The 89,665-nt window shown below is 42.1% G+C and carries 66 protein-coding genes, 2 tRNA genes, 1 other RNA gene and 1 pseudogene; 37 read left to right on the top strand and 33 right to left on the bottom strand.

The features are described 5' to 3' along the window. The coding region (locus BTW00_RS08620; RefSeq protein ID WP_178379279.1) for a transposase at positions 1-527 on the bottom strand (527 nt) is incomplete at its 3' end. A gap of 443 nt (positions 528-970) precedes the next feature. Between BTW00_RS08620 and BTW00_RS08615 the strand changes: the two genes are divergently transcribed. The 11 genes from BTW00_RS08615 to BTW00_RS08570 all read left to right on the top strand — a co-directional run bounded on the left by BTW00_RS08615 (position 971) and on the right by BTW00_RS08570 (position 13,775). After that, the gene (locus tag BTW00_RS08615; RefSeq protein ID WP_075107059.1) at positions 971-2,035 is read left to right on the top strand and encodes an ABC transporter substrate-binding protein; all 1,065 of its coding nucleotides are present in this window, start codon (positions 971-973) and stop codon (positions 2,033-2,035) included. A gap of 132 nt (positions 2,036-2,167) precedes the next feature. Further along, entirely contained in the window at positions 2,168-3,199 is a 1,032-nt protein-coding gene (locus BTW00_RS08610; RefSeq protein ID WP_075107058.1) for an ABC transporter substrate-binding protein, read from the top strand. Positions 3,200-3,641: 442 nt separating this feature from the next. Continuing rightward, positions 3,642-4,541 (top strand): ABC transporter permease, encoded by a 900-nt coding sequence (locus BTW00_RS08605; RefSeq protein WP_075107057.1) that lies wholly within the window; start codon positions 3,642-3,644, stop codon positions 4,539-4,541. Between the two features lie 64 nt (positions 4,542-4,605). After that, complete coding sequence (locus BTW00_RS08600; protein ID WP_075107056.1) at positions 4,606-5,400, top strand: ABC transporter ATP-binding protein; 795 nt, start codon at positions 4,606-4,608, stop codon at positions 5,398-5,400. A 191-nt stretch (positions 5,401-5,591) separates the two neighbouring features. After that, the gene (locus BTW00_RS08595) at positions 5,592-7,922 is read left to right on the top strand and encodes an FdhF/YdeP family oxidoreductase (RefSeq protein ID WP_075107055.1); all 2,331 of its coding nucleotides are present in this window, start codon (positions 5,592-5,594) and stop codon (positions 7,920-7,922) included. Positions 7,923-8,012: 90 nt separating this feature from the next. Further along, positions 8,013-8,975, top strand: coding sequence for a formate dehydrogenase accessory sulfurtransferase FdhD (locus BTW00_RS08590; protein WP_058024218.1), 963 nt, complete (start codon positions 8,013-8,015; stop codon positions 8,973-8,975). A gap of 909 nt (positions 8,976-9,884) precedes the next feature. Next, positions 9,885-11,552, top strand: coding sequence for a sodium:solute symporter family protein (locus BTW00_RS08585; RefSeq protein WP_075101635.1), 1,668 nt, complete (start codon positions 9,885-9,887; stop codon positions 11,550-11,552). A 94-nt stretch (positions 11,553-11,646) separates the two neighbouring features. After that, positions 11,647-11,781 (top strand): putative transporter small subunit, encoded by a 135-nt coding sequence (locus BTW00_RS14105; protein ID WP_208855952.1) that lies wholly within the window; start codon positions 11,647-11,649, stop codon positions 11,779-11,781. A gap of 177 nt (positions 11,782-11,958) precedes the next feature. After that, positions 11,959-12,032, top strand: a tRNA-Cys gene (locus tag BTW00_RS08580). Between the two features lie 124 nt (positions 12,033-12,156). After that, a tRNA-Leu gene (locus tag BTW00_RS08575) sits at positions 12,157-12,243 on the top strand. A gap of 164 nt (positions 12,244-12,407) precedes the next feature. Continuing rightward, a complete protein-coding gene (locus tag BTW00_RS08570) occupies positions 12,408-13,775 on the top strand; it encodes a tyrosine-type recombinase/integrase (RefSeq protein ID WP_075107054.1) in 1,368 nt (455 codons plus the stop codon). A 228-nt stretch (positions 13,776-14,003) separates the two neighbouring features. On the opposite strand, the gene BTW00_RS08565 is transcribed toward BTW00_RS08570, so the two are convergent. Further along, entirely contained in the window at positions 14,004-14,711 is a 708-nt protein-coding gene (locus tag BTW00_RS08565; protein ID WP_075107053.1) for a hypothetical protein, read from the bottom strand. Further along, positions 14,695-16,662 carry a BREX-3 system phosphatase PglZ gene (pglZ, locus tag BTW00_RS08560; RefSeq protein ID WP_075107052.1) on the bottom strand — a complete coding sequence of 656 codons (1,968 nt, stop codon included), beginning with the start codon at positions 16,660-16,662 and terminating at the stop codon, positions 14,695-14,697. The genes BTW00_RS08565 and pglZ overlap by 17 nt, the downstream gene beginning before the upstream one ends. 219 nt (positions 16,663-16,881) lie before the next feature. Between pglZ and BTW00_RS08555 the strand changes: the two genes are divergently transcribed. Next, positions 16,882-17,268, top strand: a complete 387-nt coding sequence (locus BTW00_RS08555; RefSeq protein ID WP_075107051.1) for a hypothetical protein — start codon at positions 16,882-16,884, stop codon at positions 17,266-17,268. 36 nt (positions 17,269-17,304) lie between these two features. After that, a protein-coding gene (locus BTW00_RS08545; RefSeq protein ID WP_178379278.1) for an IS3 family transposase occupies positions 17,305-18,392 on the top strand; the annotation gives its coding sequence in 2 pieces (ribosomal slippage) (positions 17,305-17,557 and positions 17,557-18,392; 1,089 coding nt in all). Between the two features lie 483 nt (positions 18,393-18,875). Here the strand turns inward: BTW00_RS08545 and BTW00_RS08540 are convergent. The 7 genes from BTW00_RS08540 to BTW00_RS08510 all read right to left on the bottom strand — a co-directional run bounded on the left by BTW00_RS08540 (position 18,876) and on the right by BTW00_RS08510 (position 33,797). Next, positions 18,876-21,650, bottom strand: coding sequence for a DNA methyltransferase (locus BTW00_RS08540; protein WP_075107049.1), 2,775 nt, complete (start codon positions 21,648-21,650; stop codon positions 18,876-18,878). A 72-nt stretch (positions 21,651-21,722) separates the two neighbouring features. Continuing rightward, on the bottom strand, positions 21,723-24,521 hold the full coding sequence (locus tag BTW00_RS08535) for a DNA methyltransferase (protein ID WP_075107048.1): 2,799 nt from the start codon (positions 24,519-24,521) through the stop codon (positions 21,723-21,725). Positions 24,522-24,671: 150 nt separating this feature from the next. Next, on the bottom strand, positions 24,672-28,397 hold the full coding sequence (locus BTW00_RS08530; RefSeq protein WP_075107047.1) for a DUF6079 family protein: 3,726 nt from the start codon (positions 28,395-28,397) through the stop codon (positions 24,672-24,674). Further along, positions 28,394-28,897, bottom strand: coding sequence for a BREX-3 system P-loop-containing protein BrxF (brxF, locus tag BTW00_RS08525; protein WP_075107046.1), 504 nt, complete (start codon positions 28,895-28,897; stop codon positions 28,394-28,396). The genes BTW00_RS08530 and brxF overlap by 4 nt, the downstream gene beginning before the upstream one ends. A gap of 476 nt (positions 28,898-29,373) precedes the next feature. Then, positions 29,374-30,663: a hypothetical protein gene (locus tag BTW00_RS08520; protein WP_075107045.1), complete on the bottom strand. Its 1,290-nt coding sequence runs from the start codon at positions 30,661-30,663 to the stop codon at positions 29,374-29,376. Beyond that, entirely contained in the window at positions 30,656-32,533 is a 1,878-nt protein-coding gene (locus tag BTW00_RS08515; protein WP_075107044.1) for an AAA family ATPase, read from the bottom strand. The genes BTW00_RS08520 and BTW00_RS08515 overlap by 8 nt, the downstream gene beginning before the upstream one ends. Positions 32,534-32,723: 190 nt before the next feature. Next, on the bottom strand, positions 32,724-33,797 hold the full coding sequence (locus tag BTW00_RS08510; RefSeq protein WP_075107043.1) for a hypothetical protein: 1,074 nt from the start codon (positions 33,795-33,797) through the stop codon (positions 32,724-32,726). Between the two features lie 111 nt (positions 33,798-33,908). Between BTW00_RS08510 and BTW00_RS08505 the strand changes: the two genes are divergently transcribed. The 3 genes from BTW00_RS08505 to BTW00_RS08495 all read left to right on the top strand — a co-directional run bounded on the left by BTW00_RS08505 (position 33,909) and on the right by BTW00_RS08495 (position 36,266). Beyond that, the gene (locus BTW00_RS08505) at positions 33,909-34,805 is read left to right on the top strand and encodes a competence protein CoiA family protein (RefSeq protein ID WP_075107042.1); all 897 of its coding nucleotides are present in this window, start codon (positions 33,909-33,911) and stop codon (positions 34,803-34,805) included. After that, positions 34,730-35,377, top strand: a complete 648-nt coding sequence (locus BTW00_RS08500) for a Holliday junction resolvase-like protein (protein WP_305956143.1) — start codon at positions 34,730-34,732, stop codon at positions 35,375-35,377. Before BTW00_RS08505 ends, BTW00_RS08500 begins: the two co-directional genes overlap by 76 nt. 535 nt (positions 35,378-35,912) lie before the next feature. Further along, positions 35,913-36,266: a hypothetical protein gene (locus tag BTW00_RS08495; RefSeq protein ID WP_178379277.1), complete on the top strand. Its 354-nt coding sequence runs from the start codon at positions 35,913-35,915 to the stop codon at positions 36,264-36,266. A gap of 127 nt (positions 36,267-36,393) precedes the next feature. Here the strand turns inward: BTW00_RS08495 and BTW00_RS08490 are convergent, their stop codons facing one another. Then, the gene (locus BTW00_RS08490; protein ID WP_075107040.1) at positions 36,394-37,236 is read right to left on the bottom strand and encodes an IS630 family transposase; all 843 of its coding nucleotides are present in this window, start codon (positions 37,234-37,236) and stop codon (positions 36,394-36,396) included. A gap of 110 nt (positions 37,237-37,346) precedes the next feature. Between BTW00_RS08490 and BTW00_RS08485 the strand changes: the two genes are divergently transcribed. Beyond that, positions 37,347-37,766, top strand: coding sequence for a hypothetical protein (locus BTW00_RS08485; RefSeq protein WP_075107039.1), 420 nt, complete (start codon positions 37,347-37,349; stop codon positions 37,764-37,766). A gap of 184 nt (positions 37,767-37,950) precedes the next feature. Further along, positions 37,951-38,550 (top strand): hypothetical protein, encoded by a 600-nt coding sequence (locus BTW00_RS08480; protein WP_075107038.1) that lies wholly within the window; start codon positions 37,951-37,953, stop codon positions 38,548-38,550. 75 nt (positions 38,551-38,625) lie between these two features. Here the strand turns inward: BTW00_RS08480 and BTW00_RS08475 are convergent, their stop codons facing one another. From BTW00_RS08475 to BTW00_RS08445, 7 genes are all read right to left on the bottom strand, one after another. Further along, positions 38,626-38,877 (bottom strand): AlpA family transcriptional regulator, encoded by a 252-nt coding sequence (locus BTW00_RS08475; protein WP_075107037.1) that lies wholly within the window; start codon positions 38,875-38,877, stop codon positions 38,626-38,628. A 183-nt stretch (positions 38,878-39,060) separates the two neighbouring features. Next, positions 39,061-39,519 (bottom strand): hypothetical protein, encoded by a 459-nt coding sequence (locus BTW00_RS08470; protein ID WP_025653246.1) that lies wholly within the window; start codon positions 39,517-39,519, stop codon positions 39,061-39,063. 186 nt (positions 39,520-39,705) lie between these two features. Then, positions 39,706-40,617: a hydrolase or metal-binding protein gene (locus BTW00_RS08465; RefSeq protein WP_075107036.1), complete on the bottom strand. Its 912-nt coding sequence runs from the start codon at positions 40,615-40,617 to the stop codon at positions 39,706-39,708. Between the two features lie 118 nt (positions 40,618-40,735). Beyond that, complete coding sequence (locus BTW00_RS08460) at positions 40,736-41,839, bottom strand: YqaJ viral recombinase family protein (protein ID WP_075107035.1); 1,104 nt, start codon at positions 41,837-41,839, stop codon at positions 40,736-40,738. 109 nt (positions 41,840-41,948) lie between these two features. Beyond that, a complete protein-coding gene (locus BTW00_RS08455) occupies positions 41,949-42,941 on the bottom strand; it encodes a DUF932 domain-containing protein (protein ID WP_075107034.1) in 993 nt (330 codons plus the stop codon). Between the two features lie 50 nt (positions 42,942-42,991). Next, entirely contained in the window at positions 42,992-43,282 is a 291-nt protein-coding gene (locus BTW00_RS08450; protein ID WP_025651461.1) for a hypothetical protein, read from the bottom strand. 131 nt (positions 43,283-43,413) lie between these two features. After that, a complete protein-coding gene (locus tag BTW00_RS08445) occupies positions 43,414-44,343 on the bottom strand; it encodes an inovirus-type Gp2 protein (RefSeq protein ID WP_075107033.1) in 930 nt (309 codons plus the stop codon). A 694-nt stretch (positions 44,344-45,037) separates the two neighbouring features. Here BTW00_RS08445 and BTW00_RS08440 point away from each other — a divergent pair. Beyond that, positions 45,038-46,123, top strand: coding sequence for a hypothetical protein (locus tag BTW00_RS08440; RefSeq protein ID WP_075107032.1), 1,086 nt, complete (start codon positions 45,038-45,040; stop codon positions 46,121-46,123). A gap of 312 nt (positions 46,124-46,435) precedes the next feature. On the opposite strand, the gene BTW00_RS08435 is transcribed toward BTW00_RS08440, so the two are convergent. The 7 genes from BTW00_RS08435 to BTW00_RS08400 form a co-directional block, all read right to left on the bottom strand. Then, complete coding sequence (locus BTW00_RS08435) at positions 46,436-46,735, bottom strand: hypothetical protein (protein ID WP_075107031.1); 300 nt, start codon at positions 46,733-46,735, stop codon at positions 46,436-46,438. Then, the gene (locus BTW00_RS08430) at positions 46,732-48,078 is read right to left on the bottom strand and encodes an acyclic terpene utilization AtuA family protein (protein ID WP_075107030.1); all 1,347 of its coding nucleotides are present in this window, start codon (positions 48,076-48,078) and stop codon (positions 46,732-46,734) included. Before BTW00_RS08430 ends, BTW00_RS08435 begins: the two co-directional genes overlap by 4 nt. Before the next feature lie 22 nt (positions 48,079-48,100). Then, the gene (locus BTW00_RS08425) at positions 48,101-49,390 is read right to left on the bottom strand and encodes a CitMHS family transporter (protein WP_075107029.1); all 1,290 of its coding nucleotides are present in this window, start codon (positions 49,388-49,390) and stop codon (positions 48,101-48,103) included. A gap of 365 nt (positions 49,391-49,755) precedes the next feature. Continuing rightward, positions 49,756-51,126, bottom strand: a complete 1,371-nt coding sequence (locus BTW00_RS08415) for a PLP-dependent aminotransferase family protein (RefSeq protein ID WP_075107027.1) — start codon at positions 51,124-51,126, stop codon at positions 49,756-49,758. A gap of 376 nt (positions 51,127-51,502) precedes the next feature. Then, on the bottom strand, positions 51,503-53,131 hold the full coding sequence (locus tag BTW00_RS08410) for a long-chain fatty acid--CoA ligase (protein WP_075107026.1): 1,629 nt from the start codon (positions 53,129-53,131) through the stop codon (positions 51,503-51,505). Between the two features lie 292 nt (positions 53,132-53,423). Beyond that, positions 53,424-53,782: a transfer-messenger RNA gene (gene ssrA, locus BTW00_RS08405) on the bottom strand. 85 nt (positions 53,783-53,867) lie between these two features. Next, positions 53,868-54,539, bottom strand: a complete 672-nt coding sequence (locus BTW00_RS08400; RefSeq protein WP_075107025.1) for an alpha/beta hydrolase — start codon at positions 54,537-54,539, stop codon at positions 53,868-53,870. A gap of 293 nt (positions 54,540-54,832) precedes the next feature. Here BTW00_RS08400 and BTW00_RS08395 point away from each other — a divergent pair, with 293 nt between their 5' ends. The 4 genes from BTW00_RS08395 to BTW00_RS08380 all read left to right on the top strand — a co-directional run bounded on the left by BTW00_RS08395 (position 54,833) and on the right by BTW00_RS08380 (position 59,342). After that, positions 54,833-56,203 carry a glycerophosphodiester phosphodiesterase family protein gene (locus tag BTW00_RS08395; protein WP_075107024.1) on the top strand — a complete coding sequence of 457 codons (1,371 nt, stop codon included), beginning with the start codon at positions 54,833-54,835 and terminating at the stop codon, positions 56,201-56,203. 224 nt (positions 56,204-56,427) lie between these two features. Beyond that, positions 56,428-57,207 (top strand): response regulator, encoded by a 780-nt coding sequence (locus BTW00_RS08390; protein WP_058024159.1) that lies wholly within the window; start codon positions 56,428-56,430, stop codon positions 57,205-57,207. Positions 57,208-57,223: 16 nt separating this feature from the next. Beyond that, the gene (gene creC, locus BTW00_RS08385) at positions 57,224-59,011 is read left to right on the top strand and encodes a two-component system sensor histidine kinase CreC (protein WP_075107023.1); all 1,788 of its coding nucleotides are present in this window, start codon (positions 57,224-57,226) and stop codon (positions 59,009-59,011) included. Positions 59,012-59,141: 130 nt separating this feature from the next. Beyond that, positions 59,142-59,342, top strand: a complete 201-nt coding sequence (locus BTW00_RS08380; RefSeq protein ID WP_058024161.1) for a hypothetical protein — start codon at positions 59,142-59,144, stop codon at positions 59,340-59,342. Between the two features lie 134 nt (positions 59,343-59,476). Here the strand turns inward: BTW00_RS08380 and aroC are convergent, their stop codons facing one another. Continuing rightward, on the bottom strand, positions 59,477-60,580 hold the full coding sequence (gene aroC / locus BTW00_RS08375; protein WP_075107022.1) for a chorismate synthase: 1,104 nt from the start codon (positions 60,578-60,580) through the stop codon (positions 59,477-59,479). 103 nt (positions 60,581-60,683) lie between these two features. Then, positions 60,684-61,859, bottom strand: coding sequence for a 50S ribosomal protein L3 N(5)-glutamine methyltransferase (gene prmB / locus BTW00_RS08370; RefSeq protein ID WP_075107021.1), 1,176 nt, complete (start codon positions 61,857-61,859; stop codon positions 60,684-60,686). 341 nt (positions 61,860-62,200) lie between these two features. Between prmB and BTW00_RS08365 the strand changes: the two genes are divergently transcribed. Beyond that, entirely contained in the window at positions 62,201-63,604 is a 1,404-nt protein-coding gene (locus tag BTW00_RS08365; protein ID WP_178379276.1) for a L,D-transpeptidase family protein, read from the top strand. Between the two features lie 159 nt (positions 63,605-63,763). On the opposite strand, the gene BTW00_RS08360 is transcribed toward BTW00_RS08365, so the two are convergent. Further along, positions 63,764-63,976 carry a hypothetical protein gene (locus BTW00_RS08360; protein ID WP_058024164.1) on the bottom strand — a complete coding sequence of 71 codons (213 nt, stop codon included), beginning with the start codon at positions 63,974-63,976 and terminating at the stop codon, positions 63,764-63,766. A 364-nt stretch (positions 63,977-64,340) separates the two neighbouring features. Between BTW00_RS08360 and BTW00_RS08355 the strand changes: the two genes are divergently transcribed. The 5 genes and pseudogenes from BTW00_RS08355 to BTW00_RS08335 all read left to right on the top strand — a co-directional run bounded on the left by BTW00_RS08355 (position 64,341) and on the right by BTW00_RS08335 (position 71,513). Further along, positions 64,341-65,972 (top strand): DUF389 domain-containing protein, encoded by a 1,632-nt coding sequence (locus tag BTW00_RS08355; RefSeq protein ID WP_083603607.1) that lies wholly within the window; start codon positions 64,341-64,343, stop codon positions 65,970-65,972. A 146-nt stretch (positions 65,973-66,118) separates the two neighbouring features. Then, positions 66,119-68,791, top strand: coding sequence for an alanine--tRNA ligase (gene alaS, locus BTW00_RS08350; RefSeq protein ID WP_075107020.1), 2,673 nt, complete (start codon positions 66,119-66,121; stop codon positions 68,789-68,791). A 316-nt stretch (positions 68,792-69,107) separates the two neighbouring features. Further along, a complete protein-coding gene (locus BTW00_RS08345) occupies positions 69,108-70,394 on the top strand; it encodes an aspartate kinase (RefSeq protein ID WP_058024167.1) in 1,287 nt (428 codons plus the stop codon). A 412-nt stretch (positions 70,395-70,806) separates the two neighbouring features. Next, positions 70,807-70,974: pseudogene (csrA, locus tag BTW00_RS08340) on the top strand (carbon storage regulator CsrA); the annotation flags it as partial. Between the two features lie 164 nt (positions 70,975-71,138). After that, positions 71,139-71,513 carry a HopJ type III effector protein gene (locus tag BTW00_RS08335; RefSeq protein WP_075107019.1) on the top strand — a complete coding sequence of 125 codons (375 nt, stop codon included), beginning with the start codon at positions 71,139-71,141 and terminating at the stop codon, positions 71,511-71,513. An 81-nt stretch (positions 71,514-71,594) separates the two neighbouring features. Here BTW00_RS08335 and BTW00_RS08330 read toward each other — a convergent pair whose 3' ends face one another. Then, a complete protein-coding gene (locus tag BTW00_RS08330) occupies positions 71,595-71,906 on the bottom strand; it encodes a YeaC family protein (protein ID WP_058024169.1) in 312 nt (103 codons plus the stop codon). A gap of 83 nt (positions 71,907-71,989) precedes the next feature. Continuing rightward, the gene (locus BTW00_RS08325) at positions 71,990-72,994 is read right to left on the bottom strand and encodes an NAD(+) kinase (protein WP_075107018.1); all 1,005 of its coding nucleotides are present in this window, start codon (positions 72,992-72,994) and stop codon (positions 71,990-71,992) included. Between the two features lie 330 nt (positions 72,995-73,324). On the opposite strand from BTW00_RS08325, the gene BTW00_RS08320 reads away from it, so the two are divergent. Beyond that, positions 73,325-74,047 (top strand): Bax inhibitor-1/YccA family protein, encoded by a 723-nt coding sequence (locus BTW00_RS08320; RefSeq protein WP_075107017.1) that lies wholly within the window; start codon positions 73,325-73,327, stop codon positions 74,045-74,047. A gap of 98 nt (positions 74,048-74,145) precedes the next feature. On the opposite strand, the gene BTW00_RS08315 is transcribed toward BTW00_RS08320, so the two are convergent. Then, positions 74,146-76,944 (bottom strand): heavy metal translocating P-type ATPase, encoded by a 2,799-nt coding sequence (locus BTW00_RS08315; protein WP_075107016.1) that lies wholly within the window; start codon positions 76,942-76,944, stop codon positions 74,146-74,148. Positions 76,945-77,381: 437 nt separating this feature from the next. On the opposite strand from BTW00_RS08315, the gene mrcB reads away from it, so the two are divergent. From mrcB to purH, 6 genes are all read left to right on the top strand, one after another. Then, positions 77,382-79,886, top strand: a complete 2,505-nt coding sequence (gene mrcB / locus BTW00_RS08305; protein WP_075107014.1) for a penicillin-binding protein 1B — start codon at positions 77,382-77,384, stop codon at positions 79,884-79,886. A 46-nt stretch (positions 79,887-79,932) separates the two neighbouring features. After that, positions 79,933-80,745, top strand: a complete 813-nt coding sequence (locus BTW00_RS08300) for a M48 family metallopeptidase (RefSeq protein WP_075107013.1) — start codon at positions 79,933-79,935, stop codon at positions 80,743-80,745. Positions 80,746-80,812: 67 nt separating this feature from the next. Next, positions 80,813-81,739 carry a 50S ribosomal protein L11 methyltransferase gene (gene prmA / locus BTW00_RS08295; protein WP_075107012.1) on the top strand — a complete coding sequence of 309 codons (927 nt, stop codon included), beginning with the start codon at positions 80,813-80,815 and terminating at the stop codon, positions 81,737-81,739. A gap of 159 nt (positions 81,740-81,898) precedes the next feature. Beyond that, on the top strand, positions 81,899-83,155 hold the full coding sequence (locus tag BTW00_RS08290; protein WP_075107011.1) for a DUF3426 domain-containing protein: 1,257 nt from the start codon (positions 81,899-81,901) through the stop codon (positions 83,153-83,155). A 148-nt stretch (positions 83,156-83,303) separates the two neighbouring features. Beyond that, positions 83,304-83,666, top strand: a complete 363-nt coding sequence (gene fis, locus BTW00_RS08285; RefSeq protein ID WP_075107010.1) for a DNA-binding transcriptional regulator Fis — start codon at positions 83,304-83,306, stop codon at positions 83,664-83,666. A gap of 149 nt (positions 83,667-83,815) precedes the next feature. After that, entirely contained in the window at positions 83,816-85,396 is a 1,581-nt protein-coding gene (gene purH, locus BTW00_RS08280) for a bifunctional phosphoribosylaminoimidazolecarboxamide formyltransferase/IMP cyclohydrolase (RefSeq protein WP_075107009.1), read from the top strand. A 187-nt stretch (positions 85,397-85,583) separates the two neighbouring features. On the opposite strand, the gene BTW00_RS08275 is transcribed toward purH, so the two are convergent. Then, entirely contained in the window at positions 85,584-87,458 is a 1,875-nt protein-coding gene (locus BTW00_RS08275) for a SurA N-terminal domain-containing protein (protein ID WP_075107008.1), read from the bottom strand. Positions 87,459-87,810: 352 nt separating this feature from the next. Further along, on the bottom strand, positions 87,811-88,131 hold the full coding sequence (locus BTW00_RS08270) for an HU family DNA-binding protein (protein ID WP_256714039.1): 321 nt from the start codon (positions 88,129-88,131) through the stop codon (positions 87,811-87,813). A gap of 457 nt (positions 88,132-88,588) precedes the next feature. Between BTW00_RS08270 and BTW00_RS08265 the strand changes: the two genes are divergently transcribed. After that, positions 88,589-89,233: a hypothetical protein gene (locus tag BTW00_RS08265; RefSeq protein ID WP_075107007.1), complete on the top strand. Its 645-nt coding sequence runs from the start codon at positions 88,589-88,591 to the stop codon at positions 89,231-89,233. Positions 89,234-89,665: the final 432 nt, after the last annotated feature.

Below are 89,665 nucleotides of genomic sequence, written 5' to 3'. Positions count from 1 at the left end.
TCTTGACGTACTTTGACGACAATACAGTCTAAATAGACAATAGGATAAACACTGCTTAACGGCCGGTTCTGCCATGCAGTGATGTCCTCTAAGATGTTGTCAGTGACTCTTGAAACCAAGCTACTTGAGATATCGACATCGTAGAGCTCTTTAATGCTCTCTACAATCTCGGTGGTGGTTTGGCCCTTGGCGTAAAGAAATATGATTTTATCATCAAGCCCTGAGATACGGGTTTGATGCTTGCACACAAGTGTAGGTTCAAAGTCACCATCACGGTCTCTTGGGGTAGATATCTCAAGATCGCCTGTGTCACTGCGGACGGTCTTTTTAGTGTGGCCATTGCGCTTGTTAGGTTTATCGGCTTTTTCATGCTTAGGATAGCCGAGATGATCTTCCATCTCGGCTTCAAGGGCAGTGTCGATAAAAGATTGCATGAGCTGCTTTTGAAAGTCTTTGATGTCATCAAAGCTGTTCATGCTGCCAGCCATTTGCTCGGCCAGTTTCTTGATATCAGATTGGTTAGTCATTGCTTATTCTCCTGTTAGTGGATTATAAGCAGTTACACAAAGTTTGGGAAAGGCTCTAAAAAAAGGCGTTAAGGGGTGTGTTTTTGTGGTCAAACGCTCACGTCCACGCTTATGGCAATGCTCAAAACAATATTTAAGATAATGCCCGTTATTCTTACTAAATACACCTATGACGAAAGCGCCTTAATTTTTTATTGCGATAACTTACATTGCTGTCATAATATGAACATAATAATCGACGGAACGATTACTTTATTTAATGGTTAGCCTGCTATTTTGGCATCAACATAGTATTGACTTGGCTAATCTGCATTCTCCAATATCTTTTTTAAAACCAAAGAGAACCAAACAGATCATTTGAGCATTGCTACTAGCAGGCTTAACCAATCTGGCAGTACTCACTTGGTTTTTATGATTGATATAACCTATGAGTTATCCTAATAATGACTATTGCTTCTACTCTACGCTTAAGCCTATATGGCGTTGCTCTTAGTGCCATTAGCACACTTGGCCTGATAGGCTGCTCGAACTCCTCTACTGACACAGCCGCCACTACTGAAAATAGCTCTGCTGCAGATGTAGAAAAACCTGCCAAATCTATTGCGATTACCCAAATCGTTGAGCATCCATCATTGGATGATATGCGCCGCGGTATTATTGATGAGCTGGCAGACAATGGTTATGTCGAAGGCCAAAACCTAACGGTCAACTTCCAAAGTGCACAGGGCAATACAGCGACAGCAGGACAGATTGCTAAGCAGTTTGCAGGAGACAATCCGGACGCCATCGTCGCTATCTCGACGCCATCGGCCCAGTCGATTGTCGCTGCGACCACTACTATTCCTATCATTTATACGGCCGTATCAGATCCACTAGGCGCTAAGCTCATCAATGAAGATGGCAAGCCTTTTCAAAGCAATTTGACGGGATTATCAAGTCAATTACCACTAGAGCCGCAGTTAGATTTACTACAACAAATAAAGCCTGAGATGAAAACAATCGGTTATGTCTACAGCCCAGGCGAAGCAAACTCAGTGTCATTGCGTGATAGTCTAAAACAAGCCCTGCCAGCACGAGGTCTGACATTGTTAGATATACCTGCCAATCGTCCAACCGATATCGGTATGGCAACCCGTAGCCTACAAGGACGCGCAGATATCATTTATACCTCGTTTGACAACAACGTCGCCTCTGCTTTTGAGGCTATGACTCAAGCAGCAAACGAGTTGAAACTCCCTATTGTTGCATCGGATGAGTTTAGCGTGAAGCGCGGCGCGGCAGCTGCTCTTGGCGTTAATGATTATGACTTTGGCCGTACTACAGGCAAGATGGTGTACCGCGTATTAAATGGCGAGGCGATCAATACCATTGAACCTGCCGTCATGAACGATCTAACCTTATATATCAGCCCTAAGCATGCCAAAACCCAAGGCGTTAGTTTGCCAGCAGAGTTGCTAAAAAATGGCATCAATGTTGATGAACAAGCGCAAAGCACTGATAACAAATAGCACGAATAAAATAAATAGTGCTGAATAGTAATACTGAAAAATACCCTGTAGCCATCATAAGTGGCTCGCTTTACCCTTTTACCCATCTATTAATAATGTACGGAAACATTATTACTTTTAGGAGTGAGACCCATGTTGTATCAAAATCGTTTTAATTTTGGCAAAGCGTTACTACTAGGCGGTGTATGCACTGCTATCTTAACGGGTTGTAATCAATCATCCCAAGATACTAGCACGACTGATACTGCGTCTACTGGCGATACTGCTACCGAAATGAAAACTGTTGCTATCACTGCTATCGTTGAACATCCAGCACTTGATGATGTTCGCAAAGGCGTGATCGATGAGTTAAACGAAGCAGGATTCAAAGATGGTGAAAACCTAACGGTCAACTTCCAAAGCGCACAAGGTAACACTGCGACAGCCGGTCAGATTGCCAAACAGTTCGTCGCTGATGATCCAGATGTGATCGTGGCGATTGCTACCCCATCTGCACAGTCTGTGGCCGCCTCAACGAGCAGCATTCCACTGGTATTCTCTGCGGTGACTGATCCAGTCGCTGCCAAGCTAGTGCCAAGTTTGGACGGCTCTGGCACCAATGTTACAGGCGCATCAGATGCCCTACCGTACGAGCCACAAATCGACTTGATGCGTCAAATCATTCCATCATTAAAAAATGTCGGTTATGTCTATAGTCCAGGTGAAGTCAACTCAACGATTATCTTACAAAATCTAAAAGAGAAATTGACACCGCTTGGCATCAACGTGCTTGAAGCACCAGCACAGCGTAGTAATGACATCGCAATGGCAGCACGCAGCCTAGAAGGTAAGGTCGATATGATCTACACCTCAACAGACAATAACGTGGTATCCGCTTACGAGTCACTCTATCAAATCGCCAAAGAAAGCAAGATTCCACTGATCGCCTCAGATACCAGCTCAGTTGAGCGCGGTGCGGTTGCAGCATTAGGCGTAGATTATTATGAGCTTGGCCGTGAAACGGGTAAAATCGTTGTTCGTATCTTGAATGGTGAAAAAGCAGGCGCTATCCCTGTTTACACCCCACAAGCGCTTAACCTGTATGTCAGCCCAAAACATGCTGAAGAAGAAGGCATTACTTTGTCACAAGCAGTTATCGATAAAGCAAAAGAAGTGGTAGAATAACGCACCTTTTTATTTGGTTTACCATAGCAGCCATGAGCAAAATCATAGTATGAATCAGTGATTGCGCTTTTGTGCTGTCATGCTAAATGTTTGACAAGAAACCCAGCTATGAGTCAGTAGGCTGGGCTTCTTGTTTCAGCAGAACCTGTTTAAATAGCTTGTTTCATATATTGCTGTAGTTAGCTTATGGCTTATCTGATACTTGTTAAGTAAAATACATTTTTGCTGTATTGGATATTGCCGTTGCTTGAATCAGCGCTTTAAACCAAGGTAACTTATGATCGTTGTTAATCGTGACCTGTTTTGGTTTACCCTAACCGCAGATTGCTTAATCTGTTAAATTCACCGCTTAGCTGTTTAGCATGTAGAAGGTTTTGGCGCTTGCCACTCACCTATCTTGGTTCCATACGCTAGACACTGAGTTATGACTTACTGATCTCTTATGTCTTTAATTGCTTTTTTTGGTGCGCTTGAAAGTGGTCTGATCTATGGCCTCGTCGCACTCGGTGTGCTGATCTCATTTCGTACACTCGACTTCCCTGACTTGACAGCGGACGGTAGCTTTCCGTTAGGTGGCGCGGTCGCTGGTATCTCTATCGTTGCTGGGATTAATCCTTGGCTCGCTTGTGCTTTTGGTATGCTAGCAGGCTCAATCGCCGGTATCGTTACTGCATGGCTGCACGTCAAACTTGGCATCCTACAATTGCTTGCCAGTATCTTGGTGATGGTTGCCCTATATTCTGTCAACCTACGCATCATGGGCGCCCCAAACCTACCGCTACTTGGTGAAACGACGGTATTTAGTACCTTAGTGACTAATGGCAATGGCTATTGGATGCGCTGTCTGATTATCGGTGTGGTCGTGGCGATTGCTATGTTATTTTTGAATTGGTTCTATAGCACCGAGACTGGTCTGTCGATGCGTGCGACAGGCTCAAATCTCAGAATGGCACAGGCGCAAGGTATCAATACCTCATGGATGACCATCATCGGTATGGCGATCTCTAACGGCTTGATTGCCTTAGCGGGTGCGCTATTTGTACAAACCCAAGGCGGCGCTGACATCTCTATCGGTATTGGTACCATCGTTATTGGTCTGGCAGCCGTTATTATTGGTGAGACCATCATTCCTGCCAAACGTATTTGGTTAATTACCTTTGCGGTTGTGGTCGGTGCAGTATTGTACAAGCTGTTTATTCAGGTCGCACTATCGAGCGATACGCTACGTAGTATCGGCTTTGGCCCGCAAGATTTGAACTTAATTACCGCGTTACTCGTGGTACTGGCTTTGGTCTTACCAAAAGCCAAAACGAAGTTTTTATCACGCAAAGTTCGCGCCTAATGACAGTTTAAGCAAGTACCAACAGCACTTGCTTTGCCCGAAGAGATAATAAGGAATAACGATTATGATGCAAGCCACCGATTTACAGTTGACCTTTAATCCAGGCACACCTATCGAAAACCCTGCCCTACGTGGTATTAGTTTGAATATCGCTGATGGTGAGTTCGTCACTGTTATTGGTACAAATGGTGCAGGTAAATCGACTTTTTTGAACGCAGTAAGCGGTACCACGCGCGTCGATAGTGGTTCAATCTTGCTAAATGGCATTGATGTCACCAAAAAATCCGCCCATCAACGTGCACACTGGGTCGCTCGTGTTTTTCAGGATCCGATGGCAGGTACTTGTGAAGCGCTGACGATCGAAGAAAACATGGCCTTGGCCTATAAACGTGGCGGCAAGCGCGGCTTGAAGTTTGCACTAAATCAAAGCAACCGTGACTTGTTTCGAGAAAAACTGTCTGTGTTAAAACTGGGTCTAGAGAATCGTCTGACAGACCGTATGGGGTTGCTCTCTGGTGGTCAACGTCAAGCGGTGAGTCTGCTGATGGCATCGCTACAGCCCTCTAAGATTTTATTGCTCGATGAGCATACTGCGGCTCTTGATCCAAAGACTGCCGCCTTTGTTTTAGAATTGACAGATAAAATTGTCACAGACAACAAGCTCACCACCATGATGGTGACGCACTCTATGCAACAAGCATTGGCACATGGTACGCGCACCGTGATGCTACACCAAGGGCAAGTGGTCTTGGACGTGTCTGGAGACATTCGTAAAGGCATGACCGTACACGATTTGTTAGATATGTTCGAGCAAACACGCGGTGAAAAGGTTGAAGACGATAGCTTGATTTTAAGCTAATATTTTCCAACTTATGAATTTTATGTAGCAGATATAACTGTTTTAGCTGCTCCTAAAACCTTTAAGAAAATTGATGTTTCTTGAAGGTTTTTTGTTATCTATAGTTAATGATCATATGAAGTTTCTGTTGACCATTATATAGTTGTTTTCTATCAGTGCTTCGCTATTGTCATCTATCTAAGAGGTCTGTCATGCGCAAAATTCCTATCTACTCCCACCCTGCTGCTGGTTGGCCTGCGCTGATCTCCTCGACTCAAAAATTGATGGACTATCAAACGTTTTTACGGGGTGGTCTTAGCGTGCTTAAAAGCAATCAACCTCAAGGCGGATTTGACTGCCCTGGCTGTGCATGGCCTGACCATAAATCACACAAGACCATTAATGTCTGTGAGAACGGAATCAAGGTCATTGCCAGTGAGACCATGACACAAAAAGCAGACGCTGATTTTTTTGCAAGGCATACCGTGACCGAGTTACAAGGATGGTCTGGCTACGAACTTGAGCATAGTGGTCGTTTGTCAGAACCGATGTACTATAATGCCGCACAAGATCGCTATGTACCGATTTCTTGGGAGGCCGCTTATCAGTGTATCGCTGAGCAATTAGGTCAACTTGACTCACCAGATGAGGCGTTATTTTATACCTCAGGGCGCGTGACCAACGAGCCGGCCTTTATGTATCAGCTGTTTGTTCGCAGCTTTGGCACCAACAATCTGCCTGACTGCTCGAACATGTGCCATGAGCCGACCTCAGTGATGCTCGGTAAACAGCTAGGCGTCGGCAAAGCGACAGTCATGCTAGAAGATTTTGAGCAAGCCAAGCTCATATTGATGTTTGGTCAAAACCCTGCCACCAACCATCCGCGCATGCTCGAGATGCTCGCTCATGCCCATGAGCAAGGCTGCCAAATCCTCTCGATAAACCCCATGCGCGAGCAAGGCTTGAGTAAGTTTCGAAACCCACAAAAACCCACGCATATGGCAGCAGGCCAAAGCGATACCATGATCGATGAAGTCGTGCAAATCCAAATAGGCGGCGATGCAGCGCTGCTAACGGGTATTGCCAAATGGCTGATTGAAAATGATAGAATCAACCATGATTTTATTACCACTCATACCTCAGGGTTCGAACCATTAAAACAATGGCTGACCGAGCAATCATGGACGGATATCGAGCAAGGCTGCGGTATCGCTCAGACAGAGATTATCAGGCTTGCTAAGTTGGTCGCCGATAGTCCAGCGACCATTTGCACATGGGGCATGGGCATCACTCAGCATGTACAAGGCGATGACAATGTAGCGATGATTACCAACCTATTATTATTGATGGGTATGATTGGCATTGAGGGCGCAGGCGCATCTCCTGTGCGTGGACACTCTAACGTACAAGGCGATCGCACCATGGGTATCCATGAACGCCCAGCGCAAAAGCTACTCGATAGTCTAGCGCGCGTCTTTAAGCGCCCAATGCCGCAAGCAGCAGGCTTTGATGTGGTGACAGGTGCCAAAGCATTGATCGCAGGTAAGCTAAAAGTCTTTATGAGTATGGGCGGTAACTATGCCGTGGCCGCCCCCGATACCAGCGCTATCGAGCAAGCACTCACCACCACACAGCTCAATATATTTGTGGGCACCAAGCTCAATGAAACTATGCTCTACCCCGGGGTGCACAATCTAATACTGCCTTGTCTAGGGCGTACTGAGCGTATCGTGACGGCCAAAGGTAAGCAGTTTGCCACCATCGAAGACTCTATGTGTCAGATTGTCCCAACGCAAGGCACCCTAACACCAGTCAGCGACGCGCTCAAATCCGAGGCGCAGATCGTCGCCGATATCGCCACGCATGTGCTCAAGACTGATACCGACATTCCTTGGCAGGCGATGAGTGCCGACTTCGATCTCATTCGCGACTATATCGCCCAAGCGATTGACGGCTTTGAGAACTTCAACACGCGCATTCGGGCAGCCGAGCGCGGGTTTCATTTGTATCATGCGGCTCGCCATCGTGTATGGAACACCGCAAGCGGTAAAGCTCAGTTTGAAGTACCACAATACCCTATCACTTATGTCGCTGCCCAAATGGCGGATACACATGACATTGATCATGAGGACACAACGCAAAAGGTTTGGCAATTGACCAGTGTCCGTAGTCACGATCAATTTAATACCATGATATTCGGGTTTAAAGACCGCTATCGCCAGACCAATCGCCGCGACGTGCTATTTATGCATCCAGATGAGATGAGCCGCCTAGGCTGGCAAAAAGGAGATCAGGTGATGGTATCGCGGCACGCCAGCAGCTCAAGCCACACAGCGTATAAAAACAAGCCGCGCGTACTAGGGCCGCTCATATTGACTGAGATGGATATCGCCGCCAATGCCGTCGCCGCCTATTATCCTGAATGTAACGACCTGTTTGATTTGGATACCCATGCGCCAGACTCTCATATCCCAGCATACAAATCGACGACCGTGATCTTAGAGCGTGTGAATACAAGTGTTCAGACAGTCGAACCTGTATAAGTGGTGATGATCACTGAAAGTAATTTTGAGCAAAGTGAGTCCTCTAGCAAAATGGCTATGATGGCAGAGACAACTGAAACTAGAGTGATTATGACTGAGATATCTGAGGATAATGATAATGGCGCAGCCGAGACAATGCTCGCTCGCAAACATTTAGCACAGAAGCATTATTATCCATCGGACAAGGCTCATGGAGCCGATATACCTCAAAGCTGTGTTGAGTCTCAAACCACCAGTTTGGCAGTAGAGGCAGCGGTATCAATCGTTATTAATGGGATTCATTATGCGGTACTGATGGCCAGCCCTTACCAACTAGAGTATTTGGCTGTTGGGTTCTTATTTAGCGAGGGCTTGATTCAGCACAGTCATGAGTTGCTTGATTGGGAAGTGACACATCTTACAGATATTGCCAGCTACCAAAATTTTGCTCAATCCTTAAACGATGGCGATCTTGAATCCGCCTCCATTGAGCAACGCTTAGAGCAATTTCAAGATTATGATATCTATGTCGTAGAGCTGGTGATAAACCAACGCTGCCATCAGCGCATCCAAGCCCAAAAGCGCCAACTGGCGGGGCGTACAGGCTGCGGTATGTGCGGTATCACGGGGCTGACACAGGCATTGCCCGACTTGAGCCACTACTCACAAGCAAACATGCATAGCTATAAGGCACCCGTGCCAAGCCTTGAGTATCTATTAGCACTACGTCAGCAAGTAGATGCCACACAGCATACACACCAACTGACAGGAGCTGTGCATGCAGCAGCGACCCTGCATGACGAGCAGCTGTATTTGTTTGAAGATGTTGGCCGTCACAATGCACTCGACAAATTAATCGGTTGGCAGCTGCGCAACAAGCGAGAGGCAGACTGTGTGCTGATGACCTCACGCTTGTCTATCGAGCTGGTACAAAAATCGATTCGTGGGCGTATCCCTTGGCTCGTTGGCATGTCTGCTCCCACCAGTACGGCCGTACGGGTCGCCCAGCGCTATGGTTTGGGGCTGGCTGGTTTTTTGCGTGACAATAGAGTCACCTACTACACTGGTATTTGATGAGTATTGCCTAACCACATTTTCTAAATCCTGTCGTTATCACCGATCCGTTTACTTTGATACCCTCACATTGATCATTTAATACTGCCACCATTCAATACGTTAGCCTTATTGATACCCTCACAAACACCTTTTCATAAACCCCATTTGTCAATGCCATTTTTCTTGAGGTCTGCCTCTGCCTTTTGGTCATTTATGACAGATAACTGACCGATAGATTTGAGCTTCACGGCAGAATAGGGTACCCTTAGTGCACGAGTATGTTACACATAGTTAACATAGCTGTAGTTTTATTTATAAATACCGAGCCTATGGTGCGACGCATCAGGGCTGTAGCGTGTTTGATACTTAACTACAGGTAATGCGTCAATTACCTAATCATGGGCAAAAATTCGCTCATGCTTGGGTGTATTTCAGCCGGCTATACATATTAGCCGATAAAGCTGTCTACACTTAGCACCGTCATCAGCAGATGGCTGAGTGCTTATCCATAATTTTGCTGTAGATACCTGCCTTGTCAGCACTCTATAGCAGCCAGCTACTATCAAGTATGACCACTTGACAGCGTGATGGATAGTCCATCAACAGACGCATGCTGATGACTGCCCTGCGATTTTTGTGAGATGTGGCTCACTGTTGCATGTGATTTTTTCAAATGACGTACAACAGTGAGTGACCGACATGATGTCAATGGGCAGTTGTCATTTACAGCTTGCAGGATCTACTCTTAAAACACCAAGTGCGCCAGCGTGCTGCATTTGGGTCGGCGCTGACCGCTTTTTATGAAGGCCAACTGTTAGCACTGTGTGATGCCTCTACATAAGAATTTTATGGGCTTTATTGTATTCTTAACAGTTTTGGATAAAGTTATACTATTAAACTTTTATTTATGTAAAATAATCGCGAGGTATGAATTTGAAAACTGAGTCACTGTTCCAATTTTCATCGTTAACCATTATTTTATTGTTGTTAGCGTTTTATGGCGGCACGTATTTGTTGTCATTGCTGATCAAAAAAGACAAAGAAACCACTTCAGGATTTATGGTGGCAGGCCACGGCGTCGGCTTTGGCATGGGTGCTGCTAGTATGACCGCTACTTGGATTTGGGCGGCATCGTTTTATGCGGCGGCGACCTCTGGCTACAAGTATGGCGTATCAGGGCCGATACATTACGGCTTTTGGGGCGCGCTGATGATCTTATTCATCTATCCTTTTGGTATGCGCTTTCGTGAGCTTGCACCCGATGGTCATACCTTAGGTGAGCTTATCCACGCCCGCCATGGCTCATCAAGCCAATTAATTTTAGCCATATCCAACCTTATGGGCAGCTTAATTAGCTTGATGGTCAACTTTACTGCAGCTGGGGCGTTGGTGTCGGTATTATCGCCATTATCGTTTCAGACGGGTGTCATGATTGCAGGTATCGGGGTGCTAAGCTACACCCTAACCTCAGGGTTTCGTGCTTCCGTCTTTACAGACTTTGCGCAATTGGTCGCTTTGATGGCCATCGGTATTGTCATTATTCCAGCGGTACTGTTTGCGATGGGTGGGCCACAAGTCATGGTCGATGGCCTCTCTAACCTCACGCTTGAACAGCAGGATTTCTTTTCATCCGAAGCGTTTTTTCAGCAAGGAGCGCCCTATTTTGTCGCTGTACTTGCTTATGCGATTGGTAACCAAACCATCACGCAGCGCTTGTTTGCGATCGATAAGACTAAGATTAAACAGACCTTTATTACCGCCACGGTCGGCTATGCTGGCATCGTCATCGGTCTTGGTATGATCGGATTGATGGCTTTGACCATCGGTATCGAGCCACTAGATGGCAATATGAACAACCTCATCCCGCAGATGGTCAGCACTTACTTGCACCCTGTATTTATCGCCCTATTCTTTATCTTAGTCATTGGCTCACTATCATCGACAGCTGATTCGGATTTGTCGGCCTTATCGACCATTATGATGGCGGATGTGTATGGCAAGAACATTGCCAAAGGCCGCGTCAAGCCTAAAACGATGATGCTCGTTGGTCGTAGCACGATGATTATCGCCACCGCTGCCGGACTGATCTTTGCCAGCTTTAAGCTAGATATCTTGGTGATGTTGGTCTTTGTAGGGGCGCTGTGGGGCGCGATTGTTTTTCCGGTCATCGCCAGTGTGTTTTGGAACCGCGTGACCAATGCCGCCTTTACCTCGGCAGTCATCATCGGCCTGCTGCTATTCTGTGTGGTACGCTTTGAGCTGCTACCAATGACAGGCTTTACTGCCCTTTTCTTTGAAATACTGGCCAGTGTGGGCGCCGCAGTCGTGATTGGACTGATGGTCTTTGGCTTTTTGGGTCGTAAAATCGGCATGGTAGCGGCAGCGATAACGCTGGTACTGATGCTCATTTTTGCCACAGGCTTCTTACGTCAGTACATGGTACTACTGGCCTCACTAACAGCCTATGGTGCCAGCACCATTGTTTGTATCATCGTTAGCCTCATGGGTGATGAACACTTTGATTTTGCTTTAATCAATCAACGTGTCGGCGATTATGATAAAAAAGCCAAGGCATCGACCTCTGAGCTTTCATAAACACAGGTAGCGAGCACCGCTTGCGGGTTTAGCAGTTGGTCAATATGTGACCCGCTGCACAGGCAACCCTTCATAAATACTATAAGGAGATATCATGGACAACGTCTTTATCTACGGCTTATATATTTTAATTTGGCCAGCCATTACGCTCGGCGTGCTGGTATTGATTTGTACCGCGACTTATCGCGATATCAAACGAGCCAAACGTAATAACGAAGAGATATTATAAAAGTACACACTCAATGATCATTACTCTCATCAGTGAGTCCGGCTCGCTGATGAGCCTGAATACGCAAAAAACTCATAAAAAAGCACTAAAATCAGCACAAGTGAGAAAATAAGCTATTTTTAGCCAAAAAATGACTTGTAATTTGGCATATTTTTGCTAATATAGTCCACCTTGATTGGCTGGATGGCAGAGTGGTCATGCAGCGGACTGCAACTCCGTTAACGCCGGTTCGATTCCGACTCCAGCCTCCAATTATTTATTAACTTTACGTTAATTTTGGCTTGCATTATTATCTCAACTGATTATAATAGCGACCACTTATCTAGTAACTAGACAGTCTATCAGCTAGTTTACATGTTAGATAACACAAGTTTTGCCCGGGTGGTGAAATTGGTAGACACAAGGGATTTAAAATCCCTCGCTAGCAATAGCGTGCCGGTTCAAGTCCGGCTCCGGGTACCATTACATAGTCCTATACTACCTTATAGAACAGCTAAAGCCCCTGATATCAGGGGCTTTGTTGTATCTGGCGTTCCATACTGTCCTATGAATCTATCCTAATCCATGCACTTTGAGTATACTGTCAAGTATACCGAGTTTTGAGTCTACTCATGGAGATCTAGGATATGGAAAGAAAAGCGATCAGTTCAGACCGAAGCATCAGCAGCCATAAGCCTGAAGATAAGAAGTACTTCGTTCCTATCAAAAACCATCCCAAACTATTCTTAATGGTGCGTCCTACTGAAACTAAGTCATGGATGTATCGATACTACCCACCTTCCAATCCTAAACAAAGCATTATCTCCATCGGTATATATCCAAATATCTCGTATGCTCGTGCCTGTGAAGTTTGGCGTGAGTATGAAGATCTGCTGAGCAAAGGTATTGACCCAAAACTCCATCGTGAAGAAATTAAGAAAAGTATTATTAGTAAAACTAAAAACTCTTTTAATCATTTTGCTTGGGAGTACTTTGACAGTTTAGATCAGACTCAGAAGAGCAATACTCTCATTCGTAAGAAAGGTCGTCTTGATCTTATATGCAAATATATTGGTGACGAGCCAATCAGCGATATCACTTCTCCTAAAATGCTTGAAGTGCTGTTAGACATTCAAGCAAACTCATTAAACAAGGATGGTAAGCCCACAGACAAGGCTGAACGCTGTGCTGGCATTGCCAGTGATGTGTTTGTCTATGCTGGGGCACGAGGCTTCTGTACGAGTGATCCTGCGGCGCTCATTAAGAGCCAGTTGGCTAAGTCAAGTTACGGTCATCGTCCTGCGGTTACTCAACCGAAGGACTTGGCTAAATTACTTAAAGCTATCGAGACAATAGAAGGTGACCCAAACACCATAAATTCCCTTAGGCTATTAGCGCTTCTATTTGTTCGCAATGGTGATTTAAGACGTATGCGCTGGGCTAATCTAGACCTAGAGGCTGGCAGGTGGCGGTTGAAGCCATTGAAAGGACAAGGCAAGGTAAATATGGTCAAGGACATGGTTGTTCCCCTACCTCGTCAAGCTGTGGACATATTACGCAAGCAACATAAAATTAATGGCCATACTGAATACGTATTTTTTAGCCAGACGGCAAAAAAGCATCAGATCATATCTGATGCGACGGCGAATAAGCGTTTGAAGGATTTAGGCTATAAAGATATACATTGTGCTCATGGCTTTAGAGCGACAGCGAAGACCATCCTACAAGAGCATTTAAAGTATCCGCTTGTGCTTGTAGAGATGGCATTAGGTCATACGACGAAAGATCCTAATGGAACCGCCTATGGTCGATTTGAATACATCGATGATCGTAGTGATATGATGCAGAAGTGGGCGGACTATTTAGATGCTTTGCGTGAAGGTAGAGATACGGCAGAATTTAGAGCAGATGCGCAAACCAAAGCTGACTCTACTACCAATCTGCAAGCATTGATTGACCAGCTTGGTGAGGATAAAGTGCTTGAAATGCTTAAAAATGGGACATCATTGAAATAAGTGAGCTGAGTTATATTATTAACTTTAGTCAAATATACATTATTAATAGAAAACTAATTATCCTCTTTAATAATATCAGAATTAGATCGACTAGTATCTAGCGATTAATTATGCTTAGCATAGCAATCGAGGCATACTTTATAACTTTCTAGCAAATTATAAAGGGTGTGGGGTTTACTAGCCGGTCTAACTCTGGGTTACAATTAAATTTAATAGCTAACTTAATTCCTATTTCTTAAACAGAATCAACTCATTACCTTGCTGATGAAGATCAAACCAAGTCGTTTCGAGCTCATTTACCGATACTGAAAAGACAAATGGGAACCAAACGAGATCATCAAGTAAATCAGTAAGTGATCGGCTTTGAAAATCTTGGTTATACATTAGAGATTGAAGAAGCCAACTTTTATGATTACTAGGTATATCATGACCGACTCTTGGAGCTTTATAAGTCCCGTTGCTCTTGCGCTCAAGAACATTAAAGTCAATCAGTGTTTTCAAAACAGAGCGAAGCGAACGCTTTACTGTTTCTGTATCTCCATATAGCTCAACGATTTTCTTTTGGGCTTGGGCATAAGTAAATGGATCAGAGTGTTTTTCACGTCGACCAATAAATCTCACTACATCAGCAAAAAAGTTATTTTTTGCTACCAACATTCCCCAATGCAACAAAAAATCTGGATGTTTGCTATCTTTGACAGTATTAATAGCGAACTGCTCAAAAGTTGAATCAATATTATCAGAACTGGAAAACCATAATTTGGTTAACTGGTTTCGTGTTTTTCCTCGATTTACCTTACAGTTAATAGAAGGTAGGAGCATTAAATCAATTTGCTCTTCGAGTTCTTTTTTTTCTTTACCTTCAGCAACCCACTTTGCTACTGAGTCCAGCCATTGAAGCTCAATATGACGACTAAAGCTAACTTTCTTTGACATGCTGATCTCTCGTAACAATAGCTAGTGGAACAATGACCTCATGCAAACTGATTCCACCGTGTCCAACAATTAGTTTATTTTTTTGAATGAACGCGTGGCGACCTTTGCTTACAAGCGGATATATATCAGGTGGTAAACCATATTTCTTAGCTGGCCATTCTAACACGTCTGTCTTATCATTCGAATATTCAACTTTATCTTTATACATTCTTACTCGTTCACCTTTGGTTTCAGCCTTTACACCTTCATTAGGCCATCCACAACCTACGGCTTCTTGATTTCCATGATCTGAAGTAATAATGACTTCGAAACCGCTATCTAATAGTGCTTGTATTTTGGAAGCGAACTGCCATTTATCAAGCCAATCAATTAATGCGGCATTCAATCCTGACATTCCAGATTTTATACCATGCATTTGCTCATCAATATAATTGATAACAAAACCAGCGACCTTAAGCTTTGGAGAGTGGAAACGCTCCTTAAAAGAATCAATATCCCTGCTATTTTCAACTTTAACCGCGTACGTTACTTCATTCTTACTTAATTCTTTATCTTCCCAATACGCTTGCCATAATGCCTTTTCTTTAGAGGTAGTAAGCAATGAGTCTGGAAATGACCGAGGTTGCTTTCCAGAGAAAAGAGCCTGCCTAGAAATAGATGTTATCGTAGGAACCCAAACAAATATTCCTTTTTCCTCAATTCGAATGTCAGGTATATCAACAATACTTTGCTTTACTTGGGTCCATTGCTGGAAACCCATCCCATCCATTACTAACAAACACACTTTTTGGCCATTGTTCACTTTTAGATATAACCAATCGGGAACTTTATGTAGCATAATAGGAAAGCCTGCAGTAGGCGTGTTAATTAAACTGCCAAAATTCTCTTGTAACCATAGTTCAAAATGTTCATCTATTTTCGCATTAAGGTTTGTTATGTCAGTGCTTAGAATAGTAGTATTGCTACCTTTGAGAGAGTAAGACAAAGCATTTAGCACTCCTAAATCACGCGCCACACCTTCCCAAAATTCAGTTATAAAAGGTTTATCCATATTATCGAATTGCTTCGTTAACTTTGAAAACAAAAAACTTAATCGCAGATAATCTCTTGAATTATCTTCTGTAATAACACCAACCCACTCCCAATCACCTTCTTTCAACCCTTCAAACTCAATAGCTTTAAGCATGCCATCTGAGAATAAATTATCTATAAACAATTTTATATCTTGATCACCAAAGGGAACGACTAACCTATCCTTTGGTAAAGCATTATCTTCAACGTTGTCAGCACTTACCTTTTGCTGTAAGTATAAAAGCCATTGGCTTTGAAGAAACTCAAAAAATTCAGTCCTATTAGGCAGAATTTTATTAAACTCCCAGAGACTGAAGTTCTCACGAGCTCCTAGTGTTTCGATCAATCTATTTTCGAACATCTCTGGCATTTCAATACCTAGATAATGCTTACGAATAAGCAGTCGCACTAGATCTATTTCAGATTGGATAATTTCAGGGGCAATTTTATATATATGCCTTAGCACAAAATCCAAACTATCGAAATGATTGAGCTTACCAACTCGATAAATTTTAACCACATCTAACAATTGGTCATAGTTTTGGGGTGTTAATGCCCTCAAAACTAATTTGTCTAGTTGAGGAATTACTTCAGTTATATCGAAATCTAACCTAGTAGCTGAAGAATCTATATCATAAGGAACAGCAGGGTATCCATCTACAACTCTAATAATTAACGCATTACGATCACCATGTTCAAGCCATTCCTCATAACACAGTCTCAAAGCCATCGGGTCAGTTTCTGAGAAAAACACAGCTCCTGCCTGTTCGAATAGGTCTAATATTGTAGGTTCAAAGCATAAATTGTCTGGATCATGAATAATATAATGGATTGGTTCTATTAACGCTAATTGCTCAAGAAGGCGTTTTTGCCAGTTCATATCTATCCCTTGATTTTAAATACTAAATAAAAACTTAGCTCAAATGTTACTTTGCGCTTTACTTGAGCATACTAGTGTCATTATAGAAATAAATTATATAAAGAAAGATTTATAATACAATTTTGATGTTGATTCCGTTAGACACATTGTCGACGGTATTGACTCGATGGTCCAGCCACATCATTATACTCAGTCATTCAATTAAAGTGAGAGGCGCAAGTGAGTTATAAAGAGTATAGATATTCTTTAGCTATTGGTGATTTCGTTGATGACATTTATGTTGAAGTCCGAAACTGGAAGAATATTGTTGCATTCATTGATGCACATGACAAGAATTATCCAAAACCTTCGTTAGAATTGAGAATGCCATTATTGAAGCGTTTTTCTGTCATTGCATCTAGCTATTATATAGAGTACAAATCTATAGTCAGCAATGAATTGATTCCTAATCACCCAGAACCTCTAACTGAAATAGTCGCATATAACACTAAAGGTGAGAAGAGGTTTTTTAATTGCAATAAATTAAAAGAATTTATAGAAGGTTTAGGAGATTCTAAACTATCTCTCAAGGTAATCCCCCCAATAAATAAGAACACTTACAAATAGAGATTAACTGCTAAAATACACCAGCAGGAGAATCCTATGAAAAAGACACGCTTTAGCGACAACCAAATCGTCAACATCCTAAAACAAGCCGAGCAAGGCGTTCCTATCACTGAGCTGTGCCGCGAGCATAACATCAGTCAAAGCACCTTCTACAACTGGCGATCTAAATATGGTGGTATGGACGCCACACTTATCAGCCGTCTTAAAGAGCTTGAAGTTGAAAATGCCCGCTTAAAGAAGATGTACGCTGATGAATGTCTTAAATCCGACATCCTACAGGATGCTATGTCAAAAAAGTGGTAGCGCCCCAAAGGCGCAAAGCGTTGGTTTGTCACTACATTGAAGATCGTGGTATTGGTATCCGCAGGGCTTGTAGCATCTTTAACATCAGCGTCACCTGTTATTATCACAAGTCGGTGGTAACAGATGAGAACCAGCAAATAGCGGACTTACTTATCAAACTGACTGATGAGAACAAGAACTGGGGCTTTGGCTTGTGCTTTTTAACCTTGCGTAATGTGCTAGGACTGCCGTACAACCATAAGCGGGTATATCGCATCTACTGTGAGCTTGAACTCAACCTTAGAATCAAGCCTAAGCGTCGCATTAAACGTGCTAAACCAATACCATTAGCAGTACCTGATAGGATTAACCAAAGCTGGAGCATGGACTTTATGCACGACAGCTTAACTGATGGCCGCGGCTTTAGACTGTTCAATGTCATTGATGATTACAACCGTGAGGCACTCACCGTTGAAGTCGACTTCTCGCTACCGGCGCAAAGGGTCATACGCAGTCTTAATCAGCTTATTGAGTACCGAGGCAAACCTGTGCAGATAAGATGCGATAACGGCCCTGAATACATCAGCAATGCGCTCAAAGACTGGGCTGAGCAGCAAGGCATCATCTTAAGCTATATTGAACCTGGCAATCCACAGCAAAATGCGTATGTAGAGCGCTTTAACAGAACCATGAGATATGATTGGTTAAATCAGGAGCTGTTTGATAATCTAGAGCAGGTACGCGCACAAGCAGAAAACTGGTTATACCATTATAATCATAAGCGCCCAAACATGGGCAATGGCGGTTTTACACCGATACAGAAACTCAATCAGGCAGCTTAATTCTATTTATTAGGTGTCTTAAGTTTGGGAGGGTTACCTCAATCTGCCAGATCCTCCTAAATATCCACAACAAATGTCCAGCTATAGTGTTTGGCACTATAAACTAGATTATAACTGCTTTTGTAGAGATGTTGACTATACGGAGTTCAGAAATGGAAGAATCTCAGCATTCATAGAGACAACTGGAAAACTTGATTCAAAACAACATCTAGTAAAAAGTATTCCGCCCATAAAAAAAAGATTAAAATTACAAATTCGAATTATGGAAATATTAAGTTTAGAATTCAACGTACCTAGTTTTATTGTAATTCACCTTACAGACCTTAGTTATTTCCAAGTGTATGATTTAGACTGGAATATAATATTACAAGCTAATCAAGATGAATATACGAATTGGCTTTCAAATCTTTAAAATATCCAATTCACCAAAAATCTTTATTCTTAAAAATACTAAGAGGAGTTAAAGCCTCTTAGTATAGTTAGTTACCATTCGTCATATTCCGTTGAAGTTAAAGTTAATGCATTATCGTAAAACATTAACAGCTTTTCATCTTCTTGGAGAACAATTGTTGGAATTTTAGCTGCTACATCCAAAATTGATTGGAAATCTTTTATTTCCCAAGCTTTATGAAAACCAGCACGTAAAGCCTCTGCTCGAGGCTGCTTGATTTTTTTCTTCTCTTGTTTGTATATTTCAAACTCTTTTAAAAGTGAGCGCAAACGAACTTTATCTAAATCAGCCGATTTATTCGGGTCTGGAACATACCAACGATCTTTAGCTTTAGCTACAAGTTTAGGATCATTTTTATCCAAACCTCGCATATCCTTGAAGTTAGTAGATAAGTAGGTATGAATTTGAGATGGAACATCATCAGAGCCTTCGTATTTAAGAAAGTTTTGCTCCAAAAGTGTCAATAGCTCTAATTCTAACTCATTTTTTTTCCAACCAGAAAGCTGACTCAAGAACAATGGATGAATCTGTGAATAACTTTTCGGCTTATCACTAAGTTCATACCTTAACCATTCAATAGCTGACTCTTCATCATCAACAAATATTGATATTTGCTGAACAGCTGAGGCTTTTATCCTCGCTCTTTCATATTCGACCAATTGCTTATCGGTGAAGTACATTCCGTCTCTTTCTTTGAATCTCTTATCAAGCTCTAAATGAAACTCTTTACTTGAAAGAGGCAGATTAGCTCCTCTAGAAATATAGTAAGAAATAGTTTGGTCATACAGTATTCTTGGGTCACGTTCTGGTAGCTTAACGAGTTCACTTCCGTGAAACTTTGAGACTGGCAAGTAATTTAAATGTGAGTTGATAAATGCCCATATATCTTTAATGTATGTATCGCTATCTATATCAATTCCATTCAAACGATTTTCTACTGGTTTATAAGCTGTAATCACCAAGTCCTGTTTAACTGCAGTAGCAGTTGTAACTGCCTTAAAACTCATATGTTTCTTATCAAGCGCTGATACATTAGCAATAACAAAACCTACTTCTTTAATGGCTGTCTGAATCGAATTCCATATTAAAGCTTTTGTATTAGAAAACTCGATGGTAATCCATCTTCCTGGCTTGAGTATTCTGTAGGCTTCTTTAAAGCACTTTGTCATTAAGTGTCTATATTCATCGGGGCCCTTGCCTTGTGTAGAGTTTTCAATAGCTTCTGTTTTATTGTTGGTCCACAGTTGTAACCATGACTCCCATAAATAGCTGAGCTCAGAGTACATTAAGTTTGCACCGAAAGGAGGGTCTAAAAAAATATAGTCTATTGAATTCTCTTTAATTCTAAGGCACGAACTATCACCACATGAGACCACATTGCGAGGGTTGTCTTTCATACCTTTCAAAAGGCTTTTCAATTTAGTTTCTAATTGATTAAACGCGTTATTCTCTTGTGGAGTGGCGCAAATGTAATATGTACCAGATGTCGTACCTCCCTTCCCGTTTGCTCTCCAACGATACATCCAACTTAAATTTAAAATTGCAGATGTTATCAATAGTTTTAGTTTAGGTTTATTTTCACACTCTGCTAGAAACGCACCAAGAACTAAATTGGCTCTTGGGCACATTAGTTGATCTATCGTATCCATTGAAATTAATTTAAGTCGACCAATTTCTTTACCACCAATTATTCTATTTGTTGGAATGTATCCATTATTTTTTATCTCATTAACTTTATCCAACGTTTCTATGTCCAGCTCATCTGGAATCTTTTCAAACCTCCGATTAAGACCATTTACTGAATAGTTAATCAGCACAGGTTTAAGTTTTTGACGAGATTGAAACTCTTGGTTTAAGCCATTAAAAGACTTCTCAAAAATCTTTTCTACGTTTCGTTTAGAAAGTTCTGCTCCACAATGCTTACAGTTAAATTCCGAGAGTACTACCATTGCTTCTCTTTGTACTGCTTGCTCCCAAAATACGACCTCTCCTGAGCATTGAGGGCATGAGTAAACCTCTGACCAAACGGTGTAATTAATCTTCCCTATTTGACCGTCTATATGTTTCGTATGATAAATCCAATCTAGTTTAGATTTAATACTTTCCAAAATTAATGTTGCATCTTCTCGATACTTTTCAATACTCAAGGGTGAGTTATAGCCACTAGAAATTAAAGTTGCAATTGGAGACAAGTCATTAAGAATTGTTTTACGCTCTCCAACACGAGAGAACTTAGCTTGCTCAACCCCTTTATCACTAGTTGAAATAACATTACCTTGAGAATCAACTATATAGCCAAGCTGGCGAATAGCCTCTTCAGATGAACATAAATGAGCAGCTAAGCCTGTCATTCCTGACCCTGAGAAGCCATCAAAAACTATATCACCAGGGTTTGTATAGTGCAGGATATAGCGCATTATAGCTTTGTGAGGCACCTTAGTATGGTACATATGAGCGCTATAAATTGGATCGTTCTTTCCTTCACTTACATCAGCAGCAAAAGGCTCTCGATGGTATTCATCATCTTGTTTTTCTTTCTGAGACTCCCAAAGATCAACAAACTCGTTGAGCCAAGGGTTTGGACAAGCTGTATAGTAAGGAGGATCTGAAAGCTCTAGAATAGCTTCATCAGTTCCAATCGGAAAACCTTCTATAGCTCTAAACTCTGGATCTTTTAGTTTCTCACGTAATAGTTCTATAAAATGAGACCTTCGGTTATCATCATTTTCAAACTTTATACCTAGACATTCAACTGGTCCAGATTCCTTTATATTGCTTTCGATACCAAGTAGGCTTTCTTGTTCCATAGCTCTCTTCTAAAAAATTAAGGAAGAGTGATTACTCTTCCTTGTGGTCATATTTTTTTAACCGATCCTATGCTACCATTCATCGTCGTCTGTTATGGTTAGCGTCAATGCATTATCGTAAAACATTAACAACTTTTCATCTTCTTGAAGAACATCAGGTGGAATCTTTGCTGCAATATCCAAAATCGTCTGAAAATCTTGAACTTTCCATGCTTCATTGAAGCCAGCACGTAAAGCCTCTGCTCGAGGCTGCTTGATTTTTTTCTTCTCTTGTTTGTATGTTTCAAACTCTTTTAAAAGTGAGCGTAAACGAACTTTCTCCAAGTCAGCAGATTTATTTGGGTCTGGTACATACCAACGGTCTTTAGCTTTAGCTATAAGATCAGCGTTATTTTTATCCAAACCACGCATGTTTCTGAAATTGGTAGAAAGATACGTATGTATTTGCGCAGGAACTTCATCTTTACCATCATACTTAATAAAATTTTGTTCCAACAATGTAGAGAGCTCTAACTCTAACTCATTCTTCTTCCAACCAGATAATTCATTTAAAAATAATGGATGGATTTCAGAGTAGGTTTTAGGCTTACTTTTTAGCTCTTGACGCATCCACTCTATTGCAGAAGCCTCATCGTCAACAAAGATATTCAGTTGCCTTATCTGAGTAAAATTAGCTCTCACTTTATCATACTCTATAGCTTGCTCATGGAGAAAATACATTCCATCACGTTCAACATAACGTATTCCTAGCTCTCTTTGAAACTCATTACTTGAAATTGGGACGCTATAACTATTCTTAATATAATAAGTAACAACCTGGTCAAATAGTATCCTAGAGTCTCTCTCAATTACTTTAACCAACTCGTTATTTTGTACTTTAGTTACTGGCAAATAAAGCAAATGATTAGAGATAAAGTCCCACACATTATCAGCACTCTTTTTCTCTCTATTAAAAACAGTTAAATTGGAGTGTTTATAAGCAGTTATAACTAAGTCTTGTTTAACTGCGGTGGGGCTAGTATAAGCTTTGAAACTACCCTGTTTCTTATCTAAAGCTGAAACGTTAGCTACGACGAAACCTGCATCTGTTAAAGCTGATTGAATAGTGTTCCACACTGAAGCTTTTGTATTTGAGAATTCCACTGTTACCCAATGTCCTGGTTTTAATACTCTATAACATTCAGAAAAAGCGGATTTCATTAATTTTCGATAGTCATCTAGTTTTTTTTCCTGAACTGAATTTTCGATTGCCTCTTCTTTTATATTTGTAATAACTCCCAACCAAGGTTCCCATAGAGTATTCAATTCTGAGTAATTTATATTGGCACCAAATGGAGGATCTATAAACAAGTAGTCAACTGAATTATCTTTTAAAAGGCCTTTTTCTGTAGTACTTTTTGTTTCCGTAATTACATTTCCGTTTACTGTATCTAAACTGAATCTTAATCCGCGTATTCTGGATTTAAGTCCATGAAAAACAGAAACTTCAGGGTTGGTGCTTGAAACATACAGAGTTCCTTTCGTTCCAGCATTAATGTAACCACCACCTCCATGGAAGTAATAAGAGAAAGCTATGCTTGCCAACTTTGATAACCCCCTTTGACTAGCGGTAAACAAAAACGGAAGCCTTGAGTCACAATGCTTTAATTTTTCCCAGGCAGCAGAAAGTACAATCAGGTTTCTCTTGGTATAAAAATGATGGGCGTGTGTAAAACCATGGGAACGTATAGGCTGTTTTGTATTAAATCCATCTTGAAGTTCATAAATTGGCACATGATAGGGAATTATAAAATCATCAATTTCTTTAATTAAAGATAAGTCCGATTGGTCCGGTTTTTTAGAAAACTTTCCCTTAAGCCCATCTACTGTATAGTTGATTACTACAGGAACCTGTTTTCCGACTGTGATAGTCTTATCTAATATAGAATCATACTTTACTACTGTTGCTCTTTGCATCCTCTTCTTACTAGCCTCAAAGCCACAAGATGGACAAGGAAATACCTCTAAAGCTTTTTTTTGTTCATTAGAAACAGCCGAATCCCAATAAACAATTTCTTCAGTACATTCCGAACATATAAACACATCCGACCAAACAGTATTTATTATTTGACCTTCTTTTCCATCTATATGGTGTGTCTTATATAACCATTTATATTTTAATTCGAGTTGTTCAATAATTCTGTTCGCTTCTCTTTCGAATTTCTCTGGGTCAAATTTTGCATTGTAATGACTAGTAATGTAAGTTGCTACTGGAGAAAGATCTGATAAAAGTGCTTTTCTAGCTCCCAGTTTAGAAAAGGCTATCCATTCTAAACTTTCGTTTTTTTCGAAAACCTCACCTTTATCATTAACTTTGTAACCTAAGCTTTCCACAATTGTTTTGTCAGCACACATCTGAGCAGCTATACCCGTCATTCCTGTACCGCAAAAACCGTCATACACTATATCCCCAGGTAAAGTGTAATGCAGAATGTAACGCATAATTGCCTTATGAGGTACTTTAGTATGATAGGAATGCGCATTATAAATTGGATCGTTCTTTCCTTCACTCACATCAGCAGCAAAAGGCTCTCGATGATATTCATCATCTTTTTTTTCTTTCTGAGACTCCCAAAGATCAACAAACTCGTTTAGCCAAGGGTTTGGGCAAGCTGTATAGTAAGGAGGATTGGAAAGCTCTAGAATAGCCTTATCGGTTCCAATAGGAAAACCTTCTATAGCTCTAAATTCTGGATCTTTTAGTTTTTCACGCAATAATTCTGTAAAATGAGCTCTTCGGTCTTCATTATTCTCAAAAGTAATTCCTAAGCATTCAACTGGCCCATCTACTTTCTCGTCACTACCACTATCAAAAAGGTTTTCTTGTTTCATATTTTATTTCCTGTTGAGATCAGCTGATTAAGCTGAGCTCTAAATAAATAGACCTATTGCATAAGTCATCGCTAGCCATCTTGACTCCGTCAGTGGAAGTCAATGAACTGGTACTTTTGCAAGAGATCTAATGTGTAACATTAGATAGCATTAGTCAATAATGATACGCACTTTGCTGCTATCTTTGCCTTTACAGTGTTGAGCAAGCAACTCATTAAAGCGGGCTTTGACGTCATCTAGAGTTTGAGGTGTCCCTTTACCTAAACTTGCCACTAAGTCTACTGTGGAAATCCTGACTTCTTCTAAGCCTGAGAGAGCCTCATTTACCGCTGCGACGAACTCTTTACTCACTGGTAGTTGCAACTTACCTGAGGAAGTAAATGCCTTAACCTCACTGCGTTGAGCTTCTGACAACAAGTCAAGTTGTAAAGATACATCGGTTAATGTCGCTTTTAGACTTTGCGTCCAGTCAAATAGCATATCTGTTAACTGTTTATCTAATTGAACAAGGCGATCACTTGCTGTTGCAAGTCTACCTTCGTTACGTGGAGAGAATTGCATCGGATTTGGCGTCAATTCAATTGTTTTTGTATCTATTGATTCAGCTACTTGTAGTGAGGCGCAATTATTTTTCCATTGCCTAACCTTATCATCTGGTAATAAAGAGATAGCAGATAAAGCTTCTAAAGCTTGTAATCTCTTATCACTTGTTAGCGCTGACTTTTGTTTATTTTCTACCGCTGTCAATCGAGCCATCTGATATAGAGATACATAGCGTTGAATATAGGCTTTTTTTAGTTCTTGTAGTTTAGATAGCTGTGCCGTTTTAAACTTCGTTTCCAAGCGCAGATCTTTATCTTCAATACCGCTCCTTAGTTCTAAAGCTGCATCTTTAACTTGTGATTGCCAAGGATCGTTCTCATCAAGTATAAGTTGCGCTTCTTTCAAATATTGTGCGTATTCAGAAAAGTTATCGACAACTTCAGAAAGCTGTTGAAAGCTTTGCCACTCTTTAAGTGTTTCTGAATGCTCAAGAACGGCATCCTTGGATTCTTTAAAGTTCTTCAACTTACCAGGAGAGTTAAAACGCTGCAGAGACTCTAAGAAAGATTTGGTTATGCTTAAACGATCTGCTAGTAGCGTCGCTTCATTTTCTGAAAGAACATGATAGCCCCACAGCATCAGTCGCTGTTTTACTGACTGTTGATCTTTTACTAAAGCCTTAACTAACTTCTCAATTTCTTGCCCCATATTGCGGACAACACTTTCATCGCCTTGCTGAATGGATATTGCTAATCCTTCGTTCATTCCTAATAAATCAAGCACTGCTTTGATAGCTGTTACGTTAAAGTCTTTAGGTGCTTGAATATGCTTAAAATCAAGCAGCGTATTGAAATCAATACTTTTTAGCAAATCAATGTTACTTGCAGTAATTACCTTGCCAACAACAGCCAACTCTAACTCACCTACATATACCAATGTCGCTAGGATTACTAATAACCACTCTGGCTCCAGTCGATAACTATCTGGTTTAAAGTATGAACGCGCATGTATAGTTTCTAGCAATTCATTTTGATTAACAACTTGTCCATGGCCTTTTGCGGCTAATACGTCAAGCACGGCTTGTGCATAGCGAGAATTACTGGGTTTTACTTTATCTCCGTCTAATAATTCAAGAGCATCAAGCACTGCATTAGCACGGTTGGTTCTCGCGCCACCCGCAAGAAAATTCAATACATCTTTAGTAGCGACATTGATGGTGTCTTCGGTGATTCTCTGGGAAAATTTAGGATACTCAGGTGCTAAAGACTGGAAATAATCTTCAAAAATAAAACTTGCGACAGACTCAAAAACATCTTTTACACTGCCATGTTCATTATCTGAAATACCAATTATCTCTCGTACGGAAACACCTTTTAGCCAATCCATTATTGGTTTAGATTTTCCGTTATATTCAACTTCAAAAGCATCTTTGATATTGGCTCGAATCCACTTAATTATCTCACTAAGATAGCCATCAGCTTTGATTTTGTAAGTTTGCTGAGCACTACCTGTGGCTAATGCACGTAAAGCAAAAGATGCTGCATAGTTCTTCAAAGACTGATTGAATTCTTCAGAGCGATTTTTAAGGATGAATTGTACCTCATCCTCACGAATGTAAGCTTTCTTCTGCTTTGGCGGGTTCTCAGGTTGAATGAAATACATGTAATAATCTAGCTGAGGCTTTGCTGTTTCACGCTCATTTGGAGAACCTAGGAATAACCAACCAGGACGACTTACGTTTCTATCCCACCACTTCAACTCATGTTTCCACATTGCCATTTTTGACTGCTGTGAGTCTGTTTGTTCTAAAATCTCTAGCATTGCAGCATGATAGGCGGAGTTAATGTCATCTGGTGCAAGTGTTGATGCCTTTGCTTCGATAATTGCGTCAAAATCTTCAGTCTTTTTCAGATCTAAGTAGAACTGGTCATTCGTTTTGTTCTTTGAAAAAAACTGACCATTTACTGTACGGCGAATTTTTGTAAGAACAGTCACGATATGATTTTCCAAGTTTTTACTCTTATCACCGGGCATTACTTCTATATTTTTCAAATATAAACATAGGGAATCACGCAGCTCTGCTGCAGTTGCACCCATTTCAGAATAAATATCACCAACTGCCATTCGATGAATAGCAAGACCAGCAACCAATCGCTTAGCAAACTCTTTTTCACCTGGTGTAGGATAAGCTTGATCAATCCGATCAATGAGAAGTTCGCCAATCTCAATAACTTGACCAACTTCAGGATTGGTCTTCATGCTCGGTTCACTACTTAGCTCTTTCCAATACGTATCATAAGAGAAAATACCTGGAATATCTAAGGGCACCTCTTCTTTCATCAATTCGTTCATTTGGCGCGAAAGACTTTTTAACACCTGTCTATTCTCAAGTCCTGCCATTCTTACTCTTTCGAATGTATTAATGTAATCTGGATGAACTGGGAACATACGGACGAACTCTTCCAAACGCTCATTCATTTTATCGTAGTAAGGGGTGAATTTTTGAAGATACTCGCGAATCCATGCTTGTTGCTGTGCATCCTTCTTCAATAGACGCTCTGCAACAACATACTTTATGTCTTCACGAGCAATTAATACTTGCTCAGCCCTGTCACGTATTCGTTTTACTTCTTTAGATAAAAACTCTAATTGAGTACTATCAAAAATAGCTTCTTGTACACCAGCCATAAAACGAAAACGGGTACCGTCTATCACCTCTCCAATAACTCTAAGAATAGCAATATCTAGAGGTAACTCTTGTGCATTACGAGAACGGAAATAATCAAGCATTTCATCACAAACTAACAGTAAGCCATGATCAGGATATTTCTCATGGAATGCCGCCATCATCTCTTCGAAGTACGGTTTATGATTCGATGAGATCTCTGTCATTGGAGGGAATTCGTAATCTATACCAATTTCAGAAAGTCCATCAGTTAAATTTTTAGTTATGATATCTGTCAATGGCATCTGTGTTGAACCAATTTCAAAACGAATAACTTTAAATTTACCAGCAATTTTATCAGCAGCATTACGAACTGTTTCATTTGAAATATAACTAGCTAAATCTGGAAACTCAGCAACAGCGGAGATCACTGACATTAAGTGTGACTTACCTGAGCCATAGTTACCAACAATCCAAAGCGCTTTATTATCAACCGACTCTTCGTACTGAAGTTGTTCAATAATCACATTACTTAACTTCTGAGACATTTTCTCTGATATTACATAAGACGATACTAATCCTATCGCCTTATCATAGTCACTTGAGTTCTTCAGCTGAATGTTAGCTGTTACTGATTCAAATTGAATCAAATCTCCGTACTTTTTCATCTCAACACTCCATTGCAGGTATCGATTACCTGTAAGTCTTTTAAATTTTTTAACGGATAGGATTTGTAATCTTGTTTACCAGGCTTTGAATAAACCATGGAATTTTCTACTATTTCACCGGGCCATATAACCACTAAGACCTGAGATTTAGCTATATTTTTTAGTAACATAATTGGATCGCATTGCAGAGATGTCTCGAACAATATATCAATCTTTGATAGCCATACTGAATTATTGCAAGATTTAGTTATTTCACTAACCTCTTCTTGAAGTCTATGGGCTCTTTGGTTAACTGATTGGCTTACTAGCTTTCTAGAAAGCTGCTTCGATAAATTAATCATGCTAATAGGACTGCTTAAAAGCTCCATTTCCAGTGCGCAATGTAAGTGCTGTGGGGCAGCAACTAAGATTAATTTATAGGATTGATATTCAGACTTTATGGCTGCGTTATTTACTTTTTCTATCACAAGATCTTTTAGGTTTTTAATCGTTAAGGACACTTTATTTACTACCTATTTTTAAGATTATAATAGCTATTAAGCAGACTTAATTTGGTTATGCAATACAATAATCAGTATTAACTTTGAGGACTTCTATCATTTGGATTAAGTAAACAGTGGTAAGCTTAACAAACATAGTCATAGCGCGAATTAACGCAGACGTCCAGTTACGAATCGACATATGCCTTGTTAGTAGCTAAAAACACCACATTATACATTGCTGATTAGAGGAGTACACAATGTTCCTGACCATATACTAGCTAATATCATTGCCTTGTTTTGTCAGCTTTGCATGCAGACGATCAACACCGTAGCTATCACAAACTTCACTTTGGGCAGCTTTAACAAGGAAATTACAGCGGTTACAATGCATTTTCTGTTTGTTCGCTATAAATCCTGGCTTATAATTTATTTAAACTATTGAAGTCACAATGAATATTGATTAAAGACTATAAAACTGATTAACAACTTATTTTTTAATATTTTATCAAAGGCATAGCAATTGGCACTTTATAGAACCTTGTAAAGCCTTCTACCTTATTCAAGGTCAAATCATCTGGCAGCATCATCTCAGCCTTTTGATCTGTATATAGCAGCACACAGCCAACCACAGCTGAATCCTGTTCAGCTTCTGATATATATCCTAACTTAGATAGTAATCTGGTGTCCCTAGCGTAGCCACTCAATTGCCTAATATCCTCGTTATGATATCCCTTACCTTGATATATTGGCCTATACTTGGCATCAAGAATGAGCTTGTTGGTTTCATCCAATAGCAGAAAATCAGGCTGACCATATGTACCTTGCGCCTGAAATATAAGCTTTTGACCGTACCTGTCTTTTAACAATCCTAAAGTATAGAACTCAAACAGCTTGGACATATCTATCCAGAACGGTGGAACGCTAGTCTTACCAGTGGGCTGTGCTTTGGCATTCCTAGTATTGTAACCAAAGCGTTTGATTATGAGCTTAGCAATCCTAATAGCTTCCTTGTACTCTTTATAAAACGCATTGTGCTTAATACTTTTAAGATGATTTAGGTCTACATCATCACTGACACTAACAAATGCTGGCTGACAGTAATTAACTAATGGCTGTATATACTGTGATAACGTTGATGTTTGAGCCAAGTAACGCTGTATAAACTTTAGCGTATGCTTTAGTATTCTGTTTTCGATGGTGTCATAGCCAAAGACATCATACTGGCAGATCGTACTGGTCTTTTTATTATTTATGAGATTCCTTTTAATATTCTGAGCAACTTTCACCTTGCCTTTGATTCTACCGTTTAGATTACGTTCGACTGAATAGTAAGATTTTTTCAAACCTTTTTTGACGATCTCTTTAAGCAGTTGTAAGAACTGCACAATCAGCAACGGTGTCAGTAGATCTTGCTCTTGCTGAATCTCGATATAATCTTGATCTATTTTTATCTCGTATAGCTGATCAGTATATTTAGCAATATCTGGACGTGATAAACAAGAATACAATATCTGTAGATAATCGATCTGCTGATTATTGACGTCCACTTTAGGAGCGACGTATATCGCTAGCTCATTCTTAATTAACCAGTCAGCACCAATGAAAAAAGACGGCTGCAGCAACCTTTTTTCACCATTTTTTATATTTTCTATACACTTGCGCTTTTCATCTTCTTTAAAAACAACATCAGCTTCAATGACATATGAAAACGCTGTAATATCGATTGCCCCATGCTCTCTGATAGTCTCAGAGACCATGTGGTTAAGTAACTTAGAATTAATCATACAGACTATCTACAACCTCTTGTGCCTCACTCAGCAATATCCCATCTTTAATGTATTCATTTAATATTGGTTTTATTTCATACTGCCATTTGGTCTGAATCTCACTATCATTTTTCACGATAAAATAACTATGCCCAATTTGAACGTCATTTCTATGAAAGTCTGACGATAAGTATTCAGAGGTAAACAAGTTAGCTACTTTTTCAAATAGATTCTTAGCCTTGTCATTTGTGATAACAGTCTCATCAGGCAGGATGTCAACAAAGGCAAATCGTCTGCGAATTGCATAGTCTATATGCCCTACTGAGCGATCAGCCGTATTCATGGTACCAATGATATATAAGTTTTTTGGAAGGTTGATATTCCTCTTACCTTCGAACTCATACATGGATTCCATTGAGTCATCATCCCTGTACTCGAGTGCATAGATAAGCTCACCCAATACGGCTGGTAAGTTCGCTCTGTTGATCTCATCTATGATTAATACGTAATTACCATTAGGGTTCCCTTCAGCTTTTTCTGCAAACTCAGCAAGAGTCTTATTCTCGACTTCATAGCTGATATTACCAGCAGCATCAGTCTTAGCAACAATACCTCTGACAAAATCCTCGTAAGTATATGCAGGATGAAATTGAATTATTCTATGCTCGCCGTGGGTTATAACTTCTTTATTCTGTGTTAGCGCTTCGCCTGATTTTAAATTAAAGTTACTCCAAATAATCTTGGCAAATTCATTTTTTGTCATTTCACTATCAGATTGTTTCTTTTTATCTATATAAATCTGCGTCAATTTTTTGTTTTGATCAAGCAGGCTTAGACTATCATCGTAACCATCGAATAGCTTTAAAGCATTTCTAATAGCATCCTTACTATTAATTGGGAAGTAATCATCAGGGTAATAGCTATGCAATACCTTAAGGACAAAGCTATCCCCGAAACGCTCAAGGGCTTGTTCTACACTATTATCGTTCACTAATTCATATAGAGTCTCAGCAATCATTTTCATTGCTAACTCATCGTTATCTATATCTTTAACAAACCCATGTTTACTGTATTCATCCTTAGCTTTGCTCCGATATATTTTGTAAGAACGAGATGTGCCTGGAAAATAGTAGCCCAAGCTTTGTAGTCCTCTTTCGATCCACCAACAAAAGGAGTCGTTCTTTCCTGTTCCTATTGAATAGCTCTCTAGCGTAAGCTCTTTTAGTTTTTCTTTTGGGAAAGCTTCATGAAACTCTGATAGCAATTTCTGTTGCTTCTCTCGCTCCAACCTAGCTTCTTTATTGTTAACTTCAAAGGCTTGAATTAGATTATTGACAATTTGTTCAGGGGTACCTTTATTTTCTGGCTCAGTTAAACTATCTGCGATCAACTTAGCCAATCGAGTCTTACCAGTACCAGGAGGCCCTTGTAGGATGATCTGGTGCTTATACTTGAGAAGTTCAGATGCCTCTTTAATTTTTTGTTCACTCATAATTTTTTTATACCAACCTTTAATTGTTTTATTAGTGACTGCATCACTATTATTCATATCACATCTAGTCAAAGTGCCCCTTGGGAAAACGTAATAGCCATACTCGTCTTGATACCAATCTAATATCTCAACCTTTCTTCTACGTACAAACCAATCTAAATCAGATACTTGATCGGTATATTCATAATCACTTATGACCTTCGTTAGAGCTATTAAAGTGCCTCCTCTCTTGATAGCAACAATGTCACCTATTAGCATTCTTTTTTCGAAGCTTTCTTGCTGTGAAATTTGTTCTTCCCAGTCACCAAGACCAATGTAACCTGTTTCTTTTAAAAGCTTCTCCTCTTTCTTCCAGTTGATATCATCAGGATGAAGCTGCATGTGCCAAAAGTTCATATATTTCTCAGTCTTGTTTCGAGTAGATTTAAGGCGCTATAACTAGCAATATTTTTTCGGATTAACTGAGTTAATGTTTTAAATTTCAACTTTTTATTCTCCCCATTTCTGGATCATTTATATAAAAACAAAATCCGTAGAGCCTGCCTAATCCATAACATTCTAAATTAGCAGCTTTATGTTCAGTAATTTAGTTTTTGATTATCAAATAGTCTGACACACCTAAGAAGTACCCCTTCATGCTCATTCTATCAAAGCTATAGACATGTGCATGAGGTGCTTCCTTACACCGCCCTACTAGCGGCTGCTTTTGATCAGGCTTGCCATCAGCAAGCTCTATCAATCCTGAGCAAATTGGACAAGTTGCAGTGAACTCTGTGACTCTCGCTACATTCAGCCTATCTTTATCCCAATACATCTCGATATCCGCATTAACAACATTAATATTCGCAAAGAACATAGGCGCTTTAATAACACGATAATAAGGCAGTCTATATAACGGCATAAAGAAATATCGCCAATTAAGGTAAGCCAAAGGAATGAATGCCACAAAAAGTATGGCTTGCCAAAGCTTAAAATTTGGCAATTCGCTTATTAATAAAATGACGAGTAACGAAAATATAGCAATAAAGATATCTACCAAAAAACTTAGCATCAGCAAGACCATTAGCAAAACGCCTCGAAAGCTTAAGATCTTTAGCTCACCCTTTTTGAAGAAAAGCCGAGTGAATAAAGATGGCTTAATCTCAGAAGCCGCTTTGCGCTCATAAGTAATATTACTTAAATCTTCGTCGTTCTCAATATTTTCATCAGAATCAAAAACAGCAGATTTAGCTATCTGCTCTTTCTCACACACTTCCTCATTTTCAATAGCTTTGATGCTCATCCATACGAGGGTTCTGTTTTTGGCACCACCCTCTGATACAGATGAAATAACTTCTGGTAAATAACCTATAGCATTAAACGCCTGTTCACAGTCTGGTTGTGACTCAATAAACCTTATTAACTCTACATTTAATCTATCCGTTTTTATCTTATTTTTAGCGATTTCACTGCTTACAGTATTTTCATTTACGCCTCTAGCTTTGGCGTAAATAACTTGCCTCGATAGCTTCTCAGGCTCAAACCCTTCATCTGAATATTTTAGTTTGTTGAGCTGTGCGTCAACTATTATTCTTAGACAATGATCATAAAAAGTATTTCTTGGAAAATTAAGCAATTGTTTTTTGAGCTCTTCAAAAACAACTAAGTGTATGTTTTTCATATATAAATACCGATTAAACCCCTATTACATCCCCTATAGCAGTCTGTTTCAGAGGCAGAATTTTTCTCATAATTACCTCACTCCTAACCAACTAACAAGAGGATGGTAACTATGTCAATGTCAATCGCTGTTAATGAGCAAAAACAAATCGTCAATGTTAAGCAAGTAGAGCGAGGGCTGGCTTGTATGTGTTTTTGCTTTGAATGTGATGAGCCTGTTGTGGCTCGTAAAGGTGAAAAGAATGAGCATCATTTTGCGCATCTCAACAATAAGGAAAGCTGCACTATCCACCCTGAAAGTATCCTACACAAGTTTGCCAAGCAAGTCATTATGCAAGAGAGGTATTTAACACTGCCATCTCTACCCGATGACGAAAATAGCGGGGATAAAACTTGGCAGTTTGATCAACTAATCGAAGAGCAAGCTGTTGGCTGTATTCGACCTGATATAGTCGCAACGATTAATGGGGAAATGATGTTTATCGAAGTTGCTGTGACTTCTTTCATAGATACCGATAAATCGGATTTTATTAAGCAGCTGGGTATTAAGACCGTTGAGATCGATTTGAGAGAAATCCTTATACAAGGTATTGAGTTGCCAAGTGAGGAAGCAAAGGATCATATTTTAGACTGTGTCAGTAATAAGCAGTGGATATTCCCAGCACCGAAATCCTTAACAATACCAGTAGCCCCTACACCATTACCTGAGCCTCTTTATAATTGCCAGAGCAGTACTGATGAGAATAGCAACGGAAGCTTTGATAAAGGCTATACGATCTATCGCTTTACCATTAACCATGCTTGGGTAGATGTCAGAGTCTTTAATTCAGGCATGGTGTCTATTAAGTGTGTGACCTACAACCATGATGTTATTGAGATATTAAAGCAATGGCGTAACGAAGGCGGTGGTCAGTACAATCAAAAGTATAAGTCATGGAATTACTTCAAACCATTTTCAGACACTGTCTTTCAGCGACTGCAAGAAATGGACATGACCCCTACTGCTTAAATATGATTCTATTTGAAAATACGGAGAATAAAGCTATGACACTCACTACTATGCTACTAATTATAATACTGCTGATGTTAGCCATGCTTGTATGGGCTATACAACGGATACAATTACAAAATAAGACTCTGCTACAGAGTGAACGAGATGTTGCGCAAATTAGGAACGATATGCTCGAAAGAGAAGCAGGCTTTCAACAGCAATTAGCGAAAGACATTAAGGAGGCTCAAAAGCGTTCCAACAATATGCAGCGCAATGTACTAAAAGGTCAAATTGGTGAGCAGTTCACACCCTTTATCACTGATTTTCCTTACAACCCTTCGGACTGCCGATTTATGGGTGAACCGATTGACTACGTCATTTTCCAAAACTTGCACGAATGCGCTGATGGCAACGTGCCTATCGAGGACGTGCATCTCATTATTGCAGAAGTTAAAACAGGAAATGCGAGGCTAAACCAACGACAGAAAATCATCAAGCAAGCTATCCAAAATGGTCAGGTGAGCTTTAAAGAGCTTAGGATAAAATACTGTGAAGATACGGAAGATATGCGTGTTCAGGTAAGCGTATAAATCAGTAAAACTATAGGTTTTGACTCTTATATAATTTGCTAGAATTTTTAATGCAGTTGGTAATAGATAAGACTAATTACTAGAAAAGTCTTTTTACTCAATCTCTAGAGACAGGATTAAATTATTGATTTATATGGTTTTTTATTTGAAAATAGTCTGTAAATAGTCTTTTTATTGAAAAGACTATTTTTATGGTTCTATTAGACCTAAATATTATACTGCTGAAAATCAATCTGATGACTTGCATATTTCTAGGTTCAAAGTATAGCTTTATTTGTTTGCTATTACACTGTTTTGTAGCCCAACGTTATCCCATAATCTTAGATATTTAAGATATCTTTTATCGTTGTATATTTATTTCCCTCTGACGATTTCTTATAGAGTAAAATTTTGTTCTTTAATATATAATGCTCTTTTGATAAAAATCAGTTTATAGGACAAACAATGAAGTTACTCTCGTATGTTGTATGTTGTATGTTTAGCTGTATGTTCAATAGTAACTCAAGCGCAAGCTGGACCAACTATTAAAGATTTTATGAAATTAGATAAAGGTGAAGCTTATTTTAATTGCGCTTACAAAGGTAAGACAGCCAGTAAAAAGTGTTTAGTTAAACACTCCTACGTTAAATCTAATACTCACCCTGTACTTAAACAAATCTATGGATCTAATGAAAATTTACCGCTTATGACCATTAAGTGGCCAGATAATGATACGAGCCGTTATGTCAGTATGGATAGCTTCGAGCTGGGAAACTTAGAAACTAAAGAACTTGGAGGATTTAGTCTCAGAACAACAGAGCAATGCCTAGAAGGCTGGTGTCTTGATCTATCTCGTGGGCTGATTATTGACAACGCATCTACTGGTAAAGAACATGTCCGTTTATGGTGAGACTGAATTTATGTCTCTAAGAGTGTAGATTTATTAGCAGTAGTTTTTAATACTCAATAATTGAAAACTTAAATACAACTATAACTAATAAAGGCTAAAAAACTTATAGCCTACTTGTTAGCTATAGTCACTGCACTACAAAAGAGTTATGTTTTGGATGAATATCATAAAACAATTTAGATAAGTCATTTTCCATCCAACCTTGGCGTAAAAACTTCACTTGAGCCCACTTTTTCTCGATGGGATTTAAGTCAGGACTATAAGGAGGTAAGAATAATAGCCTGTGACCATGCCTGTTAAGCAGCTTTTGAACGCGCTTATGAAAGGCTGCATTATCCATAACGATTACACATTTTCTCTTAAGCTTTGGTATCAGCGTGAACTTGCACCAGTGATAGAAAATCTTTTTATTAATGTTGGTCTTTAAGCAATTGAGTGCAAACAGCGTTTTGCCATATAGTGCACCAATGACGTTGGTTCGATCTTTGGCTTGCCAATTGTAACTGCCAATGCAGGGGCTACCAATGGGTGCATAACCACAAGGACGCATCGTTTCACTCTCAAACCCACTTTCGTCCATATAGACAATAGCAAAGCCTTGAGCAATGTAGTGGTTAAGCTTGGCTAGATAAGTCGCTCTTTTCACAGGACAGGCTTTGGGATGCTCAAGTGTCTTTTTTTTGCTAACACCAATACGCTTTAAGGCTTTACTGATGCCTGTTGGGCTACAATCAAAACGCTGTGCTCGCTCATAGTGATAATCGTCAGGGTGGTCTTTGACATCTTGAGCTAAGGCTTCATCCTCTATTTTGTAGGGCTTAATATATCGAGTGGTTTTACTATGAAGACGCTTTTTCCACTTCTGGATAGTCGTTGGACTGATATCATAGAAAACAGCAGCTTCAGCAAAGGTCATGCCCTCATCTAAGCTTTTTAAGACTTGTTTGCGATAATCTAGGGAGTAAGTCATGGTTATTTATTGTGGTAATCGTTTAGTTGATTTATTTTATAACATTTTTGTGGTCAGGTGACTATATACGGATAAATAGATTATTTTTTAAAAACAAAAAGGAAACTATTATGAGAAACAAACTTTTAAAAATCGCTATGGGTATTAGCTGTGCTGCTATTTTTTCAGTAAGCCATGCCGATGTCGCTACGATGAATAAGTATTATAACAATCCAAAACTTGCTCCTAAGATTAAGCGCTGTAACGGTAACCAAGATTGTAATGCTTTTTATGCTTTATCTAAGCAATGGAAGTCTATTCCAAATGGTTTTCATACACCAGGTTGCCCAGACTGTAAGATTAAAGAACAAGCTAGAGATGGTGATGGTTATGGTTTAAATAAAGGCTATAGTCTAAAACGTGATTATTCGATTAATTTAAGTGAAGCAGGATGGAATGAATTTTATAAAGGTGGCTCAGCTAGCAAAGCTGACGAAAGAATTTTTGGCGAAGGTTTAGCTGTACTCATTTATTTGGATTATAAAAAATAGGTTTAAATAACGCATTAAGTAATATTACCTATTTGCTTGATATATAAAGGCATCTATGAATGCGAGAGAATCAATCCTACCATTATAAATAGCTTCCGACTTTATCAGAGGCTAGTTATATATAAATATCAAAAATGAACTTGATTCTGATATCTGAAAGACATATCGGAAAAGGATTATAATAATGAAAAGTGTTTTTTTAGGCTGTACTGTTGCTCTTGCGTTTTTAGTTGGCTGTGAGTCTAACGCAGGTAATAATTCAAGTGACAAAATACTATCCGAGGAAGCAGTAGACTCGGTATCCTCTCAGGAAGTAACAGAAACAGTAAGCAAACTTCAGTATAATTCAGATGGCATCATTATTTGCGAAGAAAACACTGACGGAGTTTGCACTGATGATGTACTCCAAGATCTACGTGCTACACAATTACGTGAACAACATGATGCTGGTACTGAATCCTTATCAGAAGTAAGTGAGATTACTACTGATAGTTCGGGTGATGAGGCTTCCCGTAATAATGCTACAAGAGTTGACTACAAAGAAATAACGGGGCCACTAACACCTGCTCAAGCGGCACACATCGATTATCTAGTTGACAATGATCTTGAAACCTCGCAAGAAATGATAGACTTACTCAATGATTTTACACTCGATGGTAGTGAAGAGGATTCTTTACGTAAATTCATTAAAGAACGTTCACGTTTTAAAGATGGTTATGATGCATCGGAAGACTGTCGTAACCCAGACTTAACAGAAACGGAATATGCCAACGCTTGTACTTAATGACTGGCAGATGGACAACAACCCTAAACAAAAAAAATAAACCACTAACAGTGGTTTATTTTATACTACTGCCTATCAGCAAAACCTATCAGCTATCTTTGTATTAATCCATTCTGCAATCTCGCTTGCTACCCAAACTACTCTTACCTGTGTAAGCTGTACCTTCTTAGGGAATGTTGGGTCATAACGATCAGAATTTTCATTAACCATCTCATAAATCGTAGAACGACTAAGACCAGTATAACTACCAACATCTTTAATACTCAGTAGTTGTGGTATGTGATTACATTGCTCGATTATTGGCTGTGCTGCGTTTGAATTTTCCATGATTATCTCCTAATTATTGTATGGGAACATCTGTTCTCATACAGTCAGGGAGTCCTGTATTTTTTTATGAGACTTATATCGTCCGATAGACCTTGTGCATAGATTAATAAAAAGGGGCTGAATCATCAGCTCCTTTTTCTGTGTTAAAAATACTTTTAATAATAACTTTCATACATGACTATCTTAACTATTTATAGCTTTTCTAAGCCTTTTGTTTGTGTAACCTTTAGCCCGTTTATAAACATACTCTTCAATGAGATATAAAATAACTCGATCTTTGAAGAGACGTATGCTAATAGGACTTTGTTTATCTATACCTGATGGCGTACTCTTAGCTGAATCAGCTAGAATCGTACGCAGGCTTTCAATTTGAAGGTAGAGGGCATTAAATTCATAGTCTTCTAAAGCATCGACCCGTGAACCAACATATTCTACAACCATAAGCTCGTAAGCCTTGCCGCAAAATTCTTCTGTTTGGAACTTATAGCAAATATCGTCCCATACGTTTTTAAGAGGTTTTGTTGTTACCGTATCTTCACCAAAGCTCTGTAAATAACGTTCAGTCTGATTGGCAATTCTTTTAGATATTTTCTTAGACAGTTGTACTGCAATACTTAATGCCATTATCTTTTCTAAATCCATTTTAGCTACCCTTACTTTAAACAATAATAATCTGTTTTTAATATGCCGTTATGAAGAACTAGCACATTGTAAGACTTAATCTAGGTATTAAGCTACTAAAAACAAACCGATAAGAAGTAAAATAAGCGACTCTAGGTCGCTTGTTTTAGCCTAACTAATTTACGCCGCATATCTTCCTCAATTTCTTTAGCTTACAGCTGTCACGCTTTGTCGCAGCCCTTGCTCAATGCTAGTCACGTTATGAGTGGCTAACCCGTTCTGATAACTCCCCTGTTGGCTATTGCTTACGTCATCTGTCTCCATGGGATAAAATTCTTCAGCCACATCAAGTAAGCCATCGTTATCAACTTCAAAGGATGAATTGACGTAACCCTGTTTTGCAGCCTGTTCTAGCGCTGCTTGATCAAATCCGTGTTCGCTAAGCTCCGCATCAATTGTCTGCGCATCTTGCACTGCTTGCTTTAGTGTCACCCCATCACGTAGCGTTAAATCAACAAAGTAAATCGGCGTTCGGTAGCTTTGCGTCGTGCTTTTACCTCTTAGCGTTAATTGCAGGGGCAAACACGACAGCTTATTCCCTGACACCGCAGCAAAGTAGCTCAGCCGTGCGGCAAGCGTGCGAATACTATTAAAGCCTGTGGTGCGAAAGATAAACGTGCCTAATTCGTCATCTTCACTGAGATTAACGTATAAGCGACCGTATGGCTTACAGGCTCCACCTTGCGCCAATGGACAGCGATCAGGTGATGGACATGGCAGTTGCTCAACGCCATTACTGGTTCGACGCTGACATTGCTCACCGTCACCCACGCATAGCGGGCGTCCAGTTTGACGATCAAATAAGGTATATTCGGCTCGCAAATTAAGCTCAGGGTCGTTAAATAGCATACGCACGGGTATTTGTCTCAGCTTGCCGTCATTATTTGCGCGTAGCTTTTCATCTAGTGGATGATTGATCCAGCCATCCTTATTTTGAACTTGGCTGGTAATGGTAAATTGATCGTCTTTAGCAGGTAGACGTTTGCCGTCCTTTTGAACGACACGTCCAATGCTGATACGACCTAATACTGGTGGGGTTATGGTTAGACCTTTAATCATGGTGATAGTCCTTATGTATTTAATAAAATGTGTTTAGCCATAAAAAAGCCCACCGATTAGGGTGGGCATTTATGCGCTTGTTTTGGTTTGTCTATGTGTTGATTGAATAAATAGCGGCTTAGTCGTTTAAGATGACGAAGCGGCGACTACCTTGCTTGGTTTTACTAAATTTAGCCAACAGCTCAGGATGCGCTTTGATAACGGCCTTACTGTCCAAACTGATACTATCTTTGGAGCGTTTCCAAGAAATAGCGCCTTTTTCAAACACAGCGACCTCATTATCTGCAATCAGTGTTTGCAGCTGGTGCTTTACCTGATCATGACGCTGCTCTAGCTCTTGCATGTAATCACGATAACTCAGCAGTTGCTCAAATAACTTATTGGCACCATCATCATCTCGCAAATCAACCTTGCTTGAGGGCTTAGGCGTTGGATAAAGCAGCTTTAAGGCTTTGGCAGCTGACTCGCTATGATCAGGGGTTGGTGGGGTGTCCGTTTCTACGTAGTGCCAGAACAGACGCTCATGCTTCATGATGGACTCAATCAAGCGCTCATCACGCTCAACCTTATAAATCTTAGCCTCATGTCCACAAAGTAGCACACAGATGTGCGCAGCAGTTTTACCAGTGACCGCCAGCTGATGCTGAACTTGGCACGTCACATACAAGGGCACACCATGCTTCCAGAGCTTGGCACCATGTTCCCCAGCAGTTTTACACTCAAGTACCTGCACCTCGTCACTACCAGTAATGGCATAGTCTAAATTAGCCAGCATAAAGTAATTGTCAGGATCAGGATGCTGCAAGATGGCATTGACGCGGCGTACCTTATTGCCGGTATGTTCTTGGTAATATTTAGCGACCATCGCCTCAAGCGTATTGCCCCAGTATAAAGGTGAATAGCCCTCTACGCTTTCATCAATGCTTGATTCCATGCGTCCGGTCTTAATCATCCATAGCTCAAGCATGGATAGATACGGATGGATACCACAAGCAGCCGCAGCATCACTACTGCCAATACCTTGTCTGCGAAATTGTAGCCAGTCCTCACGGCTTAAGTCTTTAGTATTAACCAAACGCCTAGCAGTCGTTGAAGTATTAGATTGGGCAGGTTTATCAGCAGTATCATTTTGCTTGGTTTTCACTAACGCTGGTTTAAGCCTAATGGTTGCACGTTTGGCTGGTCTTGGCTGAGTCGTGCTGTTTAGTGCGATCATGTTCATAACGAACTCCTTCGATAAATTGATTATTGGTATTAAATGAAATAAGCGGCATAAAAAACCACGCTCGAAGGCGTGGTTGATTATATTGTTAGATTTTAAATGTGGCGGGTTAAGCCAGCATCAGTAGCGATTCCTCTAAACCCTTTTGTTTAAGCTTAGCGCCAGAGCCAAACCAAGCACCGTCTAATCGATGGTCTCTCGACATTGCTCTGCGTTCGTGATCGACGTATTCAGTAATACTACATAGCAGACCGTAAGCAGTGTCCTTGGCAGCATCAAGATCGGCTCCGCGACCTTGACCGTTGAACATGTTCATGACCTGATTCATCGCCTTGGCATTGGGCACGGCGTCTTTCTCTTTCTTAGCACTGTTAAACAGAATGATGTCATTGTCCTGATCGTTAAATACACGGCTTAAATAATTGGCGGCTTCTGCCTGAGTCACACGGCGCTCTGATAATTGCTTCATCTCATAGCTGTGCTCATCCCATTGTTTGACTGACACGCCTAATTGCTGCTTGACCTTGTCCGCATCAAACGAGGTGCTATGTGGTACTTTTACTACGCCACCACTTCCGTTAGCTAAGCTAATAGCAAGCGTGTTATTACACACCACACGGATCGATGTGAACTGGGCTGTGGTCGCTAGCGTGCCATCACAAGCGGTTGCAAGAAGCAAGTAGCCATTACTGACATCTTTGCCGCGAAGGGTGGCTGACTGGCCTGTACGAGCCAATGCCCATAGCTTACGCCCGCCCTTTAAGACGCCTGCGGTCTCTAATTCAAAATCAGATTGCTCAGTGAGATCACGATAGAACTCTAGAATCTCACGCGGCTGTACTTCCTGATATCGTTGACTGACCACTGATAGCGGCTCGAAGTTATCGCTACGGTATAATACCTTCTGCTCTGCAAAGGGCAGAATCAGGTTATGCCCTTTGTCATTGTTTGCCATGTAGCTGACGTCTGAGGATTCAATACGCCAATCCATACCCGCTTGCTTTGCCCAGACCTCTAACGGCTGCTTGGGAGCCAGCTCATTACCTAAGCCATGCCAAGGGGTTTCGCCAACGTATGCCATTGATTCGATTAAATGTGCCATTATGATTTTTCCTTTTAGATTTGATTAGAATTATGGGTTATATAGACAGGTTAAATGCTGAAAGTTCTTGAGCAGGTATTGCAGGTATAACTGGGCTTTGCTGCCAAAACGAGTAATGGTGGCTGTTGTAGTTTGTCTTTAGCCAAGCTAATCGCTGAGGCAAGCGCCGTGCCTACGACCACACCGATTGCTGAATTGATTTTGTAGTACCTACAGATGCTTACACCAAGACCTGATAGGGCAGATTGTGAACACAGTTGCTCAAAGATATTAAAGGGACTGTCAGTATCCGTATTGCTTTTTACGTTCGCTGAATGACAGTGTGGGCAGATCGGTCTCATAAAGGACTCCTTTTCGATTGCGCATAAAAAAGGCCTGCGATTAAGCAGGCCTTTAATTAGTGTGGATTGGGGTTAGTAAACAGGTAGCTAGGCTTCCTGTTTTATCTCATGATGATACTGTATATCTGAAATTATTTTGATATAGGCGGTAGGCCTCTACGGTTTTCTGTACGAAACTTACCATGACCAAAAGTACGTTTACCAGATATCCATAATTTGAGGTGCTGCTCATGTTTATTGGGATCGGTTAAGTACAAGGCTGAGCGCACAGCGTTTTCCACTTCTTGTGGATTATTTCGATGAATCATACCGATGCCCAATTTGCCGTATTGACTATACTGCTGCTTGCGTTCTTTATCGTGGTAGCTATAGTACTCGCCTAAGCCTCCAGTAATCATTTTCCATTTCTCACCCACCTCTTTAGCAATATACCAATCATTCTGTCGCCTCGCTCCATCATACATAAGCAGTAAATGGCAGTGTAATCCACCGTTGACCCCTCCTTGCTCAATAGCCCAAGCATTACCTTGCAAATCATCAAAGCAATTCTTTATTTTAGGATCATTCGCTTTACCAATCAAACCTCGAAGCTTGCTCATATGATTATAAAAATCTTCAATACTAACAAGGTGACTCATTTCTTGAGCGTATTTTAAGTCCACACGAATAAAGAGCAGTCTTGAATAATGCCCGATTAGATTATTAATATAGCACCCTAGTTCATTTTTATTTTGAGATTCTTGGTAAATGAATGCATTACGTTCATTTTCAATATCATTTTTATAGCATGGCAGTATGTCGATAAAACGCTGAGTTTTATCATGATCCCAAATCACATTTTCTGGATAGATGTCACCAACGATTGCTTGAGTGCTATTAAAAAATGCTGAAGCTGGCTCTGAATAAGATAACTCTGTATTAAGATGATTCATGAACGGATAATAAAATCCGTTCAGTTTATTTAAGACCTCATTAAAACAGATAGTGTTCGCTAGTATATCTGTAACCAGACTATGGACGTTTGCAGCAGCTAGCGGTTGGTTTAAGTGTGAGTAAGACATTATGGTATTCCTATGAAGTTAGTTTCATAGGGTGGGATCAGTCCGTATTTTTATAATAATGGTCGCTGAGGGTTATGCCCTCAGCAGCAGAACATGTAGCTGCTGTGTTTAAATAATAATATAAATAACCCACTAAGGATGAGCTGCCGTAGTGCAGCTTTGTGTAGGCGAGCTCTAGAAATTATGGTGATAGGTAGCAGTGGATTATAAGACTTTAAAGACAAATGGTTAAAGTGGAGTTAGCTGAACGGCACTACCAATTAGTCTGAACAATTTTTCGCTGTAATATCTTAAAATAGGTTGAAATCACAAATTTTTTAAAGCTATCTACTCTGACTTATAATTAGGTTTGATAAGCATATTTTCGCCATTAAACTAGCACTTTCGATTAAAGCTGCTCATTATTATTTCTAGAAAATCCTAACTCAATAGTTGCTTGGCTTCGTCTACGCCAATTTAGTGTAGACTCGCAACATCCATCGCTGTATCTAACCAGCCCGTCGTTTAATACGTAATAAAGATATAGACTCTCGTTGTAAGCTAGTATATATTAGCTATAGGTAAATTATAGCGCCTAATAACATGGCCTGTGCGGATTTTTTGCTAGAAATAAACTATAAAAAACACAGTATAAAACCTAATAGTAACTAGGTTTTATACTGTGTTTTTCTATAATATTTTATGAGGAAATGACATGGTGGATGGACAATTAACTAGGCTTCCTGACAACCAGATCTATCCATTTGATCAAGCATCAATGGAGTATCATAATTCTCAATACTTGAGAACTATGTCAGACTTGTACATAAAAAGTATAAGGTCTGGGACTAAGCGTATTGAAGATTACTTCAAAGAATTAGATAAAATGAGTGTTACAGATGCAAAATCCCTACTATATACGTATAATATTTTACTTAATAGAAGTTGGGAAAATATAAATTATGACAATGATGATTATAAAAACTTATTGATCAAAGAGCTTAAAACCTGGAATTCACCCATCGATAAATTTAATGAGTTATTGGATGTTAGAGCAACGAAAGTTTTACCAAAAAGTTATCTTGACTGGTTTAAAAATGATCTACGATGCTCACTTTTTATCACCAATCTTATCTATAATATTTTTAAAAACTCAGCTTTTAAAGGTAAGGATGAGCTAATAACAGCAATTACAAGTTTTTTGCCATATAACATTATTTATTTTAATAGCCATGTAAATAACGAATTTGGTTATTGCAATAGAGTACAGATAATAGATGATTGGAAAGTTTCGAATCTACTCTCGATAAAATCCACGTATCTGAAAGGCCGTACACCTGATAAAGAATTAAAATGGCTTGATGTTGCTAACCATAATCAAATTGAATGGGTATATAGCTATATAGATAATGACAAGGATCAGCCTATAATCCTCAAGGATGTATTTTTCCCAGAGACTTTTGAAGAGAAATATGAGCTGGTACTAGCCCATTTAGACACACTATCAAACATTGAAAGCCCTAACATAGGAACTGAAAAGAATAAAGGTTACTCTGAGCGTAGCTATATGTTATACAAAATGAGAAAAGCTTGGGATGGTCGAAAAAATTATAGCTCTAAAAACGAAGAAAGCGATGGCATTATAAAAATATATAAGAAAAATCAGACTAAGTTAGAAAAACTTATAGCCTTTAGTGGCTTTACCGCTCAGAAAATGATAAACAATTCTATCGAACAGATGTATGATCAGCTTATTAAAGATGATACTGAAGCAATAGATAAGGACGATGCTTCAGGTTAACCTCACACTTGTTGTAAGTCTAGCAACGGCTTCTGCCTTTCCAGATTGCGTTTATAGCTTCTATTATACTAAAACCTAGTCAAGCGATAATATTTAGTTACTATTAAATTATAAAACTGAAAAACAAATATTAAGTATACTCACAAGTGTACTAAAATATACCTTTAAATATTTATCTATGTATATCAAACACTTAACCAATTATTACCGTTCCGGCTCCGGGTACCATTACATAGTTCTATACTATCTTATAGAGTAGCCAAAGCCCCTGATATCAGGGGCTTTGTTGTATCTATGATTCGCAACTCTTATCTATATGTCCAAGTCCAGCAGCTTTGAACTTAAGCTCTTCCCATGCATATCTTGCGCCAGTGACTTGGTCACCCCGCCGCCTAATGCCCCATACAAAACAAAGTTAAAAGCTTTTAAGTTTGGCAATTCATAACGAATCACCTCTCCTGCTACAATATCTTGGAACCAGTCTTTGACCACGGCTGCGGTTACCTTATCTTTGATCCATTCATAATCACTCTCCTCAAACGCGATCAGAGAAATATTAGAGATATTGCCTTTGTCACCAGTGCGAGAATGGGCAATTTCACGTAGTTTCATTTATTTGACTCCCAATATGAGACAGTAATGTCCGTATCGGTTTCTGGAATCAAGATAGAACCGATGGACACGATGGCTTGGATGTGTGAACGAATACCGCCGCCACCTGCGGGGCCATTGGTATACAGCGACTCGACCTCTCGGGTGATGGCTTGTGCCATGATTTTATCCGCGGTACGCGCCGCCACCCGTAGTCGCACCTCGGCCGCCTCCGCTGTGCTGGCAAACTCATTGCTATATAACGAATTGAGACCGATAAAGTCATAGCGTATCTCGATCGGTTTAATATGCTCAGCGGCTAGCCTGTTTTCAATGACCTGCTTGGCAAGCGCGGCCCTTTTTACTGCCCCTGAACCGCCGTAGCTGATCTCCGCTTCTGCGATATAGCCATCTTTATAGCCGATACTGGTTTTCAATAGACCTGTTTTGGGCCTGCCTGATCCGCCAGACACTTGAACCACATCGTTATCAATGGCTTTCACAGACACGTTAGAAAAATCAGCAATCACATCTGGGGTAAGATAGCGGGCAGGATCATGAATTTCGTACAGCAACTGCTCCTTTACCGTCGCCTCAGAGACCAACCCGCCAGCATTGGGCAGCTTGGTCACGGTATACTCTCCGTCCTCTGTCACCGCCAAGATAGGAAAGCCAACATTCCAAAGCTCAGGTACCTCCTTATAATCAGGATCTGCAAAATAACCACCTGTGATCTGAGCGCCGCACTCCATCAAATGACCGCCAATCGTGCCTTTGCCCATCAAATCGGCATCGTCAAAAGACCAGCCAAACTCATACACCATCGGCGCCAAAAAGAGCGACGGATCGGCGGCGCGGCCCGTGATGACGATATCTGCGCCAGCGCTCAATGCTTGCACGATACCTTTGGCACCAATATAGGCATTGGCCGAGACGATAGAATCGCCAAGATCTGCGATGGTGCGATCGTTTTCCAGCAGTGTCTCATTCTGATAACGCACAATGTCTGTAAACACATCATCGCCTGTGACAGCAGCGATTTTTAAACCATGAAACCCTTGCTGCTCGGCGATCTGTTTGATTGTTTCGGCAGCGGCTTTGGGGTTGGCAGCCCCCATATTACTGATGACTTTGACCTTTTTTTCGACACACAGCGGCATTACTTTCGCCATACGATACTTAAGTAAACGGTCATAACCCTCGTTCGGCTGCTGCATTTTGCGCTGCTGGGCAATGGCAATCGTACGCTCAGCCAAGCATTCAAACACGATATAGTCCACGTCGCCGTAGGTCATGACATCAAGCGCAGGCGTCAATCTGTCATCGGCATAACCTGCGCCAGACCCAATTTTGATGGTTTTCATTCCTTACTCCTGATTATTTTATTTAAATGATCACGCCTGTGACTACCGCCACAATGGTCATGACCAGCGTGGTACCAAACGCCCATTTAAAGACAAACTTTTGATGATCGCCCAGCTCCACACCCGCAAGGCCAATCAACAAGAACGTCGATGCGGTCAGCGGACTGAGCGGGAATCCTGTGGTCATTTGTCCCAGCATAGACGCTTGACCAATTTGGACAGGATCTAGCCCGTATGCACTCGCGGTCTGTGCCAAAATCGGCATCACCCCAAAATAATAGGCATCAGGCGTAAAGACGAGGCTTAAAGGCATACTCAAGACGGCAACGATGACGCCCATTGAACCGCCCACCGCGTCTGGAATGATCTGCACCAGCGCCGTCGCCATGGCAGAAATCATCTCTGTCCCTGATAAAATACCCGTAAAGATACCCGCCGCAAAAATGATGGACACCACGGTAATCATGCCAACCGATTGCGACTTGATCTGATCCATTTGGTCATTAGGCTTGGGATAATTGATAAGCACAGCAATGGCGAATGCCAGCATAAAGACGATCGGCAGCGGTAGCCAAACTTGCACCAACGCCACAATAGTAACTATGGTTAATATCAAATTGAACCAAAATAGCTTGGGACGACGCATATCGCGCTCTTCTTCCGTCAGCTCATCATGCAGGCTGTGCTCCATGTCTTGAACGCCCAAGCGTTTGCGCTCTTTTTTGCCCACAAGATAGGCCACAAATACAATCCAAACTACACCTGCCACAAACGCAGGAATAAGCGGATTAAATAACTGCGCGGTACTCACCTCTAAAGCCGCCGCCGCACGTGCAGTTGGGCCGCCCCAAGGCGTCATGTTCATCGTACCTGCACCAAGCGCCACCAAACCCGCCAGTATGATTCGCTTCATACCCAGTTTGTCATATAGCGGTAGTAAGGCTGGAATGGTGATTAAAAACGTCGAGGCGCCCGAGCCATCCAAATGCGCCACCATGGCGATCACCACGGTGCCGATACAGATTTTGACAGGATCGCCTTTGACCAGTGTTAGTACCCGCGAGATAAGCGGATCAAACAAACCTGCATTGTTCATCACGCCAAAAAACAAAATGGCAAACCCCAGCATGATACCCGTTGGTGCCACACCCACGATGCCGTCTAGCATAAAGCCGCCAAGCTCCGCGCCAAAGCCGCCGATTAAAGCAAAAACGACAGGCACAAGAATCAATGCCACAATGACAGACACCCTTTTGGTCAGTATCAGCGCCAAAAATACGAAAATCGTCAAAAACCCAAGTAATGCCAACACATTCCTTCTCCTTGTGAACGTTAATCTCTTCCATGTGATATCGCGACCAGCTCACCTTTCCATCGGTGACTCACTGGCATCAGCTTTATTAGAAATATCACGGGTGCAGGAGGCTTCCAAGGGTACAGATGAACGTTTTGACAGAAAACTGTACCCGTTTTGGGCACACATTTCTGTGCTATGGCAGGCAGTTACTAGGAAAATGGGCGGTGCGATTCATCAAACAAAATGACAAAAATATCGGTCATTATCGATTCATTTTTAAGAAATACTGGCAGGTTTTGTATCATGTTATTAAACAAAAAATATCTCCCACACTGTCAAAAGCAAAAAGTATGCTTTGATATAACGCATAAACATAAGCGTTAATGATGGTTAAAAATAGCGGTTTTAATAAACTTAACCGTGGTTTTGTCTATATAGAATTTATTGACCCTTAAGGCAAAATACGTCGGATCGGAGGGGAAAAACAAACTACCAGGCGCGATGAAAATATTATTATTTTTAGCGGCTTCTACTGCCTTTTTATCGTCCATCGGAATACGAAACCACAAAAAATTACCACTGGGATTGTGCGGATACAGCATCAGGCCGTCGATTTTGTTTAGCTGAGTGATGGCAGTGGCTGACTTCTCTGCAGACAGATGCTTGAGCGCTTGCAAATGATTGGTCAAAGCGCCACTGGTGATCAGATGGTTGAGGATATTTTCCATGATGGATGAGGTGTTGATCACCGTAATCATCTTAAGCCGTGTGAGTGATTTGATCACCGATTTGGAGGCGACGACAAAGCCACATCTGATCGAAGCAGAGACCGTTTTTGAAAAACTACTGACATAAATCACAGGACAGGTTTGATTAAAAAAGTAACTGGCAGCGTCGTCTCTTGCTAATAAAAACGGGTCGTTTTCCACAATAAGCACATTATAGTGAGTGCATAATGCCTGAATCTCTGCCATGTTTTGAAACGTCAAATCTGTACCTATCGGGTTTTGTGCAAAAGGCTGCAAAAATAAAATCTTGGGCTGAGATTTAATAATAAGGGCTTCTAAATGATTAGCGTCTATGCCCAATTTGGTTCGCTTAATGGTATTGATAGCGACTTGATGTAATTCAAGCTTACTAAATAGCGGATAATATCCGGGAGACTCAACGATGACTGGATCGCCGCTGGTCAAAAAGTGCCGAATGATCAAGTCCAAACTGTGATTGGTGCCATAGGTCAATAGAACATTTTGCGATTCAACCGTCATAGCGCGCTTGCTTAGGATGTCGACCAGCAGCCCTCGCAGTAATACATTGCCAGCAGGATCGCCATTACCACGATCAAAATGTGCCACCTCAGCGCTTTCACTCCCAAAACGGTCACTAGCCTGCCCCAAATAGCGCTCAAGGTTGAGCTTATCCATGTACTCTTTGGGATAGCGGCCCGCCCCAGGCTTATGATGCGACTGGTTGACCATTTGTTGCTCCAACAAGTCAATACCTGTATAAAACGGGGTCGCGTTTAGCATGGGTGTGTTGGACAAATCCTCTCCCACATAAAAGCCCGATTTGGGCAGCGCTTTGATCCAGTGCTGCTCAAGCAACTTGTTATAAGCCGTGATTACGGTGTTTTTGGACACCTTATGTTTTTCGGCCATCGCTCGAATGGAGGGTATTTTGTCTCCTACTTTTTTTCGTCCAGACTTGATATCGTCAATCACAATGAGACAAATTTCTTCGAACTTTTTCACTGTCACACTCCATGTTGAGCAACCACCACGCTCAGTACGTACTCACTTTCGCAAATGCTATTTCTAAAATAGATTAGTAGCATTTGAGGAAAATATCATAACTGAAAGACCTATAGTTTATAATCTGGATATCAAAATTGATATTATTAAAGAGAGAACAGATCGAAAAAGGTATCTCTTCATCTCAAGTCGCCAAGTCACTGAGCATCGCGCGATAAGGCTTATTTTGGTGACTCAGAAAAAACACACTAAAAAAGGTTGTCTACGCTATGAGCATAAACAACCTTTTGATCGTGATTACCATCATAGTATCTGATGGCTAAGATTTTTTAACACCAATCAGGGATATCATGAATGGTATCTTAAAAGCAGGAAGCTACGCCTCTAATAGCGCATCACCATACTCATCACGCAAGTCTTTTTTCACCATTTTTCCGGCACCGTTTAGTAAGATGTTCTCTACAAAAATAACTTTGTCAGGTATCTGCCAGCTAGCAATTTTATCTTCATAAAAACTTAGCACTTGTGTCTCATCGAGTTCTGCATTCTCTTCTTTTACCACAATCAGTACCGGACGTTCTCCCCATTTTTTATGTTTTGCGGCGATAGCAGCTGCCATTTTTATCTGTGGATGGCCGGCAGCGATATTTTCAAGCTCTACTGAGGAGATCCATTCTCCACCAGACTTAATTAAATCTTTTGATCGGTCACGAATATTCATATAACCATCAGCATCAATGGTTGCAATATCACCCGTGTCAAACCAGCCATCTTCTGTAATGGCATCAGGATTCTCTGTATAATAATCGTTGATAATCCAGTGACCTTTGATCTGCAAGCGACCCTGAGACACTCCATCCTCTTTGACTGGCTTAAGTGGCTCATCAGTGTCTATGAGACGTAACTGAACACCATACGGTGGACGTCCTTGAGAGTTACGTAGCTCGTTAATCTCATCTTTACTCAGTGATTTATGCTTAGCTTTTATTTGATTCATCGTTCCAAGTGGACTGGTCTCCGTCATACCCCAGCCGTGTACCGCATCGCAATTAAAGTCTTCTCTAAACGTTTTAATCACTGATGGTGGACAAGCGGCGCCACCGACAATGGTCCGCGTCATACTATCAAGCTTACTGCCTCTGGCTTTAGCGGTAGTCAATAGGCTTTGCCAAATCGTGGGAACACCTAACGCAACCGTCACCTTATAATCATCAATGAGAGATACTAGGCTATCACCATCCAGATTGGGACCTGGGAGCATCAGAGAGCAGCCAGTTAATGCAGCCGCATAAGGGGTTCCCCACGCGTTGACATGGAACATCGGTACCACAGGGAGTAGGACGTCTTGCGCAGATAAACCCGATACGTCCGGCATACACAATGCCATCGCATGAAGCACAGAAGAGCGGTGCGTATATAAAACCCCTTTGGGATTGCCTGTCGTTCCTGAGGTATAGCAAAGCGAGCTGGCAGTGGCTTCATCAAACTGAGGCCAATCAAAGTCAGCATTATGCTCTGCTAATAACTCATCAAAGAATAATACCTCAGGCAGTTTTGCGACGACACTGTCCTCTCGAGCGCTCAAGCAGATAAAGTGCTCAATCCCTTTAATATCTTCTTTAATCGCCATGATAAGCGGTAGGAATGTGACATCAAAAAATAGCACGCGGTCATCAGCGTCATTGATAATGTAGCTAAGCTGCTCGGGGAACAAACGTGGATTGATAGTATGGCAAACCATGCCACTACCTGAAATCGCATACCAAGCTTCTAAATGACGACGATTGTTCCAAGCCAATGTGGCTAAGCGCTCTGATGATTTAAGTCCCAGTGTAGCCAATGCATTGGCCAATCGTTTTGAGTTATCTGAGACAGTGCGCCAATTGGTATGAGTCATCTGTCCATCGACTTCTTTGGACAAAACTGCCGTATCACCATGATAACGGGCAGCGTGTTCGATTAGACCACTGATCAGCAATGGCTGATACATCATTTTTCCTAACATAATACATTCCCTGTAGTTATTTGAAAGTCCGCTTATTCTTGCTACTGCATCGCCTGATGCGAAGAATAGGTCTCAACTAAGAATAATCAGAATTATTCTTTAAGACAAGCTAATATTATGTTCTCCATAGACAACAAAAAATTGTGATTCAACTTCAAAGACTTGATGATTACTCTATATAAATATTTTTTATATTCTCATCAAAAATTCATTAGCATCATGACTCGTTTAATTAACCATAAAATTTAGACAAAAAAAATCCGATCACCTAAGTGATCGGATTTTTAATATTTGGTGGAGATGGCGGGAGTTGAACCCGCGTCCGCCAGCATTACGCTCATGAATCTACATGTTTAGTTTCTGTCTTTAAATTTAATCCGCACCGATCCGACAGTCAGGATGGATTGGACGATTCTCTACTTTTGAACCCAAGCAATTGAGACAATCACTTGTGGCGAGCCTACATGCGGACGCTTCAACTTAGTTAACCAACTGTAGGTGATCAGCAACTAAGTAAGCAGGGTTTAAGCTGCTAGAGCGTAAGTTTCGTCGTTTGCGACTATAACAATATATGTTTGATTAACGAGAGGACATACACTCTCGACATGCATCATTGAGTTTCATCACCAGCGTCGAAGCCAGAACATCCCCAATAAGGTCGCTTATTATATAGGAAAATTAGGCAAGTTTTCAACCTATAGTAGACTTTCATTACATTACGTTACAGCTTAATAATTTAAGCCAAAACAGTGTTTAACCATTTGCCGATATTTTGAATCTGCGGCATACAGACTTGATGTGCCATCGGATACGTATTATAAGACACATTGTAGTCCTTTGCTGACAGTAACTGCTGTGCTTGCTCACCTAGGACGACAGGTACAACTGGATCATGTGAACCATGCTCAATCAAAATCGGCATGTCTTTATTGGCAGTACTATACTCAATATTGTCGTTGGTTGCTAAGTAGGTAGAGAGCGTCATCAAGCCAGCCAAACGTTTTGGATAGCCAAGTGCCACATGATATGCAACTGCCCCGCCCTGCGAAAACCCTGCGATGACGATATGCTCTGGTAGCACGCCGCGCTCAATCTCACGACTGATCAAATCTTGTATCTGCTGAGCAGACTCTTCAATCTGAGCCACATCTACTTTTCGCTCAAGACTCATCTCCAAGATATCATACCAAGCCGGCATCACCATCCCACCATTGACCGTGACAGGACGCTTGGGCGCATGCGGAAAGATAAAACGTACTGCCATATCATCAGCCAAGCCAAGCTGCGGTACCACTGGCTCAAAATCATGACCGCTAGCACCTAAGCCGTGTAGCCAAATCACCGCCCGATCTATCTTTTTTTGAGAGGGATTATGCTCAACGACGACGGCGTCTAAATAGTTACTCATAGTTATCCTTAATAATGTAGTGAGATATGCCCTAAGCATTTCTATATTTTTTGCCAAAATAATGTATGTGTCATTATATGGTCAATATCATCTGTTAGTTTGAGAATATGGTCAATAGTGAGGTACTAAATGAACAATAGCAAAAATGTGAACAATCAAGTATGTCATGACCTCTAGTTACTTTTAGCAAACAACAACCATTAGCAAACAACAACCAATAGTCAAACGCTAATCTTTTAATTCCTATCAATACATCCGATGGGATTTTTTATAATTTTGCAGGAACATTTTACATGACAATTTCTAATAAATCAGCGCTTGAGCTGAGTAAGCAGACGCCGGCTAAGGTTAATAAGATTAATATCGCCTTACCTTTAACGCTGATCAGCTCCTTATTGATAGTAGGCTGCACTACTGACAGCCGCTCAATGCTCACATCAAAAGCATCTTCCTCAACAGCGCAACCGCAATCACAGCCACAACCGTCCTCACCTGTCGCATATACCTATGGCGTGCGTCCGTTTTACCTGATCAATGATATGGATGAGGGACCACTAAAAGAAGAGCTACAGGCGTGCAAAGGGCAACTACCAAGTAAGACAGACTTCTCTATTGCGCATCGAGGTGCGCCATTACAGCTGCCTGAACATACTTATGATAGCTACGTGGCGTCAGCACAAATGGGGGCCGGCATCTTAGAATGTGATGTCGCTTTTACCAATGACGGTGAGCTTGTCTGTCGTCATGCGCAAAATGATTTGCACACCACTACTAATATATTAGCCACGCCGCTCGCCAACCAATGCACTGTACCGCCCATATTGGATGCTAAAGGCAAACTTACCAATGCAGATAGTATCGAATGCCGTACCTCAGATATCAGTGCCGCTCAGTTTAAAACCTTGACGGGTAAGATGGATGCTGCCAATAAAAAAGCAACCAGCATTAGCGAGTATATGAATGCAACCGCACCTTGGCGGACGGATTTGTACTCACAAAATGGTCAGGTATTGACGTTAAAAGAGCATATCGCATTGGCTCGTAAGCTAGGTACGAAGCACACACCTGAGTTAAAAGCACCAGCCGTGACCATGCCGTTTAACGGCTATCGTTTGGACGATTATCGCCAACAGCTCATAGATACTTATAAGGCAGCGGGCGTGCCTGCAAGTGATGTATTTGCCCAGTCATTTAATATAGAAGATCTGGATTACTGGATCAAAAACGAGCCAGCTTATGGGGCTAATGCCGTTTATCTGATTGATGACAGCAATGAGACCGCTAAGAATAAAACCTTTAATAAAAACGACGCAACCACATGGAAGCACTCACTGGCTGATATCAAAGCACGCGGCATCAACACCATTGCTCCAGCACTGTGGTTGTTAGTCACTACTGATGGTAAGGGAAATATGCAACCATCAGAATACGCAAAACAAGCCAAAGCTAATAGTCTAAAAATCATTACCTGGTCGATAGAGCGTTCAGGACCATTAACCGATGGTGGCGATTGGTACTATAGCGGTCTTGGAGATGCTATCAACAATGATGGTGATATGATGAATTATATTGACGTACTAGCGCAGGATGTCGGTGTCCAAGGCGTTTTTTCAGACTGGCCCGCTACGGTGAGCTACTATGCCAACTGCAAAGGTCTTAAATAGATTTAGTCTTAATAGATAATCACGCTTAGTTTGTATTACCGAGGCTAGCTTATCCATTGAGCTGGCTTTTTTATGGAATATATTAAAATGATCACCTCACAAACTGTCTATTTAGCGCCCTACTTTTCCATTAATTTTTCACACCATTTGACTCGTAGCAGCAAGAGCAGTCTGCTGTTTTGTGCTACGATAATTTACTAAGATTATAAGATGATGTAGAGACTATGACCCATATTTTACTGGTAGAAGATGATCCTGCGATTGCCATGTCACTCAAGGTTACCTGCAAGCGCGAAGGCTGGCAGATGACTTGGCTGGATAATGCCAGTAGTGTGTTACCCATGCTGCATAGTCATGAAGCACAAGATCTATCGGCGATCATTATGGATGTCGGTCTGCCAGATGGTGATGGTCTGAGTCTGTGCCAACAAATACGTCATACACCTGATATCGACGCCTTGAAAGACTTGCCTATTGTATTTTTGACTGCACGTAGCGATGAGGTCGATCGTATTTTGGGGTTGGAGATGGGTGGCGATGATTACTGTGCCAAACCCTTTAGTCCACGTGAATTGGTCGCACGCCTAAAAGCCATTTGGCGACGTGAACAGCTGATTCAACAGTCAGGCTCTCATATCATAAACTCAAATGACAGTACTGATAATACTTCGTCAAACAATCTATCAGGACAAGCATTAACGTTTGAAAACCAATCTGGCGTTTGGCACTATCAACCGCTTAATTATTCATTAACGTGGCAAGAGCAAAAGCTGGAACTTAGTAATACTGAGCGCAAAATTTTACTCACCTTATTACAAGCACCGAATCAAGTCTTTAGCCGTGAGCAGCTGCTTAACGCAGTTAGTGATTATCCTGATCATCGCCTAGCACGCACGATAGACAGCCATATCAAGTCGATTCGTAAGCAACTTGCGACTGTTGATACGAGTATTGAAGTCATTCATACACATCGTGGACTGGGTTACGCATTATGTCCAGCTTAATAATAGCTGCTAATTTATGAATCATAATGCCAATAATGCTGAGAGCGATACTCATAACGACCAAAACAATTGGTATGCCAAATTGCATCCCATTGGTACTGTGCAGCAAACTCCTAAACGTAAACGACTGCTCAATTTAAGTATATTTTTTAGGATTTGGCTTGCAGTTGCTTTGGTACTCATCATTTGCGGCGTGGTTGTATTTACCCAGTTGTTTGGCTACGTCAAGCCAACAGCGCACCAAGTCATCGAAGACACGCTCCTAGACACCAGTAAGTTACTTGCGGCCAGTCTCCAGATACCATTATCTACAGGGCAACTATACGATGAGGCTTATCAAGCGCAACTTGATGCAGCCTTTGTAGGCATACCAGCGATTAACGATAATTTAGGTCCCGTCTATCAAACCAAAAGCTATAGCAGCTTTCGGGTATATGTAACAGACAGCAGCGGCAGGGTCATTTATGATTCGCTACCCCAACCTGACAATAATGAAGGACAAAACTATGGGCGCTGGAATGATGTCTATCTCACATTAAGAGGTCAGTACGGTGCCAGAAGTACGCTGCGGGATAACCAGCAGCGTGATGGCTCTGTCATGTATGTCGCACAGCCAATAAAGAATATGTCTGGCGAGATTATTGGCGTGGTCAGCGTCGGCAAACCTGTCGCCAGCGTGCTACCTTATTTGGACGACACACGTAACCGCATGCTGATCACAGTGCTATTTATCAGCACTGCTGCCCTCATTTTAGCAGGTCTCATCGCATGGTGGCTCAAGCAAAGTATTACCTTGGTGACTCAATATACCAGTGCGCTGGCAGAAGACACCAAAAAACCCTATTTTTATCTGGGTCATGAGCTAAACAGCCTGACAGATACCATTGAGACTATGAAGCATCGACTAGAGAATCGTGCTTATGTCACTGATTATGTGCATACACTCACTCACGAGTTAAAAAGCCCTTTAACCGCCATTCGCGCCAGTAGTGAGCTGTTAGAAGATGATGGACTAGATGGTCATATGCTTGATCAGGATGATCGGCAGATGCTCATTGAGACGGTTGGTGAGCAAAGCGTAAAAATGCAGCAGCTCATCGACCGACTACTGTTGCTTGCAAAAGTTGAACAGCCTACTTTTAAGCTCAGTCGTCAGCTAACGCCGCTACTGCCATTATTACAGAGTCTAATAAAAGACAATACCGCTAAGCAGCAACAGCAGAATCTACAACCTATCGATATATACATCGATGATCAGCACATGACAAACACTACAAACTTACCAGCAGAATTATTGGCCTCTACCAGTGTGTTTGCTGACCAATTTTGGTTGGTACAAGTCTTACAAAATGTGCTGGATAATGCCATTCATTTTGCTGATAACACTGTTGATATCTCGTTGCACAGCACAGCGCGAACGGTAATCATCGATATATTTAATGATGGAAAGCTATTGCCTGATTATGCTATTGAAAAAGCTTTTGATCGTTATTTTAGCCTATCTCATCAAAGCCATTCTGTTCAGCAAGTGAAAAATCAGAATACAACCTATACGCTAGATACAGGTTCAGCACATCACAAAGCTGACTCAAAACAGTCCGATAGTATTCTCAAAAAAGGTACCGGTCTTGGACTCACTTTAGTGAAGCAAGTCATTGAGCATCATGGCGGTCAGGTAACTATTGATAATATCCATGCTAATGATAATAAAATTGGCGCTGATAAAGCTACACCTGATAACACTGATACTGGTAAAAATCAGCGTTCTGGTGTGATGGTTAGCATTACCCTGCCCCTGGCTTAAAAATAAGCATTGATAACAGTTCATCAATTTTCCATCATGACTGCACAGGATTTCTACTTCTTTATTTTACGATAGCACTAAGATCTATTGAACCATCAAATTCGTAAAGCAGATTAGAAGGAGAACATTTATGTCACGTCAATTAACTGATAACCCTATCATCAAGCACCTAATCGGCCTTAGTCGTCATCACTGCGCGCAGATACTATCCAGCCAAGGTGTCGGTAGTATTGAGTTTGGACATTGGCTAGCGATTCCTAGTCAGCAATTATTACTGGTCTTTCGGCATCAGCAATGCGTGGCTATTGATGAATATCGATTGGCAGCCTGATATCTTGCTCGCTCAGCACGTTGATTGTTTTTAGGTAACACCTGTATTTTATTGGGACATAAAAAAGCCCTTTATCATTTCTAGTATTAAACTACTGGAAACAACAAAGGGCTGATTACTTTAGAGCAAAAATACTAAGTAATCGATTGTACTGGCGGCTTTACATCCGCGTTCTGACCACGGTGACGCAGATAGTGATCGAGCACTACAATCGCTAGCATCGCTTCGGCAATGGGCGTGGCTCGTACACCAACGCAAGGATCATGGCGACCTTTGGTAAGCATATCAACTGCTTCCCCTTGGGTGTTGATGCTCTTGCCTGCAGTTGTGATGCTAGACGTTGGTTTTAGCGCGATACTGACACGGATATCTTGTCCTGATGAGATACCGCCCAAGATACCGCCCGCATGATTGGCTGCAAACCCATCTGGGGTCAACTCATCACGAGCGCTATGTCCAAATTGACCTGCCACTGCCATACCATCGCCAATCTCAACCCCTTTGACCGCATTGATACTCATCATTGCATGAGCGATATCGGCATCTAAACGATCAAATACTGGCTCACCCAGACCTACAGGTACACCGCTCGCGATAATATCAAGGCGTGCACCGCAACTGGTGCCTTCACGGCGCAAGTTGTCAATCAAGGTCTCAAAACGACCGATCGCTTCTTTGTCTGCACAAAAGAACGGATTGCTATTGACAAACTCCCAGTCAATTTGACTCGGATCTAGAACGTTACTATGCTCATTGCCGATTTGGGTAACGTGACCACGAATTTGTACGCCCAGCCGTTCTTGCAAGTACTTCTTAGCGATAGCACCAGCAGCCACTCGCATAGCCGTCTCACGCGCTGACGAACGACCACCACCGCGATAATCACGAAAGCCGTATTTCATGCTATAAGTATAATCGGCATGTCCAGGACGGAAGGTATCTTTGATATCGCTATAGTCTTTTGATTTTTGATTGGTATTGCGAATCAATAGACCGATGGATGTCCCTGTGGTTTTGCCTTCAAATACGCCAGAGATAATCTCAACTTCATCAGACTCACGGCGCTGGGTTGAATACTTAGACGTACCCGGTTTGCGACGATCCAGATCTACTTGTAAATCGTCTGCCGATAATGCTAAACCTGGTGGTACGCCATCAACGATGGCCATAAGTCCTGCGCCATGTGACTCACCGCAAGTGGTGACCGTAAAAACCTGCCCAATACTATTGCCTGCCATAATTGTCCTTAAACAAGTAAACGCGACTGATGGTTGTTCGACCAACCTTTTATGATTATCGCTGATCAGTTTTTATATGATCGATTTTGTGACCCACACTCAGCTATTGCATGCTATCTAATAGTTGCACATAAGCGGCAAACAGTTGACGATTGGCTACCAATTCATCATAAGTAATCGCAAAAACCCCATGTCCGCCATGTGCAAACTTCAACCAATCAAACTGAATCTCAGGATAGGCTTGCTTTAATGCCCATTCGCTGTCGCCCACTTCACAGACCAGCAAACCATCTGGGCTAAGGTAATCTGGCGCTTCAAATAAAATACGATGTACCAAATCCAAGCCGTCTTGACCCGCGGCTAATGCATGCTCAGGCTCATATAAAAACTCAGGCGGCAAATCTGCCATGATAGCCGCATCGACATACGGTGGATTGGTGACGATAAGCTCATACTGGTTCTCAGCAGGTATCTTGGCAAACAAATCAGACTCGATTACGTTCACTTGATGGCCAAGGTCATGATGATCGACATTGACCATTGCCACGTCCAGCGCGCCTTTATCGATATCGATAGCATCGACCAAGGCATCAACGAAACGGGTAGCAAGCGCGATTGCGATACAACCAGAGCCAGTACACAAGTCTAAGATACGCTCAGGCTGCGACAACTGCTTCACATCTAAACCATGATCATAAAATACCGCTGACTTTTCGTTCGGGCTGACACCCAGTGGTTTGGCTAGTTCAGTCACATCAAAATACGGATGGAACTGCTGACGAATCAACTCTGCGATTGGCGAGCGCGGGATAAGCACGCGCTCATCCACATAAAAAGGCAAATCACAGAAGTATGACAAGTTAATCAGATAGCTCAGCGGCTTACGTTCAGCGATGCGCTCTTCTAATAATCCGAGTACTGCCTGCTTCTCTGACGTGGTCAAACGGCAGTCTAAAATTTGCTCATTGGCTGACCAATCTAAAGACAACGAATGCAACACAATGGCTGAGGCTTCTGCAAACTCATCGGTCGTGCCTTGCGCCACAACCACATCATAGTTACGCAATTGTGTGACGGAAAAACGAATAAAGTCGCGAATACTCACTAGCTGCTCGCGTGCTTCTTCTAACTCGGCATGTAAGTTAGCAAGTTCGCCATCCTCACCAAGAAGTCCAGTTTCTAGATCATACTCCATCTCACCTTCTAAGCCCTTAGACTCATCATCACTGAAGTATTGGTTTTGAAACTCTTCTGCACTCATTGTTTGGTCTTCTGACATATCGCACCTTATGGATTAACTATTAGCAGGTTAAATGGCTTTTTGCTAACAATCGATCTATTAATGAAAAAATTAATCATACATTATAGACATAAACGCCAAATAGCGCCAATCACTGTCGTTTTTACTAACACAAAAAATAGTGAAAATAATGAGGAGTTTGCGTAAACAGCCTGCCTGTCGCCGTACACATTTTGGCTAAAATATTACTCAACTGTAGCGAATACGTCAGCAGTTGACGTTTAACCTACTCTAAATGCAAAAAGATAGACCAAAAGTTTGCGAAGCAACCAAATTATGCGCATAATAGCCGCATTAGTAGCAACCACAAGTGATTCAATATGATGAAAATAAAGCCTATTATTACTGCTATATCTATCGCTGCCATGAGTGCCAGCGTTGGCGCACTTGCCGCCACTGCCGATAATACTCGCACATTGCCAGTACGAACGGCAAACGCCATGCCAGGCCTTGCTCAAAAGGTGAGCCTCAATGTGCAAGAAAATCGTAGTCGCTCAGATGGTGCTGCTACTGTACAGTTAAATACAGAGAACGCAAAACCCGTTGATAGCATGAACCAGCTGATCAACACTAAGCAAGACGATCAAAATAGCACGCCAGCACCTGCTGCTGACAACATGAGCGCTGCTGAGTTGACCCTCAAAGATGAGCAATCTGATAGCACTGATGATATCAGCGAAGGCCAAGCGGTCGCTGCACCCAGCGATGTCTCCTCTATCGACTCATCTGATCCACTCGCCTTTGAGTTACCGGAGAGTGAAAAGCGTCAAGACTTCAGTGATGATCCAACCATCAAAAATATCGAAGACAAAGATGGTAAGAGATATACCACATTAAACTTGTCAAATTACGCACAACAAGTAAACAACGCTGTTTGGTCGCCTAACATGAAAGTCAACTCAGCCATGACGATCAAAATGCAAGCGTTGCTCGATTGGAACCATGCCTCCCCTGGTCCTATCGATGGTGGCTGGGGGATGAACAGTAAAAAGGCCCTTACTAACTTCCAAGCAATGAAAGGCCTGCCAACGACTGGCAAAATGGATCAAAAAACGTGGGATGCCTTGGTTAAGAACATTCCTGCGACCAAGCCTGTGCTTGTGACTTACACCTTGACTGATGATGATATCAATACCAATTTTGCGACCACACCTGCTGGCGCAGAAGCCAAGTCAAAAATGAAAGGGCTTTATTATCAAGATATCAAAGAGATGCTTGGTGAGCGCTTCCATATGGATGTGCGCTACTTGGATAAACTCAATAAGAACAAAGAATACAAAGCTGGTGAGACCATCACTGTGCTGAATACCCGTGGTGCGTTAAACAAGCGAATCAACCGTGTGGTCGCTAACAAAGCTGATAAAACGTTATATGCTTATGATGGCAACCAACTGGTAGCGACTTACCCAACGACCGTTGGTAGTGATGACACGCCGTCACCACATGGTACTTATAAGATTGTCAATAAAGTCAAAATGCCGTGGTATAAAGCCACAGTCGGTGAAGGCGCTCAGAAAAAAGTGCATATGTTGCCACCAGGACCAAACAATCCAGTCGGTGTGGTATGGATGGGCTTATCTAAACCGTCATATGGCCTACATGGCTCACCAAAACCTGAAGGTATCAGTCGCCAAGCCTCACATGGCTGTATCCGCTTGACCAACTGGGATGTGCTTGAGGTTTATGCCAATATCGAAAATGGCGCAACCGTTGAGCTTAAATAACGCTCTAACCTAGATCGCTATCAGCATTTATTACCAAGTCAGCACTTACTACCAAAAAAGACCTCACTATTGAGGTCTTTTTTACGTTTGGCGACGCTTTAGCGTTTTTACTATTAGAACCAACATCATCTGAGCATCAAGCCAAAATCTGATCATCCGTTATACTTTATGACCATCTTCGTTACCAGTGATGCTACCGATTTTTTTGGCAAAGAACATGGTGATGGGAATAGACGCCGCTGCACCCACTGCGACCGCTATTTGCATATGCGCGATCTCATCGAAACCCATAATGAGCGTACCGATGATGACAATCCCTGTGGTGACAGTGCCTGCTATGATGTAAATGACAGCAAATAATGGCCAGTTCATGACTTAATCCTTACTTTATGTGTGGGTATAGTTACTTTATACGCCATATCCCCACTAAAGGTAAGTATTTAATATAGACGCCAGCCTCATACATTTTGGCTGACTTATTCTAAAACCCATGTTAATATAAGGGTATTTCTCACTCATATTTCGCTATCTTCATTAATACTCATTTCCTATAAATTTTTACTCCGATTCCACTTTACATTCAGCCCCTCGATCATACCCTTACTACGATACCTCTTTCTATTTTGCCCAATGTCATGTCTAGCACTTTGCTTTTGCACAAAAAAAAGACAGCTTGTCGCTGATTTTTCATTACAATAATGGTTTTATTTCATCTGACTAATAAAGCCCAATTGCTATGACCGCTTCTGATAATACGTCACAACAAAAAAAACCAGACACCGTTTCTCAGATTCCATCTGATATGACAAAAGAGACATCTGAGAGAAGGATTGATGATGCCCATGAACCCGAACAGACCACTGAACAGGAGTATGCAACCGAAAACAGTGAAGAGGAGTCGCTCTCTGAAACAAAAATCGTCATCACCTCACCAGAGCCTGATGTCGTCATTGCCACGCTAGACGCGCCTGATGATGACTCAGATCAATCTGAATTATCCAGGCCAAACGCAGACACAGCCGCTCACGCATCAGAGACAGCGTCTGAGGCTTTTCTTCAAACACAAGAAAATCCAGACACTTCCGAAGCGCCCAACAATCATGTCAGTCAACCGGTCGAGCCTATCGCCATTGATCACAGTATTCATGCGAATGATCCTGCCATCGAAGAGGCAGAAGACTCTGATCTGATACCGTCCACGCCTGCCAAATCGAATGAAGAAGAGATAGAAGACGATAACAACGAGAAAAAAGAAGAGGCCGTCAAAGAGGAGAAAGAAGCCAAGCTAGAATCCTACAAGCAATTCGTTGCCGAGCAGTTTAGCGATCAAAAGATAGACTATCCTGAAGTCCGTGTCACGATCGAGGCCAACGCCCTACCAAGTAAAATGTACTTTGTAATGAACACGCTATCAGCCATTATTGCCAGTTATGGCTTGGTGACCAATTCAGCCGCAGTGGTTATTGGCGCGATGTTGGTCGCCATGATGCTCGGTCCGATTACAGGTGTCGCCCTAGCGATTATTGACTACCGTATGCCACTGTTGCGTAAGTCGTTGCTCACCGTGTTAGCGGGGGTATTTTTGGTGATATTGGTCGGCTTTGTGGTGGGTCTATTGCATCAAGGTCAACCGCTGACCAATGAGATTTTGTCTCGTACCCAGCCCACGTCTATGGACTTGATGATTGCACTGGCTGGCGGTACGGCTGGTGCATATGCGATGGTGTCTCCGCACCTGTCCGTCGCCGTTGTTGGGGTTGCTGTAGCCACCGCCTTGGTGCCGCCACTCGCGGCCAGTGGCATTTTATTTGCCAATGGCGAGATACAGATGGGGCTAGGTGCTGCCTTATTGGCCCTGACCAACATCATTGCCATTCAGTTTACTAATGCCATGGTACTGTGGTTTTTAGGCTTCAGGCGCTTGGTCGATGATGATTATGAATCGGGCACCTATTTGATATTTTTCCGTCGAAACGCCGTCACACTATTGTTACTGGTCGGCTTGGGCATTTATCTTACTCTAAACCTCAATAGCAATGCCAAGCAGCAGACCTTTGAAAACAATGTCAAAGAAGCAATTAATGAACATTTTATCGATCAAGGTAACGTACTGACCAACATACAATTTGATAAGAATAATGGGTTTCAAATCATTCGTGCCGTGGTACGCGGTGAGACCAGTCCAAATTCACAAGATGTGCAGCAGATCGAGGATGTGATTACCAAAGATATGGCAGAAAACTTCCCCAAATACTTGCCTATTAAATTGCAATTGCGCTACTTGCCAGTGCAGGTCATTGAGTCTGATCCATTAATCAAAGACAAGCTTGATGAGACTGATGCGGCAATTTTGACCAATTCACCATGATGCACCCTATATGATTGGCAAATCATGAATGGACTATAACGAGCAGTTGTAACTCTTGTACCAAGAGCTTAGGCGTTTGTGCTAAAATCGCTTGCAAAATTATTTTATGTCATTTACTCAATTCTATCCGTCAGTAAGGAGCCGCTGTGAGCCAGCCATTTCGCTCAGCCGATATTCGCCAAGCCTTTATCGATTTTTTTATAAGCAAGCAGCACACCCAAGTTTCATCGTCTAGCTTGATTCCGCATAATGATCCGACATTGTTATTTACCAATGCCGGTATGAATCAGTTTAAAGAAACCTTTTTGGGCATGGAGCCGCGCGACTATACACGTGCTGTGACCTCGCAGAAGTGTGTCCGTGCTGGTGGTAAGCACAATGACTTGGACAATGTTGGCTACACTGCCCGCCATCATACGTTTTTTGAGATGCTTGGCAACTTCTCGTTTGGCGATTACTTCAAGCAAGCAGGTATCGAGTATATCTGGGAGTTTTTGACCTCAGATCAGTGGCTCGCGATTGATAAAGATCGTCTGTATGTCACCATTTATGAGACTGATGACGAAGCCTTTGATATTTGGCACAAAACCATTGGTCTGCCAAGTGAGCGCATCATTCGTATCGGTGATAACAAAGGGGCACCGTACGCCTCAGACAATTTTTGGACCATGGGCGACACCGGTCCTTGTGGCCCTTGCACCGAAGTGTTTTATGACCATGGCGCTGAGATCGAAGGCGGCTTGCCCGGTACGCCAGAAGAAGATGGTGATCGCTACATCGAGATTTGGAACTGCGTCTTTATGCAGTTCAATCGCCAAAAAGACGGCACGCTATTGCCGCTACCTGCGCCCAGTGTCGATACTGGCATGGGGCTTGAGCGTATTAGCGCTATCATGCAAGGCGTCCATGGTAACTATGAGATCGATCTGTTTACCCATTTGATGGATGCGGCAGCTGAGATCTTAGAGATTGACAATGAACAGCAGTCATCACTAAAAGTCATTGCCGATCATATCCGTGCTGTGGCCTTTTTGATTGCTGATGGCGTCACACCGAGCAACGAAGGTCGTGGCTATGTATTGCGCCGTATCATTCGCCGTGCGGTACGTCATGGCAACAAGCTTGGCGCTGATAGTGAGTTTTTCTATAAAATGGTTGAGCCACTCGTGGCTGAAATGGGCAGTGCTTATCCAGAGCTAGTAGAAAAACAAAACGTGATCGAAAATGCGATTCAAAAAGAAGAAGCGCAGTTTGCCAAAACATTGGCACAAGGTCTGCGTTTGCTTGCCAGCGAGCTTGAAGGTCTAAAAGATGGCGATACGCTATCTGGCGAAGCCGCCTTTAAACTGTATGATACTTATGGCTTCCCGATCGATTTGACAGCAGATATCACGCGTGAGCGCGGTATTGTCATTGATGAAGCGGAGTTCGATGAGCACATGCAAGCACAGCGCGAACGTGCTCGTGATGCAGGTAAGTTCGATGTCGATTACAGTAGCGTCATCCAAGTCGAGACGCCAACCGTCTTTGTTGGTTATGAGCAGCTTGAAGAAGACGGCGTGACCATCGATGCGCTTTATCAAGATGGCAACTCAACTGATAGCCTAACGGAAGGCACAGAAGGCGTGGTGGTACTTGATCGTACGCCATTTTACGCCGAAGGCGGTGGTCAAGTGGGTGAGCTTGGTGAAATCCGTACCGAATCAGGTGTCTTTGAAGTACAAGATACCAAAAAATCTGGTCAAGCCATCATTCATTATGGTGTGGTGACCATGGGTGATATCAAACCCAAGCAAACGGCGGATGCCCACGTGCTTTCAAGCATTCGTGCAGCCAGTGCCAAAAACCACTCTGCCACTCACCTATTACATGCAGCACTAAGAGAAGTCTTGGGTGATGAAGTCACGCAGAAAGGCTCATTAGTCTCAAGCGACGTACTGCGTTTTGACTTTGCTTATGATAAGCCTGTCAGTGCTGCTGAAATCATGCGAGTAGAGCGTCTCGTCAATGAGCAAATCCAAGCCAACACTCCTGCTCGTATTGAACACATGTCGATTGATGAAGCCATGAATCAAGGCGCGATGGCATTATTTGGCGAAAAGTACGGCACTGACGTTCGCGTACTCACCATGGGTACAGACAGTGTCGTTGATGGTCAGCGTAAGCCTTTCTCTATCGAGCTTTGCGGCGGTTTACATGTAAAGCGTACTGGTGATATCGGTATGCTAAAAATCACCAGCGAGTCAGGTATCGCTGCTGGCATCCGCCGTATTGAAGCCGTCACGGGCATGAACGCGGTCAAAAACATTCAGCAAAGCGAGCAGCAACTAAGCGAGTTGGCAAGCCAGCTAAAGGTCAAACGTCCTGAAGTTGCCCAGCGTGTGCGTACCATGGCAGATAAGCAACGCGAGCTTGAAAAACAACTAGAGCGTTTGCAACAAAAAATCGCCAGTGCCCAAGCTGCCAACCTACTCGATGACGTACAAACGATTGCAGGAACGCCTCTGCTTATCAGCACCTTACGCGGTATCGATGGTAAATCCATCCGCACGCTGATGGATGATATCAAATCAAAACTGCCTGATAGTGTGATTGTATTAATTGGTGATAAAGATGACCAATTAGCACTAGCCGCGAGTGTCGCAAAATCTGTTACTGCTAAAATCAAAGCGGGTGATATCATTCGTCATTTAGCCAGTGAGCTTGGCGGAAAAGGTGGCGGTAAACCTGATTACGCACAGGGCGGCGCACCAAAGTCTGATAACAGTACTGCGGTCATCAATGCCCTACCTGCTTGGATTGAAACCCAGCTTAGCTAATCATAAAAAGCCCAGTAACTCAGCGCCTTACTCTGGTTTACTGGGTATAAAATACGTGATTGGTTATAGCAACTATAACCAATCGCCATACATCTAAGCGGTACTGATACTTAAAGTTATGCGGTAGATATGGTATAAAGGTCAACGTTTGACAATATTGCTCATTCATGACAGTTGATGCAGTACCAATAAACGAATGACACATATAGGGCATAACTCTTACAATCTGGCTTTATCTATACACGCATGGACACGTGTCGCATTGAGACTGATCCATGAGAATAAAAGGTCATTAATGAATAATAGGTAGATTTTTATGGCGTTAATAGTACAGAAATACGGCGGCACCTCGATGGGCAGTATCGACCGCATCAAAAACGTCGCCAAACGCGTCAAACGCTGGCATGACAATGGTCATCAAGTCGTGGTCGTGGTCTCAGCCATGAGCGGCGAAACCAACCGTTTGATTGATCTAGCACGCCAAATCAGTAACAACCCTGACCCACGTGAATACGATCAGATGGTCTCAACCGGTGAGCAGGTTTCTATCTCACTACTCGCGATGGCGATTAAAGAGCTTGGTATTGGTGCGCGTTCAATGACTGGTCGTCAAGTCGCGATCAAAACCGATAACGCCCATAATAAAGCCCGTATCGAAAGCATCGATGATAAAAACATACGCGAGCAGCTAGATGCCGGCAATATCGTCATTGTGGCAGGCTTTCAAGGTATTGATGAAGAAGGCAATGCCACCACATTGGGACGCGGCGGCTCTGATACGACAGGCGTTGCGATTGCGGCGGCTTTGGGTGCTGATGAATGTCAAATTTATACTGACGTTGATGGCGTTTATACCACTGACCCTCGCGTCACCTCAAAAGCCAAAAAGCTTGAAAAAATTACCTTTGAAGAAATGCTTGAGATGGCAAGTCTTGGCTCCAAAATCCTACAGATTCGCTCAGTAGAATTCGCTGGCAAATACGGCGTACCCCTACGCGTCCTATCTAGCTTTGATGAAAACACTGACGGTAGCTTTGACCAAGAGTTTCAAAACAACGTGGGCACCCTAATTACGATAGACGAAGGAGACAATATGGAACAGGCAATCATCTCAGGTATCGCATTCAACCGAGACGAAGCAAAAATCTTAGTGCGCGGTGTACCCGATCATCCTGGTATCGCCTCTGCTATCTTAAGCCCAATTGGCCGCGCCAATATCGAAATCGATATGATTGTCCAAAACCTCTCGGATAATGGTACCACTGACTTTACTTTCACCGTCAATCGTACTGACTTGGACAAGACGCTAAAAGTGCTTAATGAAGAAGTCAAAGACGAGATTGGTGCCAAAGAAATATCAGGCAACAGCGAAGTGGTCAAAGTCTCACTAGTTGGTGTTGGTATGCGCTCACACGCAGGAGTTGCCAGCCTCATGTTCCAAACATTGGCTGAGAACAATATCAATATCCAAATGATATCGACCAGCGAGATCAAAGTGTCTGTTTTGATTCAAGACCAACACTTAGAAAAAGCGGTCAAATCATTGCATACTGCCTTTGGTCTTGACCGTGAAGACGGCGAGAGCAAAATTGCTGGGCTATAATGCCAAAAAACTGTTAAAATACAGCTTTAGCATTGATGGTTATCTATTAACCGCTATTGACAACTTTGCATCGTATGTAAATAAATAGCGTTTCGTTTAAACAAATAGCCTCCAAATAAAAACAGTACTTAAATAAAATAGGATCTTTTTAGATCCTATTTTATTTTTTAGCATAGTTGAAATGAGCATTTACCTAATAGTTTTGTGAAAAACCGTGACAGTATCTGTTATGCCACCTATAATGGGGCTTTCATTTGGGCTAAATGAATCTACCTAACATTGCCGTGGTTTGCACAATGTCGAGTATGGTAATTATTGATATATTACTTACTGAGTGCTGCGGTGATGTTCTGCAATTGAGAAGTAATCTGATGAGTAATAATCTGTTGATGCGACATAAGGAGTGTGACGCATGTTAATTTTGACACGCCGTGTGGGCGAAACGCTAATGATCGGCGATGAAGTCAGTGTGACGGTATTGGGCGTCAAGGGCAATCAAGTACGTATCGGTGTAAATGCACCTAAAGATATTGCCGTACATCGCGAAGAGATTTATCAACGTATCCAGCATGAGCGCTCTGTACAGTCGCAAATGCAACATCTTGAGCAAGGCAATTTTTCGCCGTCGTTCGATGACGAAGACTACTTCAATCGCTAATCTATAATACTTAATGCTCAACGACTAATGAGCATACATAAGCATTATATTTTTTATTTTTTAAACTGCTCTGAGGTCATTTATTTATGAGTATCCGCCAATCAGATGTATCGGCTCTACTTAATGGTTTGAATAAAAAAGCCATTGGATTCAATGATGTCATCAGCTTTATCGATGATTTTTATCGCTATTCTCCTGCCCCATTTGTCAACGGTATGGTACATAATGTAGCTGGCGAAAATGAAGGTAGTGCAAAGATTTTTGGGTTCGCAAAGCATCACGGTTTGAATCAACTGGATACGCTAAAACTATTCGGCGAACATTATGCCAAAGTGCAAGCAACGCCTAACGGTACTGACCATGCTAATATTCGCAACTTTTTGCATTGGGGCTGGCAAGGATTTTTAATGCAAAAAAATCCGCTAACGGTTCGTCCTAGTGTCGACACAACTGCAATTTAAATATGTGTCGTGATTGAATAATTAATAAAGTAAAAAAAGCCACGCTAATGAGCGTGGCTTTTTTATTGACTGTTTATAGTCCTATTTATTACGAAACTTCACAGGTTGTACCGCCCCTTTCGGGTTCGGCATATTAGGATAATGATGCTCGTGCTCGACGTCACACTCAGCGCCCACGATAGAACCGTCCTCTTTTACTGGCTTATGGATATAACCCGTACGCTCAGCAGGTGGTAGGTGCTCGTGCTCCCATACCATCACTGCTTGCATGCAAGTTTCTCGCTGCTCAGCGGTAATTTTGCGACCATCAGGCCACTTACCTAACTCAATCGCCATGCGGAATTTATCAACCACTTCCGGTGTTAGACTGGCTAGTATTGTTTGTTTATCCATCTTGTCTACTCTCCACTACTATTTTTTCATCATATTTTTTGATGGCTATTGGACGATTTGAAAACATGCTCTAATAGATACGCTCATTCATCATCTATAATATCATCATCGACATCCAGACTGAATTCTTCGGCATGTACGTTCCAGTGCAGCTTGGTACGACAGGCTTCATAAAAGTCAAATCCAGGCGGATGCAGTAAAGTGAGCTTATCAGGATGCTTACGAATATATAAGCGCTGTTCTTGCTCAAGCGGTACGCTTGGTTTGCCATCTGCGCTGACCATCGGCTGCGTGCGATTGTCTTCGTGAATACGAATACAGACCTCACTATTACCACTGACAACAATCGGGCGACTAGACAACGTATGTGGATGCATAGGCACCAGACAAATCGCATCCATACTCGGATGAATGATGGGGCCACCACCGGACAAGGCATAGGCAGTCGATCCAGTCGGTGTCGCTGCTATCAAGCCATCACTATGCTGTCTATAAACATCATGTCCGTCAATCTTCATCTGAAAATCGATCATATGTACCGATTTACCAGCGTGCAGTACGATGTCGTTTAGCGCCATGTCTTCATGAATGATTTTGCGCCCTTCTCGTATCTCCATCGTCAATAAAAACCGATGATCCAGCTGATAATCGCCCATCAATACTTGGCGTAGCTTAAATGCTGCTTCGTCAGGTTTGACATCTGCCAAAAACCCGAGACGACCACGGTTAACCCCTAATACTGGGACACGGTAGCGTGCCAGTGCTTCGGCAGCATGCAATATCGACCCATCACCACCAACAACGATGACCAAATCGCAAATCTCACCAATCAAGCCACGTTTAACGATTTTGACTCTTTCTACTTCTGTGAGGTTAAGCGTTGGTAAGTTGGCCGTTTGTACATCCATGATCAACGTCAAATTCATGTCGTTGATGGTTTGGGCAATCTGTACCAGACTTCGCGTGACACTGCGTTTACCAGCACGGCCCATCAAGCCAATACGCCTAAAAGCAGGATTTTTGATAGCGTGGAACAGCTCTGACTCATGTAAGTGTGGCAATCTTGCTGACTGCGCTGAGTTTTCCATAAAACGACTCGGTATAACGGTGAAGTACAGGGCAATAATAGCGATAAATGCGCGCTTAGACTAGCATGTTTATGAATTATCGTTGTTAACTGTCGTAACAGACCCCATATAAAAGCTATCAAATGCCTTATTGGGACTTGCTCGTTTGCTTAGATTATTGGTTTTTCTACCATCTATCTATTTTTGGTTGCAATATGCACTGACTACTGACCAATCAGCCTTGGTAGCTCAAGCTGTAATGGCTGTCACGCAAACACAGTTGACAATAATGGCGGTTTTGCTAAAGTAGCAGCATCTCTATTTTTATATTTTATTATTAAGGACTTATGTATGGCCAATCCTATTGTCAGTCGCGCAGAACTTGCGATCGGCGGTAATCCAATGACGGTCAAAGGCGTTATTCAAAAGACCAGCCTGTTACTTGGGTTATCAGCGATTACTGGTGTGGGCTTTTTCTTTTATGCGCTTATGGCAGGTTTATCGCAAGGTTTTATTACGATGGCGGCCTTTGGTAGCATGATTGCTGCGTTTGTTCTCGCACTTGTTATCACCTTTAAGCCACAAAAAGCAAAGACGTTGGCGGTGCCTTACGCATTGCTAGAAGGTATCTTTTTGGGCGGTATCTCATTATTTTTTATGAGAATGTATCCAACAGTACCGGTCACTGCAATGTGTGCGACCTTCGTCACAGCAGCGGTCATGCTAGGGCTGTATCGCTCAGGTTTGGTTAAGGTCACTGAAAAGTTCCGCTCTATCGTGACCTCAGCCGTTATCGCTATCATGCTAGTTTATGTAGCACAGTGGGTACTGTCTTTAGTATTTAGCTCAACTTTGCCGTTTTTGTTTGAAGGTGGTGCTATCGCTATCGGCTTTAGCTTGTTTGTGATTGTTATCGCTTCTTTTACGCTATTATTAGATTTTGACAATATCGATCGCGGTGTTGCTATGGGTATCTCAGAAGACTACGAATGGTTATTTAGTATTGGTATTCTTGCCACGCTAGTTTGGATGTATATCGAATTTATGCGTCTGCTCAGCTATCTACAAGACTAATCAAATAATTCGATAGTAAATCTGTATAAAAAACCGCCTGAGCTATTGATAGTTGCAGGCGGTTTTTTTATGAGCAAACTTTGAGAGCTGTAGTTCAACTAAGCCCGCTTTAGGCGTAGCGCGTTTAACACCACAAACAATGAGCTAAGTGACATGCCGATGGCAGCAAGCCAAGGTGGTACATACCCTAAAGCCGCTGGTATCAGCACGATACTATTATAAGCCAAAGCCCAGCGGAAGTTTTGCTTGATAATACGTTCGGTTTTATCAGAGATACGTTTGGCAGCAGTGATGGCTTCGATCTGTCCATTCAAAATAATACTGTCGCTAGATACTTGTGCCAGATCTGCTGCACCAGCAATCGAGGTGGACACATCAGCCGCTGCTAACACTGGTGCATCATTGATGCCATCACCCACCATCAGTACGACAGCGCCTTTAGATTGCAACTGCTGAATATGATTGACTTTATCAGTCGGTGATAGACCATTATAAGCTGACTGTATCCCTAAATTCTCAGCCATCACGAGCGCTTGCGGGCTTGGGTCCCCCGTCAACATCACAGACTCAATACATAGACCTTTGAGCGTATCGAGCATCGATTGGGTACTATCACGTACCTTATCATTAAAATAAAAGCACGCCAGCGCTTGCCAGTCATTTGTATCAGGTTTCTGGCTCGATAAAACAACCACTGAGCTGGCACGCTGAGCGACCAAGTCAATGTTCAAATCATTGTTCGTATTGACCTCATTGGCACTGCCACTGGTTTTATCTAACGCAAAATTCACATGACCAATGCGATATACCATGCCATCAATCATGGCTTCTACCCCGCCTGCGGGATAATGCTGCATGGCCCTCGTCGGTGGCAGATGTAACTGATAGGCAGCGGTAAGCAGCGCGTGTGCAATCGGATGACGACTCCCTACTTCTAGGGCAGCTGCGATTGCCAATAGTTTATCTTTTTGTGCTGTTGATGCTGAGTTATCAGAATCAGTCTGGTTTACTGGCTCGATTATCTCAATATTTAATAAATTTGGCTTCCCATAAGTAAGCGTACCTGTTTTATCAAAAGCAACATGTGTAATTTCAGCCAATGTTTGCAGCGTATGCCCACGCGTCGTCAAAAAACCATAGCTTGCCAGACGATTGGTTGAAACAGTCAAGGCAATTGGCGTCGCCAATGACAAGGCGCAAGGACAAGTGGCAACCAATACGGCCACCGTTGCCCAAATAGCTTGGCTTGGGTCAACGATATACCAGCCAACAAACACTAAAACTGATAGCACTAAGATACGCGCCACAAACCAACGTGCCAGTTTATCTGCTTGCTGTGCAAGTTTAGGCTTTTCGCTCATGGCGCGGTTCATCAGTCTATCAATCAGCCCTATTTGACTGTCTTTTGGTAATGCCGTCACCAACATCTCAAACGGCTGGCTATCGTTTTGCGCACCGCCAACAATATAATCGCCTTGGGACTTAATGATTAAATCACCTTCGCCTGTCAGTAGGCTTTGCGAGACTGTTGCAGTAGGACTTAACAAAATACCGTCACTGATAATCTCAGAACCCGCTTCAACCAAAATAATGTCACCCACTTGCAAGCTATGAGCCGTCACCATCTGCTTTGATACTACATCACCTTCTAACTGTGCTGTCACATTCTGTTGGTTACGTGACTGCTGCCAATCTTGAGCAATACCCGATGTGAGCTGATGAACATTGGCATCAACACCCTTCATAAAGTTAGGCATCATTTCTGTCGTCGCATCTGATGCCTTTTTCACCTCATTTTCGATGGGGTCACTTTGTTGAGACGCATTGTCTCTGATCTGCTGCAAAATACGCTCTGCTGCTGATTTGTCTTCAGCCATTTTTTGTACCAATACTGGCTCTACTACGACCAGATCATTGGCCATGGTCGCAGCTTTTAGACGGGCATTATGCTCGATATAGCGTCCTGCCAGCAAAAAGAAAATAAACATGCTGACAGAGTCATAGTATGTCTCCCCTTGCCCAGTAATAGTGGCGTATAAACTGGCAAAGAAGGTGATAATCAAAGCAAGGCTAACAGGCACATCCATATTGACCTGGCGCGCACGAATCGCTGACCATGCGGAGGTAAAGAAAGGAATACCGGCATAAAAGAAAACAGGCGTACTAACAAATAAAGACACCCAACGCAAAAAGTCACGCTGAAATATCAACATGTCGCTATATTCACCAAAATAAAGCGCAACGGCATACATCATTGCCTGCATTGAACCGAGTGCCGCGATACCAAGACGCAATAGCATTTGGTTGTTATGACGCGCCAGCATGGCTTCATGGGTATCTTGCCGATAAGGCTTGGCATCATAGCCAATCTCATTGATGACCGCTAAAATGCGGCTAATCGGTAACTTATCTTCATTCCAAATGACCCGCATACGCTGGTTGGTCAAATTCACCTGACACTTACTAATGCCTTCTAGCTCATCGAGACGCGACTCAATCAACCATGTACAGGCCGCACAGCGCAAATTATTAACAGACAGCTCCGCCACCGACAGCCCATCTTGCGCATATACGAACTGCGACTTTATCTCGTCATGATCATATACCTCAAGACGCGTCAGCTGGGTCGGTAAGCTTGCTGTACGGTTAATCTCCGAACGGTCAAGATAATATTGCTCAAGACCAGCCTCTACGATGCTCTGAGCTGCTAACTGACAGCCCATACAACACATCTCACGCGACTTGCCTAGAATCTCAGTATGAAACGGCGGCTGAGGCACTGGATCACCGCAATGGAAGCAGTGATCAGCAAGGGGTAGCACCAAGCCATCAGTGATGGAGTTGTCTTTATAAGGATGATTGGTAGCAGATGATACTGATGATGGGATACTAGACATAGTCGCGCTTACTTCCTTTGACAGGCTTGCTCAAAATGCATTCATTTAAGGCAAACTTGCTCTGATTGACTGTACTGTACGTCGTGCAACAGAGCCACTTTTCATCACATGAATATCACTATTGTTAGTAGCACAATATTGATAACAAATGGCTAATAGCAAATAACTAGCAACGGCGGATTCATACAAAATACATCATGGTACTTATCATAGATTGTTATCTTACATGGCGTTTATTAACCCAATTGAAAGATGCTGATACTTGACTATGAGTATCAGTATTTTAGTAGAGATTATACTACAAGCAATCACCCTAGGCAGTACCATTGCTTATGGTCTAATACCAATGAATGCCCTCGCTAACGATGATAGATTGAAAAATTTGTCAATTTGCGTCATTATGAGGCAGTTTTTTATCCAAAAATGGTGCGACATCCGTGCAAAAATCCAATTTTAAGTTACCAAATACCAAGCTATCACCATCATCTAAGCCTGCTATGAATGCCTTACCTTCACAGCAGCGCGGCTTGGTATTTAGTAGTCTTCTCTTAATTACCATCATCGCTGGCATGGTGCTATTTGCACTGTATTTGGTCAAGCTTGATCGCACCATTACCCATAAGTTTGAAGGCAAGCGCTGGGACATTCCAGCTAAAGTGTACTCACAGCCACTTGAGCTATATCAGGGTGCCAATATCGATAGAGATACGATGAAAACGTGGCTAGAGTTGCTTAATTATCAAAGCAACAAGTCTTATGATCGTACTGGCACTTATCATAGATCGGGTAATACTTATTTTATCCATACGCGCGGCTTTACCTATAGCTCAAGCGATATAGATGCTGAGCAAGTCATTAAAATGACCCTTGCTGGCAATAAAGTTGACTCTATTCAAAGCACCTTACCTGCCAAAAGTGGCATCATTCGTCTAGAGCCAGTGAGTATCGGTGGTATCTATCCAGACAGTAACGAAGATCGAATGGTTGTCTCTTTAGATGACGTGCCTCAGCCACTGATTGATGCATTGATTGCCACCGAGGATCGCGCGTTTTATGAGCATAAAGGCGTCTCGATACGCGGTATCGCCCGTGCCGTAATCAATAACTTTACTGGTGGTGCTAGACAAGGTGGCTCGACCATCACCCAGCAGCTGATCAAAAACTTTTACCTCAACTCTGATCGCACCCTCAAACGCAAAGCCAATGAGGCGTTGATGGCGGTACTGCTTGAGCTGCATTATAGTAAAGATGAAATTTTACAGACTTATTTGAACGAAATTTATCTGGGTCAAAACGGCAATCGCTCTATCAATGGTTTTGGTTTGGCCTCACAGTTCTATTTTGATAAACCACTTAACGAGCTGCGTATAGATCAGCAAGCCATGCTAGTTGGTATGGCAAAAGGCCCAAGTATTTACAACCCACGTCGTAATCCAAATGATTCGAAAGCTCGTCGTGACGTGGTGCTTGGTAACATGCTCGCAATGGGCACGCTAAGTCAAGAGGACTATGACAAAGCCTTAAAACAGCCGCTCGGTATCGTGGACAAGCCTGCTGAGGGCAAGAGCCAGTTCCCTGACTTTTTGGACATCGTCAAACGTGAGCTCAATGATGTCTATTACTCTGATGATCTCAAAAATGAAGGTCTAATCATCATTAGTACCCTAGACCCTATTGCTCAGTTGGCAGCAGATAAGGCGGTTGATAGAAAACTGGGCGAGCTGCGCCGTAGCGGTAGCAAAACCAAAGACTTACAAGGCGCGCTCGTCAGTGCCAATCCTGAAACTGGCGAATTGGTGTCTGTCGTCGGTAGTGGCAGTGAGTTCACAGGCTTTAACCGCGCCGTCGATGCCAAGCGTCAAGTCGGCTCTTTATTGAAGCCAATCATTTATATGACCGCGCTTGAGAGTGGTCGTTATAACTTAGCAAGCTCGGTGGATGACTCACCTATCACAGTCAATCTGAATGATGGTACCGATTGGAGTCCTAAGAATTACGACAACCGTGATCATGGCTATGTACCACTGACCACAGGACTGTCGCAATCTTATAACCAAGCGGCGGTACGCTTGGGTATGGAATTTGGGATTGATACCTTTGCCAAACAACTAAAACGCATGGGCGTTAAAGAAGAAATACCGCCATATCCATCAGCGTTATTAGGGTCTGTCAATTTGAGCCCGATGGACATGTTAGGTATTTACCAAGTCTTTGCGACTGGCGGTTTCCGCACGCCTATTCATAGTATTCGCACGGTTATTGATGATCGCGGTCGTATTTTACAACGTACCGGACTCAATACTCAGCGTAGTATTCCACCTGAGACCAACTTTTTGACGAACTTTGCATTACAGCAGGTGGTGTCAAATGGTAGCGCCAGACGAGCTCAATCACTTGGCAGCAATCTGAATCTCGCCGGCAAAACGGGCACTACCAATGATTACCGTGATGCTTGGTTTGCAGGCTACAGTGGTAACTATGTCAGTGTCGTTTGGGTTGGTCGTGATGACAACAAGCCCATTGGCTTGAGTGGTGGTACTGGTGCGCTACCGGTTTGGGTCGATTATATGAAACGCCTCAAACTCACTCCAGTAGCGCTACCAGAGCCAGAAGGTATCGAATGGTTGTGGCTCGAAAACAACTCAGGCAAGCTGTCTAATGAACGTTGTGCCAATGCTCGCTACTTACCTGTCATGTCAGCACATTTACCAGAGGAAGCCAGTAGCTGCGCGCTTAGCTTGTATCAACAAGATCGTGCTCGCGAGCAATCTCAATTCCAAAATCAGCAGAGTGCAATCAATGAGCAACGTCGTCGCGAAGGTCTAGATATCCCAAATGGTGAAGCGGTTGATGCTGGTGATTCAGAGGGCAGTAATGGACAAAATAATGAAGGTCAAAACCGCGCTGATACGTGGTATGACCGTGCTATTGAATGGTTTTAATATTGTTTTTAATATGTAGCGTCTGATATTTAAAAAAGGTCTCAATATGGTCTCATTTCTACAGCAGTCTGCCTCTGTGACACAAACAATGTCTTGGTGGCAGAAAAAATTTGCGCCAGTGAATGCTCTAGCTATAGTCGGCATCGTTTGTAGTATGCTAAGCCTCAGCGCATGCCAGACTGCGCCAGATAGCTCAGCTGCGATGAAAACAACACCTATTCAAACAACCCCATCATCACAGCCACCAGTGACATCGACCACCACTGTGACTCAGGCACCCATCGTTGAAGCAGATGATGAGAACGAATACCCTATTGAGCCTTATACTCCACCCGAAAAGCTCGAGTCGCCGAACCCATTGACACAAGAAACGCCTGTATTTGAGCCGCCTACTCCAGTGGTGACAGAGCCTAATCTGGGTATTGCCATACCATCGCGCAATGCCTATATCATCTCTGAGCCGGCCGTACCGTCACACAATGATCTACTAGAGCAGGCAAGAAAAAACTCACAGCAACGCTCTCAACAATCAGCAAGCAATAACAGTAACTTGCCTGCATTTCGTAACTTGATGCAGGTAGGCGTTAATCAACTGAAATCAGGACAATTAACGAATGCTGAAAACAGCTTTACCCGTGCACAGCGCTTGGCCCCCAAGTCGTCTGCCGTATATTTTTATCTGGCGCAAGTGGCATTGAAAAAGAACCAACCTCGTAAGGCAGAAGCGATGGCACGTCGTGGCCTTAGTGTTTCTCAAAATGCCAGTCGTAGACGAGCGCTGTGGCAAATCATTTTACAATCAGGGCAAGCTCAAGGTAACTCACGCGTCGTTAGTGAAGCAAGACGAGCTTTACGCTAATAACCGCCCACTACAGTTATCATTTATCCAAAACATACATTTATTTTTTTAGCTTAGGGTTATCGTTATGGCATGGCAACAACTGCATTTACAATGTGAAAAATCAAACGTCGATTTGGCTGAAGCGCTTTTATTAGAAGCTGGCGCACTATCTATTGCCTTAGATGATGCAGGTGATCAGCCTTTGTTTGAACCACTTCCCGGTGAGTCACCGCTATGGGATGAAGTCATACTGACAGGGCTATTTGATGCCACTACTGATGATGGTAGCCGTCAGGCTGTTGAGCAGCTTAGTCATGAAATTGCCGCACAAGTACAGGCTACTCGTATCTGGCTAACGGCTGTTGATGACAAGGATTGGGAGCGCGAATGGATGAGTAACTACCATCCTATCGAATGCGCTAATGACTTGTGGATTGTGCCAGACTGGCTCACACCGCCCAATCCAGAGGCAACCAATATCATTATGGATCCAGGCTTAGCTTTCGGTACTGGCTATCATGCCACGACTCGTCTTTGTCTTGACTGGTTAACAGAGCAAGACCTGACAGATAAAGTGGTCATCGACTATGGCTGCGGCTCAGGTATTTTGGGTATCGCCGCTCTATTATTAGGTGCACGCCAAGTGTATGCAGTCGATATCGATCCACAAGCTGTACTCGCAACCAATCAAAATGCAGTGCGTAATCATGTCGGTGACCGTCTGCAAGCGTTCTTGCCCGAAGAGTTCACAGATTACTGCGCACAGCATGATGTTTTGCCTGTAGAAGTGATTGTCGCCAATATTTTGGCCAAACCCTTAATTGGCTTAGCACCTTACTTTTCGACATTGATTGCATCGAAAGGTCGCATCGTATTGGCAGGTTTAATCGAGTCACAGACTGAACAAGTCATGGAAGCTTATCAACCCTATTTTGCACTCGATCCAAAGCATGCCTTTACCGCGCAAGAGGACCAGCATTGGCAGCGTTTATCTGGTACATTTACTAGCTAGCAACATTTAATTACATCTGTTACGATAGAGGGCAGTCAAACGTCACAGGTTTGGCGCCACTCTGTCGTTGCTCATGATTTATAGAATTTCAAAAAGCATGGTAGCTGTTGGTGAGTGGCTAAGCGGTATAGATAACCATACTTTTTTGGATTCGACCCTATGACCACCCCAATGAAAACCCAGTGCCCTCATTGCCAAGCTTGCTTTAAAGTGCAACAGAATCAACTAAATAAAGCCAATGCTACTATTAACTGTACTCAGTGCCAAGAAAGTTTTTCGGTCAATCAACACCTTATCGTAACCCCTGATACCCCCAACAGCTCCTCCACTCAACATACTGCTACAGCACATCAAAATGCGCAATCCAAGCTGAGTAATCGACCTGAAAGCTCCACCAATAGTCGTAATCAAGCATCTAATATATCAAATACTGCAAAGTCCTCACTCCATAAAAAACGTTCAGCTGATATATTGATTCATGATGACTTAATCTATGATGATATGGATATCGATGAGCCAGAAGACAGCATTGTAGAATACGACTCACTAGACAGCATGGATGCTTGGTTGACGCAAGTGAGCGATACCAATTCTGCGACGGCAACTGACAACTCGACAAACACATTTTCTAAAACCAATAATAAAAGCCAAGAGCAATTTGTAGCATCCCCTACCGAGCATACTACAACAGAACATTCATCAATGGCTCAAGAAGTACTGAGCTCAACTGCTGCCAATGACATTCATGCGAGCATCAACGACACAGCTGACGACTCATGGCTAGAAGCACTTCTTGAGGAACAGAATAAACGCGAAGCCAAATCAGTAGATAGTACAGATTTATCACAACTACTGATAGATATGGGTGTGCCTCTTAGGGACGAAGAAAATTCTGTTACAGAACGTGCAAACAAGGCACAAGCACAGTTTGCGCCAACAGCCACAACACATTCAATTGCTTCTATTCTCTGGATACTTGGATGCTTAGTATTAGCACTATTACTTGCCGCGCAGTATGTTATGTTTAACCTAGAGACGTTAGTCAAAAACCCTGCCAATGCGCAGCGCCTCCAAACGGTATGCTCTATTGCGGCATGTAGCTTGCCAAGCGCTGATCTGACAGCTTTGACTATTACCAATCCAAGTCATCGATCAAGTCAAATTAAAACAACAGGTGCATTTAGCGATATCAGCTCGATATTGAACAATCAAAGCACAAAAGCACAGCTCTATCCAAATATAAAAGTCAGTGTTTATGGGACAGATAACCTCATTGGAGAGTTTATAGCAGGGCCTAACGACTATTTATTGGGTAAGCCAAGCCACCTAGCTGCTAGTAATAACAGACAACTACTATTTACCATACCCGTTGATAATGCACAAATTCGCGAAATTACGATGACACCACTTTATTGAATGCTATTTTTAGCAATAGAATAAGCCTGACATGTCGCTGCCGTTAAGATAGCCGTCAATCTGTCAGCGCTAGACGATATTAATTTGATATACTATTATTCTGACATCTTATGGTTTGACTCTTTTTTCATTTCAAGGATATTATCTTATGGCACCTCATGCACAGCATCATGCCCATCATTTTGCTAAGAGCTCTGAGCATCCTGCCGACTATAATAAAGAAGATCATCGCCATGTCGCTCACGATGTTGAGTTCCCATTAGAGAGTGCTGCGAGTAGCGCACAGCAGCCTTTGCGTGTACATGTTGAACGCGTCGTTCGCCAGTATTTTGCTATGCTAGGTGATGAGATGCCTACCGACTTGTACGAGCTTATCTTAAAGCAAGTCGAAGAGCCTCTATTGTCAGTGGTTCTAGAGAAAACTCGAGGCAATCAGACCAAGTGTGCACAAATCTTAGGCCTCAATCGTGGCACTTTACGCAAAAAACTCAAAACTTACGACTTAATGTAGCACTGCTATATGTGCTCACCCATTATTACTAATCATCATGCATGGCAATTCAATGTGCATGGCTTTATCTATCGCGATATAGTCTACCGTTGTTGCCATCATCACCTTGCCAGACGTTTACGTCAGGCTTTTTTTATGGAAGATTTTTTATGAGTACAACCCCACTTGCCCTACTCTCGGTCTCTGATAAATCCAATATCGTTGAGTTTGCTCAAGGCCTTATTAAAGCAGGTTTTGGCTTACTCTCTACTGGCGGTACCTATCGATTACTTACAGAAAATAATGTCGCTGTGACGGAAGTGTCTGACTATACGGGCTTTCCTGAGATGATGGATGGCCGTGTTAAGACCCTGCATCCTAAAATTCATGGCGGTATCTTGGGACGTCGTGGTACAGACGATGCTGTCATGAATGAGCACGCAATCGAGCGTATTGACTTGGTTGTTGTGAATTTATATCCATTTGCTGAAACGATTGCACGTGCTGACGTGACGATGAACGATGCTATCGAAAATATCGATATTGGTGGCCCTACCATGGTACGATCAGCAGCAAAAAATCATGCCCATGTAGGCATCGTGACCGATCCTGCTGATTATGATCGCGTACTGACTGCTTTAAATGGTGGCACTGAATTGACAACGGCTCTACGCTATGATTTAGCAGTGAAAGCCTTTGAGCATACTGCGCAGTACGATGGTATGATTGCCAACTTCTTAGGCAGCCGTGTCAATGAGACGCAGGAACCAGAAAACTTCCCACGCACATTTAATGTACAACTAGAAAAAGCGCAAGATCTGCGCTATGGCGAAAACCCACATCAAAACGCTGCTTTCTACACTGAAAATCATCCTTTAAAAAGCCAGCAAGCTTCTATTGCAACGGCTAAGCAACTGCAAGGTAAGGCGCTATCATACAATAATATCGCTGATACTGACGCAGCCCTTGAGTGTGTTAAAGCCTTTACTGCACCAGCTTGCGTTATCGTTAAGCATGCCAATCCTTGCGGTGTCGCGGTAGATAATGACCAAGTAGCTGCTTATCGCACTGCTTTTAGCACCGATCCTGAGTCATCTTTTGGCGGCATTATCGCCTTCAACCGTCCACTGACGCTTGCTGCTGCAAAAGCCATTATCGATAATCAATTTGTAGAAGTCATCATTGCACCCAGCATTGAAGACGGTGTACTTGAAGCGACTGCTACTAAGAAAAACGTACGCGTATTAGTATGTGGTGAACTACCAGCACCAGATCAGCGTGATAGTCAGCTTGATTACAAACGCGTCAATGGCGGCCTACTCGTACAAGAGCAAGACCTTGGTTTGATTACGGCAAACGATCTAAAAGTCGTCACTGACGTACAACCAACTGAAGCGCAAGTGGCAGATCTGTTGTTCAGCTGGAATGTGGCAAAATATGTCAAATCGAATGCCATTGTTTATGCGAAAGGTCAACGTACTATCGGTGTTGGCGCAGGTCAAATGAGCCGCGTTAACTCAGCACGTATCGCTGCTATCAAAGCAGAGCATGCTGGGCTGGCCACTGAAGGTGCCGTTATGGCCTCAGATGCGTTCTTCCCATTCCGTGATGGCATCGATAATGCTGCTGAAGTGGGTATCTCAGCCATCATTCAGCCAGGTGGTTCTATGCGTGATGATGAGACCATTGCAGCCGCTAATGAGCACGGTATTGCGATGGTATTCACTGGCATGCGTCATTTCCGCCACTAAGTAATCATCTATTAGTTTAAGACTGGAATTAGTCGCAGCAATTGTATTTATTACTGCAACTAATTTCCAGTCTCTTATAATATTCGCGGTTACTATAGTTAAAGTATTATCCAATAAAAAAAGCCACTGCATCGCTACAGTGGCTTTTTTTGCGTTTAATAATTAAGAGTAACCATACAGCGAACGCTTAGCGCCCTTGTGCATTTGCCATGTTGGCTTCGTTAATCTCAACTTGATAGACCATACGTAAATAATCTAAGTAGTCTTGCAGCTGATCTTGACCTAAATTGTCACGAATGATGCTGGCCGTTTGCGCTCTTTGCATATCAGATAGTGGTGACTGCTGCTCAGTCTTGATGCGATCACCAACCAATAGCGTTGCACCCGCTTCAGTCTCACTAGCGAGCGCGACTACGCTATCATTGGCAGCTTGCTTGCTAAAGGCCAATCCACGCTCTTTATCAGTTAGCAACGTTGTTTGACGATTGATCTCACCCAAAGATTGCAAGCTTACCGACTGCTTAGCAATATCAGCTGGCGTTTTGATACCAGCAGCGACAGCTTTCGCTTCTTTTAGCGCCAAGGCTGTGGCTTTTTGCTGACGCAATATCTGAGTGATTCTTGGCGTTGCACTAGATAAGCTCAGTGTGGTCGTAGGACGATAGTTGCTTGGTTGTACCCATACCGTGCCGTTACCAACTTCTATACCTGCCGTCACGGCCTGATCTTGAATCGTAAATTCGTCAAAGGCCTGTTTGATCACTGCTGGTTGTGATAATACTGATTTGTTATTTTCTTTACGATAATCTTTGATACGTTTTAGCGTGACATTCTCTTGCTGCGCAATATCTTCGATACTAAAGCCATCTGCTGCCAAATCATTAATCGAGGTTACTTTATCCGCGTAGATTTCTTGACGCTTGTACTCTTTTGCCTTAGCCGTCAGCTCAGCACGCATACTATCGAGACTTGGAATCTTTTTGCCATTATCTTCGGTGACTGTGAATATCTGATAGCCAAAGCTGGTCTTGATAGGGGCTGTCACATCTCCAACGCTCAAGCCTTCTAGTGCTTTTTCAACAGCATCGGCGTCACTACCAAATACTGACGGATTAAAGCGACCAATGTCACCGCCTGTTTCTCCTGAAGGATCATCCGATTCTGCTTTGGCCACAGCAGCAAAAGACTCGCCTTTAGCCAAGCGAGCTTTAACTTTATCTGCTCTTGCCTTAGCATCATCACCTGTTAACAGGATTTGACTCACTCTGCGCTCATCATCAGCAGCCAGACTTTGCTTATACGCTTCGTACTGCTGCTGCAACTCTTCTGTTGTCACATCATCGACTTTGATGGTCTGCGGGCTAAGCTGAATATAAGCCAAGTTGACCATTGCCGCGCTTTTTAGCGTGTCTTTATTGGCATCATAATATGCTTGAATATCATTTTTGCTCAGTTTGACCTGATCAGCATAGTCCTGCCAATCAAAACGATGTACCCAGACGTTGCGTGATTCTAGTTGCAAGTCGATCAATTGGCTAACTGCCTGCATTGGATAGACGGCTGTACCAACGATACTAGCATTCAATTGATCCAAGCTTAACTGATTGCGAAACTCTGCAAACAACTGATTTTTGGTCATGCCACGCTGACGCAAAAAGTTTGCAAACTGATCGTTAGAAAAGTTTCCATCAGCATCTTTGAATATTTCTTCTTCACGCAGCAAACGATTGATCGTGTCATCAGAGACTGTCATACCAAGCTTACCTGCTTGCTGCTCTAGTAATGTACGATCAATCAGACCTTTTAGTACTTGCTCGTGCAGTACGTCTTCATTCAATAAACTGGCATCATCAACTTGCTCTAGTATTTCGCTACGACGGTTATTGACGGCAGTCTGATACTCGGACAACCCTACGCTTGCCTCACCCACCTGAGCGATTTGGTTGGGATCAACCCCGCCGCCAAAATAGCTTTCGACACCCAATAGAGCCAGTGGCGATAGGCATAAAATCAATAAAATGCGACCTGGCCAGCTTTTTAAGAAATCGCGCAATTTATCCATAGTTATCTCTGCTTTATTAACCTATATTGATGAAAAACCATTGTAATACTGTTAGGAGCTGTCGAGTGCGACCTGCTAATATCAATGCTATTTAAGCCGGCAATGGTAAGAGGAAGAACGTGTACATTTTATTAGGGAAAACAAGGTTCAGTGACAATACCTTATTTAAACAACGCATCTATAAACAACGCATCTATCGCGCGCCCTATGATACGTGATTTTTCGTATATACTCAAAATATTCACGTTGTATGAGATAAACTATAGCAACAAAAAAAGCACCTAATATTTAGGTGCTTTTTCGGTGCTTAGCTTATGACATCAGCCAAAGCGACCATCTACCATAGAGCGGCTTAGTTCAAACGCTCTTTTAGGTTTTTACCAGCTTTGAAGCTTGGTACTTTGCTTGCAGGGATGCTTAGCTCTTCACCAGTCTTAGGGTTACGGCCAGTACGTGCTTTGCGGTCTTTTACGCTAAAAGTACCGAAACCAACTAGAGAGATGCTATCGCCAGCTTCTAAAGCTTCGCCAACACTTTCCATAACAGCATTCAAAGCATCACCAGCTTGAGTCTTATTTAGACCACTTTTGTCTGCGATGCTATCAATTAATTCTGACTTATTCATAAAATTTCCTTCAAGTTTAAGGGGGTAATAAACGCACACGCCAAGCATTGTAACGCTCTCGTGGTACTTACGCAATAAAAACTACCTGACTGGCGTATTAACAGGTTTCGCTTTGTTATCGTCTTTATATCAAGGCAGCATAAGGAGTGCAAGCGATTTTACATCTTTTTGTGCCATCAACTACTTATTTGACACCCAATGTTACGCAAAACATCTGCAACCTATATACAGGCAAACTGTCCTCATTCAAACAATGAATCAACTTATTTGTTTACTCTTTAAAACAGTTGTCAGTTGGTGTCTGTGCATTACCAGTCATAAATTTTAATGTCTTTATCAACTGCTAGATTGTACTGTAATAATTTTACCACTGACAGAAACTAGCGTTACTTTTTATTATAAAGGCGTTACTATAAACAAAATACCACTGCAAATTTCGGGTAAAAATAAACTTAAGTTTATTACATAACTTTGATTTACTAAATAAAAAAAATGGATTATTTACATGAAGCGTTCTACGTTGTCTCACTCTCTTCTTAATATTATTCTGGTGTTCATCGAGTCGGCGCTGACACTATTGTTACGTTTGGATCCTGAACTACGTAAAGCCGCTTATCCACTTGCCAAGCAAGGTACGGTCGTAGCGTTGCGCTTATATTTGCCTCATGTTGAGGTTTTTGCCACCTTTAGTACCAAAGGCGTACTCTTGGATGCCGAGTTGCCTGTTGGTCGTAGCGAACCTGATGTCGTTATCAATGCTTATAGCATTCAAGTGATTAATGCCATCACCACTCACGATAGAGAGACGACCGAAAAATTACAGATGCGCGGTGAATCTGTTCAAGTACAGCTGGTCAAACAATTCATTATGCAGCTTGGTCTCGGCAGCTTAATCCAAGGTCTAATTAGAAAGATAAAAGGTGGCAAAGCCAAAACCAAACCGACCGATGCTGAAATGGCGGAAAAGAAAGACCATTATAAAGAGCGTATCAAAGAACAACAGACCCAAATCAACACATTAACCATCAAGAACCGCGAACTTGAAACTACAGTTAAAGAGCTACAGAGTAAGCAAAAGACCTTTATGATTGTCACTATGGTGCCGCTGGTTGTTATGATTGGCTCAGTCATCGGACTGTTGATGAGCTGATTTTAATCGAACTTAGCTTTTATCAATTGATTTTTACCAAACTATGATTTCAGATATAAATGAGCGTACAGTGCCTATTGAAGGTAATGGACGCTCATTTTTTCTCTAGATTGTTACATTCTAGCTTGTTCGATATTGCTACAACTTACGTTCAAATCATAAATTAGCCAATATCGAAGTGTTAAAAATAAGATATCTCTCCCCGCTCATACATACATCCCGAACACCATTGTTTTTATCAATCATAGCGATAAGCTCGATTAACCATTTAACCACACTTTAATCTTGACTAAATTACTCAGGATTAAGTATAATTGACCTAATCGTTGCACACATCGGGTTAACCATCTGTTGTTTAATAACGATAAGACACAACTTGAACGGATATGATTGACAGCTTTTATATTGATCTATTATTGACTGCATCTATCC

The sequence above is a fragment of the Psychrobacter sp. C 20.9 genome (assembly GCF_001921765.1).
In the GTDB taxonomy this organism is placed as follows: Bacteria; Pseudomonadota; Gammaproteobacteria; order Pseudomonadales; family Moraxellaceae; genus Psychrobacter; species Psychrobacter piscatorii_B.
The sequence above is the reverse complement of the archived record's forward strand: the minus strand, read 5'-3'. Positions and strand labels throughout refer to the sequence as shown.

Bases quoted from the DNA above. Each gene is read 5' to 3' on its own strand.
- BTW00_RS08615 (WP_075107059.1), top strand. From the start codon at position 971: ATGACTATTGCTTCTACTCTACGCTTAAGCCTATATGGCGTTGCTCTT.
- BTW00_RS08610 (WP_075107058.1), top strand. From the start codon at position 2,168: ATGTTGTATCAAAATCGTTTTAATTTTGGCAAAGCGTTACTACTAGGC.
- BTW00_RS08605 (WP_075107057.1), top strand. From the start codon at position 3,642: ATGTCTTTAATTGCTTTTTTTGGTGCGCTTGAAAGTGGTCTGATCTAT.
- BTW00_RS08600 (WP_075107056.1), top strand. From the start codon at position 4,606: ATGATGCAAGCCACCGATTTACAGTTGACCTTTAATCCAGGCACACCT.
- BTW00_RS08595 (WP_075107055.1), top strand. From the start codon at position 5,592: ATGCGCAAAATTCCTATCTACTCCCACCCTGCTGCTGGTTGGCCTGCG.
- BTW00_RS08590 (WP_058024218.1), top strand. From the start codon at position 8,013: ATGACTGAGATATCTGAGGATAATGATAATGGCGCAGCCGAGACAATG.
- BTW00_RS08585 (WP_075101635.1), top strand. From the start codon at position 9,885: ATGAATTTGAAAACTGAGTCACTGTTCCAATTTTCATCGTTAACCATT.
- BTW00_RS14105 (WP_208855952.1), top strand. From the start codon at position 11,647: ATGGACAACGTCTTTATCTACGGCTTATATATTTTAATTTGGCCAGCC.
- BTW00_RS08570 (WP_075107054.1), top strand. From the start codon at position 12,408: ATGGAAAGAAAAGCGATCAGTTCAGACCGAAGCATCAGCAGCCATAAG.
- BTW00_RS08565 (WP_075107053.1), bottom strand. From the start codon at position 14,711: ATGTCAAAGAAAGTTAGCTTTAGTCGTCATATTGAGCTTCAATGGCTG.
- pglZ (WP_075107052.1), bottom strand. From the start codon at position 16,662: ATGAACTGGCAAAAACGCCTTCTTGAGCAATTAGCGTTAATAGAACCA.
- BTW00_RS08540 (WP_075107049.1), bottom strand. From the start codon at position 21,650: ATGGAACAAGAAAGCCTACTTGGTATCGAAAGCAATATAAAGGAATCT.
- BTW00_RS08535 (WP_075107048.1), bottom strand. From the start codon at position 24,521: ATGAAACAAGAAAACCTTTTTGATAGTGGTAGTGACGAGAAAGTAGAT.
- BTW00_RS08530 (WP_075107047.1), bottom strand. From the start codon at position 28,397: ATGAAAAAGTACGGAGATTTGATTCAATTTGAATCAGTAACAGCTAAC.
- BTW00_RS08520 (WP_075107045.1), bottom strand. From the start codon at position 30,663: ATGATTAATTCTAAGTTACTTAACCACATGGTCTCTGAGACTATCAGA.
- BTW00_RS08515 (WP_075107044.1), bottom strand. From the start codon at position 32,533: ATGAACTTTTGGCACATGCAGCTTCATCCTGATGATATCAACTGGAAG.
- BTW00_RS08510 (WP_075107043.1), bottom strand. From the start codon at position 33,797: ATGAAAAACATACACTTAGTTGTTTTTGAAGAGCTCAAAAAACAATTG.
- BTW00_RS08505 (WP_075107042.1), top strand. From the start codon at position 33,909: ATGTCAATGTCAATCGCTGTTAATGAGCAAAAACAAATCGTCAATGTT.
- BTW00_RS08500 (WP_305956143.1), top strand. From the start codon at position 34,730: ATGGAATTACTTCAAACCATTTTCAGACACTGTCTTTCAGCGACTGCA.
- BTW00_RS08495 (WP_178379277.1), top strand. From the start codon at position 35,913: ATGAAATTAGATAAAGGTGAAGCTTATTTTAATTGCGCTTACAAAGGT.
- BTW00_RS08490 (WP_075107040.1), bottom strand. From the start codon at position 37,236: ATGACTTACTCCCTAGATTATCGCAAACAAGTCTTAAAAAGCTTAGAT.
- BTW00_RS08485 (WP_075107039.1), top strand. From the start codon at position 37,347: ATGAGAAACAAACTTTTAAAAATCGCTATGGGTATTAGCTGTGCTGCT.
- BTW00_RS08480 (WP_075107038.1), top strand. From the start codon at position 37,951: ATGAAAAGTGTTTTTTTAGGCTGTACTGTTGCTCTTGCGTTTTTAGTT.
- BTW00_RS08475 (WP_075107037.1), bottom strand. From the start codon at position 38,877: ATGGAAAATTCAAACGCAGCACAGCCAATAATCGAGCAATGTAATCAC.
- BTW00_RS08470 (WP_025653246.1), bottom strand. From the start codon at position 39,519: ATGGATTTAGAAAAGATAATGGCATTAAGTATTGCAGTACAACTGTCT.
- BTW00_RS08465 (WP_075107036.1), bottom strand. From the start codon at position 40,617: ATGATTAAAGGTCTAACCATAACCCCACCAGTATTAGGTCGTATCAGC.
- BTW00_RS08460 (WP_075107035.1), bottom strand. From the start codon at position 41,839: ATGAACATGATCGCACTAAACAGCACGACTCAGCCAAGACCAGCCAAA.
- BTW00_RS08455 (WP_075107034.1), bottom strand. From the start codon at position 42,941: ATGGCACATTTAATCGAATCAATGGCATACGTTGGCGAAACCCCTTGG.
- BTW00_RS08450 (WP_025651461.1), bottom strand. From the start codon at position 43,282: ATGAGACCGATCTGCCCACACTGTCATTCAGCGAACGTAAAAAGCAAT.
- BTW00_RS08445 (WP_075107033.1), bottom strand. From the start codon at position 44,343: ATGTCTTACTCACACTTAAACCAACCGCTAGCTGCTGCAAACGTCCAT.
- BTW00_RS08440 (WP_075107032.1), top strand. From the start codon at position 45,038: ATGGTGGATGGACAATTAACTAGGCTTCCTGACAACCAGATCTATCCA.
- BTW00_RS08435 (WP_075107031.1), bottom strand. From the start codon at position 46,735: ATGAAACTACGTGAAATTGCCCATTCTCGCACTGGTGACAAAGGCAAT.
- BTW00_RS08430 (WP_075107030.1), bottom strand. From the start codon at position 48,078: ATGAAAACCATCAAAATTGGGTCTGGCGCAGGTTATGCCGATGACAGA.
- BTW00_RS08410 (WP_075107026.1), bottom strand. From the start codon at position 53,131: ATGTTAGGAAAAATGATGTATCAGCCATTGCTGATCAGTGGTCTAATC.
- BTW00_RS08400 (WP_075107025.1), bottom strand. From the start codon at position 54,539: ATGAGTAACTATTTAGACGCCGTCGTCGTTGAGCATAATCCCTCTCAA.
- BTW00_RS08395 (WP_075107024.1), top strand. From the start codon at position 54,833: ATGACAATTTCTAATAAATCAGCGCTTGAGCTGAGTAAGCAGACGCCG.
- BTW00_RS08390 (WP_058024159.1), top strand. From the start codon at position 56,428: ATGACCCATATTTTACTGGTAGAAGATGATCCTGCGATTGCCATGTCA.
- creC (WP_075107023.1), top strand. From the start codon at position 57,224: ATGAATCATAATGCCAATAATGCTGAGAGCGATACTCATAACGACCAA.
- BTW00_RS08380 (WP_058024161.1), top strand. From the start codon at position 59,142: ATGTCACGTCAATTAACTGATAACCCTATCATCAAGCACCTAATCGGC.
- aroC (WP_075107022.1), bottom strand. From the start codon at position 60,580: ATGGCAGGCAATAGTATTGGGCAGGTTTTTACGGTCACCACTTGCGGT.
- prmB (WP_075107021.1), bottom strand. From the start codon at position 61,859: ATGTCAGAAGACCAAACAATGAGTGCAGAAGAGTTTCAAAACCAATAC.
- BTW00_RS08365 (WP_178379276.1), top strand. From the start codon at position 62,201: ATGATGAAAATAAAGCCTATTATTACTGCTATATCTATCGCTGCCATG.
- BTW00_RS08360 (WP_058024164.1), bottom strand. From the start codon at position 63,976: ATGAACTGGCCATTATTTGCTGTCATTTACATCATAGCAGGCACTGTC.
- BTW00_RS08355 (WP_083603607.1), top strand. From the start codon at position 64,341: ATGACCGCTTCTGATAATACGTCACAACAAAAAAAACCAGACACCGTT.
- BTW00_RS08345 (WP_058024167.1), top strand. From the start codon at position 69,108: ATGGCGTTAATAGTACAGAAATACGGCGGCACCTCGATGGGCAGTATC.
- BTW00_RS08335 (WP_075107019.1), top strand. From the start codon at position 71,139: ATGAGTATCCGCCAATCAGATGTATCGGCTCTACTTAATGGTTTGAAT.
- BTW00_RS08330 (WP_058024169.1), bottom strand. From the start codon at position 71,906: ATGGATAAACAAACAATACTAGCCAGTCTAACACCGGAAGTGGTTGAT.
- BTW00_RS08325 (WP_075107018.1), bottom strand. From the start codon at position 72,994: ATGGAAAACTCAGCGCAGTCAGCAAGATTGCCACACTTACATGAGTCA.
- BTW00_RS08320 (WP_075107017.1), top strand. From the start codon at position 73,325: ATGGCCAATCCTATTGTCAGTCGCGCAGAACTTGCGATCGGCGGTAAT.
- BTW00_RS08315 (WP_075107016.1), bottom strand. From the start codon at position 76,944: ATGTCTAGTATCCCATCATCAGTATCATCTGCTACCAATCATCCTTAT.
- BTW00_RS08300 (WP_075107013.1), top strand. From the start codon at position 79,933: ATGGTCTCATTTCTACAGCAGTCTGCCTCTGTGACACAAACAATGTCT.
- prmA (WP_075107012.1), top strand. From the start codon at position 80,813: ATGGCATGGCAACAACTGCATTTACAATGTGAAAAATCAAACGTCGAT.
- BTW00_RS08290 (WP_075107011.1), top strand. From the start codon at position 81,899: ATGACCACCCCAATGAAAACCCAGTGCCCTCATTGCCAAGCTTGCTTT.
- fis (WP_075107010.1), top strand. From the start codon at position 83,304: ATGGCACCTCATGCACAGCATCATGCCCATCATTTTGCTAAGAGCTCT.
- purH (WP_075107009.1), top strand. From the start codon at position 83,816: ATGAGTACAACCCCACTTGCCCTACTCTCGGTCTCTGATAAATCCAAT.
- BTW00_RS08275 (WP_075107008.1), bottom strand. From the start codon at position 87,458: ATGGATAAATTGCGCGATTTCTTAAAAAGCTGGCCAGGTCGCATTTTA.
- BTW00_RS08270 (WP_256714039.1), bottom strand. From the start codon at position 88,131: ATGCTTGGCGTGTGCGTTTATTACCCCCTTAAACTTGAAGGAAATTTT.
- BTW00_RS08265 (WP_075107007.1), top strand. From the start codon at position 88,589: ATGAAGCGTTCTACGTTGTCTCACTCTCTTCTTAATATTATTCTGGTG.